Origin of the sequence: Paraburkholderia aromaticivorans (genome assembly GCF_002278075.1) — a bacterium.
In the GTDB taxonomy this organism is placed as follows: domain Bacteria; phylum Pseudomonadota; class Gammaproteobacteria; order Burkholderiales; family Burkholderiaceae; genus Paraburkholderia; species Paraburkholderia aromaticivorans.
The window spans coordinates 687100-799510 of record NZ_CP022989.1 but is presented as its reverse complement, the minus strand read 5'-3'; the positions used below and the strand labels follow the sequence as shown (position 1 = coordinate 799510).

Annotated in this window: 107 protein-coding genes, 1 tRNA gene and 1 pseudogene (2 of these 109 running past the window's edge); 51 read left to right on the top strand and 58 right to left on the bottom strand. The window is 63.7% G+C overall.

Annotation, left to right across the window (positions count from 1 at the left end; genetic code table 11):
• From CJU94_RS03535 to CJU94_RS03495, 8 genes are all read right to left on the bottom strand, one after another.
• On the bottom strand, positions 1-412 hold the 5' portion of the coding sequence (locus CJU94_RS03535) for a S26 family signal peptidase (protein ID WP_011517538.1). 176 nt of this gene lie to the left of the window's left edge; 412 of the gene's 588 nt are visible here — the first part of the coding sequence; its start codon is at positions 410-412; its stop codon lies beyond the left edge, outside the window.
• Complete coding sequence (locus tag CJU94_RS03530) at positions 409-933, bottom strand: DUF2840 domain-containing protein (RefSeq protein WP_024100078.1); 525 nt, start codon at positions 931-933, stop codon at positions 409-411. The genes CJU94_RS03535 and CJU94_RS03530 overlap by 4 nt, the downstream gene beginning before the upstream one ends.
• On the bottom strand, positions 930-1193 hold the full coding sequence (locus tag CJU94_RS03525) for a hypothetical protein (protein WP_003056186.1): 264 nt from the start codon (positions 1191-1193) through the stop codon (positions 930-932). Before CJU94_RS03525 ends, CJU94_RS03530 begins: the two co-directional genes overlap by 4 nt.
• On the bottom strand, positions 1190-1828 hold the full coding sequence (parA, locus tag CJU94_RS03520; RefSeq protein ID WP_003056189.1) for a ParA family partition ATPase: 639 nt from the start codon (positions 1826-1828) through the stop codon (positions 1190-1192). Before parA ends, CJU94_RS03525 begins: the two co-directional genes overlap by 4 nt.
• Positions 1829-2081: 253 nt before the next feature.
• Complete coding sequence (locus tag CJU94_RS03510) at positions 2082-2939, bottom strand: replication initiator protein A (protein ID WP_011517539.1); 858 nt, start codon at positions 2937-2939, stop codon at positions 2082-2084.
• Positions 2940-2965: 26 nt separating this feature from the next.
• A complete protein-coding gene (locus tag CJU94_RS03505) occupies positions 2966-3247 on the bottom strand; it encodes a helix-turn-helix transcriptional regulator (protein WP_023123353.1) in 282 nt (93 codons plus the stop codon).
• Positions 3248-3330: 83 nt separating this feature from the next.
• Positions 3331-4089: a DUF2285 domain-containing protein gene (locus CJU94_RS03500; protein ID WP_011517541.1), complete on the bottom strand. Its 759-nt coding sequence runs from the start codon at positions 4087-4089 to the stop codon at positions 3331-3333.
• Positions 4090-4430: 341 nt separating this feature from the next.
• Positions 4431-4778, bottom strand: coding sequence for a DUF2958 domain-containing protein (locus CJU94_RS03495; protein ID WP_003056199.1), 348 nt, complete (start codon positions 4776-4778; stop codon positions 4431-4433).
• 223 nt (positions 4779-5001) lie between these two features.
• Here CJU94_RS03495 and CJU94_RS03490 point away from each other — a divergent pair, with 223 nt between their 5' ends.
• Entirely contained in the window at positions 5002-5295 is a 294-nt protein-coding gene (locus tag CJU94_RS03490) for a helix-turn-helix domain-containing protein (protein ID WP_003056202.1), read from the top strand.
• A 353-nt stretch (positions 5296-5648) separates the two neighbouring features.
• On the opposite strand, the gene CJU94_RS03485 is transcribed toward CJU94_RS03490, so the two are convergent.
• On the bottom strand, positions 5649-5963 hold the full coding sequence (locus CJU94_RS03485; RefSeq protein WP_003056203.1) for a DUF736 domain-containing protein: 315 nt from the start codon (positions 5961-5963) through the stop codon (positions 5649-5651).
• Between the two features lie 821 nt (positions 5964-6784).
• On the opposite strand from CJU94_RS03485, the gene CJU94_RS03475 reads away from it, so the two are divergent.
• Positions 6785-7303 (top strand): GNAT family N-acetyltransferase, encoded by a 519-nt coding sequence (locus tag CJU94_RS03475; RefSeq protein ID WP_011517543.1) that lies wholly within the window; start codon positions 6785-6787, stop codon positions 7301-7303.
• 130 nt (positions 7304-7433) lie between these two features.
• Here the strand turns inward: CJU94_RS03475 and CJU94_RS03470 are convergent, their stop codons facing one another.
• The 3 genes from CJU94_RS03470 to CJU94_RS03460 form a co-directional block, all read right to left on the bottom strand.
• Positions 7434-7643 (bottom strand): hypothetical protein, encoded by a 210-nt coding sequence (locus CJU94_RS03470; protein WP_003056207.1) that lies wholly within the window; start codon positions 7641-7643, stop codon positions 7434-7436.
• A 62-nt stretch (positions 7644-7705) separates the two neighbouring features.
• Positions 7706-9772, bottom strand: a complete 2067-nt coding sequence (locus tag CJU94_RS03465; RefSeq protein ID WP_003056209.1) for a ParB/RepB/Spo0J family partition protein — start codon at positions 9770-9772, stop codon at positions 7706-7708.
• A 75-nt stretch (positions 9773-9847) separates the two neighbouring features.
• Positions 9848-10675, bottom strand: a complete 828-nt coding sequence (locus CJU94_RS03460; protein WP_003056211.1) for a DUF932 domain-containing protein — start codon at positions 10673-10675, stop codon at positions 9848-9850.
• 524 nt (positions 10676-11199) lie between these two features.
• Here CJU94_RS03460 and CJU94_RS03450 point away from each other — a divergent pair.
• Positions 11200-11463, top strand: coding sequence for a hypothetical protein (locus CJU94_RS03450; RefSeq protein ID WP_012204589.1), 264 nt, complete (start codon positions 11200-11202; stop codon positions 11461-11463).
• A gap of 147 nt (positions 11464-11610) precedes the next feature.
• Complete coding sequence (locus CJU94_RS03445; protein ID WP_003056213.1) at positions 11611-11910, top strand: hypothetical protein; 300 nt, start codon at positions 11611-11613, stop codon at positions 11908-11910.
• A 142-nt stretch (positions 11911-12052) separates the two neighbouring features.
• On the opposite strand, the gene CJU94_RS03440 is transcribed toward CJU94_RS03445, so the two are convergent.
• The 5 genes from CJU94_RS03440 to CJU94_RS03420 all read right to left on the bottom strand — a co-directional run bounded on the left by CJU94_RS03440 (position 12053) and on the right by CJU94_RS03420 (position 17683).
• Positions 12053-12331, bottom strand: coding sequence for a hypothetical protein (locus CJU94_RS03440; RefSeq protein WP_021027902.1), 279 nt, complete (start codon positions 12329-12331; stop codon positions 12053-12055).
• A 63-nt stretch (positions 12332-12394) separates the two neighbouring features.
• Complete coding sequence (locus tag CJU94_RS03435) at positions 12395-12745, bottom strand: DUF2958 domain-containing protein (RefSeq protein ID WP_003056217.1); 351 nt, start codon at positions 12743-12745, stop codon at positions 12395-12397.
• A 376-nt stretch (positions 12746-13121) separates the two neighbouring features.
• Entirely contained in the window at positions 13122-14192 is a 1071-nt protein-coding gene (locus CJU94_RS03430; protein ID WP_003056219.1) for a ComEC/Rec2 family competence protein, read from the bottom strand.
• A 45-nt stretch (positions 14193-14237) separates the two neighbouring features.
• Positions 14238-16493, bottom strand: coding sequence for a Mov34/MPN/PAD-1 family protein (locus CJU94_RS03425; RefSeq protein WP_011517546.1), 2256 nt, complete (start codon positions 16491-16493; stop codon positions 14238-14240).
• Entirely contained in the window at positions 16490-17683 is a 1194-nt protein-coding gene (locus CJU94_RS03420; protein WP_003056221.1) for a ComEC/Rec2 family competence protein, read from the bottom strand. Before CJU94_RS03420 ends, CJU94_RS03425 begins: the two co-directional genes overlap by 4 nt.
• 89 nt (positions 17684-17772) lie before the next feature.
• On the opposite strand from CJU94_RS03420, the gene CJU94_RS03415 reads away from it, so the two are divergent.
• The gene (locus CJU94_RS03415; protein ID WP_003056222.1) at positions 17773-18675 is read left to right on the top strand and encodes a WYL domain-containing transcriptional regulator; all 903 of its coding nucleotides are present in this window, start codon (positions 17773-17775) and stop codon (positions 18673-18675) included.
• Positions 18676-18681: 6 nt separating this feature from the next.
• The gene (locus CJU94_RS03410) at positions 18682-19470 is read left to right on the top strand and encodes a hypothetical protein (RefSeq protein WP_003056223.1); all 789 of its coding nucleotides are present in this window, start codon (positions 18682-18684) and stop codon (positions 19468-19470) included.
• 45 nt (positions 19471-19515) lie between these two features.
• Here the strand turns inward: CJU94_RS03410 and CJU94_RS03405 are convergent, their stop codons facing one another.
• The 3 genes from CJU94_RS03405 to ftsY form a co-directional block, all read right to left on the bottom strand.
• The gene (locus CJU94_RS03405; RefSeq protein ID WP_003056224.1) at positions 19516-20652 is read right to left on the bottom strand and encodes a PDDEXK nuclease domain-containing protein; all 1137 of its coding nucleotides are present in this window, start codon (positions 20650-20652) and stop codon (positions 19516-19518) included.
• Positions 20649-21848, bottom strand: coding sequence for a tyrosine-type recombinase/integrase (locus tag CJU94_RS03400; RefSeq protein WP_003056225.1), 1200 nt, complete (start codon positions 21846-21848; stop codon positions 20649-20651). Before CJU94_RS03400 ends, CJU94_RS03405 begins: the two co-directional genes overlap by 4 nt.
• 243 nt (positions 21849-22091) lie before the next feature.
• Entirely contained in the window at positions 22092-23258 is a 1167-nt protein-coding gene (gene ftsY / locus CJU94_RS03395) for a signal recognition particle-docking protein FtsY (RefSeq protein WP_095417555.1), read from the bottom strand.
• Positions 23259-23498: 240 nt separating this feature from the next.
• On the opposite strand from ftsY, the gene rsmD reads away from it, so the two are divergent.
• From rsmD to CJU94_RS03380, 3 genes are all read left to right on the top strand, one after another.
• Positions 23499-24113 (top strand): 16S rRNA (guanine(966)-N(2))-methyltransferase RsmD, encoded by a 615-nt coding sequence (gene rsmD, locus CJU94_RS03390; RefSeq protein WP_095420205.1) that lies wholly within the window; start codon positions 23499-23501, stop codon positions 24111-24113.
• A gap of 111 nt (positions 24114-24224) precedes the next feature.
• Positions 24225-24740: a pantetheine-phosphate adenylyltransferase gene (gene coaD / locus CJU94_RS03385; RefSeq protein ID WP_007179424.1), complete on the top strand. Its 516-nt coding sequence runs from the start codon at positions 24225-24227 to the stop codon at positions 24738-24740.
• A gap of 63 nt (positions 24741-24803) precedes the next feature.
• Positions 24804-25061 (top strand): YfhL family 4Fe-4S dicluster ferredoxin, encoded by a 258-nt coding sequence (locus CJU94_RS03380; RefSeq protein ID WP_095417554.1) that lies wholly within the window; start codon positions 24804-24806, stop codon positions 25059-25061.
• A 79-nt stretch (positions 25062-25140) separates the two neighbouring features.
• Here the strand turns inward: CJU94_RS03380 and hisC are convergent, their stop codons facing one another.
• From hisC to CJU94_RS03340, 8 genes are all read right to left on the bottom strand, one after another.
• Entirely contained in the window at positions 25141-26220 is a 1080-nt protein-coding gene (gene hisC, locus CJU94_RS03375; RefSeq protein ID WP_095417553.1) for a histidinol-phosphate transaminase, read from the bottom strand.
• Positions 26221-26308: 88 nt separating this feature from the next.
• Positions 26309-26911 carry an aminoacyl-tRNA hydrolase gene (pth, locus tag CJU94_RS03370; RefSeq protein WP_091796808.1) on the bottom strand — a complete coding sequence of 201 codons (603 nt, stop codon included), beginning with the start codon at positions 26909-26911 and terminating at the stop codon, positions 26309-26311.
• A gap of 150 nt (positions 26912-27061) precedes the next feature.
• The gene (locus tag CJU94_RS03365; RefSeq protein WP_095417552.1) at positions 27062-27679 is read right to left on the bottom strand and encodes a 50S ribosomal protein L25/general stress protein Ctc; all 618 of its coding nucleotides are present in this window, start codon (positions 27677-27679) and stop codon (positions 27062-27064) included.
• A 163-nt stretch (positions 27680-27842) separates the two neighbouring features.
• The gene (locus tag CJU94_RS03360) at positions 27843-28799 is read right to left on the bottom strand and encodes a ribose-phosphate pyrophosphokinase (protein ID WP_006048037.1); all 957 of its coding nucleotides are present in this window, start codon (positions 28797-28799) and stop codon (positions 27843-27845) included.
• Positions 28800-28846: 47 nt separating this feature from the next.
• A tRNA-Gln gene (locus CJU94_RS03355) sits at positions 28847-28923 on the bottom strand.
• Positions 28924-28975: 52 nt separating this feature from the next.
• On the bottom strand, positions 28976-29857 hold the full coding sequence (ispE, locus tag CJU94_RS03350; protein ID WP_095417551.1) for a 4-(cytidine 5'-diphospho)-2-C-methyl-D-erythritol kinase: 882 nt from the start codon (positions 29855-29857) through the stop codon (positions 28976-28978).
• A gap of 80 nt (positions 29858-29937) precedes the next feature.
• Positions 29938-30570, bottom strand: a complete 633-nt coding sequence (gene lolB / locus CJU94_RS03345) for a lipoprotein insertase outer membrane protein LolB (protein WP_095417550.1) — start codon at positions 30568-30570, stop codon at positions 29938-29940.
• Positions 30570-32411: a tetratricopeptide repeat protein gene (locus CJU94_RS03340; RefSeq protein WP_095417549.1), complete on the bottom strand. Its 1842-nt coding sequence runs from the start codon at positions 32409-32411 to the stop codon at positions 30570-30572. The genes lolB and CJU94_RS03340 overlap by 1 nt, the downstream gene beginning before the upstream one ends.
• An 87-nt stretch (positions 32412-32498) precedes the next feature.
• Here CJU94_RS03340 and mutM point away from each other — a divergent pair, with 87 nt between their 5' ends.
• Together mutM and mutY are read left to right on the top strand one after the other, a co-directional pair.
• A complete protein-coding gene (gene mutM, locus CJU94_RS03335; RefSeq protein ID WP_095417548.1) occupies positions 32499-33329 on the top strand; it encodes a bifunctional DNA-formamidopyrimidine glycosylase/DNA-(apurinic or apyrimidinic site) lyase in 831 nt (276 codons plus the stop codon).
• A gap of 7 nt (positions 33330-33336) precedes the next feature.
• Positions 33337-34464, top strand: a complete 1128-nt coding sequence (gene mutY, locus CJU94_RS03330) for an A/G-specific adenine glycosylase (RefSeq protein WP_208645343.1) — start codon at positions 33337-33339, stop codon at positions 34462-34464.
• Positions 34465-34490: 26 nt separating this feature from the next.
• On the opposite strand, the gene CJU94_RS03325 is transcribed toward mutY, so the two are convergent.
• The 11 genes from CJU94_RS03325 to kdsD all read right to left on the bottom strand — a co-directional run bounded on the left by CJU94_RS03325 (position 34491) and on the right by kdsD (position 43933).
• Positions 34491-35126: an LON peptidase substrate-binding domain-containing protein gene (locus CJU94_RS03325; protein WP_095417546.1), complete on the bottom strand. Its 636-nt coding sequence runs from the start codon at positions 35124-35126 to the stop codon at positions 34491-34493.
• 39 nt (positions 35127-35165) lie between these two features.
• On the bottom strand, positions 35166-36059 hold the full coding sequence (rapZ, locus tag CJU94_RS03320; RefSeq protein ID WP_095417545.1) for an RNase adapter RapZ: 894 nt from the start codon (positions 36057-36059) through the stop codon (positions 35166-35168).
• A 96-nt stretch (positions 36060-36155) separates the two neighbouring features.
• On the bottom strand, positions 36156-37124 hold the full coding sequence (hprK, locus tag CJU94_RS03315) for an HPr(Ser) kinase/phosphatase (protein WP_007179412.1): 969 nt from the start codon (positions 37122-37124) through the stop codon (positions 36156-36158).
• A 139-nt stretch (positions 37125-37263) separates the two neighbouring features.
• Positions 37264-37779, bottom strand: a complete 516-nt coding sequence (locus tag CJU94_RS03310; RefSeq protein ID WP_095417544.1) for a PTS sugar transporter subunit IIA — start codon at positions 37777-37779, stop codon at positions 37264-37266.
• Between the two features lie 287 nt (positions 37780-38066).
• Positions 38067-38426 carry a ribosome hibernation-promoting factor, HPF/YfiA family gene (hpf, locus tag CJU94_RS03305; protein WP_007179410.1) on the bottom strand — a complete coding sequence of 120 codons (360 nt, stop codon included), beginning with the start codon at positions 38424-38426 and terminating at the stop codon, positions 38067-38069.
• A gap of 170 nt (positions 38427-38596) precedes the next feature.
• On the bottom strand, positions 38597-40114 hold the full coding sequence (locus CJU94_RS03300) for an RNA polymerase factor sigma-54 (protein WP_095417543.1): 1518 nt from the start codon (positions 40112-40114) through the stop codon (positions 38597-38599).
• A gap of 196 nt (positions 40115-40310) precedes the next feature.
• On the bottom strand, positions 40311-41096 hold the full coding sequence (gene lptB / locus CJU94_RS03295; RefSeq protein WP_095417542.1) for an LPS export ABC transporter ATP-binding protein: 786 nt from the start codon (positions 41094-41096) through the stop codon (positions 40311-40313).
• Positions 41093-41764: a lipopolysaccharide transport periplasmic protein LptA gene (gene lptA, locus CJU94_RS03290; RefSeq protein WP_095417541.1), complete on the bottom strand. Its 672-nt coding sequence runs from the start codon at positions 41762-41764 to the stop codon at positions 41093-41095. Before lptA ends, lptB begins: the two co-directional genes overlap by 4 nt.
• Before the next feature lie 20 nt (positions 41765-41784).
• Positions 41785-42393, bottom strand: a complete 609-nt coding sequence (lptC, locus tag CJU94_RS03285) for an LPS export ABC transporter periplasmic protein LptC (protein ID WP_095417540.1) — start codon at positions 42391-42393, stop codon at positions 41785-41787.
• Entirely contained in the window at positions 42390-42950 is a 561-nt protein-coding gene (locus CJU94_RS03280) for a KdsC family phosphatase (protein WP_095417539.1), read from the bottom strand. The genes lptC and CJU94_RS03280 overlap by 4 nt, the downstream gene beginning before the upstream one ends.
• Complete coding sequence (gene kdsD, locus CJU94_RS03275) at positions 42950-43933, bottom strand: arabinose 5-phosphate isomerase KdsD (protein ID WP_095417538.1); 984 nt, start codon at positions 43931-43933, stop codon at positions 42950-42952. Before kdsD ends, CJU94_RS03280 begins: the two co-directional genes overlap by 1 nt.
• 161 nt (positions 43934-44094) lie before the next feature.
• Between kdsD and CJU94_RS03270 the strand changes: the two genes are divergently transcribed.
• The 5 genes from CJU94_RS03270 (at position 44095) to purU (ending at position 49305) form a co-directional block, all read left to right on the top strand.
• Positions 44095-46098, top strand: coding sequence for a monovalent cation:proton antiporter family protein (locus tag CJU94_RS03270; RefSeq protein WP_095417537.1), 2004 nt, complete (start codon positions 44095-44097; stop codon positions 46096-46098).
• Between the two features lie 85 nt (positions 46099-46183).
• Positions 46184-46750 (top strand): adenine phosphoribosyltransferase, encoded by a 567-nt coding sequence (locus CJU94_RS03265; RefSeq protein ID WP_095417536.1) that lies wholly within the window; start codon positions 46184-46186, stop codon positions 46748-46750.
• 59 nt (positions 46751-46809) lie between these two features.
• Positions 46810-47424, top strand: a complete 615-nt coding sequence (locus tag CJU94_RS03260; RefSeq protein WP_095420204.1) for a LysE family translocator — start codon at positions 46810-46812, stop codon at positions 47422-47424.
• Positions 47425-47484: 60 nt separating this feature from the next.
• A complete protein-coding gene (locus CJU94_RS03255) occupies positions 47485-48333 on the top strand; it encodes an NUDIX hydrolase (RefSeq protein ID WP_095417535.1) in 849 nt (282 codons plus the stop codon).
• 102 nt (positions 48334-48435) lie between these two features.
• Positions 48436-49305, top strand: coding sequence for a formyltetrahydrofolate deformylase (gene purU, locus CJU94_RS03250; protein ID WP_095417534.1), 870 nt, complete (start codon positions 48436-48438; stop codon positions 49303-49305).
• 75 nt (positions 49306-49380) lie between these two features.
• Here purU and CJU94_RS03245 read toward each other — a convergent pair whose 3' ends face one another.
• From CJU94_RS03245 to uvrA, 3 genes are all read right to left on the bottom strand, one after another.
• Positions 49381-50616 carry a PepSY-associated TM helix domain-containing protein gene (locus CJU94_RS03245; protein ID WP_095417533.1) on the bottom strand — a complete coding sequence of 412 codons (1236 nt, stop codon included), beginning with the start codon at positions 50614-50616 and terminating at the stop codon, positions 49381-49383.
• A 398-nt stretch (positions 50617-51014) separates the two neighbouring features.
• Positions 51015-52100, bottom strand: coding sequence for an AI-2E family transporter (locus CJU94_RS03240; RefSeq protein ID WP_095417532.1), 1086 nt, complete (start codon positions 52098-52100; stop codon positions 51015-51017).
• A 33-nt stretch (positions 52101-52133) separates the two neighbouring features.
• Complete coding sequence (gene uvrA / locus CJU94_RS03235; RefSeq protein WP_095417531.1) at positions 52134-55007, bottom strand: excinuclease ABC subunit UvrA; 2874 nt, start codon at positions 55005-55007, stop codon at positions 52134-52136.
• 334 nt (positions 55008-55341) lie between these two features.
• Here uvrA and CJU94_RS03230 point away from each other — a divergent pair, with 334 nt between their 5' ends.
• The 3 genes from CJU94_RS03230 (at position 55342) to CJU94_RS41680 (ending at position 57669) form a co-directional block, all read left to right on the top strand.
• Positions 55342-56529, top strand: a complete 1188-nt coding sequence (locus CJU94_RS03230) for an MFS transporter (RefSeq protein ID WP_095417530.1) — start codon at positions 55342-55344, stop codon at positions 56527-56529.
• A gap of 135 nt (positions 56530-56664) precedes the next feature.
• Complete coding sequence (locus CJU94_RS03225) at positions 56665-57201, top strand: single-stranded DNA-binding protein (RefSeq protein WP_095417529.1); 537 nt, start codon at positions 56665-56667, stop codon at positions 57199-57201.
• A gap of 249 nt (positions 57202-57450) precedes the next feature.
• Positions 57451-57669, top strand: a complete 219-nt coding sequence (locus tag CJU94_RS41680; protein ID WP_244220913.1) for a hypothetical protein — start codon at positions 57451-57453, stop codon at positions 57667-57669.
• 30 nt (positions 57670-57699) lie between these two features.
• Here CJU94_RS41680 and CJU94_RS03215 read toward each other — a convergent pair whose 3' ends face one another.
• Together CJU94_RS03215 and CJU94_RS03210 are read right to left on the bottom strand one after the other, a co-directional pair.
• Positions 57700-58239: a GlcG/HbpS family heme-binding protein gene (locus tag CJU94_RS03215; RefSeq protein WP_095417528.1), complete on the bottom strand. Its 540-nt coding sequence runs from the start codon at positions 58237-58239 to the stop codon at positions 57700-57702.
• A 114-nt stretch (positions 58240-58353) separates the two neighbouring features.
• The gene (locus tag CJU94_RS03210; protein ID WP_244220912.1) at positions 58354-58698 is read right to left on the bottom strand and encodes an MmgE/PrpD family protein; all 345 of its coding nucleotides are present in this window, start codon (positions 58696-58698) and stop codon (positions 58354-58356) included.
• A gap of 338 nt (positions 58699-59036) precedes the next feature.
• On the opposite strand from CJU94_RS03210, the gene CJU94_RS03205 reads away from it, so the two are divergent.
• The 7 genes from CJU94_RS03205 (at position 59037) to CJU94_RS03175 (ending at position 66536) form a co-directional block, all read left to right on the top strand.
• Entirely contained in the window at positions 59037-59537 is a 501-nt protein-coding gene (locus tag CJU94_RS03205) for a MaoC family dehydratase (RefSeq protein ID WP_091796783.1), read from the top strand.
• A gap of 168 nt (positions 59538-59705) precedes the next feature.
• The gene (locus CJU94_RS03200; protein WP_095420203.1) at positions 59706-61112 is read left to right on the top strand and encodes an MFS transporter; all 1407 of its coding nucleotides are present in this window, start codon (positions 59706-59708) and stop codon (positions 61110-61112) included.
• Positions 61113-61118: 6 nt separating this feature from the next.
• Positions 61119-62531: an MmgE/PrpD family protein gene (locus CJU94_RS03195; protein ID WP_095417527.1), complete on the top strand. Its 1413-nt coding sequence runs from the start codon at positions 61119-61121 to the stop codon at positions 62529-62531.
• Positions 62532-62541: 10 nt separating this feature from the next.
• Positions 62542-63705, top strand: a complete 1164-nt coding sequence (locus tag CJU94_RS03190) for an acyl-CoA dehydrogenase family protein (protein WP_095417526.1) — start codon at positions 62542-62544, stop codon at positions 63703-63705.
• Positions 63702-64892: a CaiB/BaiF CoA transferase family protein gene (locus tag CJU94_RS03185; protein WP_095417525.1), complete on the top strand. Its 1191-nt coding sequence runs from the start codon at positions 63702-63704 to the stop codon at positions 64890-64892. Before CJU94_RS03190 ends, CJU94_RS03185 begins: the two co-directional genes overlap by 4 nt.
• Positions 64893-64938: 46 nt before the next feature.
• Positions 64939-65691, top strand: a complete 753-nt coding sequence (locus CJU94_RS03180; protein WP_095417524.1) for a GntR family transcriptional regulator — start codon at positions 64939-64941, stop codon at positions 65689-65691.
• 32 nt (positions 65692-65723) lie between these two features.
• Complete coding sequence (locus CJU94_RS03175; RefSeq protein WP_095417523.1) at positions 65724-66536, top strand: HpcH/HpaI aldolase/citrate lyase family protein; 813 nt, start codon at positions 65724-65726, stop codon at positions 66534-66536.
• A 39-nt stretch (positions 66537-66575) separates the two neighbouring features.
• Here CJU94_RS03175 and CJU94_RS03170 read toward each other — a convergent pair whose 3' ends face one another.
• The gene (locus tag CJU94_RS03170; protein WP_095417522.1) at positions 66576-67376 is read right to left on the bottom strand and encodes a bestrophin-like domain; all 801 of its coding nucleotides are present in this window, start codon (positions 67374-67376) and stop codon (positions 66576-66578) included.
• A gap of 299 nt (positions 67377-67675) precedes the next feature.
• Between CJU94_RS03170 and CJU94_RS03165 the strand changes: the two genes are divergently transcribed.
• On the top strand, positions 67676-69322 hold the full coding sequence (locus CJU94_RS03165) for a methyl-accepting chemotaxis protein (RefSeq protein WP_095417521.1): 1647 nt from the start codon (positions 67676-67678) through the stop codon (positions 69320-69322).
• 72 nt (positions 69323-69394) lie between these two features.
• On the opposite strand, the gene CJU94_RS03160 is transcribed toward CJU94_RS03165, so the two are convergent.
• The 7 genes from CJU94_RS03160 to CJU94_RS03135 form a co-directional block, all read right to left on the bottom strand.
• On the bottom strand, positions 69395-70204 hold the full coding sequence (locus tag CJU94_RS03160; RefSeq protein WP_095417520.1) for a c-type cytochrome: 810 nt from the start codon (positions 70202-70204) through the stop codon (positions 69395-69397).
• Entirely contained in the window at positions 70201-71826 is a 1626-nt protein-coding gene (locus CJU94_RS03155) for a b(o/a)3-type cytochrome-c oxidase subunit 1 (RefSeq protein ID WP_095417519.1), read from the bottom strand. Before CJU94_RS03155 ends, CJU94_RS03160 begins: the two co-directional genes overlap by 4 nt.
• Positions 71813-72385: a cupredoxin domain-containing protein gene (locus CJU94_RS03150; RefSeq protein ID WP_095417518.1), complete on the bottom strand. Its 573-nt coding sequence runs from the start codon at positions 72383-72385 to the stop codon at positions 71813-71815. Before CJU94_RS03150 ends, CJU94_RS03155 begins: the two co-directional genes overlap by 14 nt.
• Positions 72386-72387: 2 nt before the next feature.
• Positions 72388-72564, bottom strand: coding sequence for a hypothetical protein (locus tag CJU94_RS41345; RefSeq protein ID WP_167397512.1), 177 nt, complete (start codon positions 72562-72564; stop codon positions 72388-72390).
• A gap of 24 nt (positions 72565-72588) precedes the next feature.
• Positions 72589-73986, bottom strand: a complete 1398-nt coding sequence (locus tag CJU94_RS03145; protein ID WP_208645342.1) for a c-type cytochrome — start codon at positions 73984-73986, stop codon at positions 72589-72591.
• Positions 73983-74699: a c-type cytochrome gene (locus tag CJU94_RS03140; RefSeq protein ID WP_095417517.1), complete on the bottom strand. Its 717-nt coding sequence runs from the start codon at positions 74697-74699 to the stop codon at positions 73983-73985. Before CJU94_RS03140 ends, CJU94_RS03145 begins: the two co-directional genes overlap by 4 nt.
• Positions 74700-75178: 479 nt before the next feature.
• On the bottom strand, positions 75179-76066 hold the full coding sequence (locus CJU94_RS03135; protein WP_095417516.1) for a LysR family transcriptional regulator: 888 nt from the start codon (positions 76064-76066) through the stop codon (positions 75179-75181).
• 95 nt (positions 76067-76161) lie between these two features.
• On the opposite strand from CJU94_RS03135, the gene CJU94_RS03130 reads away from it, so the two are divergent.
• Positions 76162-77475, top strand: a complete 1314-nt coding sequence (locus CJU94_RS03130) for an MFS transporter (protein WP_095417515.1) — start codon at positions 76162-76164, stop codon at positions 77473-77475.
• A 157-nt stretch (positions 77476-77632) separates the two neighbouring features.
• On the opposite strand, the gene CJU94_RS03125 is transcribed toward CJU94_RS03130, so the two are convergent.
• A complete protein-coding gene (locus CJU94_RS03125; protein ID WP_095417514.1) occupies positions 77633-79033 on the bottom strand; it encodes a transposase in 1401 nt (466 codons plus the stop codon).
• Positions 79034-79762: 729 nt separating this feature from the next.
• Here CJU94_RS03125 and CJU94_RS03120 point away from each other — a divergent pair.
• The 7 genes and pseudogenes from CJU94_RS03120 to CJU94_RS03090 all read left to right on the top strand — a co-directional run bounded on the left by CJU94_RS03120 (position 79763) and on the right by CJU94_RS03090 (position 89583).
• Positions 79763-80428 carry a response regulator gene (locus tag CJU94_RS03120; protein ID WP_095417513.1) on the top strand — a complete coding sequence of 222 codons (666 nt, stop codon included), beginning with the start codon at positions 79763-79765 and terminating at the stop codon, positions 80426-80428.
• Positions 80429-80568: 140 nt separating this feature from the next.
• On the top strand, positions 80569-81258 hold the full coding sequence (locus tag CJU94_RS03115) for a response regulator (protein ID WP_095417512.1): 690 nt from the start codon (positions 80569-80571) through the stop codon (positions 81256-81258).
• Positions 81259-81366: 108 nt separating this feature from the next.
• Positions 81367-82012 (top strand): annotated as a pseudogene (locus tag CJU94_RS03110) (response regulator).
• Between the two features lie 250 nt (positions 82013-82262).
• Positions 82263-83000 carry an aquaporin Z gene (aqpZ, locus tag CJU94_RS03105; protein ID WP_095417511.1) on the top strand — a complete coding sequence of 246 codons (738 nt, stop codon included), beginning with the start codon at positions 82263-82265 and terminating at the stop codon, positions 82998-83000.
• Positions 83001-83063: 63 nt separating this feature from the next.
• Positions 83064-87506 (top strand): ATP-binding protein, encoded by a 4443-nt coding sequence (locus CJU94_RS03100; protein ID WP_244220911.1) that lies wholly within the window; start codon positions 83064-83066, stop codon positions 87504-87506.
• A 568-nt stretch (positions 87507-88074) separates the two neighbouring features.
• On the top strand, positions 88075-88509 hold the full coding sequence (locus CJU94_RS03095; RefSeq protein WP_095417510.1) for a CHRD domain-containing protein: 435 nt from the start codon (positions 88075-88077) through the stop codon (positions 88507-88509).
• Positions 88510-88626: 117 nt separating this feature from the next.
• Positions 88627-89583 carry an alpha/beta hydrolase gene (locus CJU94_RS03090; protein WP_095417509.1) on the top strand — a complete coding sequence of 319 codons (957 nt, stop codon included), beginning with the start codon at positions 88627-88629 and terminating at the stop codon, positions 89581-89583.
• Here CJU94_RS03090 and CJU94_RS03085 read toward each other — a convergent pair.
• The gene (locus CJU94_RS03085; RefSeq protein WP_095417508.1) at positions 89553-90395 is read right to left on the bottom strand and encodes an EcsC family protein; all 843 of its coding nucleotides are present in this window, start codon (positions 90393-90395) and stop codon (positions 89553-89555) included. The two genes, CJU94_RS03090 and CJU94_RS03085, sit on opposite strands and share 31 nt — an antisense overlap.
• A gap of 150 nt (positions 90396-90545) precedes the next feature.
• Here CJU94_RS03085 and CJU94_RS03080 point away from each other — a divergent pair, with 150 nt between their 5' ends.
• Positions 90546-92141 carry an MDR family MFS transporter gene (locus CJU94_RS03080; RefSeq protein WP_095417507.1) on the top strand — a complete coding sequence of 532 codons (1596 nt, stop codon included), beginning with the start codon at positions 90546-90548 and terminating at the stop codon, positions 92139-92141.
• Between the two features lie 35 nt (positions 92142-92176).
• The gene (locus CJU94_RS03075) at positions 92177-92689 is read left to right on the top strand and encodes a MarR family winged helix-turn-helix transcriptional regulator (protein WP_095417506.1); all 513 of its coding nucleotides are present in this window, start codon (positions 92177-92179) and stop codon (positions 92687-92689) included.
• Between the two features lie 134 nt (positions 92690-92823).
• On the opposite strand, the gene CJU94_RS03070 is transcribed toward CJU94_RS03075, so the two are convergent.
• Positions 92824-94101 carry an amino acid deaminase gene (locus CJU94_RS03070; RefSeq protein ID WP_095417505.1) on the bottom strand — a complete coding sequence of 426 codons (1278 nt, stop codon included), beginning with the start codon at positions 94099-94101 and terminating at the stop codon, positions 92824-92826.
• Between the two features lie 157 nt (positions 94102-94258).
• Here CJU94_RS03070 and CJU94_RS03065 point away from each other — a divergent pair, with 157 nt between their 5' ends.
• The 3 genes from CJU94_RS03065 (at position 94259) to CJU94_RS03055 (ending at position 97100) form a co-directional block, all read left to right on the top strand.
• Positions 94259-95149 carry a MurR/RpiR family transcriptional regulator gene (locus CJU94_RS03065; protein ID WP_095417504.1) on the top strand — a complete coding sequence of 297 codons (891 nt, stop codon included), beginning with the start codon at positions 94259-94261 and terminating at the stop codon, positions 95147-95149.
• A 3-nt stretch (positions 95150-95152) separates the two neighbouring features.
• Positions 95153-96634: an N-acyl-D-amino-acid deacylase family protein gene (locus CJU94_RS03060; protein ID WP_095417503.1), complete on the top strand. Its 1482-nt coding sequence runs from the start codon at positions 95153-95155 to the stop codon at positions 96632-96634.
• Positions 96635-96713: 79 nt separating this feature from the next.
• The gene (locus CJU94_RS03055; RefSeq protein WP_064265547.1) at positions 96714-97100 is read left to right on the top strand and encodes a RidA family protein; all 387 of its coding nucleotides are present in this window, start codon (positions 96714-96716) and stop codon (positions 97098-97100) included.
• Positions 97101-97168: 68 nt separating this feature from the next.
• On the opposite strand, the gene queF is transcribed toward CJU94_RS03055, so the two are convergent.
• Genes queF through ilvA form a run of 3 tightly spaced genes read right to left on the bottom strand, consistent with a single transcriptional unit; the run spans position 97169 to position 100439 of the window.
• Positions 97169-97993, bottom strand: a complete 825-nt coding sequence (queF, locus tag CJU94_RS03050; RefSeq protein ID WP_095417502.1) for an NADPH-dependent 7-cyano-7-deazaguanine reductase QueF — start codon at positions 97991-97993, stop codon at positions 97169-97171.
• On the bottom strand, positions 97990-98892 hold the full coding sequence (locus CJU94_RS03045; protein WP_095417501.1) for a 5'-nucleotidase: 903 nt from the start codon (positions 98890-98892) through the stop codon (positions 97990-97992). Before CJU94_RS03045 ends, queF begins: the two co-directional genes overlap by 4 nt.
• A 23-nt stretch (positions 98893-98915) precedes the next feature.
• A complete protein-coding gene (gene ilvA / locus CJU94_RS03040; protein ID WP_095417500.1) occupies positions 98916-100439 on the bottom strand; it encodes a threonine ammonia-lyase, biosynthetic in 1524 nt (507 codons plus the stop codon).
• 524 nt (positions 100440-100963) lie between these two features.
• Between ilvA and CJU94_RS03030 the strand changes: the two genes are divergently transcribed.
• The 11 genes from CJU94_RS03030 to aspS form a co-directional block, all read left to right on the top strand.
• On the top strand, positions 100964-105058 hold the full coding sequence (locus CJU94_RS03030; RefSeq protein WP_095417499.1) for a DUF3683 domain-containing protein: 4095 nt from the start codon (positions 100964-100966) through the stop codon (positions 105056-105058).
• 34 nt (positions 105059-105092) lie between these two features.
• On the top strand, positions 105093-105521 hold the full coding sequence (locus tag CJU94_RS03025; RefSeq protein ID WP_095417498.1) for an HIT family protein: 429 nt from the start codon (positions 105093-105095) through the stop codon (positions 105519-105521).
• A gap of 80 nt (positions 105522-105601) precedes the next feature.
• Positions 105602-106015, top strand: a complete 414-nt coding sequence (locus CJU94_RS03020; RefSeq protein WP_095417497.1) for a gamma-butyrobetaine hydroxylase family protein — start codon at positions 105602-105604, stop codon at positions 106013-106015.
• A 66-nt stretch (positions 106016-106081) separates the two neighbouring features.
• Complete coding sequence (ubiE, locus tag CJU94_RS03015; protein ID WP_091796750.1) at positions 106082-106813, top strand: bifunctional demethylmenaquinone methyltransferase/2-methoxy-6-polyprenyl-1,4-benzoquinol methylase UbiE; 732 nt, start codon at positions 106082-106084, stop codon at positions 106811-106813.
• Positions 106814-106851: 38 nt separating this feature from the next.
• Complete coding sequence (locus CJU94_RS03010) at positions 106852-107850, top strand: Tim44 domain-containing protein (protein WP_095417496.1); 999 nt, start codon at positions 106852-106854, stop codon at positions 107848-107850.
• Positions 107851-108002: 152 nt separating this feature from the next.
• Positions 108003-108647: a ubiquinone biosynthesis accessory factor UbiJ gene (locus tag CJU94_RS03005; RefSeq protein WP_095417495.1), complete on the top strand. Its 645-nt coding sequence runs from the start codon at positions 108003-108005 to the stop codon at positions 108645-108647.
• A 15-nt stretch (positions 108648-108662) separates the two neighbouring features.
• Positions 108663-110240, top strand: a complete 1578-nt coding sequence (gene ubiB, locus CJU94_RS03000) for a ubiquinone biosynthesis regulatory protein kinase UbiB (protein WP_095417494.1) — start codon at positions 108663-108665, stop codon at positions 110238-110240.
• Positions 110241-110263: 23 nt separating this feature from the next.
• Entirely contained in the window at positions 110264-110887 is a 624-nt protein-coding gene (locus tag CJU94_RS02995) for a class I SAM-dependent methyltransferase (protein WP_095420200.1), read from the top strand.
• Between the two features lie 182 nt (positions 110888-111069).
• Complete coding sequence (locus CJU94_RS02990) at positions 111070-111474, top strand: FmdB family zinc ribbon protein (RefSeq protein WP_095417493.1); 405 nt, start codon at positions 111070-111072, stop codon at positions 111472-111474.
• A 75-nt stretch (positions 111475-111549) separates the two neighbouring features.
• Positions 111550-112203, top strand: a complete 654-nt coding sequence (locus CJU94_RS02985; protein WP_095417492.1) for a DUF502 domain-containing protein — start codon at positions 111550-111552, stop codon at positions 112201-112203.
• Positions 112204-112279: 76 nt separating this feature from the next.
• Positions 112280-112411, top strand: partial view of an aspartate--tRNA ligase gene (gene aspS / locus CJU94_RS02980; protein ID WP_095417491.1) — the 5' portion only. The gene runs 1668 nt beyond the window's last position; 132 of the gene's 1800 nt are visible here — the first part of the coding sequence; the start codon lies at positions 112280-112282; its stop codon lies off the right edge, out of view.

The following is a 112411-nucleotide window of genomic DNA, read 5'->3' as shown; positions in this document are numbered from 1 at the left end:
CGGCAGACAGCACGGCGGCTGAAGGCACGCCGTCGATGCGGACTTTGCCGTCAGCGATGCACACCTCTTGCGGCGCCACCGCGCCCACGCGCTTGAGCAGAGGAATGCGCGTCGGCAGGTAGCCGCGCTGCGCAGCGAGCGCGGCAGCCTCGGCAGGCAGCGGCACCAGCACGATGCTGCCTACCGACAACGGACGTGGTGGCGAGCTGGTGCGATGGTCGAGCGGATCGATGCGATACCAGCCGACCTCCACGCTGTCGGACGGGTTGTAGGTCAGGCGTGGCAGCGGATGCACGAAGGACGCCCAGGCCAGCGCAGCGAGGCCGCAGGCGGACAGGCCCGCCAGCACGAGGCGAGCGCGCACGCGCAAGCGAGGGTGCGGCGCGGTGCCGGAAGTGGAAACTGCGGTCATGGCAGCGCCCTCCCGGCCAGCCAGGCGGCGTGCCGCTCGGCGGTGTATTCGTGCAGCGGCAAGTGCGCTGCGAGCCGGTTGGCGAGCGTGCGCCAGTACGCGGGCGAGACGCCGACAGGCGTGATGCCCAGCGCCTCGATGGCGTCGATGCGCGCCAGCACGGCACGCACCGATTGCTCACCCTCGGCGTGCAGCAAGAGGCGCGCGCCGGGTTGCACGCCGGAGATGCGCTGCGCGCCATCCATCGGCATGCACGCCTGCATCACCATGAGCTGCCAGCGGATCGTGCCGTAGTCGTTGGCCTGCCAGCGGATGCGGCAGAGAACCGCATTCGGCGTGAACACCGCGCAGCGGCGCCAGCGGTCGAACCGGATGATGCGGGCAGGATCACCGAAGCGCAGGTAGAGGTCGAAGCGTTGGTCGATGTATGCGAGCGCAACGCGCGTCAGCGGTACGCCGTCGGCCACGCCGACAGGCGGGATGGACGGCGGTGCCGAAGCCGTCGAGGCGGGTGTGTTCATGAGGACTTCTCCGGGAATTCCCGCTCCAGCAGCGCGCGCAACAGATCGGCCACCGTCACGCCTTGCGTGAAGGCCGATACCTTGATGCGCGCCCGCATGGCGGGCGTGATGTCGAGGGTCAGGCGGGCCGTGTAGAGGTCGCCTTTCTGGAGGTCATCGGCACTGCCCTGGCGAATCCACGCCTCGGCGTGCGGATTCGCGGGCGGGCGAGCGCCGATGCCGATGCGCTTGCCCGTGCGCTTGCTGGCAGGAGTGCTCATGACGGCCACCGCAGCAGTTCATCGACCAGCGCGGTGATTTCGCGCGCGGCGGCGCTGTCTGGCGCCGTCTCGCGTGCAAGCCGGCCGGCGGCCACGCTGTCGGCAAACACGATGCGCTGATGCACTTCCGCGCGCAGCGCAGGAAGCGGCTGCTCGGCCAGCGCGCCGCGGGCCTCGCGTCCGATCACGGTGGTGCTCACGCGCCGGTTGATGACGAAGGCCGCGCGCAGCGCAGGCCGGAACACCTGCGCCTCACGGATCAGCGCCACCATCTCGGCGCTGGCCCACAGGTCGTAGGGGCTGGGCTGCACCGGGATCAGCACCCGCTCGGCCGCCAGCAGCGCGGAGCGCGCCAAGGCAGCGATCCTGGGTGGCCCGTCGATGACGACGTGATCGGCCCGCCTGGCGAGTTCTGGCGCTTCCTGGTGCAGCGTTTCGCGTGCGAGGCCCACGGCGCTAAATAGCCTTGGCAAACCTTGCTGGCTGCGGCGCTGTGTCCAGTCCAGCGCGGAGCCCTGTGGATCGGCATCCAGCAGGATGACCGACTGCCCGCGCATCGCCAGCTCGCCGGCGATGTGGGTGGCGAGCGTGGTCTTGCCCACGCCGCCTTTCTGGTTGAGCAGCGCGACGATCATGACCGGACCCTCCGTGTCGGAAAGCCCGCCTGTTGCCGCTGCGCTTCGCGTCCTGTGGCGGTTGTCCACCGAGGCGCGGCGCTGCTACTACCAGTTAGAGTATTTAAGTTAGGGAAGTTAGGAGAGGCCGAAACCCGCGCCAGTATTAGCTTTGCGGCCGGTTTTGTTGCCTGATAGCACGAGGATTCGTTGCCTGATAGCACGATACCTCTGTTGCCTGATAGCACGAGTCCGTCCACAGGCTGCGCAGCAGTTATCCCCGTGCCGTGGACGGCACGGGCCGGAACGTCAGCAGCGGCGAGGCAATGCCCGAGACGTACTCGATGCCCAACTGGTAGCCAGGCAAGGCTTGCCGCACCACCAGTGCGCGCAGGTCGGCGGCGAAGTCGTAGTACCGCGCCACGCTGCCCGACTTGCGGTACAGGTGCTGGAAGTCGAACTGCCAGCCGCCAGGCTGTCGCCCGCCGTGCTTGCGCACCAGGCGGTACAGCCATCGCTCGATCCCGCCCGTCAGCCGGAAATACGCCGGGTCGATGGTCAACACGAGGGCAGCATCGAGCACGCCCGCATAGAACCAGTCCGGCAGGATCAGTTCCAGCCCCAAGGGGGTGCCCTTGGCATCGGCCAGTTCCTTCCACTCGTTGATCCATGAGAAGCGATGCAGGCGCCGCCCGGTCGTCTCGCGGATCGACGTGGCCACGGTCGTGGACTGCAGCCGATCCAAGGCCGCCTTGAGGCGCTGGTAGTCGCGCAGCGACGTACCGCGCCCGATGAAGCGCAGGATCTCGTAGGGCGTGGCCTGCATCAGCCGCGACGGGCGCAAGCCCGCATCGCGGGCTTCCACAATCTGGCTTGCAGCCCAGATCAGGATGTCCGCATCCCAAATCGTGGCGATGCCATGCTCCTGCGTGCCCTCCACGCGGATCGTGATGCCGCTGGCGCGGAAGTCGATCGGCGCCGTGCGCCGCGACTTCGCCAGCGAGAAGAACGGAAAGGCCATCAAGTCCTGGCTGTCGCGCGGCGCCATGTCGCCCGGCAAGGCGCGGAACAGATCGAGCTGTTCGCGCTCTTGCATCGGTCGCTGCCGCATGGGCAGCGCGGGGCTGGACATGGCGAAGGCCACCCGCGCGCCAGCGATCAGCGCGCACGGCTGTCCGCCGAATGCTGCTCGGCGTACTCGGGCTCGGACGTGCTCTCGAAGCTGCGCTCGGCGGCCCAGGCATCGAGGTCGACCACGGCGTACATCACGCGGCGGCCGAACTTGCGGAACTTGGGACCGCCTCCCAGCACGCGCTGCTTTTCCAGCGTGCGCGGCGACAGGCGCAGGTACTCGGCGGCTTCGTCGTTGGTGAGATAGCGTTGGGGCTGCGCGGCAGCGGTCGAGACAGTAGCGGCAGGCCGCAAGGGAGCAGGACGCATGGTGAGAACCTCCATCGGTTGCAGGGCTCCGGCCACACAGCGCAACCGGATGAAGGCAGTCTCAGAAAACGAAGCCCTCCTGCTCAGGGTCGTTTTGCGCTCTCTTCAAAACGACCCTTCTCAAGCGGCGGCAGTTGTGCTAGGCGGCGATAGCCGCCGCGCATCAACGCATCGCCGCGCCGCACCAGGCGGCGCACCTTGGAGCGCAGGCCGCCGTCGCTGTACCAGCCGGCTGCGGCGTCCGCACCGAACAAGCCCTCGGCGACGTCGCGCAAGGACGCGCCCGCCAGGGTGGCGTCGAGCGCCTGCAGGGTGTGTAGCTCCAGCAGCGCCGCAGGCGGTGGCCTGGGCCGAGCCATTGACGCAGGCGTACCAGGCATAGGGGCCGCAGGGGCGGCGTGACGGCCACGATAGGCATGGGCCACGGCCATGCCGTCCTCCAGGCCAGGCGCCAGCGCATAGCGCTGGCAAAGGCTGGGGCTGCGCGCGATCAGCGCCAGACCCTTGCCGTCGTGCAGCAACTGCTTGTGGCCGGGGATGCGCCAGAACGCGAAGGCGGTGGCATCCGGAGGCGGATCGGCATCGGGGTGAAGCTGCACCACGGCCCCATGGCCGGGAAGCCAGGCCGGATGCGCGTCACGCGCATCCACGTCCGGGTCTTCCAGCAGACGCAAGCCCCAGCGATGCGCGGCATCGGGGCAGCGCGCACGGCGCAGCCAGTCGATCCGGTAGTCGGGATGGCGGCGCAGGTACTCCCAGGCCAGTGCGAGCGTGTCCAGACACAGGACGTAGAGGTAGGCGGCGGTCGGATACCAGTGCGCGAGGTGGTGCGGTTCGGCCATGACGCAAGCTCCCGTAGAGCAGGACGGCCGTCACTGGTTTCACACGCCAACGTCACCGCATCGAACTAGCATCCAATCGTGAATAAGCTGGTAGATTAGTAACTTGCGTGTCAAGACGAAAAGCATCCGATGGATTGCGCGGATCGTCTGAATGCGACGGTGGCGCGCGAGGAAATGCGGCCTCCTGCGCTATCCACCGTGCCCGATGGCACGGCTGGCGTCATGACCGTTTGCGTCAGGGTGGCACTGGTTTGGTGCAACAGTGCGGATTAAGACCTGACGGGTCTGGAGCAAGACCGAAATAGCCTCAATGCGCCCGGCTTGGCCGTGGCGCGAACGGCTCAATCGAGGACGGAACCGTTCTCCTGGGCCAGCCGCAGGTACTCCGACAACGGGCGCACCGCCCGGAAATACCGATCTCGCATCACGGGCTGTTTGCTCGGCCCGACGATGGATGCGAGGTCGGACAGCTTGATCTCGCCCAGCTCAGGCATGCTGATCCCCAAGTCGATCAGGCCATGGGCCGTATCGCCGTCAGCGGGGTCAAGCGACACCAGCAGCCAAGTGGCGTGTGCGTCCGGCGTGAACAACCGCACCACGGGCAGCGGGTCGATGGCCCGGCCAGCGGCCCGGACCCGGCCGTGTTCCAGCAGTTGCTTGCGCTCGTCCTCGGTCATGAGTTGGTTCATGGGCGTCACCTCATTCGCACAAAACCGCCGAAGCGTGAAAGCGCAAAACCGCATCGGCGGGTTTGTGGAAAGGCACGGATGCGGTTTTGTGCTTCTGTGAGAAGCTGCAGATACGGATTTCCGTAAAAGCACGAAAGCGGCAGGCGGGCATAGTTGAACACTATAGATTGTAGCCCTATAGGGCTCAATCGGATGTCATCTTGGATTTTGCGGAGATCCAGGGTTGGCAGCGAAACATACATTGTCGGAGGCACTAAAGACCATCAGGAAAGCACGTGGTTTGAGCCAGGAAGCGTTCTCGGACGTGTCCAGCCGCACCTACATGAGCACGCTGGAACGCGACCTCAAAAGCCCCACCTTGAACAAGCTGGCCGAGCTGTGCGAGGTCATGGAGGTGCACCCGCTCACGCTGCTGACGCTGGCCTATGCCGGCGACGACCTGCAGCAGGTCGATCAGCTGCTGGCGCAGGTGCGCCAGGAGTTGGAGACTGTGGCGAAGAAGAGTGACACGCCATAGCGTGCGACCGCGCTGGCGTGGCCGATCCGGTGCAGCCGGTTCGGGGACTTCAGGGGCGCCAAGCATCGCGCGGCGGGGAGAGGCCGCAGGGTTTTCCCCCGGAGGCAAGCGAAGCGCGCAGCTGCGATAGGGATTGAAGCCGAATGGCCATGACGGCGAAGTCGGCATGGGGCGCAGCCCGCAAAGCCCGGTCGGCGCAGTGCGCCGAATCGCCCTGCATTCGCCCTGGCAACACGAAGTCATGGTGATGCTGCCCGACCACCACCATCACGAAGCTGGGAGAGCCAAGCCTTCCAGTCTGCTGATCCAAGCAGTACAGCGCCCCGCCGCAGTGGGCGGGGCGCTGGCGGCCGTCAGGCCGCCTGGGGCTTGCTGCGCGACCAGATCAGGTCGTGCGTGCCGTTCTCTCCTTCGATCAGGCGGGCATAGACCGTGGCCGGGAACGAAGGATCGTCGAGGGTCACGGAGATGTACTCCCGCCCGGCCTCGCTGGTCTTCTTCCACGCCGCGCCGATGTCGTGGCTGGCGGCCTGCAGGCGGAAGTCCGGGGCCTTCTCGTTGTCCCCCTTGTCGTTGGGCACCAGCTTGACCTTGACGTTGAGCGTCAGGGTGCGAAGCGTGCCGGTGAAGCCGTCTTTGTCTGCGGTGAAGGTGCCGATGTTGGCCATGATGAAACTCCTTTTGGTGGAACAAGGTTCGCGCCCATCGCGTCCTTGTTGTGATCCGGCCGGCGGGGGACGGGCGGGCTGCACCGCTTGCGGTCGCAACGCAGTGGAGAGCCGGGAGGCGAAAAGAATTTGTCCCGCGAGGAATGCGCCGAACGCAGTGACAAAGCAGGGGAAATTGTTTTCGCCGGACGGTTGCAGCCATGAAGCCCGAGGCGCAGCCGCGCCACCGCTAGGATTCACAACAACACAAGGACGCCTTGGGCCGAACCGCATCGAAAGGAGGCAGGGCCGGCTCGGCATCCCCGCACGAAGGCAGCACCGGCTCGCCCACTGACGCGGGCCAGGTCAACCATCCGACGACAAGCGAGAACGCCCCGGCCGCACCTTGCGGCGCCGGTCTTGAGGCGTGGCGTGGAAGCTCCATAGCGATGCCGGGCGGGATGTCCGTGAACCGTCCTTCGTGACGTGATGGGCGAGAACCGCCAGCGTTGAGGACGGCACGCATTCGCACAACCTGCCGCAGCAAGCACCAGCGTGTTCGCCAGCTCCGTCCATTGCGGCGGGGCGCTGGCCGGGCCGATCCGGCATCGACGGTTCGGCGGCATCGAGGGGCGCCAAGCTCGCGCGGCGGGGATGGGCCTTGCGCCGATCCCCCGGAGGCAAGCGCAGCGCGCAGCGCCGCAGGCGCGAAGGCGTGAGTGGATTGAAGCCGAATGGCCGTGACAGCGAAGTCGGCACGGGGCGCAGCCCGAAAGCCCGGCGGCGCTACGCGCCGACACGCCCAGGCCGTTCTATATTTTGAGCAGGGAACGCAGAAAACCATGACCATCCAGCTACGACACGAAACCACGAACGACATTGCCGCTATCGAGGCCGTGACCATTGCCGCCTTCGCCGATGCGCCGCACACCAGCCACACGGAGCAATTCATCGTGCGTGCATTGCGCGACGCTAGCGAACTGACGCTTTCCATCGTGGCCGAAGAACACGGCCAGGTCGTCGGCCATGTGGCTCTGTCGCCGGTGACTATCACCAACGACCACGGCCACAAGGCCAAAGGCTGGTGCGGCCTGGGGCCGATCTCCGTCCTGCCGCAGAGGCAGGGGCACGGCATCGGCTCGCGCCTGATGGAACAGGCGCTGTCTGAACTGCGGGCCATGCAGGCCGAAGGCTGTGTGCTGCTCGGAGAGCCCGCGTACTACGGGCGCTTTGGCTTCCAGGCCCATGCGGGCCTGCAACTGCCGGGCGTGCCGCCCGGCTATTTTCTCGCACTGGCCTTCCATGGGCCAGTGCCCGAAGGCATCGCGCAGTACAGCGATGCCTTCAACGCCGCCGCCTGAGTGCCAGTGAAGGCGGCGGCGTAATGCCCCGGCTATTCGGCTTCAACACCGGGCGCGGCCACCGCCGCGCCCGGATTATGCGTTTCACCGCGCCCAGGGCGGAACGGCCTGGGCGCGGTGCTGACGATGATCATTCCTTCGTTTCGATGATCCACCACACGGCACGCGGCAAGGCGCGGCCCGTGATGGGATGTATGTCGGTGAGGTCAGCGCGGGCCGACCAGCCCGAGGGCGGTCGGTAGCCGCGCACGTCGCCATCGCCGTGCCAGCGGCGGGCGCGCACCGTGCCGGGTGCATAGACCGCCGCCATGCGCGGGCGGTTGGTGGTGGTGCGGGTCATGGGGGCTTCTCCTTGCAGCGAAGCGCCCCGGTCGAAGCCGGGGCGCTTGCCTTCGGCGTGGGTCAAGCGGCCAGCGCCTCGGCGGGTTCATCCGCCATTGCCTCGGCATCCTCCGGGGCGTCCTGCTCCGGGCCTGCCTCCTGCGCGCTTTCCTTCACTGCCTGCTGCGGGCCTTCGACCTTAAAGATGGCAGGCATCCAACCCGCGCCATCGGCCAGCCGCTCGGCTTCGCTGGCAATGTCGGCCTTCTTCAGCTTCGCCAGCCGGGAAACCTGATCGGGCGCGTACTCGCCCACGGCTTGCAGAACTGCCGCCTTCGGAACGTGCTTGAAATACCCCTCGGCGGTCGGCTGCCACCATGCGGCCATGTCGAGGCCCACGGCCTGCGCCAGTTCCTCGCCGGGCTGGTGCGGTGTGGCGCGAGGCGTCACCACGTCCACCGTGGAAGCCACGCACACGGCCAGCAGCTTGACCAGTTCGCCTTGCTCCATCGCCAGCAGCGCGGCAAACAGTTCGGCGCTGTCCTCGGGCAGCTTGCCGCTCCACGCCTGCTGCAATTCACGCAGCGCCACAGCGGCGGGTGACTCGGGCCAGTCCGGGGCCATGCCGTCCAGCCGGTCTTGGACTTTCAGGCTCACGCCCAGCGGCAGGTCGCGCCCGTAGTAGCGGCCCTGCAAGACGGTCTGCACCATGCCATGCACCAGCGCGGCCACCGCCACCTGCGGATGCCGGGCCACCTCGATTTGCAGCGCGGCGGTGCGATGGGCGCTCAGGCGCTGGGCCAGTCGGTCGGAAATCGCTGCTGCCTTGGGCGGCTCGTCGTCCTCGCCTTCGTCATCGTTCGCGGCATCTGGGTCGCTGAACCCTTGGCGCAGCTTCTCCAGTGTGCGCAGTGCCTTGGCCTCGGCCTCGCGCAGCAGTCCGCGATGAATCACCACCTCGCCGTTGCGGCCGATGGTGACGATGGCCCCGGCTGCGGCCTTCACGTTCGCGCCGTACCCCTGCAAGCCGTCTTCCAGCGCCTGCAACTGCTCGCCCAGCCGCTCGCCTTCCTCTTGCAGCGCATCGGCCTTGTCCTCGTCGTCGGCGTCCGTCGCGGCATCAATGGCTTCGGCCACCTCCTGCATCTTGGCTTGCAGCCTCTCGATGCGCTGTGCTTCGCGCTTGTTCGGCTCGCGGCGCTCCCTCGGCGCACGCTGGAAGGCGTGCAGATCGGCATGGGTCACGCCCGGCGTGGCATCAGCCCAAGCCCAGCCCTCGGCCTTCACCTCTGCGGCGATGCCCGCCAGCTTGTCTTGCGCCAGTCGTTCCAGCAGCGCGGCGTCGGTCAGGTACACGCCTGCATCGCCCTCCGCGAACAGGTCGCGGCGGATGCCGCCGCCCGCCTGCTCGTAGGTGTCCAGCCCGACGAAGCGCACCAGCGGATGCCGGTAGGCGTCAATCTCGCGCTCCGTCAGACGTTCGCGCAAGTGCGAGGGTTGGCGCTGCCATTGCGGCGCATCGTAGAACGCGCATTCCTGCGCGGCGTGGTCGTCGGTGATGGAGAGCGCCATCAGCTGATCGAGGCTCACGGCATCGGCCCGGTAGTCCTCCATCAAACGCGGCGAGACATTGGCGAGCTTCAAGCGGCGCTGCACCACCAGCGGCGTAACGGAGAAATCCGCCGCAATGTCCTCAATCGGTCGGCCTTCGGCCACCAGCGCGGCGAAGGCTTCAAACTGGTCTGCTGGGTGCATGGCTTCGCGCTGCACGTTCTCGGTCAGGCTGGCGGTGCGGGCCGTGCCATCGGCCACCTGCAGGCAAGGCACGTCCCAATCCTTGGCGATACGGTGCTTCTTTGCCAGCAGCTTGAGGGCCGCAAAGCGTCGGCCACCTGCCACCACCTCGTAATGCAGGTCATCGGCGGCGGGAATCACGATCAGGTTTTGCAGCAGGCCCACGCGCTGAATGCTCGCGGCCAGCTCGGGGATGGACATGCGCGGGACGGTCTTGCGCACGTTGCGGCCCGTGGGGCGCAGCACCAGCCGCGACAGCGGAACCAGAATCATGTGCTTGCTCGGGTCGGCGGCTTGCAGCACGTTTGCGCGGCTGTCGAGGGCTTGAGCTTCGGTGTAAGTAACGGCGTTCATGGTGAATCTCCAATCAAGTGAAACAAGGGAATGGAGGGGAAACCGCCCCTCCGGCGGGGAACACGTCAGAGGGGGTCAGGCCTTGAGGGCGCGCATGCCATCGGCCAGCAGCCACAGGGCGCGGTTCAGGCGAATGTCCGAATCAATGCCCTGCACGGGGCGGGTCTGCTGTCTGCGGCCATTGGCGGCGCGGCCATGCAATCCGCCCTTGGTCAGGTTCTCCTGCGTGCGGTTGAACACGCTCCACAGGTCGGGGCGGCGGTCGTCGAAGCGGCGCGGCATCAGGATTTGCGATTCCGTGACGGGCGCGGGCTTGGTTGGGTCGTCGTACTTGAGGGCCAGCGCGGCGCGGGCGAACACTTCCGATTCCCCGGCATCCAGCGTGATGGCCTGCATGGATTCGCGCGATTCCTGCGCATGCTCGAAGCCGCTCAGCACCTGATAGGCGCCCTCGATGACATGGCCCGCCACGTCGCCCTTGTGGGGCACGCGCACATCGCCCACGGTGTCGCCGCAGACAAGGCCATTGCTGCAAACGAAGCGGAACATGCCACCCAGTAATTGATAGCTGCTCGTGCCGTCGTGCGAGTTCAGCAGGATGATTTCATTGGCTTCGCGGGCGTTGATCTGGTTGGCGTGGCGCAGGCGCAGCATGTGTTTCGTGTGCTCGCGCCGGCCCTCGTTGCGAACGCGGGTCTGGCACACCATGAAGGGCTGAAACCCCTCTTTGCGAAGCTCGGTCAGCACGGCGGCGGTGGGGATGTAGCTGTACCGCTCGGAACGGCTTTCATGGGGGGCATCCGCGAAGATGGACGGGGCCACGCGGCGGATCTGGTCATCGGACAGCGGGGAGTCGCTGCGCAATGCGGGGGAATGGGAAGCGAAGCGGGATGCGAGTTGCATGGTCTTTCTCCTGAACAAAAAGGCTGTTGAAGAAAACCGCACACCGGATTCCAAGATTCGAAGCCCAGCCTTTCGGCTGTTCGGTGCGGTCGGCGCGAGGAACCCGGTTGGCCCTGTTGCCACCGTCTTTCCTGAGTTCATCGCCCGCGACGAAAGGGAGCGCGCGGACGGGGGCCGTCAAGGAAACAAGCGCAGGGTGGGGCGGCCCGCAGGCGCAGCCGAGGACACGGCCCTGCGCGCCTTGACGGCACACGGCCGCGGGCTACAGTCGCGGACAAGGTGATGAAGTCAGGGAAGAGGACTGGACATGGCAACGGCCATCCCACAAGCCGACCGCACGGCAAGCGAAGCGCGCAGGCTCGAAGCTGGAAGCCGGGCCGGAGGCGTCAGCCGAACGGAGTGAGGGAACGATCGAAGCCCGAAGGGGGCGAGACGCCGCAGGCGGCTCGATGCGCTAGCACGAGAGCGCGACCGGCCATCTCCCAGGTGGCCGGGGACGCCCACATGACTTCAATGAAATCCCCGTGGACAGCTACCCACCCAGCCATCGGCAAAATGGCAATGGCATGGACATACGAGCCCTACAAGACGATGAACTGATGGCCCAGGCCCGAGACTGGCGGCAACGGGCACTGCGCGGCGAGAAGGACGCACGCGGCCTCGCGCACGAACTGGAATGCGAAGTGCGCCGGCGCTTCCCCAGGAACAATGCGCCCCATGCACTGCCGCCGATCCAATTGCTCGGCGCCGTGCCGCAAACACCCCAGCGGCGCTGGAAGCCCTGGTAAGCACCGGCTCAAAGGCAGCCCGCCCGCATGACTGCGCCACGGCCGATCGGCGCTGATCCCGAAATCCCCCCGAAATAGCGCGAATTTCGAGTGGCCCGGTCACGGGCCAATGCCTACCGTGGAATCTCCACCTTCTGGAGAACCACCATGAGCGATCCCATGCAACCCGGAACGCCTGCGCCTGGAGCAGAAGGGCCTGGCATCTTTCTGCCGACCCTCATCTGGACCACCGACCGCAAGACGGTAGGCAACGAGATGCAGCGCCTGCTGGGACGGCGCGCACAGCTCAACGTCCTGCTGTCCGCCTCCGAAGAAACGGACGACGGCACCACCTGGTACGCAATGGCCCAGGCCACGCTGAACCAGCTGGACTGCGATATCGAACGTCTCTTCGAGTGGCTGGGCGACTACGAACCCGACACACCCACGCCCGAAGTGCCATCGTAATGTCCGGCATGAAGGGAGCGATCCGGCACCAGCCGGTTCGCTGCGCGAGAGGGGCGCCAAGCCTGCGCGGCGGGGATAGCCCGCAGGGCTTTCCCCTGGAGGCAAGCGCAGCGCGTAGCGCCCCGCCAGGGGCGCGAAGGCATCAGGCCGGGTCGTCGGGGCGCAGGCTGGCTTCCGACACCGGCATCCACGGCGATGACGAGTCCAGCAGGTAGCGCGCACCGCGCGCGTACAGGCCCGAAAGTCCGCTGGGACGATAAAACCCGGTGACGCGGCACCGGAACTGTGCGCCAAACCCGTTGGTATAGATCACCGCGTCGCCGAGCGCAAAGCGCAAGGGCTGGCCGTTCTCCGGTGGGAACGGCTTGAACGCATCATGCTCTGCCGTGATTTCGAGGATGTAGTCGTGGTGGCTGCTCATGGCCTTGACCTCCTGAAATGATTGAGAACGCTCAGGAGCGCCTTGCGGCGCCCCAGAACCAGGTCAGACAACGACACGCCCCGCCAGCCGCGCATCGCGCGCATAGGCGCTCAGCCGCTTCTCGGCACGAAAGTGCAGATCCCGCTCTACCGGCAAGCCCAGCCGCCCGCGCACGGTCGCCAGTTCGGAAAGACTGACCCAGCCGATTTCCGGCATCCCTAGGCCCAGGTCGCAAAGACCGAAGGCGTGATCGTGGTCATCGGGATCAATCTCGGTCAGCAGCCAGGTCGCGCCGGCATCCGGCGTGAACAGCTTGACCACTGGGGCCGGATCGAAGTCCGGGTTCTCCAAGGATTCGCGGCCGTTGGCCAGCAGCACGATGCGCTGCTCGTCCGTGATGAATGCGTGGTTCATGGTGAACTCCTGTAAGGTTACCGGGCGGAATTGCCCAGCCCTTGCAGGGCACGGCGCAGCGCAAGCAGTCAAAGATCGAAGACGGCCGCCAGGCCGCAAGCGCCGAAGGTGCGCAGTCATTGACGGCGAGCACGCCGTGGCACGATGAAGGGAACAGCAAGCCGCCACACCTCACCACGCAGCCACCCCGGTATTGACAAGCGTAGCGCGCAGGTCCGAAGCGTCAGTCCAGATCAGAGCGTCCGGGCTTGAAGCCGGATGACTGCGATTCGGCACGAAGCTCGGGGCGCAGCCCATGAGCCCGACGAAGGAACGTCGGGATGCAGGCCAAGTTGTCAGCAGGCAGTTGAAAAGTGGTGCTGGCCTTCAGGCGCTGTCAATTTTCTTGATCTTCCGGATACGCCGCCTGGGGAATCGGCACCCAGCCATCGCGGGTGATGCCTGCCCCGATGCGTATGTTCTGGCTTTCAGTTGCCGCCCAGTGCCCACCCCGGTGCAATACGGCGCGAATCACCGACTTCCGCGGATGATCCTCATCCGCCTTGGCAGAACTGCATATGGCATTCCAATGGTGCTTGTCCGGCATACTGTTCAACCGTGGGCCGAGCAGTTGATCCAAGACTTCGGTCGAAACGTTGTGTCGCCCGCCGTGATGGGGCACTTGGAAATACCGAATACCTGGCAGCGCGAGTCCCACGAAAGGTGCGTAGTCGATCACCTCCTGCAGTGCTTCACGCCCGGCATCGCCAGTAAGCATGACGCGATGACCGTTCAAGACAGCCGACTGCACCACACTCATTTCATTCTCACGACTGGTCGGCTCAGGCGGGAAATATTCCTCGCCCCACAGGGACTTGATGTAGGCGGTCGCGGCCTTCACTGCCCGGAATATGCTGCTCAGCGCGCTATCAAAAGCACTTTCTTCGACAGCTTCCGGTGTCTTCGCGGAGTCCACGATCAGGTCCAAGTAGCGCCCCAGGGTAGGTGCCATGACCGCGAACGGACCGATGCTCTGCCCCTGAAGGGGGGCATGGATTGGAATTCCCTTCTCCACCGCAATATCCTCAAGAATTGCCGTGGCATCGTAGATTGAGCGCAACTTCCGTCGCAGGGCTTCAACCGATTCATAGGTCTCAAAGCGATCGATCAACTGGTCCGCGTATATCCACGGCCGGTTGATCCAAAGATTCCTGACCGTGCATTGCTCCAGGACTTTTCGTAGTCCGTTGGCGTGATCGCGATCTGGGTGCGTGAGGATCACATGGTCGATGACTGTTGTTCCATAGTACGTCTTCAGATGCTCGACTATCTGATCACCCGTATCCAGATACCCACCGTCAACAACGTGCACGCCCTCGGTGCCATTCACCGAGTAGCGCAGCGTGATCGCGTCCCCGCTTTTCGCTGTTTCGACGCCAAGAAAGTCGATCTCGAAGTAGTCAGCCATACATCCCTCTTGTTTTATGCCAACAAAGTGCCGGTGGCTTTGCACCTACCAGCGATCCACCGCACACGTGAGTCCTGTCGGAGTCCATACCAACGACACGGCCGGAAGGCCGCCAGCATCCTCGGCGATGCCGCGCAATGTATTTCGGTCGATACCCGAATGTGCGCCGCCTTTCGGGTGGCTGTGCCACGTTCCTATAAAGGCGAGATACCCCAAAGAGGCCGCGTTTGCGGCGCGCAAATTTTGAACAAGCCCGTTGGTTCCGAGGACGAAGCGGGCGGCCTCTCGAACACTGTCAGGCGGTGCCTCAACAAGGCCTGCAATGGTGATGGTTCGATTTTCAAACGAGATGCGGCCGATCAAGGCGCCGCCTGTTTCCAGAGCACCCCAGCGCAGCGCATCAGCATGGATTGCTTGCGCAACTGGGGACAGGACCCGAATGTTCCAGCCACCATCGTCTGCGACTTCAAGCGCAGTGGTCGGGCCAAGGCTGGCGCGGGTCCATGCCATTCCAAGGCCTTCGGCATCTGAGATTCCGGCGCAAAGCGTCGCTTCCTTCGGAAGCCCATCAACGAGCCATCGTTCCAGTTGCAGGCCGGCCAGTGACGTCGACCGCGAAACAACGGCGTCAGACATAGGCATCGTCAGCGAATGACAGTTGTCACCCACGAAAATCCGAGTCGGCTCAGACGTCTCGCCGGCAATCGACGCACGCAGTTCCGGTGCAAACCGGCAGCACTCGAACAAGAACGCCGTGAGGTCGTCAACTCGGCCGGCACGGCCAGCTCCTTCGAGCAATACCGCCACACAGCGCCCCTGACCATACATCGCGATCCGTGCCAATCGGGCTGGGGATTGATCCAACGCTGCCGATTGTGTTTCTGCAGCCAGCACCTGAAGTGACGCCGTCGCATCCACGATGAGGGCCGCATCCTGCGGAACGGTTGCCGCAAACTGTTCCGGATCGACCAAAAGAGTCACTGCGTCGGTGTCGAACGCTCGCGATTGAAGATGCGACAGCGATTCAAAGGCTGTCTTCATCAGCGCCGACTTCCGAGGCGGAACCAGAACTGATGCCCGCTCAATGAGTGCATGCCGCGCGGCGTTGTGAGGCGACATGGGTTCGTTGTCGACGAAAGTCATCGAACCAAAGCCCGCTCGCCCCAGTTGCATCGCGACTTTCGATCCCACGCTTCCGCAGCCGAGCACGACCAGCGGCTGTGATGTGGCTGCGTATGGAATGCCGGACGTCCTTGCCAGCAGTTCAGGAGACAACGCATGCGCGTGAAAGGCCGGGTGAACCGTGGCGTTACGCTCCAGGAGCGATTGAGCGTTGAGTTCATAGCGCACCACATAGGGCAATACCTCGACACTCCTCCCTGGCGAGCCCACAAGCGACGCTGGCCTTTGCACAGCCAGAATCACAATCGCGTACAAACCATGCACCCAGCCATGCGAGTCCTGTCGCATATCCAGGATTGAGCGTCCGAAATAACCGTCCACTTCCTGGGCCAAAGCGTCGCGATCAATACCAAGCTCCGCTGCTCGATCGAGCAGCGTCGCGAGATCGACAACTGTCTCTGGTTGATAGCGTCCGATCACATGCGGGAGGCCGTCGGTCATCGGAGCGCGCGCGATGAAGGCCGCGGCATGGCCGTTCCCCCATTTGCCCAGCTTGTCGTTGTGAACATCCTGATAAAACACAGGATCGACTTGTGCGGTCAGTTCGGCGTTGATGATGGCGTACAGACCGCCATCGATCGTCACGTAGCCTGCGGGAACCACCAGAATCGTGCCGTCAGCGGGAGCGGCGGCCGCGACCTTCTCGGCACTGAATACAACGGTCGAAGGACAGCTGTCTCGGCGCGTTGGTTCCCACCCCTGCTCCAGGTCCAGGAGTGTTCCGGCCGCGGCCTTGTGCAGCCAGTCGATCAACTGATCGACAACGGCGTCCAGGCCAAACCGATGCAGCAGCTCGTTCAACGACCCTTCGAATAGGCACGGCGAGACTAACTCGCCTTGGCGATGGGGGTTGATGTGCGGCAAGTTGAGCGGGAAGTCCGCACGTAAGAAGGGCTCGGGTGCAGACAGGGGCCAGTCACTACCGAATACCAGCACGCACGTCTCGACGGTGCGCACTCCGGTCTCAGAGATACCATTGCGCCGAGACCTGTTCGGCAGTTGGACCGCAACATCGACTTCAATCTCCGTCGATGCACCAGTTGTCCTTGGCTCGCCAACGCGGATAAGGCCTCGATGCCGCTGAAGTTGATGCAGTGCGTCTGCGATGGTGCCCGTCATGATGCTCCGTGCGGCATGGGGGTGCGCGCAGAGGTCACCACGGCAGCGGCCTTCGATCCGGACTCCTTCTTCGAGGGAGGTTGCACACCCTGAGCGGTTACGGTGAAAACGAGCGGTTCCACGGACTTTTCGCTGGGGTACTCGCCTGTGCAGTAGAACTCGCCTTTTGCTTCGTCCACGATCGTCACGTACTCACGCTTCGCACGGATGCAGGGCGGATCGCTGTCATCATCTGCAATCGGCTTGCAGCTGGCGACGATGACGGCGCCGTCACGGGTCTGCGAAAGCGCCTTGCGAGCATCAGCATCGAGCTTGGCTTTTTCACGGTAGTCGGACCAGCTGTCATAGGACAGCGAATGCCAGGAACAATGATGAGGCGCCTGCATGATGTCGTACTCAAGCACATCTGCTTCAGCCTTGTGGCGTTGCCACTGGCGGTTCCAGATGAACACCTCAGCATCGCCACCAGTAAGGAATTTCGCACCATCCGGCGTCTGCGCGTCAGCCGCCAACGTGATGTTCAGAATAACGCTGGACTGGTTCTTGACCAGGCACTCTTCCTCTTCCTCGTCATCCTGGGCGTCCAGTGGAGCCAAAAGAAACGCAGAAAAGAATGCGGAACTCTTGCCATTGATCGTTGAAAAGCGCGTGTCCACCTTCCGCACAATCGAAGTGAGATCATCGGTTTTTCCGTCGATGTCCTCGCCCATGATCTGAATGCGGTCACCGTTCCCGACGGCGAAATTCTTGTCACGGTTCAGTTGCACGCGCCGACGCGCCTCCGTGTTGAATGCCTTGGCGTCGTCGCTCAAGGTGTGCGTCTTGCTGGCGCGTCGAAACACGATCGGGGACGACCACATCTCGCGGATCACGATTTTCTTGTCCTTGTCGTCCTTCTTGTCGTCCGGGTACTTGTCGAGTGGCCCTAGGTAGAAGTGTCGCTTCAACCCTCGGCAATGGTCTTGATCCGGGTGGCTCAGCAGGAACGCATCGACATACGGCCTGCCGTTCTCATCCTTCTTCAGTCGTTCGCGCAAATCCTTGGCGACATCGCGCGCCTCCCCGTCAGGGTCGTCGGCGTCTTGCCTGATGTTTACGTCGATCAGCAGAGTCGTCGCGTCGAGATCGCCGAACTTGATGAGGGTCATGTCCCCGTTGTCGACGGGAAAAAACGTGATGGTTGTAGGCACTGGGGTCTCCGGGTAGACGACCGAAGGATGATCGCGTATAGTTAATGTACGACGATTTTTTATATCCGTCTACTTTTTAGGCGTGACTGATGCAAAAACCTTCCGTTCCTGCCGCCGAACCTGCTGAGCCTAAGGGGCTAAGTTGGGGGCTGGAGAGCAGACTTCAATTCATCGATTTCCGTCTGCGCTGGGAGCGGCGCATCAACCGGATGGATCTCACCGAGCACTTTGGTATTTCGGTCCCGCAGGCATCGCTGGACATTTCCAAGTACATGGAGTTGGCGCCGAGCAACCTGACTTACGACCGCAGCTCCAAGACCTACACGGCAGCGCAGAGTTTTCACCCGCTTTACCAACGAAGCTCGGCGCAACGCTATCTAGCAGAACTGCTAGCGACAAAGATGGGAATTGTCGAGCCGACGGCCAGCTTCATCGGCTCCGCGCCGGAGACAGATTGGGCCCCGTCCCCTTGGCGCACGATCAATGAGCAGACCGTCGAAGCAGTGGTGCGCGCAATCCGCCAGCAGGAATCCATTCTGGTGAGCTACCAGTCCATGACGTCGTTGGATGAATCGGTTCGCTTGCTGTCTCCCCACGCCCTTGGCAATGACGGTTTTCGCTGGCACATGCGCGCGTTTTGCCACAAGCGCCAGCGCTTCAGCGATTTCGTCCTTGCTCGAATCCTGCGCATCGATGGCTTCGAGGCGACCCAAGTGGACTCCAACCAAGATTCGCATTGGCAAACTGTATTGACGCTGGTACTTGCACCGCATCCCGATTTGCCTGCAGCCAAGAAACGAGTCTTAGAGTTGGACTACGGCATGGAAGATGGAGAGGTCAAACTTCCATGCCGCCAAGCGTTTCTGTACTACACGCTGAGACGTTTGGGTTTGCATACCAAGGAAGCACCAGACCCCCTCGCACAGCAGATCACGCTAAAAAACCGCGATGAAATCCAACCCTATATCGACGCCTTGGCGGCACAGGCCTGACTTCACATGACAACAATTTTTGAACTGGTCAAAGACCCCTACGAGCGCAAGGCACGTGTTATCCCTGGCCTTCTTGTGGCCTTACCCGTGCTGGTGCCGCTGTTGTGCGTCTACGGGGCTCGGCACCCTGTGCTTACAGGTGTGATCGGCCTGCTGGGCGGCTGCGGCGCTATCTATGCACTCGCGAGCGTAGCGCGCGGACGTGGTAAAAAACTTGAAGAGATGCTGGTCTCAAAATGGGGTGGCATGCCCACGACCATCGCACTACGCCACCGCGACAAGTTCCTTGATGGTGTCAGCAAGCAGCGTTATCACACGGCGATCACTGCCAAGTTGGGTATCGCCATGCCAACGGCAGAAGAAGAATCAGCAAACCCAGACAAGGCAGACGACATCTACATCGGTGCCACTAAGCGGCTTCGCGAACTCACGCGTTCCAACAAGCAGCTCTTGCTGAAAGAGAACATCGCCTATGGATTTCATCGCAACATGCTGGCGATGAAGCCTGTCGGTATCCTGTCGTGCCTCATGGGCGTCGTCTACGGATTGTTGATTGCAAAGATTTTGCAGGTAGCACCTCTCCAATTTGACTTGGTGCACCTTGCCGATCCAGGGCTTGCCGCAGGCTTGACATTGCTCATTTCGCTGGCGCTACTTGCCGCATGGCTACTGTATTTCGATCAGGACGCAGTAAGGCGGATGGGATTCGTCTATGCGGAACGTTTGTTTGAATGTTTGCCGTCGTTGCCTTCTTCCTCCTCACGGAAGAAAGCCGTAAAACCGACTACAGACTGAGGTTCTGCCCAATCTCCAAACAGGCGTATAGCTCCGCAGGTGTGTCTACCGCTTCCACGTCTTGGGACGAATCGTTCCGCGAGACTCCAGCAAGAGCCGCGTGCTTTCCAGTTCCTTTTGCAGCACATCGGTATCCGGCAGAACCATCCGGTAGTTCGCCGCCATGACCTTGGTGGGTAAGCCCTCCAGCGCATACCGCGCCAGGGCGAGCCCCTTGTCGGCACAAAGAATCAGCCCCACCGGCGGGTTCTCCTCGGGATAGGCCCAGTGTTCCTTGGCATAGTTGCAGTACATGTGCATCTGGCCCACGTCCGCATGCGTCAGACTCCCCAGCTTCAGGTCGATGATGACCAGGCAGCGTAACTTGCGATGGAACAGCAGCAAGTCCACCCGATACCAGGTCTGGTCGATGCGCAAGCGCCGCTGCCGTCCAATGAAGGTGAACCCTTCACCCAATTCGAGCAGGAAGTCTTCCAGCCGCCGGATCAAGGCGGCCTCCAGATCGGACTCCGAATACTCGTCCTTGAGGTCGAGGAACTCCAGCACATAGGGGTCTTTGATGGCATCGCCGGGCGCGACGGCATCTTCGGGCTTGGCCACCGCGCCCTTGGCCAGCATCGCCGCCTTGTTTTTCGACAGCGCCGTGCGCTCGTAGAACTGGCTGCCGATCTGCCGATCCAACTGGCGCACGCTCCAGCCGCCGCGCAAGGCCTCGGCTTCATAGAACTGGCGCGCATGCTCGTCCTTGACCGACAACAGCCGCACATAGGCCGACCACGGCAGCGTGAAGACCTGCGCCAGCTCGTCCAGCCGCCAAGGCCGCACTGGCTCCGGGGAAGATTCGCCAGACACTGTCTGGCGAATTGGCCGGGTCAGAAAAAACGACCGCATCTGCTGCAGGTTCTGACGGCTGAAGCCACGGCCGAACTGCTGGGTGAGGTCGCTTGCCAGCCGCTCGATCAACTGCTCGCCATAACCCGCGCGCCGCTTGCCCTGTTGCTCGGCCTCCACGATGCGGCGGCCAATCTCCCAGTAGCTGGCCGTCATCAGCGCATTGACGCTGCGCGCTGCCGTCTGGCGCGCGGCATCGAGCAGATCCACGATGCCGCCGTGGATGCCGGCGTAGCCGGCAGGCACGGCGGCGGGTGCGACTCCCGCCATCGCAGGCGCCTTCTTGGTCATGCAGCCACCTCCGCAGGCCGCTGCGCCTCGGTGATCGTCTTGCGCCGGTTCGCCACCAGCTCGGCCGCCTTGCGCACCGGATCGTCCTCGGTGTGGACGTAGCGCATGAACATCGCCACGGTCTTGTGCGCCGTCAGCGCCATGCCGACCTTGACCGGGATGCCCGAGTTGGCAATGTCGGTCGCGGAGCGGTGGCGGATGCCATGCGTGCCGACGTGCGTGGCGCCCGCCGCCTTGAGGGCGCGGCTCCAGCCGCCGTAATACTCGCCCGTGGTCAGGTGCTTGCCGGGATGGCTTGGAGACGGCAGCACATAGGGAGTGCCTTCCTGCCGTGGCGCCGTCGAGAGCAGTCGATAGGCTTCCTCGCTCATGGGCTTGGACATGCCGCCCGTCTTGCTGTCCGGCCAGACCACGCGGCGGTTGTCCAGGTCCACCCAATCCCATCGGAGCGTCACGATTTCGGAGCGGCGGCCGGCGAACTCGAATTGAAGGCGGATCGCCAGCGGGATGACGTAGTTCTCCAGACCCTCGGCTTCGATGTGCTCCAGTCGCCGAAACAGCTTGCCCATGTCCTCGTCGCTGATGAGGTGGGTGGCCTTGCCGTTGGGGTACATCGGGACGTGGCGGCAGGGGTTGGTGCCGTCAGGCCGGTGGCCCCACACCTCGGCCAGGTTGAACATCTTGCGCATCACGCTGAAAGCACGGTTGGCCTCGGCCGGCTTGTGCGCCATCTTCTTCATCGCCGTGGCCACGTCCGGGCGCTTCACGTCCTGGACCTTCAAACGGCCCAGCATCGGAACGATGCAGCGGTCGATGACGGCCTGATACCCGCGCTGGGTGCTGGGCTTGTTGCGCTGCTTGGAGTAATCCTCCATGAACTTGGTACACAGCTCCTTGACCGTGGGGGCTGAACGGGCGGCGGCCTTGGCCGCGCTGGGGTCGCCGCCCCGGCGCACCTCGGCCAGCCATTCCTGGGCCAGCGAGCGGGCCTGCTCGACGGTCAGTTCCCCGTACAGGCCCAGGGCGGGCTTGCGCCGCTCGCCAGCGTTCGTGCGGTACTGGAGCATGAACACCTTGCGGCCCGCTGGTGTAACCTTGCACAGGAAGCCGGGCACCAGCGTGTCCCGGAGTTCGACGGCCTGCGCCTGGGGTTGTGCCGCATCGACTGCGGACTTGGTGAGCTTGAGTTTTGCCACGATGACTCCTCGGAAAGACCCGATTCCCAAGAGCCATGTAGGGGCCATCAGAGGGGAAGCCGGGTCAGGTTTCGGAAAGCACCGGCATATGTTGGACTCGCCTAAGTTATTGATAAACCTGCTGTATCGGGCTTCGGCGTAGTCCAGCAAAGTTCGGTGCTGGAGTCATGGTGAAATGAAAAAAGGGCACTCCATTTCGTGGGAGTGCCCTTTTTGCTGTTTCGGACGCGGCCGCCGTAACCGTTAACCGCCGAGCAACGCGTCGGAAAACTCTTCCGCGCTGAACGGCTGCAAGTCCTCGACCTTTTCGCCGACGCCGATGAAGTACACCGGAATCGGACGCTGCCGGGCGATGGCGGCCAGAATGCCGCCCTTCGCCGTGCCGTCGAGCTTGGTGACGATCAGACCGGTGAGGCCGAGCGCGTCGTCGAAAGCCTTTACTTGTGCGAGCGCGTTCTGGCCGGTGTTGGCGTCGATCACCAGCAGCACCTCGTGCGGCGCGCCGTTTTGCGCCTTGCCGATCACGCGCTTCACCTTGCGCAGTTCTTCCATGAGATGCAACTGGGTCGGCAGACGGCCGGCCGTGTCCGCCATCATCACGTCGATCTTGCGCGCACGCGCGGCGCCGACCGCGTCGAAGATCACGGCTGCCGGGTCGCCGCTTTCCTGCGACACCACGGTCACGTTGTTGCGCTGGCCCCAGATGGCCAACTGCTCGCGCGCGGCGGCGCGGAAGGTGTCGCCCGCGGCCAGCAGCACCGACTGATCGAAACTTTGCAAATGCTTGGCGAGCTTGCCGATGCTGGTGGTTTTGCCCGCGCCGTTGACGCCCGCGATCATCATCACGAGCGGCTGCGCGCGTCCGAGCATTAGCGATTTCTCCAGCGGCTTGAGCAGGTCGATGAGCAGTGTGCGCAGCGCTGCCTTGACCTGCTGCGGCTCGGTGAGGCGCTCGGCGCGCACTTTTTCGCGCAGCGCTTCGAGCAGGAATTCCGTGGCGTCGACCCCCGCGTCGGACATCAGCAGCGCGGTTTCGAGTTCCTCGTACAGATCTTCGTCGATCTTCGTGCCGACAAAGATGCCCGTCAGGCTCGAACTCGTCTTCGACAAGCCGGTCTTCAGGCGCGTCAGCCACGAGCGCTTTGCACCGGCGTCCGGCAGCGGCGGCGGAACGATTTCGACGGTTTCGGGCGCGGATTCTTCCGGCTCGGGCAAGATTGCCGACGGAGCGGCCGCAGCCGGTGTCTCGACGCGAGCCGGCGCAGCCGCCGGGCGCAAGGTAGCCGGCGCGACTGGCGCGGGCGCCTGCACGGCGGCTTCGGGTGTCGAGCCTTCGGGCGCTGTTTGCGACTCTTCAGGCGCGTTATCGGACTCTTTCGAACCCTTGAATCGTTTGAAAAAGCTGAACATGATCTGGCGTGGTGAGAGCGCGCGCCGATGCGCGCGGCCGGCACGAAACCGGCGGGAGCGGCAGGCAGCGTTGCGATGCGGGATGCAAGGCGCTGGAAGCCGCACATTTTATCAGGCGCGCCGCTGCCCGTCGTATCGGCCGAACGGCCAGGCTGGACGCGCGGCGTCGCTGTGGTAACGTTGGCGCTCCGGCCCTCACGTATCGACGTCGCGGGCGCCTTCAAACGTCATCGAAACCGCATGCCCCGTTCCGCACCTTCGCGCGCCCATGGCGCTTCGTCCAAAGGCGGCAAGCCGCACGCCATCCGTATCATCGGCGGCGACTGGAAGCGCACGCCTTTGCCCGTGCTCGATCTCGACGGTTTGCGCCCCACGCCCGATCGCGTGCGCGAGACGCTGTTCAACTGGCTCGGCCAGGATCTGCAGGGCCAGCGCTGCCTCGATCTGTTCGCCGGCAGCGGCGCGCTGGGTTTCGAGGCGGCATCGCGCGGCGCCGCCCGGGTATTGATGGTGGAGCGAAATGCGCGGGCCGCGGGCCAATTGCGCGCCAACCAGGAACGCCTGTCGGCGCGCACAATCGAAATCGCTGAGGCCGACGGTTTGCGCCTTGCCGCGAGTCTCGCGCCCGGATCGTTCGACGTGGTGTTTCTCGACCCGCCGTTCGGCGCTGATCTGCTCGGCAAAGCGCTCGCGCTGGCGGTGCCGCTGGTGAGCGCCGACGGCTTTCTGTACGTGGAAGCGGGGGAGGCGCTCGAACTCGAGGGCAACGAGACGCTCGCCGGCTGGGAAATCGTGCGGCAAGGCAAAGCAGGCGCTGTCCGCTTTCATTTGCTGCAGCGCGAAAATAAGGAATAATGCGCGTTCCAAAACAAGCGCCGGGCGGTTTGCCGTCACGTGCGCGGTCGGTGCCAAATGCGTCGCGTGGACGCTTTGACGTGCCCTTTGTCTGAAGAGAGGAGAAGTCTCATGGTAGTCGCCGTGTACCCGGGCACGTTCGATCCGCTGACGCGCGGTCACGAAGACCTCGTTCGGCGCGCGTCGAGCATTTTCGACACGCTGGTGGTCGGCGTTGCCGACAGCCGCAACAAGAAACCATTTTTCACGCTCGAAGAGCGCCTCGACATCGCTCACGAAGTGCTCGGGCACTACCCGAACGTTCAGGTCATGAGCTTCAAGGGGCTGCTGAAAGATTTCGTGCGCAGCAATAACGCGCGGGTGATCGTGCGTGGCCTGCGGGCTGTGTCGGACTTCGAATATGAGTTCCAGATGGCCGGCATGAATCGCTATTTGCTGCCCGATGTCGAAACCATGTTCATGACGCCGTCCGACCAATACCAGTTCATTTCGGGCACGATCGTGCGTGAAATTGCTCAACTGGGCGGCGATGTCAGCAAGTTCGTGTTCCCATCGGTCGAGCAATGGCTGAAAGAGAAGGTCGCCGCCCTGGACCCGGCCAACGGCGCTTCGGCGGCGCAGCCGTAACCGGCGTAAACTGTCGGTTTGACGGATCAAAGCCGGCTGCGGCCGGCGTGAAGTGAGAGAAGTATGGCCTTGATGATTACCGACGAGTGCATCAACTGCGACGTATGCGAGCCCGAGTGCCCGAACGACGCAATTTCGATGGGCCCGGAAATCTATGTGATCGACCCGAAGAAATGTACCGAGTGCGTTGGGCATTTCGACGAACCGCAGTGTATCCAGGTCTGCCCGGTGGAGTGTATTCCGCGCGATCCGGAGCACATGGAGACGCCCGGCGAATTGATGGCGAAGTATCACGCGCTGCAGGCCGCGAAGGGCGAGTGAGAAACAAAGTTAAAAAAACGGCGAGACCTTTTGGTCTCGCCGTTTTTTTTGCCGCGTCGCTTTTGCGCTGTGCGCCGCTTTATCCGACGTACGCGTCGAAAATGTCGCGCAACGCGCCCAGCAGAATGTCACATTCGGCGTCGGTGCCGACCGAAATCCGCAGATGTTGATCGATTCGCGGAGCCTTGAAATGGCGCACGAAAATCTCCTTTTCCCTTAGCCGTAAAGCGAGCGTTGCGGCGTCGTAGCCTTCGTGGCGTGCGAACAGCAGATTCGCAGCCGACGGCACCACCTCGAAACCCAATGCCCTCAACCCCGCGGCCAGTCGCTCACGGCTTGCGACGACCTTGGCGCAGGTGCCGCGAAACCACGCGTCGTCCTCGTACGCTGCGGCGGCCGCGGCCTGCGCGAGGCGGTCTAACGGGTAGGAGTTGAAACTGTCCTTCACGCGGTTCAGCGCGGCGATCAACTCCGGATCGCCGAACGCAAAGCCGACGCGCATCCCGGCCAGCGAACGCGACTTCGATACGGTCTGTACGACCAGCAGATTCGGATAACGGTCGATCAGACCGATCGCCGATTGAGCGCCGAAATCCACGTAAGCCTCGTCGATCACCACCACGGAATCCGGATTGCTCGCCACGAGGCGCTCGATATCGGCGAGCGGCAGCGGCCGGCCGGTTGGCGCGTTCGGGTTTGGAAACAGAATGCCGCCATTCGGCGTCATATAGTCGTCGACGTTGATTGCGAAGCTCTCGTCGAGCGGAATGGTGCGGTAGTCGACTTCGAAAAGCCGCGCATACGTCGGATAGAAGCTGTAGGTGACGTCCGGAAACAGCAAAGGTTTGTCGTGCTTGAGCAGCGCCTGGAACGTGAGTGCGAGCACTTCGTCCGAGCCGTTGCCCGCAAAGACCTGGTCGGCGCGGATGCCGTGGTACGTGGCAACCGTTTCGCGGAGCTTGTGCGCCGTTGGATCGGGATAGCGGCGCAGCGATTCCGCCGCCTCGCCGAGTTCCTGCCGGATTGCCGCGAGCACGCGGGGCGACGGCGGATAGGGATTCTCGTTGGTGTTCAGCTTCACCGGATGCGCAACCACGGGCTGCTCGCCCGGCACATACGGCGTTAAACGGTGAACGATGTCACTCCAATAGCGGCTCAAGCGATTCTCCATGCAAAGCACCCACTCTAATCCCACGCAAGGCAGTTGCGCTCAAGGGTTGTGCGGCGACCTGTGCCACCGGGCCAGTCTAGGGATTGCGATGCAACTGCATCATCGCGCGTTCAAGTTCGCCCTTGATGATTTGCGGCATCACGGCGAGCGCACGCTCGATCGATGCATCGATCACATCCTGCTCTTCGCGCCGTGGCGGTTTCAGCACGTAGTTGGCGACATCCGGCTTGGCGCCGGCGCGCGCGCTTTCCGGAATCAGGTCCCGCGGATGGCCAATGCCGATCCGCAGCCGCCAGTACTGTTGCGACGACAGATGCGCGGTGATGTCCTTGAGCCCGTTGTGGCCGCCGCTGCCACCGCCGAGCTTCAGCTTGACGCTGCCGGGCGGCATGTCGAGTTCGTCGTGCGCGACCAGAATTTCGTCGGGGAGAATCTTGAAGAACTGTGCGACCGCCACGACAGATTGGCCCGAGCGGTTCATATACGTTTGCGGTTCCAGCAGGTGCACTTCCTCGCCGTGAAGCCGTGCCTTGGCGTAGAAGCCGTGGAAACGCCGCTCGTCGCGCAACGTCGTGCCTGCTTCGCGCGCCAGTTGATCGACCAGCCAGAAGCCGGCGTTGTGACGCGTCGCGGTGTATTCGGCGCCCGGATTGCCGAGGCCGACGATCAGCTTGATCATGATTGCGTAGGTCCATCTGGCTCAGCAGCCGAATGCCGCCGAGCCGAAAAAAACCGAAAAAAAACCCGCCGGGGCGAACCTCGGCGGGTCACATCGACCGTTTCATTGAAACGGATCGAGAGGATTACTTGCTCGGTGCCTGAATGGCGCTCAAGCAGCCGGCGTTTCGCCTTCAGCAGCAGCGGCTTCGCCTTCAGCGATTGCGCCAGCCGGGATCGTTGCAGCTGCGACCACCGGGTTTTCTGCTTCGACGTGAGCAACCAGCGACACACCTGCCGGCAGCTTGATGTCCTTGGCGTGAACCGATTGACCCGCTTCGATGGTCGCCAGATCAACTTCGAGGAATTCCGGCAGTGCCGACGGCAGGCACTCGATTTCGATTTCGTTGATGACGTGCGAGATCACCGCGCTCGACAGCTTCACTGCCGGGTTGGATTCCTGGTTCATGAAGTGCAGCGGCACCTTGGTGTGCAGCTTCTTCTTCGCGTCGACACGTTGGAAGTCCACGTGCAGCACGAGCTGACGGAACGGGTGGTATTGCACGTCGCGCAGCAGAACCTGTTGCGACTTGCCGCCCACTTCCAGATCGAGGATCGACGAGTGGAAAACTTCTTTCTTCAGCGCGTGCCACAGCGCGTTGTGGTCCAGTTCGACCAATTGCGTTTCAGCACCAGCGCCATATACGATGCCCGGGGTCTTGCCCGAGTTACGCAGGCGGCGGCTCGCACCCGTACCTTGCAAAGAACGCTCGAAAGCGACTACTTTCATTTTGAATCTCCATTGCACTGCCCGCGACCAGGCAGTAAAAACGGGGCCTCCAAGCCAAATGGCTGAGGCCCCAGAGCTGCGGCACGAACCTTCGTTCGTTCATGCCGATTGTGCAAAAGCGCTGCCTGCCGCACGGAGCGGCGCGCAGCGCCTTCGCAAATACTTAACTTTCGGCGAACAGCGACATCACCGAATCGCCGCGGCGAATCCGCGAGAACGTTTCGGCAAGCAGGCCGGCGCTGGTCAACGAGCGGATCTTGGCGCACGAGCGGGCTTCTTCTCCGAGCGGGATCGTGTCCGTGACAACGAGTTCGTCGAGCGCGGAAGCCGCGATACGCTCGCCTGCGCCGCCCGATAGGACCGGGTGCGTAGCGTAAGCGAACACCTGCTTCGCGCCACGTTCCTTCAAAACTTGTGCTGCCTTGCAGAGCGTGCCGGCGGTGTCGACCATGTCGTCCATGATCACGCAGGTACGGCCTTCGACTTCACCGATAATGTTCATTACTTCGGCAACGTTCGCCTTCGGGCGGCGTTTGTCGATGATCGCAAGATCGCAATTCAACTGCTTGGCCAATGCGCGGGCACGCACCACGCCGCCGACGTCCGGCGAAACGACCAGCAGGTTCTCGTAGTTCTGCTTGCGCAGATCGCCGAGCAGCACGGGCGTCGCGTAGATATTGTCGACTGGAATGTCGAAGAAGCCTTGAATCTGGTCGGCGTGCAGATCCATGGTAATGATCCGCTCGACGCCGGCGATTTCCAGCATGTTCGCCACGATCTTCGCCGAGATGGCCACACGCGCGGAACGCGGGCGGCGATCTTGACGGGCATAACCGAAGTAGGGGATGGCTGCGGTGATCCGGCCAGCGGATGCGCGCTTGAGCGCATCGACCATGATCATCAATTCCATCAGATTGTCGTTTGCCGGCGCGCACGTGGACTGCAGGACGAAGACATCCTTGCCACGCACGTTTTCCTGAATCTCGACCTGGATTTCACCGTCCGAGAAACGGCTAACCATTGCTTTGCCGAGGGGAATACCGAGGATTTTGACGACTTCCTGTGCAAGCGCGGGATTTGCGTTGCCAGTAAAAACCATCAGGCCGTCATGGCTGCTCATCGTGCACCTACTTCAGGCTGGGGGGCGAGGGGAAATGCGAGAATTTTTGGCAGGGGAGAAAGGATTCGAACCTTTGCATGCCGGAATCAAAATCCGGTGCCTTAACCAGCTTGGCGACTCCCCTACACTAACTCTGAGCTCCGCCGAACGTGGAGTTTCGTTCGACGATGCAAAACTTATGACGCGAAAGTAAAGAGTGGATGCTGATCGAGGCTGGCGGCCACTGCACTGTTCCATTCGCCAGGCAGTTTGGCTTGCACCGCTTCTGCCTCAGCTTTACTACGGAACGCTGCAAAGACACTTGCACCTGATCCAGACATCCGCGCTGGCGCGACGTTTTCAAACCATCGCAGCACTTGCGCTACTTCCGCGTACTTCCCTACGACTACCTGCTGCATGTCATTCCGGCCGAAACTTTCTGGCCATTCAGTGTTGCAGCTAAGTTCTGCAGGAAAGTCCATAATTGTGAGGGGTTTTGAATCTCTTGTCAACGCTTTTTCAGAAAAAATCGCTGCAGTCGGAACATGAACCCTCGGCGTCACTACTAGGAAATGGCGCGGCGGCAATTGTACAACGTCTAAAGCTTCTCCGACACCCTGGGCGAACGCATTTTTTCCAAAAACAAAAAATGGCACGTCCGCGCCGAGTTTCAACGCCAGTGCCTGCAATTCAAGACGAGGCAGGTTGAGCTTCCACAGACGGTTCAGCGCGAGCAACGTCGTCGCCGCGTCGGAGCTGCCGCCGCCGAGGCCTGCGCCCATCGGCAGGCGCTTGTCGATTTCGATATCGACGCCTTCAGGCGAACCCGTATGCGCCTTGAGCAGCGTCGCGGCGCGTACGGTCAGGTCGTGTTCCGGCGGCACATCGGCGATCTCCGTGCGGCGCGTGATGAGGCCGTCGTCGCGTCGCGTGAAGTGCAGCGTGTCGCCCCAGTCGAGCAACTGGAAGACCGTTTGCAGCGTGTGATAGCCATCCGGCCGGCGGCCGGTGATGTGCAGGAAGAGGTTGAGTTTCGCTGGCGCGAGGCAGTCGCGCAGCGAATCGGTCGTTTCAATCATGAGTCGAAGCTACATGCGCCAGATGGCGCCGAAAAAGCGGCAAGGGCGCGCGTGAAAAGATGTGCAAAAGCCGGCGTGCGTTACTGATCCAGCACGAGCTTGATGTCGAGCGGCGGATCCGAACGGCTCAGGTTGACGCGCTTCACGCCGGTGGCCGGTGCGTCGGCATACGCCAGGTAGTCGATCGTCCAGCCGTCCTGCGTGATCTCCTTCAGCCGCGACGGTTGCTCAGGATCCTTCTCGGTTTTGGCGCGCGAAGTGGGCGCCGGCGACGGCTGCAGCCAATAGCGCAGCCCTTCGACCGGCAGCACGAAGCCAAGCGCATTCTGCATCAGCGTGGAGACGTTATCCGCGGTAAGCGGCTGGCGATTGGGCAACTCCAGCGTGGCCGACGCCGACGAGGATGTCACCACCGCGAGCGTCTGGCCGAGCGGATTGCGCAACTCCAGTGTCACGGTGTCGCCGGTTTCCTGCCAGCTGAAGTTGCCGTACGCGTTGCGTTGCTGGCCGTTCTGATCGTTGTACTGGACCGCGAAACGGCCCTGATACGCGCGGCTCGTCTGCGCGGTGACGGAGGTCGCGGCATTCGACGTGGACGGACCCTGCGGTTTCACCGATGCACAACCGGCCAATGCGACAGCCGCTGCCGCTGCGAATCCGAGCGCCGCGCCACGCGACGCTCGGGAAAAGGAAGTCAGACGGGAAAGACGCATCAAAGATCGTTCACCTGAAGACGTTGGAGCGTTTTGACCAGCGTGTCGTTGTCCGGTTCGAGCTTGCGGGCGTCGCGGAAAGCAGCGCGTGCCTGATCCTGATTGCCGGTCTTCCACAACACTTCGCCGAGGTGCGCGCCGATTTCGGCGTTCGGCTGCATGTCGTAGGCTTTGCGCAGCAGCTTGATCGCGTCCGACGTGTCGCCCATGCGGTACTTCACCCAGCCCACGCTATCCATGATGAACGCGTCGTTTGGCGCCAACGAGGATGCCTTCTCGACCAGCTTGTCCGCTTCGGCGAGACGCTGATTGCGATCGGCCAGCGAGTAGCCGAGCGCGTTATACGCTTGCGGATTGTCGGGCTGCGTCTGGATCAGCTTGCGCAACTGCGCTTCCATGATGTCGTAATGGCCGGTCTTTTCGGCGGACATCGCGTAGTCGTAGGTCAGATCGGGGTCGTCGGGGAACTGCGCCGTGGCTTGCTGCAGGCGGGCTTCAGCCTCCGGGTAGCGTTTCGCGTCGAACAGGATCGCCGCGTCCGTGCGCGAGATCAGCGCCTGGTCACGCGGGTCGGGCGCCTGCAGATTAGCCAGCAGCTTGCGCGCGTCGTCAGCCCTGCCTTGCTTGGCGAGCAATTGCGCGCGCGTGATCTGCGCCGGCACGAATTGCTGGCTCGACGGCGAGACCTTGTTCAGCCAGTCGCTCGCTGCCGCATCGTTTTTCTGTTCGAGCGACAGTTGAGCAAGGTAGATATACGCTTGGCCAGGATCGGCGCCCGGCGTTTTTTCGGCTTGCTGTGCGTACTTGGTCAGATACGTCTGCGCGTCGTTGAAATTCTTCTGCTGGATCTTGATCAGCGCGAGCGCCATGAGCGGCGTGAGGTCGTTCGCGTTGTTCTTATGCATGATCTCGAACTGCTTCTGCGCGTCGTCCAGACGGTCGCTCGCGAGATACATCTGGGCGAGCGCGAGACGCGCGTCATGCGATTTCGGATTTTGCTGCACGTACTTTTCGAGCGAGGCAATCCCTTCCTTGCGCTCTTCCGGGCCCATTTGCGACAGCATCAGCGCCGCCGGCAAATAGTCGGGCTTGAGCGTGAGCGCCTGTTCGAGCGACTTGCGCGCGCCCGGCGCGTCGTCCGACACGATCTGCTGGCGGGCGATGGCCAACTGCGCTTCCGGCCGGTTCATGTCGTTCTTGAGCAGGTCCTGCAGCACGTGCAGGCCGCCGATCCGGTTCGGGCCGCGCGAGAGCAGCAGCTGCAGCGCCAGAATCGCGCTGCCGCGGTTGGCGGCGGGCACCCTCGCGAGTTCGCGTGCGAGGATCTGCGCCGCGTCGTCGGGCCGGCCGGACAGCACGAGCAGCGACGCGTCGAGTTGCGCGGCGCGTTCCGAGTTCGGCGCATACTGCTGCCACAATTGCGCGGCGGCCAACGCGTCCGACGGGCTCTGCGCGGCCAGCGCGATCTCGGTGGCGCGTTGCGCCATGCGCGGATCGTGCGTGTCGCGCGCAAGGGCGAGGTAGGTCTGATAGGCGGGCGCCGGCTGGTCGCGCTGCAGCGCAACTTCGGCCGCGAGCACCTGGAATACGATCTGGCTCGTCAGCGGCACACCGGGCAGGGACTTCTGGTCCTCCGCGGAGGCCGGGCCGAGCGGGTCCGGCAGGGTGACCGAGGTGTCATCCGGGTCCGGTGAGGGGACCTGCGCGTGCGCGGGCACGGCGGCCAGCGCCCAGACGGCGAGCACCGCCGCGCCGAGCATCCGGCGAGCGGACACGGCGTGCGGTACGCGCAATGCGCTAGCCGGGCGCTTCAAAAACAGCTTCACGAAGGACAAGTTCATGGAAATCCGTTCAATGTTTCGGACGATTGTAACGCGCTCGCTACAATACGCGCACAACCACTCACGCAAGCTCCACACCAGTTAGACATGCCAGAGTTGCCAGAAGTTGAGGTTACCCGACGGGGAATCGAACCGTATGTGTCCGGGCGCAAGGTTGAACGCGTCGATGTACGTACGCCCGCGCTGCGCTGGCCGATTCCAGCGGATCTCGCGAAGACCTTGCGCGGCAGCGTGGTGCGCAAGGTCGAGCGGCGCGGCAAATACCTGTTGTTCGAGATCGACGCGGGCTGGTTCATTGTGCATCTTGGCATGACCGGGACGCTGCGGGTGTTGCGCCATGTACCGCATCCGCCGGCCGCGGCGAAACACGACCACGTCGACTGGATTTTCGACGAGTTCATTTTGCGCTACCGCGATCCGCGGCGCTTCGGCGCGGTGCTGTGGCACCCGCGCGAAGCCGGCGACGTGCTCGAGCATCCGTTGCTCGCGGGGCTCGGCGTCGAGCCGTTTTCGCCCGCGTTCTCCGGCGCGCTGATGCACCGGCTCACGCGCGGGCGCAAGGTGTCGGTGAAGCAGGCGTTGCTGGCGGGGGACATCGTCGTGGGCGTGGGCAATATCTATGCGTCGGAGAGCCTGTTTCGCGCCGGCATCCGGCCGACCACCGCAGCGGGGCGCGTCTCGCTCGTGCGTTACGATCTGCTCGCGGACGCCGTGCGGGTGACGCTCGCCGCGGCGATCGAGAAGGGCGGCAGCACGCTGCGCGATTTTGTCGGCAGCAATGGCGAAAGCGGTTACTTCCAGCTCGACTATTTCGTCTATGATCGCGCGGGGCTGCCATGCCGCGTGTGTGGAACGCCGATCAAACAGATCGTGCAGGGGCAGCGTTCAACGTATTTCTGTCCCACCTGCCAGCGCTAGATCTTCCATGCCTTCTCGCTTAACTCCGCGTTCAACCTCGTCCGAAGCGCCTGCTGCGCCCGTTTTTCCGGTTATGTCCGATTTTTCCACGCGTTTGATCGCGTGGCAGCGTCAGCATGGCCGGCATGACTTGCCGTGGCAGAACACACGGGATCCGTATCGCATCTGGCTGTCGGAAATCATGTTGCAGCAAACGCAGGTGTCGACGGTGATTCCGTACTACGCGAAGTTCCTCGCCCGGTTCCCGAGCGTCGCCGCGCTCGCCGCCGCGCCGTCGGACGACGTCATGGCGCTGTGGGCCGGTCTCGGCTACTACACGCGTGCCCGCAATCTGCATCGCTGCGCGCAGGTCGTGGTCGAGCAGCATGGCGGCGCGTTTCCGGCATCGGTCGAGGAGCTCGCGGAGTTGCCGGGTATTGGCCGTTCGACGGCGGCGGCGATCGCGTCGTTCGCGTTCGGCGCGCGCGCGACGATTCTCGACGGCAACGTGAAGCGCGTGCTCGCACGCGTGTTCGGCGTAGAAGGCTTCCCTGGCGAAAAGAAGGTCGAAAACGCAATGTGGACGTTGGCGGAGTCGCTGTTGCCGTCGAACGCGTCGGACGCCGAAGTCAGCGCGTACACGCAAGGCTTGATGGACCTCGGCGCGACCTTGTGCGTGCGCGGCAAGCCCGACTGCCTGCGCTGCCCGTTCGCCGCCGACTGCGTAGCGAACGTGACGGGACGTCAGCGCCTGTTGCCCACCGCGCGACCGAAAAAGACCGTGCCGACGCGCAGCACATGGATGCTGGTGCTGCGTGACGGCAATGCGGTGATGCTGGAGAAGCGGCCGCCGTCGGGTATCTGGGGCGGCTTGTGGAGCCTGCCCGAAGCCGCCGACGAAAGCGCGCTCGCCGAGCGCGCACGCGCCTTCGGCGGCGACGGCGCGGTCGCGCCGCTTGCGCCGCTCACGCACGTGTTCACGCATTTCAAACTGGATATCGAACCGCGGCTCGCGCAACTGGATCGTGGCGTGGGCGCGCTGGCCGCGCTCGCCGACGGCGATACCGCGTGGGTCGCGCTGAGCGACCTCGATTCGTTCGGCGTGCCGGCGCCGGTGCGCAAACTGCTGGACAGTCTGCAGGGTTCGCTGATCTGATCAAGCCGGCCGGAGCGCGGCCGCCGTCAAAGCAATTGATGCTGCTGCATGTAGTGGTGAACCACATCGATGCGCGCGCCGGCGTCCTGCAATTCCATGAGTTTCTGGCGCGCACGCAGCGCGATCGGCAGCACTTCGGCGAGCCGGTTCGACACCCATGACGGATCGTCGAGCCTGAACGGCTGCGCAAACGGCAGACTTTCCGGATCCCGTTCGCGGATCGTCGCGATGATCCGTTCGAGCACCTCCGCGCATGCGCCGAACTTGGCCAACTGCTCGTTGCCTTCGAGCGGCCTGTCTTCGCCGAGCGGTTCCGCCATGCCGACCAGCAGGCCACTCGTCTCCACGCGATGCGACAGCAGGCGAAAGCGCCGCGTGCCGCGTGCGCGAATCAGCAACATGCCGAAGGCTTCGACATCGCACTCTTCGATTTCGGCGAGACAGCCGATTGCTTCGGGTACCGAAGGCTCTTCTTCGCGTGCGACTTCGGCGCCGCTTTTCAGCAGACACACGCCGAACGGCGTTTTTTCGCGCAGACAGTCGCGCGCCATGTCGAGGTAGCGCGCTTCAAAAATCTTCAGCGGCAGCAGTCCGTCGGGAAACAGCACCGTATGCAGCGGAAACAGCGGCACATCGGCAAGCACAGTAGAAGTAGAGGACATGGCGCAACGCTTCGAGTTGAGGCCGCGCGATGCGGCCGGTTAAGCCACTAACTTCGACGATTCGCCGGCTTCGACCGGCGCATCGCGGTGCCGCACAATGACATTCGCTGACGACGCGAGACGCGCGGCAAGCGTCTCCGCAATGAACACCGAGCGGTGCTGGCCGCCCGTGCAACCAATGGCGACCGTGAGATAACTGCGGTTGTCGTCGCGGAAATGCGGCAGCCACTTGGCGAGAAATTTCTCGATATCGTCGATCATTTCATGCACGACCGGCAGCGCATCGAGAAAATCGATCACCGGTTGGTCGAGGCCCGTGAGCGGCCGCAATTCGTGATCGTAGTACGGGTTCGGCAAGGTGCGCACGTCGAAGACGAAATCGGCGTCGAGCGGCACACCGCGCTTGAAGCCGAACGACTCGAACATCAGCACGAGGCCCGAATCCTTCTGCTCGATAAAGCGTTTGACCCACGCGCGCAACACGTTCGCGCGCAGATTGCTGGTGTCGATCTGATGGCCGAACTCTGCCAGCCCCGCCACGAGTTCGCGCTCGCGTTCGATCGCCTCGGCGAGCGAGGTGAGCAGGCCGACGTCCGCGTCGCGCGCGGTGGAACCGGACAGCGGATGGCGGCGGCGCGTTTCGGAGAAGCGTTGAATCAGCGACTGGGTGCTCGCGTTCAGGAATAGCACCCGCACGTCGTGGGCACGCGAGAGGTCGCGAATCATGGCGGGCATTTCGTCGAGCGAGGCGCTCGAGCGCGCGTCGATCGCGACGGCAAGGTGGTCTTGCCCGTCTTCGGCGAGATAGGAAGCCAGTTGCGGCAGGAAACGCGGCGGCAGGTTGTCGACGCAGTAGTAGCCTGCGTCTTCAAGCGCGTTCAGGGCAACTGACTTGCCGGAGCCGGATATACCGGTGATCAGGATTATGCGCATGGAGTCGTCGGAACCGTACGTTTCATCATAGCATCTGGTCCCCATGCGCGTACCCGTACCCGGGACTGGCCGCGGTCACCGCATGGCCTTGCGGACTCAGATCAGTTTGCCGGGAAACTGGCTGTCGGGGTCCTGCATCGCGAGGCGCTGGCGATCCATGAAGTCGCGCAGCGTGTCGATGCCGCGCAGCTGCAGGATCGTGTTGCGCACCGCGGCTTCGACCAGCACGGCAAGGTTTCGGCCGGCAGCCACCTGGATCGTGACTTTGCTGATCGGCAGGCCGAGCACGTCCACGGTCTGACTCTCCAGCGGCAGCCGCTGGAATTCGCCATCGGGACGGCGGACCAGTTGCACGATCAGCTTGAGCTTCATTTTCCGGCGCACCGCGGTTTCACCGAAAATCGTCTTGATGTCGAGCAGCCCGAGGCCGCGCACTTCCAGCAGGTTTTGCAGCAGCGGCGGGCAACGCCCTTCGACGAAGTCAGGACCGAGACGCACGAAGTCGACCGCGTCGTCGGCAACGAGGCCGTGGCCGCGACTGATCAGTTCCAGGCCGAGTTCGCTCTTGCCGAGGCCCGAGTCGCCGGTGAGCAGCACGCCCATGCCGAGGATGTCGAGAAACACGCCGTGCAACGTGGCGCGTGGCGCGAGAATGCGCGACATGTAAAGGCGCAGGCTGTCGATCACCGCGGCGGCGGACATCGGCGTGGTGAATAGCGGCGTGGATGAGCGCGTGCAGCGCAGGACCAGTTCCGGCGGCGCGGCGACGCCGCCCGCTACCACCAGAAAAGGTGGTTCCAACGCAATCAGCTCGGCCATGTGGCGCGAGCGGTCTTCGTCGGTTTGGCGCTTGTAGTAGTCGATTTCGGCGTCGCCGAGCACCTGGATCCGGTTCGGGTGGATCAGGTTCAAGTGGCCGACGAGATCGGCGCTCGACGTGGCATTGGCGACCGATTCCGAAGAAAAGCCGCGCTCCCAGCCTTCATGCCCCGTCAACCAGCTGAGCTTCAGCGTGGCGGCGTTATCGTCGAAAATGCTCTGGGCGTTGATGCTGGACGTATCCATGAGTCAGTGACTCCAGTGTGGGCCGCTTGCCGGGCAAAGCGACGGCCACGCTAGCGCGCGCCGCTTGCCTTGCCGGACTGTATCCGCATACGGGCAGATAACCGGGCGGATAACCGGCGTGCGGAAAACCGCCGATGCATCAAGGTTGCCACTGAGTGAGCAGGCGATGCAATGTTTCGCGGTCTTCTTCCGTGTGCAGGCGCTCGCGGGTTTCGCGATCGGACAGCAACTGGGCGATTTCCGAAAGGATTTCGAGGTGTTGCTGGGTGGCCTGTTCGGGCACGAGCAGGAAGATGAGCAGCGAGACTGGCTGACCGTCGGGCGATTCGAAGGGGATGGGTTCGGCAAGGCGAACGAAGGCGGCGAGCGGCTGCTTCAAGCCTTTGATCCGGCCATGCGGAATCGCCACGCCTTCACCGAGGCCCGTCGATCCGAGGCGCTCACGCGCGAACAGATTGTCAGTGACCGTGCTACGGGCGATGCCGTTCTGGTTCTCGAAGATCAGGCCCGCTTGCTCGAACACACGCTTCTTGCTGGTGACCGATAGACCGACGACGACGTTCTCGAGGGGAAGAAATTTGGCTAAACGATTCATGTTGACAGGCGAAAACGTGGCCTGGGTTCTCCTCGCTGGGGCGTTTGAGTGGCGTTCCATTCGTTTGATGCTCGCGGCGACGTGCGCGGGAGTCCGAAAGCGCAGGACTCCGGTCGACCGTTTCCGCTTGAGCTAACTTTGACCCCGATGGTAACCGGAACATTATAGAACAGGGTAGCCACGGATGGTGCGACGCGCCATCAATGCGCAATGAGTTCGTTCGAGCGTCGCCGCGCGCCCCGCAGCCGGCCAGGAAATGACGTCCGGAAACAAAAAACCGCCCGGATTCGGGCGGTTTGCTAGCTAAGGAAAACGAAGGGCTCATGAACAGAACCCTCTAATTTCCCTCATTGCGGCGGCACATCTAGTTGCGGCGCCGGTTGATACTTGATCGCCTCATGCGCATGGCCTTGCAGGCGATCTTTATGGCGAATGACTTGCCGGTCGAGCTTGTCGATCATCAGATCGATTGCAGCGTACAGGTCGCTGTCACAACTCTCGACAAAGAGATCCTTGCCCTTCAGATGCAGGTTGATTTCAACCTTTTGACGCTTTTCCTTTTCCTTGTGGTTGTTGTCGACCGAGAGGACCACACTGCCGTCGATGACCTGATCGAAATGTCTTAGCACCCTATCCAGTTTGGTGATCACGTATTCGCGCAACGCAGGCGTTACTTCGAGGTGGTGTCCACTGATCTGCAGATTCATAGTGCTTCTCCAAGCTAGTGGCCGCTTGATCCGCACGATGACGAAGGTCCGGTCGATCTGTCGCCCTGCCTGAGTCGCCCCCCGGTGACTGACTTCTGGCAGGTCGCATCGGCCGGCCTGTCCGCCAACTGCGGAGCGGCCGGTAAATGCCCGCCACGGAAGGCGACGGGCTACAGAGACTTGCGCAGGTTGACTGCCGGAATCTTGAGCGCTTCACGGTACTTCGCAACGGTACGCCGTGCGACCACGAAGCCTTGTTCCGCCAGCAGTTCGGCTATGCGACTGTCTGAAAGAGGAGATTTCGGGTTTTCCGCTCCTATCAGTTGCTTGATGAGCGCGCGGATCGCCGTTGAAGACGCCGCGCCGCCCGTGTCAGTCGAAACGTGTGATCCGAAGAAGTACTTAAATTCAAGCGTCCCGAATGGGGTCAGCATGTATTTACCGGTTGTCACACGCGAGACAGTTGACTCGTGTAGGCCCAGCGTATCAGCAATTTCCCGCAAAACCAAGGGGCGCATGGCAATTTCGCCGTGCACAAAAAAGCTCTTTTGACGCTCCACAATGGCCTGCGCCACCCTGAGGATGGTCTCGAAACGCTGCTGGATATTTTTGATCAGCCAACGCGCTTCCTGCAGTTGCTGGCGCAACGAACCGCTGCCCGGATCGCCCCGGTTATTGCGCAGAATATTCGCGTAAAGGTGGTTGATTCGCAGCTTCGGCACGACTTCCGGGTTCAACTCGGCCTGCCAGCCCTGTGCTGTTTTGCGCACCATGATGTCCGGCACGACATAGTCCGCTTCGGCCTTGCCGTAGGCGGCGCCGGGAAACGGTTCGAGCGAGCGGATCAGCACGTGCGCATCGCGCAGATCGTCGTCGCTGGCTTTCAGATGCTTTCGCAGACGCGTGAAATCGCGCGCCGCGAGCAGTTCCAGATGGTGCGCGACGATGTCGAGCGCGAGCGTGCGGGTAGGCGAGGCATCGAGTCGCAGTAATTGCAGCTTGAGACATTCCGACGCAGACCGCGCGCCGACCCCGGCCGGGTCGAAGCTATGCAGCAGCGCAAGCGCGGCGTTCAGTTCGTCGAGGTCGACTTCGAGCTCTTCGGGCAGATCGGCCTGCACTTCCTCGAGCGTGGCGGCCAGATAGCCGTCGTCGTCGAGCGATTCGATCAGGAACGTGACCAGCGCCCGGTCGCGCGGACCCGCCTGGGTGACGCGCAATTGCGCCATCAGGTGATCGCGCAGCGAGGTGCTCGATTCGTGGATTTGCAGCGGCGGCAGGTCGTCGTCGTCCGAGGCGTTGCCCGAGCGGCCGTAGTCGTCGAGATTCCACTGGGACGCGTCGCCGTTGCTGTCGCCGCCGAGCCCGTTGTATTCGTCCACGCCCTGCGGCTCGCCGTTCTCGGCGCGCTCGCTGCTGCTGGTGGACGATGACGACGCGCTGCCGCCCATCTGGTCGGGCGGAGCGGAGGAATTGGGCGCCTGGGCAATCAGGGAGCCGTCGGCCGCCACGCGCAGCGGGCTCGCGATCCAGTCGTCCTCGTTCTCGAGGAGCGGATTCTGCGAGATGGCCATTGCGACTTCCTGCTGCAATTCGAGCGTAGACAACTGAAGCAGCCGGATGGACTGCTGCAGTTGCGGCGTCAGCGCAAGATGCTGCGATAGGCGGAGTTGGAGGCTGGCTTTCATGGCAAGTTGAGATTCATTGTAGAGAGTTTGCCACGACCGCGATACCTTGCGACATTCGCAATTACGCGCGCGTCTCTCGCGTGCGCTATTCAGGCGGCGCCGGGCGCGAACCGGCCCGGGTCAAAATACGGCTGTGCGGTTGCCGCACGGGGAGCCGGCGGGCGTGCGCGCGCACGACCGGTAATCCTTGGTGCGCTTACATGCGGAAGTGTTCGCCCAGATAGACGCGCCGCACGCTTTCGTTTTCGATGATATCGCTCGGCGCGCCGGCGGCCAGCACGCTACCGTCGCTGATGATGTAGGCGTGATCGCAGATGCCGAGCGTTTCGCGCACGTTGTGGTCGGTGATGAGCACGCCGATATTGCGCTGCTTCAGAAATTTGACGATCTTCTGAATTTCCAGCACGGCGATCGGATCGACGCCGGCGAACGGTTCGTCGAGCAGAATAAAGCTCGGATTGGTGGCCAGTGCGCGGGCGATTTCGACCCGGCGGCGTTCGCCGCCCGACAGCGACAACGCCGGATTTTCGCGCAAGTGCGAAATCTGCAGTTCGTCGAGCAACGCTTCCGTGCGGTTGGTGATGGTGTCCTTGCTGAGCCGCTTGCCGTTGTCTTCGTGCTGCAATTCCAGCACCGCACGAATGTTTTCTTCGACGCTGAGCTTGCGGAACACCGACGCTTCCTGCGGCAGATACGATAGTCCAAGCGAAGCGCGCTTGTGGATCGGCAGCAGGCTGATCGACTTGCCGTCGAGGTCGATTTCACCCGCGTCGAGCGGCACGAGGCCGACGATCATATAGAACGAGGTGGTCTTGCCCGCGCCGTTGGGGCCGAGCAGGCCGACCACTTCGCCGCTTTTGACGTCGAGCGACACGTCTTTGACGACGGTGCGCGACCCATAACGCTTTTTCAGGTTACGCACCGCCAGCGAACTACTGGTGCCGGCCGGCTTGCGATTGGGGAGGGACGCGGAGGTGCTCACTGGTTCGGCGCTCCCTGGATGGTGGTGGACGGCGCGAGCGTGGCCGGCGCGCCGTTCAGCGGCGCGGCGCCGCCGTTGCGCGGCGCCAGCATGGCGCGCACACGGCCGGTCGGATTGCCCGGGCCGGCCACGTCCTTGCCTGCCTTCGCGGTATAGAAGTCGCTCTGACCGTCGTAAGTAATGACGCTGCCGTGCACCTGGTCCATCACCGAGGAGAGGCCCTGCAGGCGTTTCACGGTGGCGTTGGTGGTGAGCGTGGTCAGATCCTGCTTGCCGTCGTAGTCGATTCGAATCGCCGTGCCTTCGATATATTCGTCGAGGCCTTCGCGCTTCTGGCGGAAATACGACAAATTGCCGCCGCTCGAGGTGCCGGTGGCGTACTGATAGCCCTGCGGGTCTTGTGTCACTTCGACGCGGTCCGCCTTGATCACGATCGTGCCTTTGGTCGCGACCACATGGCCGGTGAAGATATTGACCTGCTTGAGGTCGTCGTAAGTCATGTTGTCCGCTTCGACGTTCAGCGGCTTGTCCTTGTCGGCGCGGTCCGCGTGCGCGAGCGGCGCGAAGCCGGCGAGCGGCAACGCGACGATCAGCGCAGCGAGTCCGGCGCGGCACGCGGACAGGGAGCGCGTGCGGCCGGTATGAAAACGGGGGAACGATTCGTTCATGCAGTCACGCCTGGAATGGATTACCCGGGTTGCTTGGGCGAGCTGCCGCCTGCTTCGGACGGGGCGATCGAGCCTTTCACGTTGCCGAACAGCTGCATCACCCGGGTGACGTTGTTGTAATTCATGCCGCTGGCAGTCATCACCGACATGCCGCGCTGAAGTTTAACCGGCTTTTCAGTCTCGATCACATCGTCGTTGACCAGCACCCTAAAATGCTGCGAATCCGCTTGCATCTGCGGATCTCCGTAGCCGGGCGCCCGCACGATGCGCGCGTTGTCGTACAGATCGACGATAGACGCGTCGCCGTTCACCTTGCCGGTATCGCCGGTTGCGGTGACGATCGGTTTGCCGGGCTGAAACGCGCGCATGGCCGGCTTGACCATGTCGCTCAGCTCGTCGTCTTCGTAGTGGATCAGCGACTGGGCCGTCAGCCGGTATTGCGTCGAACCCGACTGGTCGAGTTCGGAAATCGAGAAGTTGTCGGCGAAATAGTCCGGCGTGTGTTCCTTGGGACGCACCACGCCTTCGTTCTGCCGGGGCAGCGTGGCTTGCAGGAGCCACCACGTGATACCGGCGAGCGCGGCCATTGCGACAAGCGGAATCAGCGAAGTCAGCCGGAACTGGTTCATCCGACGAGGCCTCGCTGTTCGCCGCTACAGGCGGCCGCGAGCAACGCCTCGTACTTGTGCTGCGCGCGCAGCAGCGTGTCGCAGACTTCGCGCGCCGCGCCGTGCCCGCCGCGCGCTTCGCTGACCCAGTGGGCCCGCGCGATCACCTCGGGATGCGAGTTGGCCGGCGCCGCCGCGAAGCCGACTTTCAGCATCACGCCGAGATCGACCCAGTCGTCGCCCATATAGCCGCATTCTTCCGCGGTCATGCCGGTTTGCCGCAACAGGTCCGCGAACGCCTGCGGTTTGTCCTGCACGCCCTGATAGACGTGCGTGATGTTCATTTCCTTCGCCCGCGCCGCCACGATGCCGGACTTGCGCCCGGTGATGAGCGCCGTTTCGATGCCGGCCTGGCGCAGCAGTTTCATGCCGTGGCCGTCCATCGAATTGAAGCCCTTCATCGTGTCGCCTTCCGCCGTGAACAGCAGGCCGCCGTCCGTCAGCACGCCGTCGACGTCGAAAATCATCAGCTTGACGCGGCTGGCGCGTTCGGTCGCGGTGGCAGGAGCGAGGGCCATCAGATCACCTTTTTCGAGAACAGGTCGTGCATGTTGAGTGCGCCGATCAGCTTGCCCGCTTCGTCGACGACCAGCATCTGATTGATGCGGTGGCGCTCCATCAGTTCCACGGCTTCCACTGCGAGTTGATCCGGGCCGATGGTGCGCGGGCCGGCGGTCATGACCGAGGCGATCGACAACCCGCGGAAATCGCCGTCGCGTTCGAGCACGCGGCGCAGGTCGCCGTCGGTGAAGATGCCGGCCACGTGGCCGTCGTGATCGACGATCGCGGTCATGCCCATGCGCTTGGCGGTCAACTGGAACAGCGCGTCGCGCACGGTGGCCTCGGGTGTGACCTTCGGCACTTCGTCGCCGGTGCGCATGACGTCGCGTACATAAGTGAGCAGGCGCCGGCCGAGCGCGCCGCCCGGATGCGAGCGGGCGAAGTCGTCGCGGCCGAAGCCGCGCGCGTCGAGCACCGCGACCGCGAGCGCGTCGCCGAGCGCGAGCGCGGCGGTGGTGCTGGCGGTGGGCGCGAGGTTCATCGGACAGGCCTCTTTCGCTACCCCGGAATTGAGGTGCACGTCGGCCAGTTGTGCGAGACTCGATGACGGGCGGCCCGTCATCGCAATCAGCTTCGCGCCGAGCCGCTTGATGAGCGGCAGGATCGCGACGAGTTCTTCGGTTTCACCGGAATTGGACAGCGCCACGAACACGTCGTCGGCGGTGACCATGCCGAGGTCGCCATGACTCGCTTCCGCGGGATGCACGAAGAACGCCGGCGTGCCGGTGCTGGCGAGCGTGGCCGCGAGCTTGCGGGCCACGTGGCCGGATTTACCGATGCCGGAAACGACTACGCGCCCGCGGCAACCCAGGATGAAGTCGACCGCCCCGACGAAACCATCGTCGAGTTGATCGCGAAGCGCGCGCACGGCGTCCGCTTCGATGTCGAGCACGTCACGAGCGAGCGCGAGTGCCCGGTCGCCATTGATTTTCGCTATCATTCGCGAAGTATAGCAAAGGCGCCTGTTCGCCGCGCCGGGCCTGCTGTGCCGAGCCGCTGTCTTTATTGCTGCCTTTAACGGCCCCTCAACCTTGTCGCACGGCGTTTCGCGTGCGCGGTTCCGCTGACGAACGAGGACGCTTTACCCATGCGTTTCAGCCGATGATTTCGCCGCTCGAAATGACGCTATTCCTGCTGCTGGCATCGGTAGCGGGCGTGGTGACCTTTCGCTTTCTGAATCTTCCGCCGATGCTCGGCTATCTGACGGTCGGCATCGTCGTCGGGCCGCATGCATTCGGTCTGATTCCGGACTCGGTCGGGGCGCAGAACCTCGCGGAATTCGGCGTGGTGTTCCTGATGTTTTCGATCGGGCTGGAGTTCTCGCTCGCCAAGCTGCGCTCCATGCGCCGTCTCGTGTTCGGCCTCGGCCTGTTGCAGGTGATCGGCACGATCGCGGTGGCGGTCACGCTCGGCTTCGTGCTGGAGCGCTGGGTGCATATCACGTGGCAGGCGAGCGTGGCGCTGGGCGGCGCGCTCGCCATGTCGTCGACGGCGATCGTCAGCAAGATGCTGGCGGAGCGGCTCGAGATCGAGACCGAGCATGGCCGCAATATCTTCGGCGTGCTGCTGTTCCAGGATCTGGCGGTGGTGCCGCTGCTCATCGTCATCGCGGCGCTGGGCGGCAATTCCGAAGACCTCGTCAGCGCGCTCGGCGTGGCGGCCATCAAGATCGTGGTGGCCCTGGCGCTGCTGCTGATCGTGGGCCAGCGCTTCATGACGCGCTGGTTCAACGTGGTCGCGCGGCGCCGTTCGCAGGAACTGTTCATTCTCAATCTGTTGCTGGTGACGCTAGGTTGCGCGTTCATCACGGACAAGTTCGGGTTGTCGCTCGCGCTCGGCGCGTTCATCGCCGGCATGCTGATCGCCGAGACGCCGTACCGGCATCAGGTGGAAGAGGACATCAAGCCGTTTCGCGACGTGCTGCTCGGGCTCTTCTTCATCACTACCGGCATGCTGCTCAATCCGCGGGTGATCTGGGAGCATCCGTTGATCGTGCTCGGCTTTCTGGTCGGCCCGATTCTGCTGAAGGCGATCATGGTCACGGGCCTCTCGCGCCTGTTCGGCGCGTCGCCCGGCGTCGCGATGCGCACGGGTATCGGTCTCGCGCAAGCGGGCGAGTTCGGGTTCGTGCTGCTGAATCTGATTCTCGACAAACATCTCGTCGACGCCACCCTGCTGCAGGCGATTCTCGCGGCCATGCTGCTGTCGATGCTGGCCGCGCCGTTCATGATCCAGAACGCGGACCGCATCGTGCTGCGGCTCTCCTCGACTGAATGGATGATGCAGTCGTTGCAGATGACGCGCATCGCCACGCAGAGCCTGAAGCAAAGCGGCCACGTGATCATCTGCGGATATGGCCGGGCCGGACAGAATCTGGCGCGCATGCTGGAGCACGAAGGGTTGTCGTATGTCGCGCTGGACCTCGATCCCGACCGCGTCGCGGCGGCCGCCGCGGCGGGCGAGTCGGTGGTATTCGGCGACGCCGGGCGGCGCGAGTCGCTGCTCGCCGCCGGTATCCACCGCGCGGCGGCGATTGCGATCACCTACGCGAACACGCCGTCGGCACTGCGCGTGCTGCATAACATTCACGAGCTGGAACCCACGTTGCCGGTGATCGTCCGTACCGTCGACGACGCCGATCTGGAAAAGCTGCTGGCCGCGGGCGCAACTGAAGTGATTCCGGAAATCGTCGAAGGCAGTCTGATGCTCGCCTCGCACACGCTCGTCGTGATGGGCGTGCCGATGCGACGAGTGGTGCGCCGGGTCGAGGAAATGCGCGATGAGCGCTACGCGTTGTTGCGCGGCTATTTTCACGGCGCCGACGACGTGGACGACGACGACGGCCACGAACAGGTGCGGCTACAATCGGTGCCGGTCGACGAAAACTCGGACGCCGTGGGCCGCACGCTCGCGGAACTGGGCCTTTTCGATGTGGGTGTCGAAGTCACGGCGATTCGCCGGCACGGCATTCGCGGCGTCGAGCCGGATCCGTCCACCAAGCTGCGCTCGAGCGATATCGTGGTGCTGCGCGGCCTGCCCGAACAGTTGGCGGAGGCCGAGGAACGGCTCTCGAAGCACCGTCGCGCGGGCGCCGCCGCAGCCTAGCGGCAGCCCCGGCGAGGCGCGTTCCCGCCGGGGCACCCTGGTTTAGCTTTTTCATCGGACCTGTCGAGGTCCATCCGGAGACATCATGTCCAACGCGCTCTCGAGCGCGCCGCTCGATGCGGCCGATTACATCAAAAGCCACATTCGCACGGTGCCCGACTGGCCGGAGCCGGGCGTGCAGTTCCGCGATATCACGCCGCTCCTGCAGGAGCCGAAGTCGCTGCGCGTGCTGATCGATCTGTTCGTGCAGCGTTATATCGATGCGAAGCTCGACTACATTGCCGGGCTGGACGCGCGCGGTTTCATCATCGGGCCGATTCTCGCGTATGAACTGAACCTCGGCTTCATTCCGATCCGCAAGGCGGGCAAGCTGCCCTACAAGCGGGTCGCGCAATCGTATGAGCTCGAATACGGCTGCGCCACCGTCGAGATTCACGAAGACGCCTGCAAGCCGGGCGACCGCGTTGTCGTCATCGACGACCTGATCGCCACGGGCGGCACGATGATGGCCGGCAAGATCCTGCTCGAGCGGCTCGGCGCGGTCGTGGTGGAAGGCGCGGCGATTATCGATCTGCCCGAGCTCGGCGGCTCGAAACTGCTGCGCGAGAGCGGCCTCGCGCTCTATACGGTAACCGGATTCGACGGTCATTGATCATTGGCGGCCAACGCGCTGCGCAACGCTTTCTCCTGCTCACCGAGAAGGACACAACAATGCCTGACTTCCTGCTGTTTCTCGCCACCTCGATTGCGATCACCATGGCGCCCGGCCCGGACAATCTGCAAGTGCTCGCGCGCGGGATCTCGCAGGGCCGCGCGGCCGGTTTCGTCGCGGCGCTCGGCTTTGCCGCCGGCATTACGTTTCACACCACGCTGGCCGCGCTCGGCGTGGCCGCGTTGCTGCGCTCGGCACCGCTGGCCTTTACGGCCATCAAGCTGGCCGGCGCCGCCTATCTGCTCTGGATCGGCATCAAGGCACTGCGCAGCCAGGGTCTTGCGACCGCCCACGAGCGCGCGCCGCAGCCGTTGATGGCGGTGTTTCGCCAAAGCCTGCTCGGCAATCTGCTGAATCCGAAGGTGACGTTGTTTTTCGTCGTGTTTCTGCCGCAGTTCGTGCAGCCCAACGGCACGCAAAGCGTGACCTTGCAGATGCTCGAACTCGGCGCGCTGTTCATGTTGCAGACGGTAGTGGTGTTTTCGCTGTTCGGCGTGTGCGCGGGGATGGTCGGCGGTTACCTGAAGCGCCGGCCGCGCGTGGGCGTGTGGCTCGATCGCCTCGCCGGGGCAACGTTCATCGCCATCGGGATTCGCGTCGCGTTGCGCGATTGAGGCGATCCACGCGGCGCTCACCGCTCACCGGCAAAGACCGGGAACAGTCTGGAGCTTTACATGACTTTGCCTTGCATCACCGCCGCGCGCCGCTTCGACGCGCAAGCGCACGTGCCGTTCTGGATCGGCGCCGAGCAGGTCGGCTGGATCCGCACGGACGATGTGCCGTTGCTCGCGCGCTGGCCCGATGTGTTCGACCTCGACCATGCCCGTGTGACGCTGATGCCCGCGTTCAATACGGTGGATTTGCGCAGCGCCGCGCTCGGTTCCGTGATCGGCGCGCTCGCCGCCGAGGGCCGCATTCCGGGCTGGCGCAACGAGACTTACGCGATCCGCAATGGGTTCGACGCGCCGCCGCTCGCGTACATTGAACGCGCGGCGTCGCGCTTCTTCGGCACGATGACCTACGCGGTGCATCTGAACGGCGTCGTAGAATACGCGGACGGCGCGCCGCGATTGTGGATCGCGCGCCGCAGCGACACCAAGGCGACCGACCCGGGCATGCTCGACAATGTCGTGGCCGGCGGGATCGGCTGGGGCTTCGGCGTCGAGGCGACGATCGTCAAGGAGTGCTGGGAAGAAGCCGGCATTCCGGAGGAGATTGCCGCCCGTGCCGTGGCGGGCCGCACCGCGCATGTACTGCAATCGTTGCCGGAGGGCACACAGGCCGAGCAGATTTTCATCTACGACCTCGCGCTGCCGGCCGATTTCGCGCCGCGCAATCAGGACGGCGAAGTGGGCGAGCACCGGCTCGCGCGCATCGACGAAGTGGCGCGCTGGATCGAGGAGGGCGCGATGACGGTCGACGCGAGCCTCGCCACGCTGGATTGCCTGCTGCGCCGCCGCTGGATCGATGAAGACGCGTGCGCCGGCATCGAGGCCACGTTCGTGCCGCCGGTGTTCGCCTGACTGCCGCATCGGTGCGCGCGCAACGAACCTGCCGAAACACGCTGTACCGAAAGCCGTCCACACCGAACAAACCATGCATTGAAGAAGGGAGTCACCCAGGTCATGTCGACCGATCACAGCTTTATCCTCAAACTGTCGTGCGCCGACCGGCCCGGCATCGTTCACGCAGTGTCGGGCTTTCTGTTCGAGCGCGGCAGCAATATTCTCGACTCCGCGCAGTTCGGCGACAGCCGCACCGGCGAGTTCTTCATGCGCGTGCATTTTCAGCAGGTGGGCGGCGATCCGGGTCTGGAGGCGTTGCGCACGTCGTTCGCTGCGCTGGCTGAACAGTTCGGCATGCGTTGGGAGTTGCACGACGCGTCGGTCAAGCCGCGCGTGGTGATCATGGTGTCGAAGATCGGCCATTGCCTGAACGATCTGCTGTTCCGCTACCGCACCGGCCAGTTGGGTATCGAGATTCCGGCCATCATCTCGAACCACAAGGAGTTCTATCAACTCGCCGCCAGCTACGACATTCCGTTCCATCACTTCCCGTTGATGGGCGCCACGCCCGACGCGAAGGCCGCGCAGGAAGCGCGCGTGCTCGAAGTGATCGACGAGCATCAAGCCGACCTGGTGGTGCTCGCGCGCTACATGCAGATTCTGTCGCCGAAGCTGTGCGAAGCGCTGGCCGGCCGCGCGATCAACATTCACCACTCGTTCCTGCCGAGCTTCAAGGGCGCGAAGCCGTATTACCAGGCGTTCGACCGCGGCGTGAAGCTGATCGGCGCGACCGCCCATTACGTGACGACGGATCTCGACGAAGGTCCGATCATCGAACAGGAAGTGGAGCGTGTCGACCACAGCATGACGCCGGAGCAATTGACGGCGATCGGCCGCGACGTCGAATGCGTGACGCTCGCGCGGGCGGTGAAGTGGCACGTGGAGCATCGCGTCGTGTTGAACGGCAGCAAGACGGTGGTGTTTCGTTAAAGGCCGTTGATAGTCGCCTTGCCATCGAGGGCGGCGTCCGGGTGATTCCGGCGCCGCTTTTTCTTTTGGCCGGGACTAGGATCGCGCCGCCGACCGGCCCGCGTCGCGCGCTGCATTCGCAGCATTCGCGTTTTGCGCCGAGCGGCGGCGCGCGTTCAGCTTCTTCAGCCAGATCAACAGTCCTGTCGCGCTCAGCACGGCGACGGCGATGCCGACCGCGCTAATCAGAATGCGTCCGCCGAGACCGAGAATGCGCCCCGAGTGCAGCGGGTATTGCATCTGCAGGAAGATGTCGCCCGCCGTGCCCTTGCCGGGAATCTGCGCGCTAAGCTGCTTGCCGGTGGCGGCGTCCCAGTACATCCACGGATTGCCGAGGCCGATATCGCCGTGATCGTTGCCGGTCGCGAAGAAGCCGACGCCGTAAGCGTGCATGAATTCCGCGTAGTAGATGCCGCCCGGCGCGACGCCGAGATTCTGCGCTTTGCCGGCCTGCTCGGCCAATTGCACGATGCGCTCGCGGCTCAACACGGTGTCGCCGGCTTGCGGGGCGCGGCGGATTTCCGGATTGTTGAGCGGGTCCGGCGTGAGCCTCGAGAACAGCGACACGATTGGGCGTACCACCGGCGCCGAAAGATTCATCGATACCGATGTCAGCGCAACGATCATCAGCAGGCCCCAGATCCACACGCCGCCGGAGCGGTGCAAATCGAAAGTGAGCGCATAGCCGCCGCGCCCGAGACGGAACGCGAACGACTTGCGCCACGCCTTGAAGCTCGGAAACGACAGCCATAGCGCGATCAGGCTGTCGAATAGCCAGATGATGCCGACACTGCCCATCAGCCACGTGCCGATATCGATGCCGCCAGTAAAAGGCAGTTGCAGCGTGTAGTGGAGCTTGTAGATGAACGGGATCAGATTGAGCCGCGCGAGCGAGACGGCGCCCCATTCGCGGCGACCCTGGATTTCGCCGGTGGCCGGGTCGACGGCGATCTGGTTGAAGTCGAGCGGGTACGGCTGCCGGGTGGCCGGGTTGGTCCGCGGCAACACCATCATTTGCAGCGTGTGGCCGGTTTCGGCGGTGAGCGGCAGAAACGTCACCTGCAGGCGCGGATCGGCCGCTTCCACGCGGCGCGCCAGTTCGAGGCCCGACAGCGCCGGGCCGGCGGTGCGCGCCTTGAAGAACGACGGGTTCAACGCCGCATCGAGTTCATGGTCCCACGCGATGACCGCGCCGGTGAGGCCGGCGACGAACAGAAACAGCGCCGTGGCCACCCCGAACCAGCGATGCAGGCGGACGAGCTGCCGCCTCATGGGCGAGCCGACGGGACGGAATTCGAATGGCGTGTCACGAGAGAGACTTCGTGTAAATGGGAATTGTTCGCATCTTAAGGAATCATGCCATGCGCTGCAAGTTGGTCGTCAGGGCGGCGTATCGACGCAACGCCCGAGAGTTCTTGTGTTTCGCGGAGGTGTCCAGCCAGCAAGGCGTCGCGCGGAGGCGGATTCGTTACGTGCGACAAAATGCCGCATATCCGAGTTTGCGATTTGCCTGGCGTTCGTCTCCGTCAACGGCAACACCTATAACGCCGGGCGATCCGCGCAGGTTGCCGCTGAATGCGCGCATCGATATCTGAGCATGAAAAAAAAGCGGCACCGCAGTGCCGCTTTTTGATTGCCGCGTATCCGCTTTCGGGGCGTCTTTCGCCGCCTCAAACCAGCCGCAGGTAGATCAATTCGCGCTTGATATACGCATAGAAGATCGGCGCCGCGATCACGCCGGGAAGGCCGAACGCCGCTTCCATGATGAGCATGGCGATCAGCAATTCCCAGGCGCGCGCCTCGATCTGTCCGCCGACAATGCGCGCGTTCAGGAAGTACTCGAGCTTGTGGATCAGGATCAGGAACACGAGCGACATCACCGCCGCCGGAAAGCTCACCGAGAGTGCGACCGCGACGATGATGGTGTTCGAGATCAGATTGCCGATCACCGGCAGCAGGCCGACGATGAACGTGACCAGCACCAGCGTCTTCGACAGCGGCAACGTATCGTGGAAGATCGGCAAGACCACCAGCAGGAAGATGCCGGTGAAGACCGCGTTGATCGCGGAAATCTTCACCTGAGCGAACACGATGCGGCGGAACGCGTCGGCAAAACGCGTCACGCGCGTGATGAAGGCCGTGGACAGCGGCAGCCGCTGGATATGCTTTTGCGCGCCGACCGCGATGATCGCCCCGATGATCATGCCGATCAGGATATGCGTGAACGCGCGCGCCGCGGTCTTGCCGCTTTGCTGCAGCATGTTGGCGTGCGTTTGCATCAGCTCCGCCGCCTTGGTCTTCATCTGCTCGGTGTCGACCGGCAGATAGTTGGCGATGAATTGCGGAATCCGGCCGCGCGCCTGGTCGATCAGCTGCATGGCCTGATCGAGCAGCTTCTGCACGCTCGGCACGTCGTTCTCGAAATGCTCGATGATGCCGAGCGTGAGCCCCGTCAGCGCGCCCACGATCACCGTGGCGAGAATCACCACGGCGAGCCAGCGTGCCCGCCTGCTCGACATGTGACGCTCGATACGCGGCGCGATGGTGTGGACCAGCTGGAACACCAGCAGCCCGGCGAGCAACGCGCCGAGCAGCTTGAGTTCGATGACCGCCCACATGCCGAACAGCATCACCACGTAACTGCCGATTTCGACTGCCGACAACCTCGGCAGGCTCATGTCGCTAGTCAGCCTGACCGGGCGTGGGCGTAGGTCCTGCACTTGCCCGTCGTCGCGCGCCTGATTCCGCTTGGCCATGGCTTTTTCGTCCCCAACCCGAGTTGTGCAGCGTTACTTTTTACTGGCCGCGCGTTTCAGCAAAGGCGCCAGATATTTACCGGTAAAACTTGCCTTCGATTTCGCGACCTGCTCCGGCGTGCCTTGGGCGATGATCTGCCCACCGCCCGCGCCGCCTTCCGGGCCGAGATCGATGACCCAGTCCGCAGTTTTTATTACATCGAGATTATGCTCGATGATCACGACGGTATTACCCTGGTCCCGTAAACGATGAATCACTTCGAGCAGCAGCGCGATGTCATGAAAGTGCAGACCGGTGGTCGGTTCGTCGAGTATGTATAGCGTGCGACCGGTATCACGCTTGCTCAGTTCCAACGATAGTTTGACGCGCTGCGCCTCGCCGCCCGACAGGGTAGTGGCCGACTGGCCCAGCCGGATATAGCCCAGGCCCACGTCCAGCAAGGTTTTCAGCTTGCGCGCGACGACCGGCACCGGCTTGAAGAACTCATAGGCATTCTCCACCGTCATGTCGAGCACTTCGCTGATGTTTTTGCCTTTGTACTGAACGTCCAGCGTTTCGCGGTTATAGCGCTTGCCGTGGCAGACGTCGCACGGCACGTACACGTCCGGCAGAAAATGCATCTCGACCTTCAGCACGCCGTCGCCCTGGCAGGATTCGCAGCGGCCGCCCTTCACGTTGAACGAGAAGCGGCCGGCTTCGTAGCCGCGCTCCTTCGCTGCCGGCACGCCGGCGAACAGTTCGCGGATCGGCGTGAAGAGTCCGGTATACGTGGCCGGGTTCGAGCGCGGCGTGCGGCCGATCGGCGACTGGTCGACGTTGATCACCTTGTCGAAGTGCTCCAGACCTTCGATCGATTCGTACGGCGCAGGCTCCGTGGCCGAGCCGTACAGGTGATGCGCGACCGCGTGGTACAGCGTGTCGTTGATGAGCGTGGACTTGCCCGAACCGGACACGCCGGTCACGCAGGTCAGCAAGCCGACCGGCAGGTCCAGCGACACATGCTTGAGATTGTTGCCGTAGGCCTCGACGATCCGCAGGCGCCGCTCGTCCGGCTCCTTGCGTTCGTCCGGGAACTCGATGTTGCGCGCGCCGGACATGTACTGCCCGGTCATCGACGCCGCGTTGGCCTGCACCTGTTTCGGCGTGCCTTCGGCGATCACCATGCCGCCGTGTTCGCCCGCGCCCGGTCCCATGTCGACCACGTAGTCGGCCATGCGGATCATGTCCTCGTCGTGCTCGACCACGATCACCGAATTACCCAGGTCGCGCAGATGCTTGAGCGTGGCGATCAGCCGGTCGTTATCACGCTGATGCAGGCCGATGGACGGTTCATCGAGCACGTACATCACGCCGGTCAGCCCCGAGCCGATCTGCGAGGCGAGGCGAATGCGCTGCGCCTCGCCGCCCGACAGCGTTTCCGCGCTGCGCTCGAGCGACAGATAGTCCAGCCCGACGTTATTCAGGAACATGAGCCGCGCGACGATTTCCTTGACCACCTTGTCGGCGATCTCGCGCTTCGAGCCTTCCAGCCGCAGCGTCTGGAAATAACCGAGCGCGTCGCGCAGCGGCCAGCCGCTGATTTCGAAGATGCCGCGCGCATCGCCGTCCGCGCCGATCCGCACGAAGCGCGCTTCGCGGCGCAGCCGCGTGCCGGCGCAGGCCGGGCAGGGCTGGTTGTTCTGATACTTGGCGAGCTCTTCGCGCACCGCGACCGAATCGGTCTCGCGGTAACGCCGCTCCAGATTCGGGATGATCCCTTCGAACACATGCTCGCGCACCGAGGTGCGGCCACGTTCGTTGATATACGAGAACGGGATCTCCTGCTTGCCCGAACCGAACAGCAGGATCTTGCGGACCTTCTCCGGCAGGTCTTCGACGGCGGTGTCGATGTCGAATTCGTAGAACGCCGCGAGGCTCTGCAGCATCTGGAAGTAAAACTGGTTGCGCCGGTCCCAGCCCTTCACCGCGCCGGCCGCGAGCGACAGCGACGGATGCGCGACCACCCGTTTCGGATCGAAGAAGGTGATCTGGCCGAGGCCGTCGCATTCCGGGCACGCGCCCATTGGATTGTTGAACGAGAAGAGGCGCGGCTCCAGCTCCTGCAGCGAGTACGAGCAGATCGGGCAGGCGAACTTCGAGCTGAACAGATGCTCCTTGTCCGTATCCATTTCGAGCGCGATCGCGCGGCCGTCGGCGAGACGCAGTGCCGTTTCGAACGATTCGGCGAGCCGCTGCTTCATGTCGGGGCGCACCTTCAGGCGGTCCACGACCACGTCGATGGTGTGCTTGTCGTTCTTCTTCAGCTTTGGCAGCGAGTCGACTTCGTAGATCTTCGCGACGCCTTCATTGGCGGTGCCGCCGCCCGAGCGCACGCGGAAACGGATGAAGCCTTGCGCCTGCATTTCCTCGAACAGTTCGACGTGCTCGCCTTTGCGGTTCGCCACCACGGGCGCGAGGATCATCAGCCTGGTTTCTTCCGGCAGCGCGAGTGCCGCATCGACCATCTGCGAGACGCTTTGCGCTTCCAGCGGAATTTCGTGGTCCGGACAGTAAGGCGTGCCGACCCGTGCGAACAGCAGACGCAGATAGTCGTGAATCTCCGTGACGGTGCCGACCGTGGAGCGCGGATTGTGCGAGGTCGCCTTCTGTTCGATCGAGATCGCCGGCGACAGGCCTTCGATCAGATCGACGTCGGGTTTCTCCATCAATTGCAGGAACTGGCGTGCGTAGGCGGAGAGACTTTCGACGTAGCGCCGTTGTCCTTCCGCATAGAGCGTGTCGAACGCCAGCGACGATTTTCCCGAGCCTGAAAGGCCCGTGATGACGACGAGCTTGTGACGGGGTAGGTCGAGGTTGACGTTCTTCAGGTTGTGGGTGCGAGCCCCACGAATACGGATTTGTTCCACGGATTTATTCCATGAACTGGCGGAAAGAGGAAGAGGCTAAACCTGCTACTATAACGACTTTTCAAGACCGCCGTTACGGCTTCCTGACAGCCTGAAGAGGTGTCGAAGCGAGCTGTAAGGCAGCGGTTCAGCGCCGCGGACAAGAGGTCTAACTGGGGCCGTTTTCCGCGAGTACAAGGCACCGCGAGGCGCCTGCGGAAGGTGCAACGGCCGCCGGCGCGAACCTCGTGCCGCATGCTGGCCCGCCGTCCTGCGGCAAGCCGCGCGGTCGTGGCCGCCTTGCCGCTGTGTCCGCCCGCGGTGTGCCGCCCAGCTCATTCAAAGAACGCTCCCGATGTCCAATCCGTCCGCCACCTCCTCACGCATGAGCGCGCCTGAACTGCGCGCGACCGTGTCGCTTGCCGCGATCTTCGCGCTGCGCATGCTGGGTCTCTTCATGATCATGCCGGTGTTCTCGATCTACGCGAAGACCATCCCCGGCGGCGACAACGTGCTGCTGGTGGGTATCGCGCTAGGCGCCTACGGAGTGACGCAGTCCATGCTGTACATCTTCTACGGCTGGGTTTCCGACAAGATCGGCCGCAAGCCGGTCATTGCGACCGGCCTTCTGATCTTCGCGCTCGGCAGCTTCGTGGCGGCTGGCGCGCACGACATGACGTGGATCATCGTGGGCCGGGTGATTCAGGGCATGGGCGCGGTGTCCTCCGCGGTGATCGCGTTTATTGCCGATCTGACCGCCGAGGAAAATCGCACCAAGGCCATGGCCATGGTGGGCGGCAGTATCGGCGTGTCGTTCGCGGTGGCGATTGTCGGTGCGCCGATCGTGTTCCATTGGGTCGGCATGAGCGGCCTCTTCACGCTGGTCGGCATCTTCTCGATTCTGGCGATCGGCGTGGTGTTGTGGATCGTGCCCGATGCGCCGAAGCCGGTGCACATCCGTGCGCCATTCGCCGAAGTGCTGCACAACGTCGAGTTGCTGCGTCTGAATTTCGGCGTGCTCGTGCTGCACGCGACGCAAACCGCACTGTTCCTCGTCGTGCCGCGCATTCTCGAAGCCGGCGGCCTGCCGGTCGCCTCCCACTGGAAAGTGTATTTGCCGGTCATGGGCCTGTCGTTCGTGATGATGGTGCCGGCGATCATCGCCGCCGAAAAGCGCGGCAAAATGAAGATCGTGCTGCTGTCGGCGATCGGTCTTATCCTGATCGGACAGTTGTTATTGGGCGTTGCTCCGCATACGATTCTGAGCGTGGCGGCGATCCTTTTTGTGTACTTTCTCGGCTTCAATATTCTTGAGGCCTCGCAGCCTTCACTGGTGTCGAAACTGGCGCCCGGAAGCCGCAAGGGCGCGGCTGCGGGCGTGTACAACACCACCCAGTCGATCGGTCTTGCGCTGGGCGGCGTGGTCGGCGGCTGGTTGCTGAAGGCGGATGGCCAGAGCGCCGTATTCTTCAGTTGTTCGGGGCTCGTCTTTTGCTGGCTTATAATCGCCGCAAAGATGAAACAGCCGCCGCGCAAAGCGTAATACGGCGCATCCCGAACTCACCCAGAACTCACCCGGCGGCGGGCAGAGGCGCAGTTCCGGTCTCGGGCCTGCCGGCCCTGAAACGCGAACCGTGTATTGCCGCGCCGCCCGTAACGGAATCAACAGGAGAAACTCATGGCATCCGTGAACAAGGTCATTCTCGTCGGCAATCTCGGAGCCGATCCGGAAGTCCGTTATCTTCCGAGCGGCGACGCAGTGGCGAATATCCGCCTTGCAACGACGGATCGGTACAAGGACAAGGCGTCCGGCGAAATGAAGGAAGCGACTGAATGGCATCGTGTGTCGTTCTTCGGCCGCCTCGCGGAAATCGTGTCCGAATATCTGAAGAAGGGCTCGTCGGTGTACCTGGAAGGGCGCATCCGTACCCGTAAGTGGCAGGCGCAAGACGGCACCGACCGTTATTCCACCGAAATCGTCGCCGAACAGATGCAAATGCTCGGTGGCCGCGGCGGCTCGATGGGCGGCGGTGGCGACGAAGGCGGTTACAGCCGCGGTGAGCCGTCGGAGCGTAGCGGCGGCGGTGGTGGTCGCGCGGCGTCGGGCGGTGGGTCGCGTGGCGGCAGCGGTGGCGGTGCCGGCGGCGGCGCAAGCCGTCCGAGCGCGCCGGCTGGCGGCGGGTTTGATGAGATGGACGACGATATTCCGTTCTAAATCTGACCGGAGCAGTTTCTTGCTGATAGAACCCCGCCTGCGCGCGGGGTTTTTTCTATTCGCCAAAGGCTTGTGCGGCTCGTGGGGCTCATCGGGCTCGCGGCAAGCGCGCTCGACCAGCTCGACCACCCAATCCAGCCATCGAACGCCCCGTCCCAACCGGCGTGCCCGCAATAAGCGTCCATCGGCGCCGCAAAACCACCCGTTTTTCCGTCTCCGCTTCCGGCTCGCCAGGATACCGGCGAATTAATGACGGTGACCGCGCGCCTGCTGCGCTTCGGCAAAGAGTGGGCGAGCCCGGCGCTCGCGTCGACGCTCAAGCTCGAGTGCGGCGCACGGCTTGCCACTGCGGATAATCTTCGGCTGCATGACGACGTTCCGGTCATGCATCGAGCCGTTGTTCCGATCGCAACGTACGCGGCTTGCAGGACTGATCGCATCCACGGCTCGGCCGCGTCGCGCGGATAAACGATCCGCCGCGCCCGGCAATCCGCGCGTCTACTTCAGCGCGTCCGCGCCCGCCTTGCAGATATCCGCATCCTGGTCGCCGCTGCCGCCGCTGCATCCGATCGCGCCGACGATCTTGCCGCCAATCACGAGCGGATAGCCGCCGGGTGAGGCGGCCATCGAAGGATCGAGCGTCGCCGCATAGGTGTGGCCGGATTCGAAGGCGTTGTAGAACGTGCGCGTATCGCGGCGAAAGCGTGCGGCGGTTGCGGCCTTGCGCAGCGCGATGTTCGGCGCCGCGTTCTGCGTGTCGTCCATCTTCGCGAACGCGACGAGTTCTCCACTGGGATCGGTCACCGCGATGGCTTCGGGCCAACCGTGCCGGGCGGCTTCGGCTTCCGCGGCTTCGAGCGCCTGTCTCGCGTTTTGCAGGCTGATCGGCATGCCGTATGGAATGTCGAACGGCGAGCGCGCCGGCAGGCCGCCGGCCGAAGGTTGAGACGCGGGCGTCTGCGCGTTGGTGCCGCTGATCGCCGCGCATAGCGAGCACAGCGCGAGCAACGAGGCTTTGATCATTCGCTTGCTGGTCATAGCGGATTTCCGTGTTGTGACCTGTCAGGCGTCGCGCAGGTCGAGCGCGTCGAGCAAAAACGGTGGCTGACTGTTTCACCCGCCGGGTCCGGCACCGCGGGCGAAGCGGGCCGCTCAATCGAGCGAAGTCCAGTGTGTGCCCAGCGCGTCGGTAATGGCGGCGGCGTCAAAATGATACGCCATCAGCGCGGCAAAGCCACGCCGTCCGTCGATCGACGCGGCCGCGCTCGCGAACCCGTGCTTCGCGATCATCGCGGCTTCGAGCGCGTCCGCCGCGGCCTTGCCGATCTCGATCGCTTCCATGGCGTGGTCGGCATTGTGCGAGAGTCCCGCCGCCCGGGTTGCCGCGAGGCCGGGCGCACGAGGTGTATGTGCTGCGTCGAGCTGCAGCAGGCGCGATACCGCCAGCACGGCACCCGCCAAGCCCACCGACGATGCCACGTTCCAGCGTGCGCGCAACGCGTCGCTATCGGCCGAGGCCAGAATGCGCGTGGCGGCTTCAGTACCGATCGCGACGGCGAAGCCGGCGAGCCCAGGCGTGGGAATCGGAATCCGGCAAGGGTTAATGCCCGTCTGGCATCGGCGCCGCCATTGCTACGTCCCCATCCGCACCAGTTGCCAGGGATAAACCTGGTCGCCAGTCCTGGCGTGCCTTGGCGGCACGTTTGACCGCAATGACCGGCCGCTTCGACGAATGTCGCCTTGACATTCCCCCGTCGGCCGACAATACTCGATTCATAGTTTGTACGGACAAAGTAACAAACGCAGATAAAAGTCATTCGAAACAGGAGACAGGCATGGAGTCAGACCTCGCAGTCAAACACCGTATTCGCGCCAGCTACGGCCGCTACCTCGAAGATTTCCAGGTCGGCGACATCTACGAACACCGCCCCGGGCGCACTATTACGGAAGCCGACAACATCCACTTCTCGCTGCTGACGATGAATTTCCATCCGATGCATTGCGATGCCGCCTACGCGGCCAAAAGCGAATTCGGCCGCCTGCTCGTCAATAGCGGGCTGACGGTTGCCGTGGTGCTGGGACTCTCGGTGAACGACGTCAGCGGCAAGGCGATCGCCAACCTCGGCTGGAAAGAAATCCGTCTGACCGGGCCGGTGTTTTGCGGCGACACGATTTATGCGGAATCCGAAGTGCTCGAAAAGCGCGAATCGAAGTCGCGTCCGGGACAGGGCATCGTCACCGTGCAGACCCGCGCGTTCAAGCAGGACGGCACGCCGATCATGGATTTCGTGCGCAGCGCTCTCGTGCCGGCACGCGGCCACGGCGTCGGCGATTGAGCGACGCGTCACCCTCGTGCCGCCGGCCGCATGATCGGGCTCGGCGCTCGGGCAGTCTGGGAACGACACGCAGCACATAGCGCGCATCTGCCGGCAAGAGCAGCCCGCGCGCGGATTCCGGCGACGCCCGAACAGGCGTCGCGATGCGGCGAGCGTCAACTCGGCCGCATGCACACCAAGGAGACAAAGGTGGCTATCGGTATCGTCAACTCGGGCGCGCGACTCGATCGCCTGCCCATCGCGTCCTTTCACTGGAAGGTTCTCGGCCTCATCAGCGCGGGCGCCTTTCTCGACGCCTTCGACATTTATCTCGCCGCCGGCGCGCTCGGCGCGATGGTGAAAGCGGGCTTCTCGGACCTGAAGCTGAACGCGCTGTTCATTTCGGTGACATTCTTCGGCATGCTGATCGGCGCAGGCTTTGCCGGTTATCTCGGCGACCGCTTCGGCCGCCGCTCGTCGTATCAGACCAATCTGTTGATCTTCGGCATCGCGTCGATCGCCGCGTGCTTCGTGCCGAACATGACGTGGCTGATCGTGTTGCGGCTGATCATGGGCATCGGTCTCGGCGCCGAGCTGGTGGTCGCCGCGGGCACCTTGTGCGAATTCATCCCGCCCGCCTCTCGCGGACGCTGGACTGCGTTGCTCGCGCTCATCATCAATTCCGGTTTGCTGGTGTCGACGGCGGTGGGCTACGTCGTGATTCCGCTTCTGGGCTGGCGCTACATGTTCGGGATTGCCGGCGTCGGTGCGCTTATCGTCTGGGTGCTGCGGCACCGGATGCCGGAGTCGCCGCGCTGGCTCGAATCAGTGGGACGCAGCGACGAAGCCGAAGCGACCGTTTCGGCCATCGAGAACGAGGTGCAGCGGAAAAAAGGTCCGTTGCCGCCGGTGGAGCGCACCGAAAGTCTGGAAGTGCCGAAAGCGCCGTTCTCCGCACTGTTTTCGCATGCCATGCTCGGCCGGACGCTGGTCGCCATTCTCACGGCGGTCGCCGTGAATATTTCGGTGTACGGCTTTGTTGCGTGGCTGCCTACCTTCTTCGTCAAGGAAGGCCTCACCATCGTGCAATCGCTCGGCTTCACGACGCTGATGGCGTTCGGCGCGCCGGGCGGCGCATTGATCGGCTTTCTCTGCGCGGATCGTGTCGGCCGTGCTCGTGGTCTCGTGATCTTCGCGATCGCCACGATCGTGGTCGGCTTCATCTATCCGACCATGCATGCGGGCTGGGCAATCAGCAGTGTCGGCTTCGTGCTGGTCACCTGCATCTATACGGTCACCACGCTCGGCTTGTTCGCCTACATCCCCGAACTCTTTCCGACCGAGCTGCGCCTGCGGGGCACCGGCACGGCGGGTGTTTGCGGCCGGGCCGCCTCGATGACCACGCCGTATCTCGCGGTGGTGCTCTACAACGCGTTCGGTGTGTCCGGTGTGCTGGCCATGGTGAGCAGCGTCCTCGCGCTGCTGGTGTTCGGCATTTTGCTGCTGCGTGTGGAAACCAATCAGCACGCGCTCGAACGGATCTCGCCGAGCCTCGACACCGATTCCGATCCGCTACCCGCTACCCAGCAACGTTAACTCTCCATGACTTCACTCGATACCTCCGTCACGCTGTCCGACCAGTACGCGCGCTTCGGTTTGGGTCTGCAATTGCGTGACGTGCCGCGTGCGGTCCAGACGCGCGCCAAGCATCTGATTCTCGACGCCGTCGGCATTGCGTTCGCCTCGCGTGGTTATCCGTATGCGGATGTGTCGTTCGCGGCCTGTTCCGAACTCGGCAGCGGCACTTCGCCGGTCATCGGCTACGGGCGGCGTCTCGGCCTGCGCGATGCCGCGATGATGAACGGCGTGCTGATCCACGGTCTCGACTTCGACGACACGCATTCACGCGGCGTCATTCACTCGACCACCAGCGCGTTGCCCTGCGTGCTCGCGCTCGCCGATCGCGACGGCGTAAGCGGCGCGGATCTGCTGAGCGCCTATATCGTCGCAATGGAAGTGTCGACGCGCGTGGCGTCGGCGGCCAAGGGCGGATTCCACGACGCCGGCTTTCATCCAACGGGGTTGGTCGGCGCATTCGGCTGCGCGGTGGCCGCAGCGCGTTTGCTGCAACTGGACGAGGCTCGCGTGGCGCATGCGCAAGGCATCGTGCTGTCGATGGCGGCCGGCAGCCTCGAATTTCTCGAAGACGGCGCGTGGACCAAGCGCGCTCATCCGGGTTTCGCGGCGGCCTCGGCGATCACCGCCGCGACGCTCGCGAGGCACGGCTTCACCGGTCCGCGTCTGGCCTACGAAGGACGCTTCGGGCTCTACGCGAGCCACCTCGGCAAGCCGCTCGACGCGGCCGGCCGTGAACTCGCCACGGAAGGCCTCGGCAGCACCTGGCAGATCGACGAAGTGGCGATCAAACCGCTGCCGGCCTGTCATTTCACCCATGCAGTCGCCGACGCGGCGATCGCGTTGCATCGCGAGCATCGTTTCTCGGCAGAAAAGCTCGACTCGATCAAACGCGTGGTCGCCAGGGTGCCGCGCGGCACGGTCGAGATCGTGTGCGAACCGGTCGAGGCGAAGCGCAAACCGGTGACCGCTTACGACGCGCAGTTCAGCGTGCCGTACATCGTCGCGACGGCGTTGCTCAAAGGCCGCTTCACGCTCGACGAACTCGAACCGGCCGCGCTCGCCGATCCCGCGGTGCTGGCGCTGGCGGCTCGGGTCGATTACGAAATCGATCCCGACACGACCTTCCCGCGCCACTACACCGGCGAAGTCGCGGTGGAGCGCAGCGACGGTTCGCGCGTCGCGCATCGCGAGGCGATCAATCGCGGCTGCGCGGACCGGCCAGTCAGCAACGACGACATCGTCGCCAAGTTCCACGCGAACGCGCAGCGCAGCATTTGCCGCAGCGCGGCCGAACAGGTCGCCCACGCCGTTTTGCAGCTCGACGAACAGCCGGCCCGCGCGCTCGCCGACACGCTTGCCGGACACTCCGCATCTTAAGGAAGTCACCATGACCGCAACTGAACTCGATACGCTGGAAAACGATCAACTGATTCTCGACTCGCTGGAGCGCTTTCTCGACACCGAGGTGCGTCCTTACGTCCACAAGTTCGATCACGACGATATCTACCCGGCGGAGATCGTCGAGAAGATGAAGGAGATGGGCCTGTTCGGCTGCATCATCGATCCCGAGTACGGCGGGCTGGGACTGTCGACGCGGACCTACGCGCAGATCATCGCGCGCATCTCGCGGGTATGGATGTCGGTGAGCGGCATCATCAACTCGCATCTGATTCTCGCGATGCTGGTGCAGCGCAACGGCACGCCTGAACAGAAAAGCAAATATCTGCCGAAGTTCGCCACCGGCGAATGGCGCGGCGGCATCGGCCTCACCGAGCCCGATTGCGGCACCGATCTGCAGGCGATTCGCACTACCGCCAAACGCGTCGGCGACGAATACGTGGTGAACGGCAACAAGACGTGGATCACCAACAGCAAGCACGGCAATACGCTGGCGCTGCTGGTGAAGACGGATACGACGGCGCAGCCGCGGCATCGCGGCATGAGCTTGCTGCTGGTGCAGAAAGGGCCCGGATTCGAAGTCAGCCGCCAGCTCGAAAAGCTCGGCTACAAAGGCATCGATACCTGCGAGTTGTCGTTCAACGACTATCACGTGTCCGTGGATGCGTTGATCGGCGGCGTGGAAGGCAAGGGTTTGCAGCAGATACTCGGCGGCCTGGAACTCGGCCGTATCAATGTCGCGGCGCGCGGCGTGGGCGTCGCGCAAGCCGCGCTCGATGAATCCGTCAGCTATTCGCAGCAGCGCAAAACCTTCGGCAAACCGATCTGCGAACACCAGGCGATCCAGTTGAAGCTCGGCGAAATGGCGACGCGCGTCGAAGCGGGGCGTCTGCTGGTCGATGCCGCCGCGCAGAAGTACGACCGCGGCGAGCGCTGCGATATGGAAGCCGGCATGGCGAAATATTTCGCCACCGAAGCCGCGCTGGAAAACAGCATCGAGGCCATGCGCATTCACGGCGCGTACGGCTATTCGAAGGAGTACAACGTCGAGCGCCTGTATCGCGATGCGCCGCTCCTCACCATTGGCGAAGGCACGAACGAGATGCAACGCATCATCATCGCCAAGCAGCTGATCGAAAGGAGTCCGGTATGAGTTTGCCTCTTTCAGGCGTGCGCGTGCTCGCCATCGAACAATACGGCGCAGGGCCGTTCGCGACCCAGCATCTCGCGGACCTCGGCGCGGAGATCATCAAGATCGAGCATCCCACCAATGGCGGCGACGTCGGCCGCGCGGTCGGCCCATATTTTTTCGGCGAGGGCGATAGCCATTTTTTCGAAGCGTTCAATCGCAACAAGTGCAGTCTCACGCTCGATCTGAAAAAGCCCGAAGCGCGCGCGGTGCTGCTGGACCTCGTCGCGAAAAGCGACGCGGTGTTCAACAACCTGCGCGGCGATCTGCCGGCCAAACTCGGGCTCACGTATGAGCAACTGCGCGAGGCGAATCCGAAGATCGTCTGCGGGCATCTGTCCGCGTATGGCCGCAGCGGCAGCCGCGCGGCATGGCCCGGCTACGACTATCTGATGCAGGCCGAGGCCGGCTACCTGTCGGTCACGGGCGAACCTGACAGTCCGCCCGCGCGCTTCGGCCTGTCGATCATCGATCTGATGACCGGCACGACCGCGGCGATGGCGCTGCTCGCCGGTCTCGTCGATGCGAAGACCTCGGGCAAGGGACGCGACATCGACGTGAGTCTGTTCGACGTGGCGCTGCATAACCTCGCGTATGTCGCAACGTGGTATCTGAACGGCGGCGTGGTGACGGGGCGCGAGAACCGCTCGTCGCATCCGTCGCTCACGCCGAGCCAGTTGTACAAGACCCGGGACGGCTGGATTTTCCTGATGTGCAACAAGGAAAAGTTCTGGGGCGTACTCGCGGAAGTGCTCGACAAACCGTCGTGGGTAACCGATCCGCGCTTTTGCAACTTTCAGGCGCGCCTTGCGAATCGCGAGCTGGTGCAGACCGAACTGGACGCGGTGCTCTCGAGCTCCACCACCGCGCAATGGCTCGAACGCTTCGGCGGTCGCGTGCCGGCGGCGCCGGTGTTCGACGTCAAGGAGGCGCTGGAGAATCCCTTCGTTGCCGAGCGCGAATGCGTGGTGAACGCCGAGCACCCGCGCTTCGGCACGGTACGCGGCGTGGCTGCGCCGGTGCGGATCGACGAGCCGCTGCCGACGCGCGCGGCGCCGGACCTCGGGCAGGACACCCAACGGTTGCTCGACGAGCTGGGCTATGGTCCGGAAAGGATAGCTTTGCTGAGAGAGGCGGGTGTGGTGCAATAAGGCCGGGCGGGCAACCGTCCGCTCTTCCACTTTTTTGCACATCGAGATGGCCACGACAGTCCTCGGGCAACAGCCGCGCTACATGCAACTGGCACAGACGCTCCTCAACGAGATTCAGGGCGGGCAGTTTCCCATCGGCACGTTGCTGCCGACCGAGTTCGAGCTCTGCGAGCAGTTCGGCGCGAGCCGCTTCACGGTGCGTCAGGCCATCAAGCAACTCGAACAGCGCGGTCTGGTGGACCGGCGGCCCGGCATCGGCACCCGCGTGAAAGCCACGCAGACCGAGACCGCGTACCGTCAGGTCATGGAGCGCCTGAGCGATCTGCACCGCTATACGGCCGACACGGAGCTGGAGATCGCATCCACGCAGACCGTCGAGATCGACGACGCCGAACTGCTCGAACGGCTCAATGCAAAACCGGGCGAAACCTGGTTGCTGGCCGAGGGCATTCGCCGCTCGCCGGATAGCGTCGAGCCGATCTGCCACACGCAGGTGTATATCCACCCGGCGTTCCGCTCGTTGACGGGGCTGAGCGGCCGCACGCATGTGCCGATCTACACGCTGATCGAAAAACAGTTCGGCGAGCAGATCGCCGAGGTGCAGCAGGAAATCCGCGCGGTCGCGCTGCCGGCGGCGCTCGCGCAACGGCTGAACGCGAAGCCGCGCTCGCCGGCGCTGTGGTTGTGCCGCCGTTATCTGAACCGGCGCGCGCAGGTGGTCGAGTTGACCATCAGCGTGCATCCGGCGGATCGCTACAGTTATTCCGAAACATTTCAACGCGACTGGCACGCCAACTAGCAGCATCGCGGCGTGCCGTTCAGGAGAGCAGGATGGACGCACGCAGTTATCTGTTCGTGCCGGGCGACCGGCCAGAGCGCTTCGCCAAGGCGCTCGACACCGGCGCCGACGCGGTGGTGATCGATCTCGAAGACGCGGTCGTGCCGGCGGCGAAGCTTGCCGCGCGCGACGGCCTGCAACGCTGGCTGGCCACGGCCGATCCCGCGCGGCTCATGGTCCGCGTGAACGCGGTGGGCACGCCGTGGCATCTCGACGACGTGGCCATGGTGAGCGCCTGCGGCATTGCCGCGCTGATGCTGCCGAAATCGGACAGCGCGCAGCAACTCGCCGATGTCGCCGCACGGCTGCCGGCGGCGACGCGCATCGTGGCGCTCATCGAAAGCGTCGCGGGTGTGGTGGCGATGCGCGACATCGCCGCCGCGCCGTCGGTCACGAGGCTTGCGTTCGGCACCGTGGATTTTTGCGGCGACGCCGGCGTGGAAGGGCTCGGCGCCGAGCTGGACCACGTGCGTTCGCAGATGGTGATCGAATCGCGCTACGCGGGTCTCGCCGCGCCGATCGACGGTGTGACGCTGGAACTCGACGATTTCGCGCGGTTGACCGAGCATGTGGCCAAGGCGCGGCGCTTCGGCTTCGGCGGCAAGCTGTGCATTCATCCGCGCCAGGTGGAGCCGGTCAACCGCGGCTTCGCGCCCAGCGAGGACGAGCGCCGGTGGGCGGCGCGCGTCCTCGCGGCCTGTCGCGAGCATCCGGAAGGGGCGTTCGCGGTCGACGGCAAGCTGGTCGACCGGCCGGTCATCGAGCGGGCGAAGCGGATTGCGGCGTTCGACACGCTCACGCAGTGAAGGTCCGCCGGTTCTGGCCGGCGGCCGGGCAAGCCACGCTCACCGGCGCAAATGGTCCAACGCGTCTCGCAGCGGCGAACTGGAGATGACGATCGGCCCGGTGAACGGGGTATCCAGATCGACGATCACATAGATCGCGGACGCAATCGACACCGCGCCCAGCAAGATCGTGACCAATGCCAGCGCGTTGCGCGGCGCGATCAAACCGAAACTCAGAAAGATCACGCCCAGCCAGAAGGTCAATGTTTTGAGGAACGGCTGGGAAATCGAGCTGTGCGCTTCCTCGATGATTTTCCACCGCGCGTCCACCACGCGCCGGTACTGGTTCAACCCGTCGTCGAGCGCGCGCTGCTGCAGCGGGTCGTGCGCCCGCAGTTTGCGCAACTCCCTGCCCACGGCGGTCAGCATATCGCCGAGCCGCACGTTCTCCAGTTTCTGCGAATTGCCTTGCGAGCCGATGTCCTTGGGGTAGTCGCCAGTGGGCGGTGTTTCGGTGGGCCACGTCGAGGCAATCGCCGCAGCGGTGTACTGGCGCAACAGCTGCCGGGCCGGGCCGGTATCCGCACCGTATTCGCGCAAGGTCGTGTCGAACTCGATCAGATCGGCCGCATAGGCGCGTAAATCGTTCGACGCCGTGTCGAAGCTGGACTTCGCCGATGCCGTCATCAAGCCGAGTACCAGCGCGGCAAACGTCACCAGCATGCCGATTACCAGCTGGATCAACTGCACGGTTTCATGCGCCTTATGCTCTTCCGGCAACAGCGGACGCACCCACACGCCGACGCCGGTCGCGAGTAGCAAGAGAAGGAAAACCACCACGGTCGTGCTCGCTTCCGACATACCCATGCTCCGTAGACGCATTCCCGTCACTTTCCATCAAGCGCCGCCCGCCGGAAACCCGGGCAGTCCCGCAATCGCGGGCGCGCGTCACCGTTCACATTCGCTTGTAAGTTGCTGTAGCACAAAGCATGCGCCAGCGACCATCAAGTTTTCCGCTGTCGCGCCGTAGTCCTTACATGTGGCATTCGCTTAAATTCAGATAATAGTTGCGGACCTGGTCGAATGGGCTTGGGGCGCAGCGCGCGTGGCCGGGGCATTTAACGAACATTCGGTCAGGCAGACCCACGGAGACAAGCCCGATGTTGAAAAATCTGTCGATTCGCACCTGCCTGACCATGATGATCGTGTTTTTCGGCATCGTGTTGCTGGTCGGCGCCGCGGCGGGCCTGCTGTCGCTGCGCTCGAGCAACGCCTCGCTGCAGCAGATGTACACGGTCGACACGCCGGCTGTTGCCGACCTCGAAGGCAGCGCCGGACAGTTGTTGCGCCTGCGGCTCGCGCTGGCGACGTACGCATCGCTCGTCGACCTGAACGATCAGGACGGCGCGAACGCCGTGCTCAAACGTTTCGATCAGTACCAGAAAGGATCGAACGACCGCCTTGCCCACTATGTGAGCCGCGCGAGCGCGGACGCCGACGAGCAGCGCCTCATCAAGGACATGCAGGACAAGCGTGACACCTTCCTGCGCGAAGGCGTGGAACCGGCGCTCGCCGCGCTCAAGTCCGGTGACCGGACGGCCTTCCAGCAATTGCAGGCGCACAAGCTGCCGTCGCTCTATACCGCGTACGAAAAGGCTATGCTCACGCTCGAACAGTTGCAGATCGATCACGGGGCGCAGCGCTATCAGGATGCGCAAGACCTGTTCTATGCGATCTGTATTGCAGTGGCGGTCGGCATGGCCGCGTCGCTGCTCGGTTCGTGGATCGGCCGCGCGGTGCTGGTGCGCGCGATCGTCAATCCGGTCGACGCCACCATCGCGCAGTTTCAGCGCATCGCCAATGGCGACCTGACCGGGCAGATCGTCGTGGCGAGCGGTAATGAAATGGGCCGTCTCGCGGCGGCATTGCGCAAGATGCAGGAAGCGCTGATCGCGACGGTGAACTCGGTGCGTGAAGGCACCGAATCCATCGACACCGGCGTGAGCGAGATCGCCGCGGGCAATACCAATCTGTCGCAACGCACCGAGGAACAGGCCGCGTCTCTCGAAGAAACAGCGGCGAGCATCGAACAGCTCACCTCGACGGTCAAGCAGACCGCGGATAACGCGAAGCAGGCCAGCTCGCTCGCCCAGGGCGCATCCAGTCTGGCCGCGCAAGGCGGCGATCTGACAGAGCAGGTGGTGGGCACGATGCATGGCATCGTCGACGATTCGCGGCGCATTGCCGACATTGTCGGCGTGATCGAAGGGATCGCGTTTCAGACCAATATTCTCGCGCTGAACGCCGCGGTCGAAGCCGCGCGAGCCGGCGAGCAGGGACGCGGCTTCGCGGTGGTGGCAAGCGAAGTGCGCTCGCTCGCGCAGCGCAGTGCGGCAGCGGCGAAGGAGATCAAGGGTTTGATCGACGAATCGACGGCGCGGGTGCAGGCCGGCTCGCAACTGGTTCACCGCTCGGGCTCGACGATGACCGAGATCGTCGACGCGATCGCACGCGTGAGTGCGATCATGGGGGAAATTGCAGCAGCCGCGACCGAACAGAGCACCGGCATCGATCAAGTCAATCTGGCGGTGGCGCAGATGGACGAGGTGACTCAGCAAAACGCCGCGCTCGTCGAGCAGGCCGCGGCGGCGGCGGGTTCGCTGGAAGAGCAGGCGCGGCGGCTGACTTCCGCTGTGTCGGTGTTCCAGACCGGCAGCGGTGCGTCGTCGTCGCAGTTTGCCGCGCGGCGCGGCGGTTCGGCCGCCACGCCGAGGACAACGGATGCAAGCGAGTTCGCAACGGCTTGATATCGGCGCCCGCCTTGCGCGGCGGCGTGCCGGGTCTTTCGCTCCCGTCGCGCCTCCCGGGCAAAACGCTTGCTACTGCATGGCCGCGTAATATTTGGCCAGACTGTCGATCTCGGCGGACGTCATCTGCCGCGACACGTTGCGCATCTGCTCATTGATATCGTTGTGTCTGGCGCCGGAAGCAAAGGCGCGCATCTGCGCCGCGAGATAGATCGACGATTGGCCGCCCAGCCACGGCGCCGCGCCCTTGCGGTCGAGCTGACCGTGACATGCGGCGCAAGGGGCGATATTGCGCTGCGGATCGCCCTGCATGGCGAGCTTCACCGCATTCGCGTCCGGTTCCACACCGGTGGGTTGCGACTCCGCCGCGGGGGCTCGCGGCAGCGATGCGTAGTAGGCCGCGAGATCGTGCAGATCCTGATCGCTGCGTGCCGCAATGATCGGTTGCATGATCGCGTTCTGGCGCACGCCGCTCTGGTAGTCGCGCAACTCTTTGTAGACCACGTCGGCATATTGGCCGGCCAATGCGGGCGCCGTCACCTGCACCGTGCCCAGCACCCCGTGGCACATCGAGCAATTCTGTGTCGCTATCGTCGCGCCGCGGCCGATCGAATTCGCGTCGGCCCGCACGCGCCGTGGCGGCGGCAAGACCACCACTTCGCTCGGCGCCGGGCCGGTGAGATTGGCGCCGCCGTACCAGCTCGACGGCGCGCCCGCGGCACTGCAGATCGTCGCCCATAAGCCGCGGTCGCCGAACGTGTTGTTCGCCGAAGGCAGCCAGATGAAGCCGATCAGTATCGACACGACGGCAATCGCCAGCGTGCCGCCCACGCTCAACGTGAACCACGGGTTGCGCAAGCTGAAGACGCGTTCATGATTCATCGCTGCGCTCCGACGACGACTGCCGGCACGGAGGTCTGCGGCAGTCTGAGCAACTGCACGATCGGCACACTGTAGTTGACGACCGTGAGGCCGATCATCAACGCCACCCACAAGCCGAAGCTGTTGAGCGCGGCCGGCACGCGCTCCACCGGCTGCGCCGCGCTCGCAAAGCGGAAGCCTTGCTGCTGGACCGCCGGGCCGAATTGCGATTTGACGAGGATGTAGACGAACAGCACGCCGGACGCCACCAGAATCAATCCGCCCACCGCCGACATGCCGACCCAGAACGCCTGCGACTGCATGCCCGGCGTGTTGTAGTCGTAATAGGCCATGCGGCGCGGCGCGCCGAGCAGGCCGACGTAGTGCCACGGCAGCGTCACGACCATCATGCCGATGAACCACAGCCACAACTGCGTGCGCACCAGCCTGACCGACACGAGCGCGCGGCCGGTCAGCTGCGGCCACAGTTCGTAGGCGATCGCGAAGTACATGATGACGATCGCGCCGCCGAAGATCAGATGGAAGTGCCCGGTGACCCACTGCGTGTTGTGCACGGTCGAGTTCAACTGATAGCTCATGTTGATCAGGCCGCCCGCGCCGCCGAGTCCGAGCATCACGAACGAAAACGCGACCACCAGCATCATCGGGTTGTGCCAGGGCAGCGCGGTGATCCAGCCGAATGCGCCCTTGCCGCCGCGCAGTCTGCCGGCGATTTCGACCGACGCGCAAATCGTGAACACCGTCAGCAGCGTCGGCACCGACACCATGCCGGTGAAGACGGCATGCAGGAACTTGAAGCCGGAGCCGACCTGCGGATCGGCGAACAGGTGGTGGATGCCGATCGGCATCGCGAAGACGAGGAACAGGATGAACGATACGCGCGCCATCGAATCGCTATAGAGCCGGCCGCCGATCGCGCGCGGCACCAGCGTGTAGTAGGCGATATATGCCGGAATCAGCCAGAAGTAGACGATCGCGTGCAGCGTCCAGGAGAACAGGATGCGTGAGAGGCCGGCGTCGATCGTGTTGGTCAGGCCGAACGCGACCGGCAGGATCTGGAACAGGATTTCCAGCGCCGCGCCGACGGCCGTCCATGCCCACAGATAGGCGCCCGCCACGTTGGCGAACATCGCGAGCGGCACCGGCTTGCCCGGATTGGCGCGCTTCCAGACGCGCAGGTTGACGTGCATCAGCGCGACCCAGATCCACGAGCCCACCACCACCAGCACCACGCCGAGGTAATAGAAGGGACTGCCGATCATCGGTGGATAGAAGGTGTAGAGCACCGAGGCCTGGCCGAGCGCCACCGGCACCATCGCCATCACCGCGCCGACCGCCAGCATGATGAAGGCGGCCCATGCCCATTTGAGACCGACGAGGCGCTGCGCGAGCGCGAGTTCGACAATCGCGTAGCCGAAACCCATGGAAACCAGCGTGGGCAGCACGTAGGCCATCACCGAGCCGTGCGCGGTCACCGAACGGTAGTACAGCTCGGGATCGCCGACCCACGGCACGAGTGGGCTGCGCACCAGCATCTGCCAGGCGCCGAGCAGCAGCGCGACCAGAAACGCGATGAAGGCGAGCCAGAAATGCGCGAGAACGAGTCGCTTAGCGTGAAACACAGCTCAGCCTCCGTGATTGTCGGGCCTGCTCGAAGAAGGTGGCTTTGTCGACGACTTTCACGTGCGCCCACATGGCTTGATGGCCGAAGCCGCAGAACTCGTGGCACGGCATGGTGTGATCCGCGGGCGTGTCGAAGCGCGTGTTCAGCGTGGCGACGTAGCCGGGCACGACCATCGTGTTGATGTTGGTGTCGGTGACGAGCAGGCCGTGCACGACATCCGCGCTGGTGGTGCGGATCGTGATCGGCGTGTCGGCGGGCACCAGCAGGCATTGCGGCGTGAACGAGTATTGCTGCGCGATGAAGCGCACGACCACCGAGCCGTCCGGCTCGACCGCGCTGCCCAGATTGTCTTCGACGAATTCGCCGGACAGTTGCAGGCGCGACGGATCGATCGTTTCGACGCGCGAGGGCGGCATCATCGCCCAATGGAGTCCTGAATACACGATGACGGCCAGCATCAGCACGATCAGCGCGACGGCGAAAATGGCCCAGCGGCGCTCGGCGCGTAAGGCGACCGCGTGGCCGCCGCCCGGTTGGTGATTGGAATCGGTCGACATGATCAGTGAACCACGCCGCGCGGCAGAAACACGAGGAAGTAGAAGCCGAACCAGATCGCCATGACGATCAGCGTGGCGACACCGGCGAGAGCAATCGCGCCATGCGGGCCGGCCGCGACCACGCGCTCTACTTCGTCGTCCGTCGGCGGGGTCACGCTACCGGTTTCGTGTGCTTCCATCTGAAGGCTCTCCAGTGCGGCGGTTCAATGCAGCGGCGCGTCGCGCAACGCGTTGACGTCGCGGGACGTCACGGGTTGGCCGTGATTGCCCCACGCCGTGCGGATATAGGTGACCACGGCAGCAGCCTCGGTGTCGCTCAGTTCGTGACCGAAAGGCGGCATGCCGTACGGTTCCGGATTGCGCATCGTGCCCGGCGGGAATCCGCCGTTGAGCACGATGCGAATCGGGTTGACCGAGGAGTCCATTTCGATCGACTGATTGCCGGCGAGCGGCGGGTAGTGCTGCAACTTTCCTTCGCCCTTCGCGCCGTGGCAGAGCGCGCATTTGTCGGCGTAGATTTTTTCGCCGAGCGCGAACACGTTGGTGTTGGTCGGCGCCGACGGCCCGGACTTGCGGCCGCTCTTGTCGGGCAAGGTCTTGAGATAAACCGCCATTGCCTTGATGTCGTCGGTGCTCATGTACTGCAGGCTGTGGTACGTGACTTCGGCCATCGGCCCATACACGGCGCCGCGGTCGGAAATGCCCGCTTGCAGCAGATCGACGATGTCCTTGGTGCTCCAGTCGCCGAGGCCGCCGTCCTTGTCCGAGGTCAGCGAGGGAGCGTACCAGTTCTGCACCGGGATCAGGCCGCCCGCGAACTGTTCGCTTTGCGACGAGCCGCCGAGCATGTTGATCTTGGTGTGGCACATCGTGCAGTGCCCGAGCCCTTCGACCAGATACGCCCCGCGGTTCCATTCGACCGATTTGGTCGGATCGGGCTGGAACTCGCCCTCGCGGAAATACAGCGTGCGCCAGCCGTAGAGCAGGTTGCGCTGATTGAACGGGAAGCGCAGCGTGTGTTTGTGATTCGGCTGACGAACCGGCGTGACGGTTTGCAGATAGGCGAAGATCGCGTCCGAGTCCTCGCGCGTGACCTTGGTGTATTGAGCGATCGGCATTGCCGGATAGATCAGCGTGCCGTCCGGCGTGCGGCCGGTGCGCATCATCTTGAAGAATGCGTCCTGGCTCCACGTGCCGATGCCGTACTGCGCGTCCGGTGTGATGTTCGGCGAATACAGCGTGCCGAACGGCGTTTCCATGGCAAGGCCGCCCGCGAACAGTTTGCCGCGCGGCGCGGTATGGCAGGCGACGCAGTCGCCGGCGCGCGCCAGATACTCGCCGCGTTTGACGATGTCGGGGCGCGTGTCGGCGTTGCCGCCCGCGGATGCCGCCGTGGTTTCGGCGGCGCGTGCGTCGGCGATTAGCGGCGTATGCGAAGCGCGCATGAGCGCGGCGCTGCCGGCCACGATCAGGCCGGCGGCCAGCAGGCCGGACACGAGCGGCGCTTGCGCGCGCCGGCTCTTCGTCAAGGCGAGCAAAGCGGTGAGCAAGGCAGTACGCAGCGCGCGCAAAGAGCCTGGAGAGCGGAGTGTCGGCTTCATTGCGGTTGGCTCCCGCATGCAAGAGGCAGCCGCTGGCCGGACGCCGGAGCGGGCCGCGGATCAGCCGGACGCGGCTGGCGCGCCAGCCAGCTCGATACCGCGGTGATGTCCTTGTCGGTGAGCTTGACCGCGATGGAATGCATGCAGTCCGGCGCGAGCGCGTGCCGCGTGCCCGAACGCCACGTGCCCATCTGCCCGGCGATGTAGCTCGCGTGCAGACCGAGCAGGCCGGGAATACCCGGCTGCGTGCCGGTCATGCGCGCGCCGTGGCACGCGATGCACGCCGGTATCTTGCGGGCCGGATCGCCCTGCGTGACGAGGCGCTGGCCGGCGGCGAGCACCGCAGGCGCGACCTCGCTCTGATCGGCGTTGGGATACGGCGGTTGCAGATCGGCGAAGTACTGGCTGATCTTGCGCAGATAGTCGTCGGGCAGGAAGGCAAGCAGATAGCCCATTGGCGGATAGGTGCGGCCGCCGTCGCGGAATGCGGTCAACTGATTGAACAGATACTCGGCCGGTTTGCCGGCAATGCGCGGAAAGTAGTCGTTGTTCAGGCCTTGGCCCTGCACGCCATGACATGAGGTGCAGGCGCGCACGCGTTCGTCCATGGCCGAGGGCATGGCGCTGGACGCGTCGGTGGCGGCGAGCGCCACGCCGCTCCACATGACGTAAAACACTAACAGAACCGACGATCCGATAGTTCTACGATGCACGCCATACCTCTATTGGGAACGTTCTTTCTTCTCGATTATTTCTCGCGCATGCGCTCGAGTTCTGGCTTCTCGATCCGCGAACAGCGCGTGACGACTCCGCAAGTTTTTTTCTAAAACGAGCGCAAAAACAGCAAATCGAAAACAGACTTATTCTGAATAACGACAGTTGATTTGCTACGGCGATGCGATTGCTTTTTAGAACAATGATCGGCCTGAATGCGCCAGTGGGCGGCGGCTTTCGGGCTGCGGTAATAGACGCTTGAAACGTTAAGCAGCGCCTGCGAGGTTGCAGGAATTCATTCTGCCCGTCAACAGCGAATCGTCCCTTACTTGATCTGACTCATGATCATGATAGATGTCGGCCAGGAGGCTTTCAATGTTCATTGAGAATCTTCCTGTGCGCCCACGTTATCGCACCATTGTGATTGATGATGGATCACGTGCTTCAGCGAGACGGCGCGAATCTGCTTTGCAGGCGGTCAGCTGAAGAGGCGCGTCAACGCCGTGCGCGCATTGCTCACACGTTCGCTTTCGCCGATTCGTCCAGGTAGCAGATGGAACTCCACGGCGGGCAACGCGGGCAAGCCGACGCTCGCCGGACAGGCCACGACGCCGCCGCCGATCGACGACTCGTTCAGGCAGGACATGCCGAGCCCCGCTTTCAGCGCGAGTTGCAAGCCGGCCACGCCGGAAGCCGAGTGCGACACCACATACGGCACCTTGTGCTCATCGAGCAGTTTCACCACGAACCGCTGCAACTGGCAGCTCGACGGCAGCAACACGAGCGAATAAGGCGTCACCGGCCGCGGAGGTGAATCCGCCGCGCTGACCCACAGCAGTCTTTCGCGACGCACAACCGTGCTCGGCGCGCGGGGGCGTCGGCCGGCGGCGCGCGTGTTGTTCGTGACGAGCCGCAGAGAGAGGCCGATGTCGAAAGACGCATCGTCGCCCGCATTGCTGTCGATCACCGCGCTCGGCAGCACGGTGACGTGCAGCTTCAGGCGCGGGTGCTGTTCCGAGAACGTTTTGAGAATGCGCGCGATGTCGTGCGGCCGGTAGTAGTCCGTGATCGCGATGCGCAACTCGCCGTCGAGCGAGCGGCCTTGCAGATCTTCGAAGGCGGCTTCGCTCATCGCGATGATGCGCCGCGCATGGTCGAGCAGGCGGCTGCCGGCGGGCGTGGCGCTGACGCCCTGCTTGCTGCGTATGAAGAGCGGCTGGCCGGCGCGCTCCTCCAGCTTCTTCAACTGCTCGCTGACGGAAGACTGCGACAGGAACACGCGTTCCGCGCCCGCCGAGACGCTGCCCGATTCCGCGACGGCGACGAAGGTCCGCAACTGCGTCAGGTCGAATCCACGCTGGCTCATGATTCGGTATATCCGATGGAAGTCATCTAAAAATCCGGCTTTTCCGATGGAAAGCCCAGCCGTAGGATACCTCCAGATTCTTTGTGGAGGGTGGGATGGGAAACGAAACGATTGCAGGCGTAGGGTTATCCGGCGGGCGAACGGCAAGCCATCGGTGGAAGGTGCTCGGCGTCGGATTTGCCGCGAACGCGAGTTTCTCGGCGGCATTTTCGGGAATTCCGACGACGGCGGTTTTCTTGCGCTCGGGCTATCACCTTGGCAATGACGGGCTGGGCCTCGTGCTCGGCATGCTCGGTCTGGGCATCGCGGTCAGCGAGTTGCCATGGGGGCTGCTAACCGACCGCTGGGGCGACCGGCGCGTGTTGCTCCTCGGACTGCTTTCAACCGCTGCCGCGCTCGCCGGCCTCGCGCTGTTCGTCGTGCCGGCCGGTGCGCACGTGCCGAGCGTGACCGCGCTCGCGCTCGGCCTGTTGCTGGTCGGCCTGCTCGGTGGCAGTGTCAACGGTTCGAGCGGCCGCGCGGTGATGGCCTGGTTTCGCGAAGGCGAGCGCGGCCTCGCCATGAGTATTCGCCAGACTGCGGTGCCGGCGGGCGGCGGCCTCGGCGCCTTGCTGCTGCCGGTGCTCGCGTCCCGTTTCGGTTTCGCGAGCGCCTATGCCGGGCTGGCGCTGGCCTGCGCGATCACGGCCGCGTTCGCATGGCGCTGGCTGCACGAACCTTCTCATACCGGTGCGGACGGCGCGCGCGAAGCCCACGACGCGCCGGCAGGCGGCATGCGCGCCCGGGTCTCGCCGTTGCGCGACATCGGCGTCTGGCGCGTGGCGCTCGGTGCCGGCGTGTTGTGCGTGCCGCAACTCGCCGTCTTGACCTTCGGGACAGTGTTTCTGCACGATTTCAGCCGCGCCGGGGTGCGGGCGATCAGCGTGACGATGGCGGCGGTGCAGACGGGCGCCGCGATCGCGCGGGTCTGGAGCGGCGGTTGGACCGACCGGCGCGGCAATCGCCGGAGCTACATGCGAATCTGCAGTCTGCTGACGGCGGTGCTGTTCGCCTCGCTCGCGCTGCTGACAGGCCTCGCCGGCATGCATCACGCGACGCTGACAGTGATATTCGCGCTCATGGTCGTGTTGGCCGGCGTGAGCGCGTCGGCATGGCACGGCGTGGCCTTTACTGAACTCGCCACGCTGGCAGGGACGAACCGCGCCGGCACGGCGCTGGCAATCGGCAACACCTGCGTGTTTCTCACGCTGTTCGTGACACCGCTGGCGATTCCCCCGCTGCTGACGGTGGGTTCGTGGCCGATGGTGTGGGCCGTGGCCAGTGTGTGCGCATTGATCGCGCTGCCGGTGTTTCCGCGCGCGGCACGTGAAAGCAAGGTGAGGGCGGCACGCGCTTGCGACGCAACCTGACGGTTGCCGGCGCCGGTCGCCGAAGCGGCGGGCGCCGCGCTTTTTCTCATGCCGTTGGCCCGCGCGCTGGAACTCGCGCGGCGAGCGCCCGAGTCCTCGACTTTTTCCGGACATACTCCTTTTCTCGAGAGTGCCGAATTCAGGCGTGGTTTTTCGGCTATGTGCCCAGGCGGAACATCTCGAATGTGTCGGGGTCCTGCCTTTCTGCGATGAATTTTGCGAAGAAATGGGTTTTGGCGCTATTCACGAGAAATTCGGGCAGGCATTGACGTAGTGCGTTGGCGACGACCAACTCCGATGGAGGGATGCCGGGGCGGATAGTGCGCAGCCAGGATCCAAAGGAACTCCAGACCTGTGAAGGGAACACCGCTGCCAGATAGTGAAGCAGTCCCTGACAGACGATGCCAGCGTGCATAAAGACGTGGTACGCGTGGATCTTGCGCTTGACGGCGTTGCGGTACTCGAGTGACTCGCGATGAAGGTATTGATCGCCGTTTCGGCGGGCGAGCGGCTTCATGTCCTGCATCCAGAAGTGGTACGCGAATGTGCCGATCCGATGCACCGCCTGTTTGAAGCTGTACTCGATCTTGAAGCGCAATCCATACAGGCGGATGATCTCGACGGCATCCAGACTGAGGTCGGTGCACATCAGCAGACACGAACCCCTGCTTGGGTGAGTCACTGCCACGAAGCGAACCAGCTGACCGTACGCCGGCCACAGCAGATCGCAGACCCGATAGTGAATGGTGACATTGTGCTCGCCATAGACCGGACTGGGGGCGGATTGCAAGGCCTGGGGATCAGCCAGTAGCGATTTGAGTTTGATCTTCTCACCGTAGCGCCTGGGACGCCCCCGTTTGCGCGGTCCCTGCTGCACGTACGGGGCACAGGCGACTGCATTGGACTTCACGCGTGTGACCAGGTGGTTGTCCCGATCGCGCAGGCCTTTGACGATCTTGCCAGCAGCGTAGTAGGCATCGGCCACGAAGTAGAACGGCTGCTGCACCGAGACGATGCCAAGCAGCGAGATCATCTTGTCGAGCAAGGTACGCCGATCGCGGTTGGACCACACCAGACCTTCGTGAATACGCACGGCCAGCGGTACGGCGAAGACGCTCTGGGCGGCCCGCACAAGCATACTGACCGCCTGCATCGAGTGCCCCATGATGTATTCGGGCTTGGTGTTGGAGTCGGACTGTTGATGCAGCAGCTTGACGCCGGGCATCTTCCTGCCGCTCTTGGCCACCTTGATGCCATCGCCGACCAAAACCAGTCGGCCATTGACGCGTAGCGGGTCAGGGAACAGGCGCAGCACCGTCTGGGTCCACAGCGCTGAAAGCTGATCGAGCTGCACGGCGTCGCTATGCAGGCTGTCACGCAGCTTGTTGTACAGGGCTGGCCGCAGTTTGAGAGCCCGCACGATGCTGGTCACGCCCAGCAACTCGGTGCGCACAGTCAAGCCAGCGACGACAGTTGCGAACCACATGAAGCTGCGCAGGCGAGAAAACGCTGGGCGTAGCAGCCAGATCGCGTCCCACCAAGCCGTCCAGAGTTTCATTGTTGTTCTCTACATTATTTTGCACTACGAAGTATCGCATAGAATATGCAATATAGGCAGCACAAACGGCTCCTTCAAATCGAAAGACTCATTGAGACGATCAAGGCGATGCTCGCCGCGATAGATGAAAGACGCGCGGGGTCACTCACCCCCCCCCCATTGCAAGGCCCTCCCGAACCAGTTCGGGGCATACTGACAGACGAGCGATACGCGGGACAGGAAGATCCGCACTGAGTCCTTCGTGGGCGATGCGCTGAGCGATGTGAGCCCCTGCAAGTCAACTACGAGAGCATCAACAAGGCATTGATTGAGGAATAGAGCAACGTGAGTTTGATCACTGCCGCCTGACGATGAATCTGGTGCACGAAGGCAACCGGCCACGCCGGATCACATCACCAGGAAATGGATCGGTGTTCAGATGAAAAGCGCCGAGGCCGGAGCGAGTCCGAGAAAAAACAAGCGAGAAGTCGGCACTCTCGAGTCCTTTTAAGAAAGTGCGAAATATTCATATTGCGTATTTATTGCTTTCTTCTTTGATAAATCCGCAATAGGTAATTGGTTTCTCTACAGGATTCGGAGCGCTCCGATTTTCGTGCCGTCGTGGTGGTGATTTTATGACCGCGTTGACACGCCATGCGTCGACAAACGGCCGTCAAAGAATAGGTAGAGTGCGTCAGATTTTGACTGCGCATTTGAAAATAATCCTACAACAAACGAGAGAAAACCCCGGTGAGCCTTCGAATTATCCTGGCGGACGATCATCATTTCGTTCTGCTTGGCATCCGCGCGACGTTAACCATGCATGCCGGTGTCACGATCGTCGACGAGGCGACGAATCCCCTATCGCTGCTCGAACGTTTGCACACCACGCCTTGCGACGTGCTCGTCACCGATCTCGCGATGCCGCAACGCTCAGGTGCCGCCGACGACGGCCTCGATCTCGTCCGGCGAATCCGCTGCGACTGGCCGCACTTGCACATCGTGGTGATGACCACGCTGACGAACGCGGCGATCCTCCGCGCCATTGTGTCGGACGGCGCCGTGAGCATGCTCGGCAAGGCGGAGTCGACCGACGAGCTTTGGCCGGCGATCGCCACCACCCGGCAAGGCGAAGCCTACCTTGGACGGTCCATCGTCGAAGCGCTGGCGCGCCCGCCGGACCTGACGTGCGAGCGACCGCCGGCGCCGCGTTTATCGGGTATCCAGGCGGAAGTCGTCAGGCTGCTGGTGGACGGCCAGTCGATCTCTGAAATCGCGGCGACGCTAGGCTGTCACCGTCGAACGGTCAGCAGGAAAAAGCGCGAGGCAATGGTCAAACTCGGTGTCGCCAACGATCCCGGTCTTTTCTCGTACGTTCGCGCAAATGGAATTCCTGGTTTTCAATCGCATATCTAAGCAATTTACTTTTTTAATTGAATGGGGGTGTTTCGGAGCGATCTTATGTTTGTTTTCTGAAAAATGTTTAATGATCGGGACAGGAGCTGGTTTCACTGAAGAGGGCGGCAGTCAATCAAGGTAGGGAGGAAAATTAGAAGATGCGCGATACCGCTGAGGTAAGCACGCCCATTCGAGCCATCATCGCGGACGATCATCCACTGGTGCTGCTGGCGATTGAAAATCTGATGGGCGGTTATCCGAATATGGAGATTGTCGGTCGCGCGGCGGACGCGACAGAACTCTTCACGGAAGTCGACCGCGGTTCATGCGATCTGGTCCTCATGGACCTCTATATGCCGGGCGGTTCGGACGGCAGCGGTCTGGAAGTGGTCAGGCAGTTCAAGATGCGCTACCCCGAGATCGCGCTCGTCGTGCTCACCATGGAAACCGAGGCGGCCGAACTTCAAAAAGTGATTTCTCTCGGCGCCGACGCATTGGTGAGCAAGCGCGACCGGATCGACCTGATCCACGTGGCCGTCGTCACCGCGCTGGCGCGCGAGTGCTATGTCGGGCCGGCGGTGCGCGCATTGATCGCCGACGCAACGGTGACCCAGCGGCTCGATTTTGTCCGGCAGATGTTGTCGCGCCGTGAACTCGAGGTGTTCACGCAGTATGCGTCAGGGTTCGGCGTGACCGAGATCGCCGCCCGTTTGGGGCGCAGCGTCAAAACGATCAGCGCGCAGAAGTGCACGGCAATGCGCAAGCTCGCGCTGCATAGCGATGCGGAACTGTTCCGCTTCGCCGTCGAATACGGTGTGATTCCCGAGGAGCGCGTGCAGAACCGGTGACGAGCCGGCCGCGTGTCGCGCCGTGGCGCGACGAATACAGGAAGCATTGGCATCGCCTGGGGAAGCACGGCTCGTGCGGGGCATGCCAGTCCAAAAAAGACAACAAGAATGAGACAAAAGATCCGCGTCATCGTGGCGGACGATCACGACTGCGTTCGTGTCGGCGTCAAGCAAATGCTGCAATCCGTGCCGTACATCGAATTGGTCGGCGAAGCGGCCGACACTCATGGCCTCGCTGAATTACTCGACGCTTATGCGTGCGACGTCGTCGTGTCGGATATCAACATGCCGGGGCATTCACGACGGCAGCAACGCGGTGTCGTTTTTGCGCCGCCTGTTGCGAGGCCGGCCTCATCCCTGCGTCGTCGTGCTCACCATGATCTGTCATGCGCATATGCTCACAGGGCTCCTGCACATCGGCGTGGGAGGCATCGTCGACAAGCGCGAGACGGTCACTGCGTTGCTCGATGCCATCGAGGCGGCTATTGCCGGCCGCGTCTATTTATCGGAGCACGCGCGTGCGGCCATTGAAACGGCGGACACGCCGCCGCAGCTTCGGGCCGGCGTGCTGAGCGCGCGCGAGTGGGAAATCTTCCAGCTTTATGTGCAAGGTCTCGCCGTTCACGAAATCGCAGTGCGTTTGCAGCGCAGCGGTAAAACCATCAGTACGCAGAAACGTAGCGCGATGCGCAAGCTCGGGCTGGAAACAGAAGCCGATCTGATCGACTACGCGCGTCAGCTCGGTCTCGCCTGAACGCAGGTCGCGTCGTGCATTGCGCCGCCGGAAAAGCCTTTTGCAGGGAGACGAATTTAAGAGTGTTCCGATTGGTTGCGGGGCATTGCCGCCCCATAGTTCCGAGTTCACTGCGGCTTTATTCGATGCTCCCGTGACGAAAGCAGTCGTTTCGTCACGCCGAGCGATGCCCGAGCCGAGCGAATTCAGGCAGACGTCTTATGGCAATCGTGCAGGGCCGTCTGCCTCGTAGACAGAAACGGGAGGCGGCATGGTTGCGTTAGGGAAGCGGTTGTTGGTGGAGAGTGCGGGAACGGCATGGCTGGTTTTCGTCGGCTGCGGCGGCATCGTGCTGAACGTCGGCGCGATCCAGCAGGCGGGCGGGGTGCAGGAGGCGGCGTTGGCGTTCGGTCTCGCGCTCGCCACGGCCAGTTACTGCATCGGCCGCCTGTCCGGCGGACATTTCAATCCCGCTGTCACCGTGGGCTTTACTGTCGCACACCGTTTCCCGGTCAGGGATCTGCTCCCCTACATCGCCTCGCAGATTGTCGGCGCGATCGTGGCCGCAGCACTGCTTCTTTACGTGGCGGGCGGCCGTCCCGGCTTCGATCTGCGCGCAAGCGAGTTCGCGGCAAATGGCTTCGGCGACCATTCGCCCGCTGACTACCAAATGCATTCGGCGTTGGCCATCGAGTTCGTGCTGTCCTTCTGCTTTGTCATGGCAAACCTCATGGTCGCGCGCCGGCGCGACCTGCAGCCAATCGCGCCGTTGGTGGTCGGCGCCTGTCTCGCGCTTGTCTATCTGGTGTCGATCCCGGTTACCAACGGCTCCGTCAATCCCGCTCGCTCCACGGCACAGGCGCTGTTCGTCGGAGATTGGGCGCTGGATCAGCTCTGGCTGTTCTGGGCTGCGCCGCTGTCGGGCGGTGTCGCCGCCGGCGCTCTGTTTTCGCTTCTGCACGGCAAGCCTGCGCGCGGTACCGCTGGACTCGCCGACGGGCGAGGCTAAGTTGTCTGAGTGTTGTTGGGTGCCATCATCGTGTCTGCCGTCAATTTCCCGCCAAACGTTGCAATGAGGCGCGCACTAGAACGCGTGTGGCTTGGTGTGCTCGCATGGCTCTTATTTGCCGTGGCCCAAACGGCCGGTGCGGCCCAGCTGTTCGACAATCGTTCGAACAGCCAGGGAGCGGCCGCTTTTCCCGCGAAACTGACCGTCGGCGTTCTCGCCAGCGGCTGGCTTCCGCTCGACTATTTGCAAGACGGTCATCTCACGGGCATGAGCGTCGATTATCTGCGCGCGCTCATCGGGCCGAACGTCGTCATCGAAGCCAAGGCGTTTCCAGACGTGCCGCAATTGCTTGCCGCCGCATGCGCCGGAGAGGTCGATCTGTTGACGAGCATAGCCCGCACGCCGGAACGCGAACGCTGCTTGAGTTTTACCGCACCGTATTTTCGTTCTTCTTCCTCGGCGGTAGTTCGCCGGGACGGTGACAGTTACGCGAGTCCTGCCCAGATTGCTGGCGCACGTATCGCGGTGGAAAAAGGTTTTGCGCTCGAGCGCGTGGCACGGGAGCGCTTTCCGCACGCGGCGATCGGCGCATTCGCCACGACGCATGCCGCACTCTCCGCGGTGGCCCGGGGCGACGCCGATGTTTATCTCGGCTTCACGCCGGCTGTTCGATATGCATTGGCGACGGAGGAGTTCCGTAGCTTGTACGTGGCGTTCGAGGAAAGCAGCCGGACCGCCAATTTGCGCTTCGCGGTGCCACGCAGCCGCGCTGCGCTGCGCGACCAGCTCGACGAGGCGCTCGCCTCGATGAACCCGGCCGACGAGGCGGCGATCCGCGTGCGCTGGCTGTCCGGCAACTTCGACGCGAAGCCCGTGCCGGTTGCGCCGCGTCTCGTGCTGACGCCGCAGGAGCAGGCCTGGCTTCGTTCCTTGCCACCGTTGCAGATCGGCTTCGACAACGGCTGGTCCCCGTTCAGCTACGTCGACAATTCCGGTCAGCCTGCGGGCATTGCCGCGGAATATCTGGCGTACCTGAGCCGCACACTCGGCGTCGTGTTCAACCGCGCCCGCACGGCCGACTGGCCCGCCGCGATCGAAGCCTTTCAGCACGGCGAACTGGCGATGCTCGCCACGGCCTCGATTCATGATCCGCGACTCAAGCTGGCGCGGCATACCCTTGCATACGAGAGCTACCCGCTGGTGATCGTCGGGCGCGAGGACGAGCCGGCAGCCAGATCGCTGAACGACTTCGCGTCTCGCCGCATCGTCGTTTCGTCTCATATTGCCGGCTCGATTCCGCTCGCGTTCGAGCGCATTTCGGCGGACCACGTGGCTATCGCCCCCAGTCTCGACGACGCGCTCAGGATGGTCGAGGCCGGCGAGGCGGACGTTCTGGTCGGCAATGTGGCCGCCATCGACGTTCTGCTCAAGGATCGCTACGACGGTGTCCTGAAAATCCTCGGCACGGTCAGCGAATCCGACGCGCTCGACTTCGCCGTGCGCTCCGACCTGAGTCCGCTGGCGGGACTGATCGACCGCGCGTTGCTCGCCATGCCGCCCGCGGAAAGGCAGCGCATCCGGCAGAAGTGGGTCACCGGCAGCGCGCCGGACTCCGGCATATGGAGCGTGACCGCGGTGCGCCTGCTGCCGTTGCTGATCGGAATCGGCGTCGCGCTGCTGGTCACGCTGCGTGCGTATCTGTTGCTGCAGCGGGAAGTCAGGCTGCGCAAGAAGACCGAGCTCGAGCTTGAACTGCAACTGAATTTCCAGGAAACGATGATGAAGATGGTGCCGTATCCGCTCGTCGCCATCGACCTCGAAGGCCGTTATATCGCGGTCAACGAGGCCTATGAGCAAGCGTGCGGACTGAGCCGCGAGGCGGTCATCGGAAGAAACACCATGGACGTTCAGACGTGGGGCGAGCCGAACAGCCGCATACTCGGCGACATGACCCGCGAGATGCTGAGCGGCCGCGAGACGGCGCAACTGGAGTTGCAGTTCGAGCGCGGTGCGGGCAATGTGCGGCACGGCCTTTTTTGGGCCAGGGTCTGCCGTGACAGCGCCGGTCAGCCGGTGTGCGTGCTGGGAACGGTGGTCGATATCACGGACATCCGGCGCGCCGAAATGCGCGCGCGCGAAACCGAACGGCGTCTCTTCGACGTGACGCGCTCCCTGCCGGCGGTGGTGTTTCAACTGCGACGCACATCGGATGGCGTGTATTCGTTTCCGTATATCGGCGGCGACACGCGGCATCTGCTGGGCGTGAAAGACGGCTCGGTGAGCAGTAGCGATCACGTCGATTTCCAGCGCGTGTGCGAGGAGGACAGGGCGTTCGTGCTCGCGGAACTCGAGCGCTCGGCTCACTGCGAGACGCCGGTGAACATGGAATTCCGTTTCGACGGCGATCAGGCAATCAAGTGGGCGCGCGCCGAATTGGTGCCGCGTCGCGAGTCGGATGGCAGCGTCGTTTGGAGCGGTTACTGGGTGGACGCCAGCGTCGAGCACGCGCGCTCCGACGAACTGGCCCGAGCGAGAGACCTGGCCGAAGCGGCTTCGCGCGCCAAAGACGATTTCTTCGCAATGATGAGCCACGAAATCCGCACGCCGATGAACGGCGTGCTCGGTCTCGTGGAGGTGCTGGAGCGCACGCCGCTCAATGCGGACCAGGGCGAGATGCTGGGCATGATCCACGAGTCGGCGGGCGCCCTGCTGCAGATCCTCGACGACTTGCTCGACTATTCGAAAATCGAAGCCGGGCGGCTGACGATCGAGGCTGAATCCATCGACATACGTGAACTGGTGGACAACGCAGTCGGCCTGTTGGCGGGCCGGGCCCACGAAAAGGGCTTGAAAGTGCGCGTGGATATCGCACCGGACGTTGCCGCCACCCTGCGGGGCGACAGCGTCCGATTGCGGCAGATTCTCTTCAACCTGCTTGGCAACGCCATCAAGTTCACGCCGCAAGGCGAGGTCGAAGTGTGCGTGTCGGTCATCGCGCAAACCGGCGAGGTCCAGACGCTCGAAATGACGGTCGAGGACACGGGCATCGGTATCGCGCCGGAGGTGCAGGACAAGCTGTTCGAGCCGTTCGTGCAGGCGGAATCGTCCACCACGCGCCGTTTTGGCGGCACGGGCCTCGGCTTGACGATCTGCCGCAAGCTGATCGCCCTCATGGGCGGCTCGCTCGCATTGCATAGCGAGCCGGGCAGCGGCACACGCATGACCGTGCAACTCGCCATGGCTGTCGAGACCCAACGCTATTCCGTGAACGGCTTGCGCGGCAAGCGCGGGCTGGTGCTGACCGGCGACGCACGCGTTGCTCAAGCACTGATGCACTTCGGCGAAGCGCTTGGACTCGCATTGCGCCGCGCGTCGCCCGGTGCGCCGGAACTGCGCGATCGCGCCGCGCTGGAAGACCTGGATTTGCTGTTCGTCAACGAGGACGTGGATTTACCCGCCGGCATTCGCGCGCGTGCGCGCGTCATCTGCCTGACCGAGAAGCCGAAGCCGACCGGTTACCGCATTCTGGACGACAACGTGCGCGTCAGCATCAACCCCATTTCGTGGCGCGGCCTCGGTGCCGCGTGCGCCGCGGCGATGACCGGACTGCCTTCGGTGGCGTCGCGATCGGCAGCCGTGTCACGAGCGCCCGAGAGCGGCGCCGCGCCGCCTGATCGCGAGAGGGCAATCGCCAGTGGCCGGTTGATCCTCGTCGCGGAAGATCACCCGGTCAATCAGGAGTTGATCCGCCATCAACTCGCGTTGCTCGGTTTCGCCTGCGACGTGACGAACGATGGCGCGGAAGCGCTGGCCGCGCTGCAGCGTACGAACTACGGGTGCCTGATCACGGATTGCCACATGCCGAACGTGTCGGGCTACGAACTCACCCGCCGCATCCGCGAAGGCGAGCAGGGCGGCATGCATCGGCTGCCTATTTTGGGTATCACGGCGAACACCGCGCCGGAAGACCTGAATCTGTGTCGCGACGCCGGCATGGACGACAGCCTGGTGAAGCCGACCCGGCTGGCCACGCTGCGCGAGTATCTGAGCCGTTGGTTCGGCTCCGACAGCGCGGGGCATGCCGCGGCTCCGGAGACCGTCAGAGCGCCGGCTGTCGCCACACCGGCTGTTCACGGCGGCGTCGACGCGTTCGTCCCGGTCGACCTGGGGCACATGACGCAACTGTGGGGTAGCGAATCGACCGTCAAGGCCTTGCTCGACTCGTTCGTATCGTCGGTGCGCGAAGACGTGCAGTCGCTGTCGCCGTTGCTCGAGCGCGTCGGCTCCGAGCGCAACGAGCTGGAGCGCGTGCGCGAGTGGCTTCATCGCGTGGCAGGGGCGGCGAGCGTGCTGCAATATCCGCCGATGCTCATCGCGCTCGAAGACTACCGTCGCGAAATCAATGTCAAACCGCCGGAACATGTGCGCCATGACGGGATCGTGTTAATCAACAAATGCAATGCCATGCTGGATGGAATCGAACAACAGGCCGCCTTGCTCGTATAGCCCTCTGCCGTTGAGAAGACCGGACGCGCGTCATCCCGCACAACGGTGATTGCCGCGTAGCGAAGCGGACCCATGTTGGGGCGTGCGTGACGGCAGGGCAAAAAAAACGCGGCCGAAGCCGCGTTAAAGATTTGGAGACATCCCTCGATGAAGGAGTCACTTCTCGCAAACGGAAGCATAACCGGGATATCGCCGCGCATTCACTACAAAATCCACAATTAACTGTTTGAGAATTTCGCTTAAAACGATACCGGTACATCGCGTCATCGCCATGTTTGGGTGGTGAGCCGCCAGTCGCGCGGCCGCGCGGCCAAGCCATCGGGACGAGGTGGCGAACTTTTCCGCTCGTGGGCGAGACGGGGATCGCTACGGACAACTATGAAGTTGCCGCGTTTCATCCGCTGAAAGTAGCGTCGCGCGCGTGGTGCACGACCACACAGCGTGTGGCGGCCGCACTATTCACGCACGGTAGGGCGGTACAAACAGGCTCGGCGGATTTGAACTAGTATGTGGTGGCTCCGCGCGGCCGAAGTGTCGGTGCGGCGGTGCATCAAGTCCGGAGAAGACCATGATTGCGCTTCGAAAACTGAATCTCGCTGTGGTGTTGTGGGCGTTGGCGTCGGGCGTCGCCTTCGCGGATACGGTGGCCATGAAGGCGGATCTCGAACCGTCGAGCGAAGTACCGCCTCGCGTGAGCCACGGACACGGCATGTTGAACGCCACATTCGACACGTCGACCAAATCCCTGCAATGGACGATTACCTATGAAGGTTTGAGCGGCCCGGCAACTGCCGCGCATTTCCACGGGCCCGCCCCGGTAGGCCAGAACGCCAAGGTCCAGGTGCCGATCGACAAGGGGGCGCTCGCCAGCCCGATCAAAGGATCGGCGGCGCTCACCGAGCAGCAGGTGACGGACCTGATGGCCGGGCAGTGGTACTTCAACGTCCATACCGCGCAGAACCCGATGGGTGAAATTCGCGGGCAGGTCTTACCGGCGAACTAGCGAGCGGAAAGCCTTTCCGGGCGGCGGCGACCGCTTTGAGATTTAGAAGCGGTCGTCCACCGGCGCTGCGGTGAACGCCCGTAACATGACGGGACATAATCGAAGGAGCGTGTCCCGATGAGCTGGCAAAGCGCACTCGCGTGCTGGTATCTGCGCAGGCAGTTCCGACCCGAAACCCTCAAGCCGCGCATCAATGTCGAGAGAGCTCGCGCGTTGACCGCGAGGCGCGTCTGGGTGCCGCGGGTGCCTCGCGGCTGGCGTCTGCGTGAGCTGTACGGCGCGGGCGATATGCCGTTGCGCGGCGAGTGGATCGAGCGCGCCGAGGGTGCGCCAGCCGCGAGCCCCGGTCCAACCATACTGTATTGCCACGGCGGCGGCTATTACTTCTGCTCGCCGCGTACGCATCGCTCGCTCGTGTTCGGTCTGGCGACGCGTGCCAACGCTGCCGTTTTTTCGCTCGACTATCGTCTCGCGCCGGAGCATCGCTTTCCGGCGGCATTGAACGACGCAACCGCGGCCTATCGCCGGTTGATCGCCGATGGCATCGCGCCCGCGTCCATCGTAATAGCGGGCGATTCGGCAGGCGGCGGGCTTGCGCTCGCCACGTTGGCGGCGTTGCGCGACGCCGGCGATCCCCTGCCAGCCGGCGGCCTGCTGTTTTCGCCGTGGACCGATCTGGCTGCGACCGGCCCCAGCATCCGCAGCAACGACGGTCTCGATCCCATGTTCAGCGGCCCGGCGATCGCGCTGGCGGCCAGGGTTTATCTCGGCGACACGCCTGCCACACATCCCTACGCCTCTCCCGTGTATGCCGACCTGCACGGTTTGCCGCCGCTTTTCATCATGGCGGGCAGCACCGAGGTGTTGCTCGACGACTCGCGGCGCGTGGCCGACAATGCGCGCGCGGTGGGCGTCGACTGCGAACTCGAAGTGTGGAAGGAGATGCCGCATGTCTGGCCGATCTTCGCGCCGTTCATCCCGGAAGGCAATCGCGCACTCGAGCGCGCCGCCACCTTCGTGCGGCGCGTGACGAGCCCCGCGTCTCAGCCGTCGAGCGCGATGTCGATGGTCTGATACGCGGCCTCGACCGTCCGCTGACCGTATTGCCGTTCCAGCCGCCGCACGGTGAAGTGCGCATGCGCGACCTGCTGGAAGTGGTCGATGAAAACCGTATTGACCATCGCGCCGAGCACCGCGCCGATCGCCGGAATCGATTTGGCGGCGATCTGTTCGCTCACCTGCACCGAAAAGCGCGCAGCGATCGTGTTGACGAGGCGCAGCAAAGCCGCGGAGCCGTGCGTGGTGAAACCTTTGGTGGCGATCTCGGATGACGCCTTCGACACCGCCTGCGCCAGCGCGCCGCGCATGATGAAGTAGCCGAAGTCGGCGTCGTCGTCGGCACTGGACGTGCTGCCCATGCCAAGCACCGTCAGACATTGCAGTTGCGTGTCGATCGCGGTCAGATCCTCGCCCTCGCTGCGCGCGATGTCGCAGATCGAGCGAAACATCAGCGTGGTCGTGACCGGCAATTCGACGGGCAGCGCGAACAGTCCGAACGCGCCGCCGGCCGCGCCGGTGGTCGCCACCGCGAACTTGTGCAGCAGATTGCTCGGCTTCTCCGGGGCTGTCAGCGGAAGTGCGCTGTCCTTGCGCCCCAGCGTGCGCAACGCGATCGCGAGGCACTTGCGCAACGCCAGCTCGGTCGCGTCCGCGACTTTTTCGTTGGCGAACGCCGGCATGCGCGAGAGCAGCTTTTCCAGCGGTGCGCCGACGATGCTGGCCAGTTTCATTGCCAGAGCCGGGCTTTCCAGTTCGTGTTTCGCGCGCCGCAGCGCTTTCAGGTCGTCGTCCGATAACGAGTGTGCTGCGAGCGAACTCGGCTGCATGTGCCTCCCTGGCGTGATGGGTGTGCGTTCTGATCGACATTCTTCAGTCGGTTGCCGCCGCGGCGCACCGCGGCGGCGTGTCCCGATTAGAGCGTCTCACCGTGGTATGATTCCCCATCGCTTGACAAGTCAACTGTTGCGCTATCAAAAATGGCTGTCCATACCGCGGCCCACCACTCGAGTGGGCAAGTTTTACCGTTCCGCGAATCGCTTCTGGCGATGCTCGGCATCTCCTTCGTCACGATGCTGGTCGCGCTCGATCAGACCGTGGTCGGCACCGCTTTGCCCACCATCGTCGCCGAACTCAAGGGTTTCGAGTTGTACGCGTGGGTCGCCACATCATATTTGCTGACCTCGGTGATTACCGTGCCGATTTTCGGCCGGCTCGGCGATTACTATGGGCGCAAGCCGTTCGTGATCGCGTCGATCGTCGTGTTCACGGGCGCCTCGGTGCTGTGCGGCGCGGCCAACAACATGCTGTTCCTCGTGCTCGCGCGCGGCCTGCAGGGCATCGGCGGCGGCATGCTGGTCGGCACCGCGTTCGCCTGTATTCCCGATCTGTTCCCCGACTCGGTCGTGCGTTTGCGCTGGCAAGTGTTGATGAGTTCGGCCTTCGGTATTGCGAACGCGGTCGGCCCGTCGCTCGGCGGGTTCCTCACGCAGTACTACGGCTGGCGCTCGGTCTTCTATGTGAATCTGCCGGTGGGCCTTTTGTCGCTGTTCTTTGTATGGCGCTTCCTGCCGCATCTGCGTCACGTCGAACACGAAGGCAAGATGCGGCTCGACTGGCCCGGCGCCGTGCTGATCGCCGTGGCGCTCGGCGCGCTGCAATTGTTCGTCGAGTTGCTGCCCAAGCATGGCGTGAGCCTGGGTGCGGCCGCGCTGCTCCTGTTGAGCGTCGCATCGGCTTACGCGCTGTGGCAGTGGGAAAAGCGCTGCCCGACGGCGATCCTGCCAGTCGACATGTTCCGCAACCGCAGTCTCGCCGCGCTCTTCACGCTGGCGGTGCTGGGCGGCTTCACGATGTTCTCGCTGCTGTTCTATGCGCCGCTGCTGTTCCAGGGCGGCTTCGGCATGTCGCCGAAAGAGGCGGGGCTCGTCATCACGCCGCTGGTCGTATTCATCACGATCGGCAGCATTGCCAACGGCCGCATCGTTTCACGCGTGCGCAATCCGAACCTGATGCTGTACGTCGGCTTCACGCTGCTCGCGCTGGCGTGCCTGGGCGTGGTCGTCGCGACGCGCGCCATGCCGCAATGGCTGTTGATGTCGTTCATGGTGGTCGGCGGATTGGGGCTCGGTTTCGTCATGCCGAACTTGACGATCTTCGCGCAGCAAACGGCCGGCCGCGAACATCTCGGTATCGCGACGGCGCTGCTGCAGTCGCTGCGGATGATCGGCGGCATGATCGGCACGGCGCTGACCGGCACGCTGGTCAGCCACATGTACGCGAGCGGCGTGCGCAGCGCGCTCGAAAACGATCACGCGTCGCAATGGTTCGCGGACCTCGGCGACCCGCAAATCCTCATCAATCGCGACGCGCAAACCACCTTGCTCGGCCAGTTGACGCACGCGGGCCATAACGGCGCGATGCTGCTCGAGAGCGCGCGCGAAGCGCTCGTCGCGGCCATTCATCTGGGGCTGGCCATGGCGGCGATCATCGCCGTGGTGTCGGTCTGGCAAAGCCGCCGCGTGCCGCCGATCAAGCTCCAGCGCAAGCTCGAGCCCGTGATTCACGCGGACTGATTTTTTTTTAGACTTATCGTTTTACTGAGCAGATCATGGAAGAACAGGACCGCGTCGCCGTCATGCAGCAATTCGGGCGCACTTATCGGGCGTTCATGTCGGCCTTCGAGGCGCAGGTCGGCCACCCGCTGCCGCGCTGGCGCATTCTGCTCGCGCTGCACGAGCAGGCGGGCGAGTCGTCGCAGAAGCGGCTGGTGGAGCGCCTGCGTGTCGATCCGGGTGCGCTGACGCGGCAGCTCAAAACGCTGGAAGGTTTGGGCTGGATCGCCCGCAGCATGGACACGCGCGATAACCGCGTGACCAATGTGCGTCTGACCGAAGCCGGGCAGTCGGCGACCGAAGCGAGCCTGCCGCGTCGCAATGCGTTTCTGCACGACACGATGGCGGCGCTGCCGGACGAGGCGCTGGGCGCACTCTCGGACGCACTGAAGATGCTCGAGGTGAGGATTGGGGAAGTGGCGGCGACGGCCGGCGCCACGGGAGCAGGCTCCGCCGATGGACCGCGGGCATCCGAAGTGACGGACGGCGAAGCCGCGCGTCAGCCTTAACGCGTCGTAAGCGGCTTGAGCGCCGCACGCAGCAGTTGGGTGATCACAGAGGCCGTCGCTCTCGCCCCGCATGTTCCGAAACACCACGAAAAGGCGCGCCCGGTTGTCTCAAGGCGCGCCTTTCGCAAGAAGAATCAGAAGAACGTTTCGATCACTTCCGTGACGCGATACGCCGGATCGACCACCAGCACCTGACGCCACTTGTCGAACGTCAGACACGGGTGCGAAATGTCGAACGCGATCATGTCGCCCACTTTCAGATCGGCGCCGGCGGGAATCCGCAGATACGCATGCTGATCCATCAAGCCGAAAATCTCCCAGCCTTCGGTCGCCGCGACATCGCGCGGCGCTTCGTTGCCCGGACGATAGTGGCGCGCCGGTTCCGGCATGCCCGCGTCGAACGCGGAATCGCGCTTGCCCAGACCGATGATGGCGCGATCCGGCTCGGGAATCGACTGCACATACGCCCACAACTGCAACGCGGGAAGCAGCCCTTCGCCCATTTTCTTCGCGACCGGATTACGCGCGAAGATGTCCGTCTGCGCCTTGCGATAGATACCGACGTCGTGCGTCAGATAGCAGCCGGGACGCAGCACGACCTCGACCTTGCCGGTTTCCGACGCCTTCACGAATTCCTCCGCGACCACGTCGTACCACGCCGACCCCGCGCCTGACAGCACCGCCGGCGTACGCGCAAAGCGCCCTTGCTCGACGAGTTCGCGGGTCACCGCGACGGCGCTTTGCAGGAACTCGCGCACTTCGTGCTCTTCCTTGAGCACGCCCTCATACAACTCGACGCCGGCGAGCCGCAGCGTGTCCGGATAGCGTGCAATCGCTGCCAGCACCGCGTTACGCTGCGCGGCGTCGCGCACGCCCGTGCGGCCGCCCGGCACGCCGAGTTCGAGCAGCACCTGCAACTGCTTGTTCACCGATTTGAAAAACTCGCCCAGTTGCTCGACGCCTTCGACCGAATCGACGAGGCAGAAGAATTCGAAATCCGGATCGCTCAACAACTCGGCGACCATCATCATGTTGCGGCGGCCGATCAGCTGATTGGCCATCAGCACGCGCGAAACGCCGCCGTGATAAGCCGCGCGAACCTGGTGCGCGGTGGCGAGCGTGATGCCCCACGCGCCGGTTTCGAGTTGACGGCGAAACAGCTGCGGCGCCATGGTGGTTTTGCCGTGCGGCGCGAGTTTGACGCCGTATTCCGCGACGAATGCCTGCATCCATTTCAGGTTGTGTTCCACCCGGTCCGCGTACAGCACGGCGGCCGGCAGGCTCACGTCTTCGTTCAGCAGGTTCCACTCGAGGCGCGCGGCATCCGTGAGTTGGATGCTGGTGCCCGGAACCATGCCCAAGCCCTTGCTATAAGGATCAATCGTCGCGCCCTGATAGTTTGTAACTTTCATGTCTCCTTGCTCCATCGTCCAGTTAAATTGAATCAAAGTTGACTTTAGCATGTTACCGAAAGTACGATGGATGAAGAAATGTTATTTAGTACCACGGCTTGCCGAAGGCGCGTGGTGAGCGTTTGTTCAGCCTTCGCGCCGCATCCCAAAGTCTGCAATGAACTCAACCGCCGAACCGCTCACTTTCGACATCGTCGCGCGCATCGCCGAATGCGCGCCGGAACTACGCTCGGCCGAACGCAAGGTTGCCGCGCTGATTCTCGACGATCTCACGGGCGCTTCGCGCGCCAGCATCGGCGCGCTCGCACAGCAGGCCGAGGTGAGCGTGGCGACCGTGACGCGCTTTGCCAAGGCTGTGGGTTGCCGCGACGTGCGCGAACTCAAGCTGCGGCTCGCACAGGCGGCCGCGGTCGGTCAGCGCTTCCTGCAGCCGGGCAGCGCGGGCGATGCGCCCGAGCCGATCGCGACCCGTGTGTTCGACGAATTGCAAACCGCGCTGGCGCACAACCATCAATTGCTGCGTCAGGCGCCGCTCGGCGAAGCGGCGGTCGCTTTGCGCGCGGCGCGCATGATCTACGTGTTCGGCATGGGCGGCGGTTCCACCGCGCTCGCCGACGAAATGCGCTTCAGGCTTGTGCGCCTCGGCCGGCCGGTCGCGACCTATCAGGACGGCTTGCTGCAACGCATGGTGGCGAGCACCGTGTCGCGTGAATGCGTGGTGATCGCGCTCTCCACCACCGGGCGCGTGCCCGAGATGGTCGAGAACTGCAAGATCGCGCGCAGCTACGGTGCGACCGTGATCGCGCTGACCGCGCCGGCTTCGCCGCTTGCCAGACTGGCCGATTGGGTGATCCCGATCGTCGCCTTTGAAACCGACTTCATTTACAAGCCGTCGTCGTCGCGCTACGCGATGATGATGGCGCTCGATGTGCTCGTCACCGAACTTGCCGTCAGTCAGGGTGACGAGAGCCGCGAATTGCTGCGCCGCATGAAGCACGCACTCGACACGCACCGCGGCGGCGGCGATCGACAACCGTTAGGAGACTGATCCATGCATTCGCATCCCGAAGCCGCCGATACGCTGATCGTCGGCGCGCAACTGTACGACGGCACGGGCGCGCCGCCGGTCGAGCGCGATGTCGCGGTTCGTGACGGCCGCATCGTCGCGATCGGCAATCTGTCGAACTGGCTCGCCGAAGAAGTGATCGAGGCCGAAGGCCGCGCGCTGGCGCCGGGCTTCATCGACGTTCACACGCACGACGACACGCATGTGATCCGTTCGCCGCAAATGCTGCCGAAGATCACGCAAGGCGTGACGACGGTGATCGTCGGCAATTGCGGTATCAGCGCGTCGCCGGTCGCGCTGAAGGGCGATCCGCCCGATCCGATGAACCTGCTCGGCGAGCGCGACGCGTTCCAGTATCCGACCTTCTCCGCGTATGTCGCAGCGGTGAATGCGGCGCGGCCGGCGGTGAACGTCGGCGCGCTGATCGGGCATACGGCGCTGCGCAGCAACCAGATGGACCGGCTCGATCGCGCGGCGACCGGACAGGAAATCGACGGCATGCGCGCGCAACTGGAAGAAGCGTTGGCCAACGGTGCGCTGGGTCTGAGTTCAGGGCTCGCGTACGGCTCGGCATTCGCCGCGCCGACTGAAGAAGTGATGGCGTTGGCCGAACCACTCGCCGCAGCCGGTGCGTTGTACACCACGCACATGCGCACCGAGTTCGACGCGATTCTCGAAGCGATGGACGAAGCGTACCGCGTGGGCCGTCACGCGCACGTGCCGGTGGTGATTTCGCATCTGAAGTGCGCCGGTCCGTCCAACTGGGGCCGCAGTGAAGAAGTGCTGAAGTCGCTGGAAGGCGCACGGCGCCTTCAGCCGATTGGTTGCGACTGCTATCCGTACAACCGCAGTTCGTCGACGCTCGATCTGAAGCAGGTGACGGGCGATATCGACATCACGATTACGTGGTCGGAGCCGCATCCGGAGATGGCGGGCAAGCTGATCAAGGAGGTTGCGGCGGAGTGGGGCGTTACGCAGCAGGAAGCGGGCAAACGTCTACAGCCGGCGGGCGCGGTGTACCACAACATGTCCGAAGAGGACGTGCGGCGCATCCTCTCGCATCCCGCGACCATGGTCGGCTCGGATGGGCTGCCGAACGATCCGCTGCCGCATCCGCGCTTGTGGGGCGCGTTTCCGCGCGTGCTCGGCCACTATGCGCGCGACGCGGGCTTGCTGCCGCTCGAAGAGGCGGTGCGCAAGATGACCAGCTTGTCGGCGCGGCGCTTTGGTCTGGCGCAGCGCGGCGAGGTGCATATCGGCTATCACGCCGACCTGGTGCTGTTCGACCCGGCCAAGGTGCGCGACGCGGCGACTTTCGAAAACCCGCAGCAGGCCGCCGACGGCATCGACGCGGTATGGGTGAACGGCGTGTTGTCGTACCGGGATGGCAAAGTGACGGGCGAGCGAGCCGGTCACTTCGTCGCGCGCGGCGCGGCGTCGAAGGGTGACGCGCACGGCGCGTTCTGAATTCTTTGTTGAATGGTTGATGGCGGCGCGCGCGGCGATTCTGCCGGGCGCGCCGCCGGACTTTTTAAGGAGTGTGATGATGAAGCGATATGGCGTTGAAGGCGGGAAGGGAACGGGCGGTCAGCATATGCCGTTTGCACGTGCGGTCGAAGCGGATGGCTGGCTGTTCGTGTCCGGCCAGACGCCGATGGAAAACGGCGAAGTGATAAACGGCGGTATCGTCGAGCAATCGCACAAGGCGATTCAGAACGTGTTCGCGATTCTGAAGGAGGCTGGCTATGGCGCGGAGCATGTGGTCCGCTGCGGCGTGTGGCTGGATGATCCGCGTGACTTCGCGTCGTTCAACAAGGTGTTCCGCGAGTACTTCGGCGAGAACCCGCCGGCGCGCGCCTGCGTGGTTTCTTCGATGGTGATCGATTGCCGGGTCGAAGTGGACTGCGTGGCTTATAAGAAGCCCGCGGCCTGAGCCTGAACATTCAGCCGGATTGGTTCGCCGCGGATTCGCATCGGCATCCGCGGCGAAGAACCTGCCGGTTACTGCCGGGCGAGACGCATATTGTCCGGCATCGGCAAGTTGTAATTCGTGCGGAACGGATTGATGTCCAGTCCGCCGCGCCGCGTGTAACGGGCGTACACCGCGAGCTTAACGGGCTTGCAGGCCTTCAGCACGTCGATGAAAATCCGCTCGACACACTGCTCGTGAAAGCCGGTGTGATTCCGGTACGAGATGATGTAGCGCAGCAAGCCCGCGTGATCGATCTGCGGGCCCACGTAATGAATCTGCACGCTGCCCCAATCGGGCTGCCCCGTCACCGGGCAGTTCGACTTCAGCAAGTTGGAGAACAGCGTTTCTTCGACCGGCGCTTCATGCAGCGCCGCTTTCAGCAACGATGCGTCCGGCTGATAGATATCGGTATCCAGATCCAGCCGGTCGAGCGACAAGCCTTCGAATTCTTCCATCTGCAATTTGCCGAACTCGTAGGGCGCCGTCAGATGAACGGAGACGGTCGCGCCGCACGACGCGGACACATCGCGCCTGATCGTGTCGCGCACCGCGTCCATCGACTCGAATGCGGTCTGCGCGAACGAACCGAGATAGAGCTTGAACGACTTCGACTCGACGATGTTCGGCGAGTCCGCCGGCACGAAGAAAGTCGCCACCGCGATCTGCGGCTTGCCGCGCGCATTCAGCCAGGACAGCTCGTAGGCATTCCAGATGTCCGTGCCGAAGAACGGCAACTGCGCGCCGATGCCGATCGCCTCGCGCGCATTCTTGCGCGCGATCGGAAACAGCAGCGAAACGTCGTATTGTTCGGTGTAAGTGGAGGCCTTACCCAGCGGGGATTGTTCGGGTGTCATGATGCGTTCACGATGCCACTCAGCACGTGCCCCGTCGCCGTCACGACGCGGGCCGATTCGCAGTGGCCAATTTGGTCGTCGAAGAAAAAGTCCGGCTCGAACTCGCGCAGAAATGCGCTCTTGTCGAGGCCGCCGAGGAACATCGCTTCGTCGATTTCGATGTTCCACGCCATCAGGGTGCGGATCGCGCGCTCATGCGCGGGCGCCGAGCGCGCCGTCACCAATGCCGTACGAATATGCATGGGCGCGGCGTCGTCCGCGAGTTTTTGCAGCCGATGCAGTGCTTCGAGCAATGGCTTCAGGGGGCCGTCCGCGAGCGGCAGATCCTTGTTGTGAATCTCGTGGCCGACAAAGGCGCGCAAACCGTCCTTCTGGAACACGCGCTCGGCTTCGTCGGAAAACAGCACGGCGTCGCCGTCGAAGGCAATGCGGATTTCGTCCGGATACTTGCTCGCCATTTTCGCCGATTCCGGCAAGACGCGCGCGGCGGGAAATCCAGCGGCGAGCGCGTCGCGCACGTCCTCCTGATTCGCCGACAGAAACAGCGACGCGTTCAACGGCTTCAGATAGCCGAACGGCGCGCGTCCGCGAGTAAACACGCCGCGCTCGATGGCGAGCCCGTATTCGCGGCACGAATGGAACGCCCGCAGTCCGCTGATCGGATCGCTGCGCGAGAGGATCACCACTTCGACGCGATGGCCGCCCGCGTTCAAGGCCAGCAGCTTGCGGATCAGCGGAAATGCCACGCCCGGTTTGGCGGGCACGGCAAGGCGGTCGCGCTGCAGCGCTTCATAGGCTTGCAGATCGCCTTCCTCGTACACGCGGTTTTCTTCCTCGAAGTCGAACAGCGCGCGCGACGAGATTGCCACCACCAGTTTGTCGACAAGCGAAAGAGCCATCTGCGCGTTTCAGTCCTAAAAGATCAGGCGAGGAATAAGCGATACACCGGGTTCTGCGTCTCTTCCCAGTTCGGATAGCCGAGGGTGGCGAGAAAACGCTCGAACACCTCGTTCTCGCTTTCGGGCACCTGGATGCCGACCAGGATCGAGCTGTAGTCCGCGCCCTGATTGCGGTAGTGGAACAGGCTGATATTCCAGTTCGGCGCCATCGACGAGAGGAACTTCATCAGTGCGCCCGGACGTTCCGGAAACTCGAAACGGAACAGCCGTTCGTCGTGCGCCAATGGCGAGCGGCCGCCCACCATGTAGCGGATGTGCTGCTTCGAGAGTTCGTCGAAAGTCAGATCGACGGTGGCAAAGCCGTGTGCCTCGAACGCGCCCGCGATCTGCGCGGATTCGCTGCGATTCCTGATCTGCACGCCCACGAAGATATGGGCGGAATGCGCGTCCGCAATGCGGTAGTTGAACTCGGTGACGCTGCGCGTGCCCACCAGTTCGCAGAAGCGCCGGAAACTGCCGCGCTCTTCGGGGATCGTCACGGCGAACACCGCTTCGCGCGCTTCGCCGACTTCGGCGCGCTCGGCCACGAAGCGCATGCGGTCGAAGTTCATGTTCGCACCGGACGTGATCGCGATCAGCGTCTGGTTCTCGATGCCTTCACGCTCCGCGTACTGTTTCGCGCCCGCCACCGCGAGCGAGCCGGCGGGCTCCAGCACGCTGCGGGTATCCTGGAACACGTCCTTGATCGCCGCGCAGAGTGCGTCGGTATTCACGAGCAGCACGTCGTCGAGATATTCGCTGCACAGGCGGAAGGTCTCTTCACCCACCAGCTTCACCGCCGTGCCGTCCGAGAACAGACCCACTTCGTTTAACGTGACCCGCTCGCCGGCTTTCAGCGAGGCGGCCATCGCGCACGAATCATCGGTCTGCACGCCGATCACCTTGATCTCGGGGCGCACCGATTTCACATAGGCGGCCACGCCCGCCGCGAGTCCGCCGCCGCCGATCGGCACGAAGATCGCGTGAATCGGGCCTTGATGCTGGCTGAGAATTTCCATGGCGACGGTGCCCTGGCCGGCGATCACGTAGGGATCGTCGAACGGATGCACGAAGGTCAGGCCGCGCTCTTCCTGCAGCTTCACCGCGTGCCCATACGCGTCGCTATACGATTCGCCGAACTGCACGACTTCCACGGTCGGGCCGCCATGCGCGCGCACCGCATCGACCTTGACCTGCGGCGTGGTCACCGGCACCACGATGATCGCCTTCACGCCCATGCGCGCCGCCGACAGCGCGACGCCCTGCGCGTGATTGCCCGCCGACGCGGTAATCACCCCGCGCTCCAGCGCCTCGGCCGGAATGTGCGCCATCTTGTTGTACGCGCCGCGCACCTTGAACGAGAACACCGGCTGGTTGTCCTCGCGCTTCAGGTAGACCGGATTGCGCAGACGTGCCGACAGGTTCGGCGCGCGTTCGAGTTCGGTCTCGCGGGCCACGTCGTAGACGCGCGCGGTCAGGGTTTTCTTCAGGTAGTCGTGGGAGGCCATGCGGGTGGCGCGGTGCGCTTTGCGAGACGGGAAAGGGTCAATGATAGCGCCAACGGTGTACGCTCAGGCTCCCGGCTTCTGCACCGAGGCCACGCCGCGCAGTTTCACCCGACCGTTCGGTCGGTCAATCCGGCGCAGGGGTTCCGTCACGGGATTCGCCGAGTTTCGTCGCGCGATTCGCCATGAAAGTGCCCAAAGCCCCACTGCCACTTCGATTTCACCCGTCAACGCGTGGCGGGATCATGCGGTAGAATTCCATTTTGGAATAAGGATCGGAAGATGCACTGGCAGCCTCGGATCGCCCACTTGATGCCCGCCCCGCGTGAGTCTTGCCCCGCGGCGGAGCGTCACGTCCGCCACGCACGATCGTGTAGCTGTATCTGAGCGCCGCGAAGCGACCGATGTGGGTTGGCCGTCGGTCGTGCTTCGCTCCTCTAGAAGATTTCCAGCATTGCGCGCCACGCGCACCGTCAGCCGGCGCCTCACCGATGAGCGCGCCGGGTTGACCCACCGAGTCGTCCAACATGAACGCACCTCAAGTTTTCGATCCGCACGGGGCCGCCGCTGCGGTGGCCGCCGATCCCGAAGCGCGTCTGCGCGAAATTCCCTATAACTACACGTCGTTCTCCGACCGTGAAATCGTTATCCGCCTGCTAGGCGACGCCGCCTGGGCCGCGCTTGCCGAACTGCGCGCGGAACGCCGCACCGGCCGTTCGGCGCGCATGCTGTACGAGGTGCTCGGCGACATCTGGGTGGTGCGCCGCAATCCGTATCTGCAGGACGATCTGCTCGACAACCCGAAGCGCCGGGCAATGCTGATCGAAGCATTGCACCACCGTTTGAGCGAGATCGAGAAGCGCCGCCGCGCCGATCTGACCGAACACGGCGATGAAGCGGGCGTGGACCGTGCCGCGCGCGTCGAAACGCTGGTCCAGGCGGCGCGGCGCGCCGTCGACGAATTCGCGAGCGAATTCCAGAAGACCTACGATCTGCGCAAGCGTGCGACCAAGGTGTTGGGCAAGGTCACGGAAAAGGACAATATCAAGTTCGACGGCCTGTCCCGTGTCTCGCACGTCACCGACGCGACCGACTGGCGGGTCGAATACCCGTTCGTCGTGCTGACGCCGGATACGGAAGCCGAGATCGCCGGCATGATCAAGGCGTGTTTCGAGCTCGGCCTGACCGTGATTCCGCGCGGAGGCGGCACGGGCTATACCGGCGGCGCGGTGCCGCTCACGCCGTTCTCCGCCGTCATCAATACCGAAAAGCTCGAACAGCTGGGCGCGGTCGAAATGACCGAATTGCCGGGCGTCGATCGTAAAGTCGCGACGATTTTCTCCGGCGCGGGCGTGGTGACGCGCCGTGTGACCGAGGCGGCCGAGCAGGCCGGCTTCGTGTTCGCCGTCGATCCGACCTCGCTGGATGCATCCTGCGTGGGCGGCAACGTCGCGATGAACGCGGGCGGCAAAAAGGCGGTGCTGTGGGGCACGGCGCTCGACAACCTCGCCTGGTGGCGCATGGTCGACCCGGAAGGGAACTGGCTCGAAGTCACGCGCCTCGACCATAACATGGGCAAGATTCACGACATCGAAGTCGCGCGTTTCGAGCTCAGGTGGTTCGACGGCAACTACGCGCCGGGCGAAAAGCTGCTGCGCACGGAAGCACTCGACATCAAGGGCCGCGTGTTCCGCAAGGAAGGTCTCGGTAAGGACGTCACGGATAAATTCCTCGCCGGTCTGCCGGGCGTGCAGAAAGAAGGCTGCGACGGGCTGATCACGTCCGCGCGCTGGGTGCTGCACAAGATGCCCGCGCATACGCGCACCGTCTGCCTCGAATTCTTCGGTCAGGCGCGCGATGCGATTCCGAGCATCGTCGAAATCAAGGATTATCTGTTCGAGACGTCGAAGCAGGGCGGCGCGATTCTCGCGGGCCTCGAGCATCTGGACGAACGCTATCTGCGCGCGGTCGGCTACGCGACCAAGAGCAAGCGCAACGCGTTTCCGAAGATGGTGCTGATCGGCGACATCGTCGGCGACGATGCGGACGCGGTCGCGCAAGCCACCTCGGAAGTCGTGCGCATGGCCAACGGCAAGAGCGGCGAAGGCTTCGTCGCGGTCAATGCCGAGGCGCGCAAGCGTTTCTGGCTCGACCGCAGCCGCACGGCGGCAATCGCCAAGCACACCAACGCGTTCAAGATCAACGAAGACGTGGTGATTCCGCTCGACCGCATGGGCGAGTACACGGACGGCATCGAACGCATCAACATCGAGCTGTCGATCAAGAACAAGCTGCAACTGGTCGACGCGCTCGAAGCGTTCTTCCAGGCCGGCAAGCTGCCGCTCGGCAAGAGCGACGACGCCAACGAAATCCCGAGCGCCGAACTGCTCGAAGACCGCGTGCAGCAGGCGCTCGATCTGCTCAAGCGCGTGCGCACGCGTTGGGAGTTCCTGCGCGACAAGCTCGATCTGTCGCTTCGTGAAGCGCAGCACTATCTGGTCGGTCTCGGTTACGAAGCGCTGGCGGAGAAGTTCGCCGACCGCGCGGACGCGCAGCCCGATGCCACCGTGTTCCATGTCACGCAGGACCGCACGATCCGCGTGTCGTGGAAGCAGGAAATTCGCGCCGAGTTGCGGCAGATCTTCAACGGCGGCGAGTTCAAGCCGATCCTCGAGGAAGCTCAGGCGATCCACAAGCAGGTGCTGCGCGGCCGCGTGTTCGTCGCGTTGCACATGCACGCGGGCGACGGCAACGTTCACACGAACCTGCCGGTCAACTCCGACAACTACGAGATGCTGCAGGACGCCCACACGGCAGTCGCGCGCATCATGAAGCTGGCGCGTTCGCTCGACGGCGTGATTTCCGGCGAGCACGGCATCGGCATCACCAAGCTCGAATTCCTGACGGAAGACGAGATCAGCGAGTTCCGCCAGTACAAGCAGCGCGTAGATCCGCATGGCCGCTTCAATGCGGGCAAGCTGCTCGAAGGCGCTGACCTGCGTAACGCCTACACGCCGTCGTTCGGCCTGATGGGCTATGAATCGCTGATCATGCAGCAGTCTGACATCGGCGCGATTTCCGAGTCGATCAAGGACTGTTTGCGTTGCGGCAAGTGCAAGCCGGTGTGCGCGACCCACGTGCCGCGCGCAAACCTGCTGTACAGCCCGCGCAACAAGATTCTCGCCACCTCGCTGCTGGTGGAGGCGTTCCTGTACGAGGAGCAGACCCGCCGCGGCGTGTCGATCAAGCACTGGGACGAGTTCAACGACGTCGCGGATCACTGCACCGTCTGTCACAAATGCGTGACGCCGTGCCCGGTGAAGATCGACTTCGGCGACGTCACCATGAACATGCGCAACCTGTTGCGCAAGATGGGCAAGAAGAAGTTCAACGCGGGTAACGCGGCCGGCATGTTCTTCCTCAACGCGACCAACCCGCAGACCATCAACCTCGCGCGCACCGCGATGATGGGCGTCGGCTACAAGGCGCAGCGCCTCGGCAACGAAGTGCTGAAGCGGTTCACGAAGAAGCAGACGGCACACCCGCCGGCAACGGTCGGCAAGCCTCCGGTCACGCAGCAGGTGATCCACTTCATGAACAAGAAGATGCCGGGCAACCTGCCGAAGAAGACCGCGCGCGCGTTGCTCGATATCGAGGACAACAAGATCGTCCCGATCATCCGCAATCCGAAGACGACCACCGCCGACACGGAAGCGGTGTTCTACTTCCCGGGCTGCGGCTCCGAGCGGCTGTTTTCGCAAGTCGGTCTCGCCACTCAGGCCATGTTGTGGGAAGCGGGCGTTCAAACCGTGTTGCCGCCGGGTTATCTGTGCTGCGGTTATCCGCAACGCGGGTCGGGCCAGTTCGACAAGGCCGAGCAGATCGTCACCGATAACCGCGTGCTGTTCCACCGCGTCGCCAATACGCTGAACTACCTCGACATCAAGACGGTGGTGGTGTCGTGCGGCACGTGCTACGACCAGCTCGCCGGCTACGAATTCGAGAAGATCTTCCCGGGTTGCCGGATCATCGACATCCACGAGTTTCTGCTGGAGAAAGGCATGAAGCTCGACGGCGTGAACGGCGTGCGCTACATGTACCACGACCCCTGCCATACGCCGATCAAGACGATGGACCCGGTCAAGCTGGTCAATCAGTTGATGGGCTCGGAGAAGGACGGCTACCAGATCGAGAAGAACGACCGCTGCTGCGGCGAATCCGGCACGCTCGCGGTCACGCGTCCGGATATTTCCACCCAGGTGCGCTTCCGCAAGGAAGAGGAGATCCGCAAGGGCGCGGCGAAGCTGCGCGGCATTCCTTTGGTGGCCGAAGCCGGCGCGAACGGGATCAATCCGGCCAATGCGTCGGCCGGCTCGGCGGGTGCGCCGGACGGCTCCGTGCTCAAGGCCGGCGACGGCCCCCAGCCGAAAGGCGCGACGGACGTGAAGATCCTCACGAGCTGCCCATCCTGCCTGCAAGGCCTGTCGCGGTACAACGAAGATGCGGGCATCGAGGCGGATTACATCGTCGTCGAGATGGCACGCCACGTGCTCGGTGAAGACTGGATGGTCGATTACGTGCAACGGGCGAACAATGGCGGAATCGAGCGCGTGCTGGTTTAATGGCACGACTGACGATTTTTGCCTGAGGACGACGATGGATTGCGTTTTTTGCCGTGAAGATGGCGGCGATGTGCTGTGGCACGACGACACCTTGCGTGTCGTCCTCGCCGACGAACACGATTACCCGGGCTTTTGCCGGGTGATCTGGAACGAGCACGTGGCCGAGTTCTCCGACCTCGACGGAAATGACCGTGATCGCGTGATGAGGGCCGTTTATGCGGTCGAGCGCGCGATCCGGCGCATCCTTCAGCCCGCGAAGGTGAACCTGGCGAGCCTCGGCAACCAGGTGCCGCACGTGCACTGGCACGTGATCCCGCGTTTTTCGAACGACGCTCATTTTCCGCTGCCCATCTGGGCGCCGCGCCAGCGCACGGTGTCCGAAGCCATGCTGTCGTCGCGCCGTGCGCAAGCCACCTTGCTGCGCGAAGCCGTGCGGCAGGAAATCGAACAGGCTCTCGGTTGAGCGCCCCCTGAACCTGCCGCGTCGCGCGAGGCTCCCGAGGGGGCAGGACAACTCGACGCGGCGTTCTTTATGAGGTCAACATGAGCGGATTGACTCCCGACACCCCGGTTCCGACCGGCGTGGTCGTGCATTCCAAGTCGCGCGTACTCGAATTGCAGTACGCAAATGGCGAATCGTATCGCCTGCCGTTCGAACTGCTGCGCGTGTATTCGCCGTCGGCGGAAGTGCAGGGCCACGGGCCCGGCCAGGAAACGCTGCAGACCGGCAAGCGCGAAGTGACGATCACGATGATCGAAGGTGTCGGCAACTATGCGTTGCAGCCCACTTTCTCCGACGGACACGCCACCGGCATCTATTCCTGGGACCTGCTGTACGACATGGCGGTGCGCCAGGATGAACTCTGGGGCGCGTATCTCGCCAAACTTCAGGCGGCCGGCGTCGATCGCGATACGCCGATGATCCAGGCCGGCGCTGCGCATGGGCACTGTCACTGATACGATTCGCCCCAACGCCGCACTGATGCGGCGCAACATTTCAGAATACGCGAAAGGACGAGCGCGATGAGCAAAACCCACTTCGGCTTTCAATCGGTCGACGAACAGGACAAGGCGCAGAAGGTGGCGGGCGTGTTCCACTCGGTTGCCGCCAACTACGACTTGATGAACGACCTGATGTCGGGCGGGTTGCACCGGGCGTGGAAGATGTTCACGATCGCCCAGGCCAACGTGCGGCCGGGCTACAAAGTGCTCGACATCGCGGGCGGCACCGGCGACCTGTCGAAGGCGTTCGCGAAGCAGGCGGGCGAGACCGGCGAAGTCTGGCATACCGACATCAATGAATCGATGCTGCGCGTGGGCCGCGACCGCCTGCTGGACAAGGGCGTGATCACCCCGGCGCTGCTCTGCGACGCCGAGAAAATTCCCTTTCCGGACAACTACTTCGACGTGGTAACGGTGGCCTTCGGCCTGCGCAACATGACGCACAAGGACGTCGCGCTGGCGGAAATGCGGCGCGTGCTCAAGCCGGCCGGGCGTCTGCTGGTGCTGGAATTCTCGAAGGTGTGGGATCCGCTCAAGAAGGTCTACGACGTCTATTCTTTTAAGGTGTTGCCGTGGTTGGGGCAACGCTTTGCGAAAGATGCCGAGAGCTATCAATACCTCGCGGAATCGATCCGGATGCATCCGGACCAGGAAACTTTAAAAACAATGATGGAACAAGCGGGCCTGGACGGCGTCAAATATTACAATTTGTCAGCTGGCGTGGTAGCTTTACATGTGGGGACCAAATACTAGGGTCCCTAACCCATCGATTTTTAAAGGAAAGTACGAAAATGTCCGATTCAGGTGTGTTATCTCCCCGTAAGGTTAAGCGGTCGCTGGTGAGAAGAATCGGACTGATCGCGATGGTCGGCCTGATCATGGCCGGCTCCCTCGCTTCGCTCGATGCGGAAGCTCGCCGCATGGGCGGTGGCCGCAGTATGGGCCGTCAGTCGAATAGCGTGACGCAGCAATCCGCTCCGTCGCAACCTTCCCAAAGCAATCAGGCCATGCAGCAGCAGCGCGCGCAGCCCGCACCGGCGCCCGCGCCGACGCCGGCCGCGCAGCCTAACCGTTCGCGCTGGCTGGGGCCCATCGCCGGGCTGGCGGCCGGTCTCGGCATCGCCGCCTTGTTGTCGCACTTCGGTCTGGGCGGCGCATTCGCCGGCGCCATGGCCAATATCATCGTGATTGCGATCATCGCGATGATCGGCATCTGGCTGATCCGCCGCTTCATGGGCCGCAAGCGCGACACGGCGCAGCCGGCGTACGCGGGCGGCTCGCCGTCGTTCAATTCGAGCGGCACGGGCTATTCACCGCAGGAACCGCGTTATGACGCGCCGCCTACCGGCTCGTACCTCGAACCGCAAGGCAATCCGCTCAGCACGCCGGCCATCAACGCCGCGCCCGCGGTGCCGGCGGGCTTCGATTCGGAAGCGTTCCTGCGCAACGCCAAGGTCTATTTCGTGCGACTGCAAGCCGCATGGGACGTCGGCAACACGGAAGACATCCGCGAATTCACCACGCCGGAAATGTTCGCCGAGGTGAAGGTCGATCTGTCTTCGCGTGGTGCGCAGACGAATCAGACCGACGTGGTGCAACTGAACGCCGAGTTGCTGGGCGTGGAGGAGCGCGCGAACGAATACTTCGCCAGCGTGCGCTTCTCGGGCCTGATCCGCGAAGCACCGGGCGCGGCCGCGGAGCCGTTCGTCGAAGTCTGGAACCTGTCCAAGGCGAACCGTGCTGGTGAAGGCTGGCTGCTGGCCGGCATCCAGCAGGTGACGCAGCACTGACACACCACGCGGTGGGGCCGCGACTGGACCGTACGTCCTGACTGGGCTCCTCGCGTTGGCCGTTCGGCATAGCGAGCAGCAAAGCGAACGGACGTTACAATAGGAACCCGCGCGGGCACCTTGCCCGCGCGGGTTTTTTCTTGCCACTTTCAATGACCCTCGCCGCCAAGCCATTCGCTGCTGCTGTCAATCATCTGCTCGCCCGCGAAACGTGGGCTCGTGAGCGCCTCGCCCCCTACGCGGGCAAGACCGCGAAGCTGTCCTGTCCGCCGGTCGTGCTGATGTTGCTGGTGCAACCGGACGGCTATCTGAGCGCGGTCGCCGCAACCGAGGCTCAACAGTTCGACGTGACCATCTCGGTGCCGTCCGACGCGTTGCCCGCCTTCGTGCAAGGCGGCCAGGCGGCGGTGATGAAGCATGTGAAGATCGAAGGCGACGCCGAATTCGCCACCGTCATCGCGAGGCTCGCCGAACATCTGCGTTGGGAGCCCGAAGAGGATCTGGCGAAATTCATCGGCGACGGCCCGGCGTGGCGGGTGGCGTCGGTCGTGCGGACGGTCGGCGAACATGTGCAGCGCACCGGGCGCAACCTGCTCGACACCGCCGCCGAATATCTGCTTGACGAGAATCCACAACTGGTGCGCCGCGCCGCGCTCGCGGACTTCAACGTCGAGCTGGCCCGCGCGCGCGACGCACTCGCGCGCGTGGAAAAACGCATCGAGCGTCTTGAACAGAAGGTCGAAGCCCGCGGCGCCCATGCGCCGGGCGGCGCCGCCACGTCGCGCGGCACGCGCTAGTCACTGGGCACAACTATGCGTTTTCTGCGTTTCCTCAAGATTTTTTTCACGGTCATCCGCTTCGGTCTCGATGAGATGATGCTCAGCCGGGTCAACGACCGGCGCGTGCGTCTGCTGCTGCGCATCACCACCATCGGCCGCAAGTTCGACGCCCCGCCGGGCGTGCGTCTGCGGCTCGCGCTGGAAAGCCTCGGGCCGATCTTCGTGAAGTTCGGGCAGGTGTTGTCCACCCGGCGCGACCTTTTGCCGGTGGATATCGCCAATGAACTGGCCAAGCTGCAGGATCAGGTGCCGCCGTTCGATTCGGCGGTGGCGATCGGGCTGGTGGAGAAGTCGCTCGGCGCGCCGGTCGACGTGCTGTTCGACGATTTCGAGCGGGTGCCGGTGGCGAGCGCCTCGATCGCGCAGGTGCACTTCGCCACGGTGAAGGCGGGGCAACATGCCGGCAAGGCCGTCGCCGTGAAGGTGCTGCGCCCGAACATGCTGCCGGTGATCGATTCCGACCTCGCCTTGCTGCGCGACATCGCCGTCTGGGCCGAGCGCTTGTGGGCGGACGGCAAGCGGCTGAAGCCGCGCGAGGTGGTGGCCGAATTCGACAAATACCTGCATGACGAACTGGACCTGATGCGCGAGGCGGCCAACGGCAGCCAGTTGCGGCGCAACTTCGCCGGGCTCGATCTGCTGCTGGTGCCGGAGATGTATTGGGAGTTCTGCACGCCCACGGTGCTGGTCATGGAGCGCATGGTCGGTGTGCCGATCAGCCAGGTGGAAACGCTGCGCGCGGCGGGCGTGGATATTCCGAAGCTGGCGCGCGAAGGCGTCGAAATTTTCTTCACTCAGGTGTTCCGCGACGGCTTTTTCCATGCCGACATGCACCCGGGCAACATTCAGGTGAGTCTCGATCCGAAGCACTTTGGCCGTTATATCGCGCTCGACTTCGGCATCATCGGCGCGCTGTCGGACTTCGACAAGAACTACCTCGCGCAGAACTTCCTCGCGTTCTTCAAGCGTGACTACCATCGTGTCGCCACGCTGCATCTGGAGTCGGGCTGGGTGCCGCCCACTACCCGCGTCGAGGAACTCGAGAGCGCGATCCGCGCGGTGTGCGAACCGTACTTCGACCGCGCGCTGAAAGATATTTCGCTGGGCCAGGTCCTGATGCGCCTGTTCTCCACCTCGCGCCGCTTCAACGTGGAGATCCAGCCGCAACTGGTGCTGCTGCAAAAAACCATGTTGAATGTGGAAGGTCTCGGCCGCTCGCTCGATCCGGAACTGGATCTGTGGAAGACCGCCAAGCCGTACCTCGAGCGCTGGATGAACGAACAGATCGGCCTGCGCGGCTGGTACGAGCGCCTGAAGATCGAGGCGCCGCAGTGGAGCAAGACGCTGCCGCAGCTGCCGCGTCTGATTCATCACGTGCTGGCCGAGCGTCACGATCACGCGCGCGGCACGAACGACGAAATGATTCGCCAGATTCTGCTCGAGCAGAAACGCACCAACCGGTTGTTGCAAGGCTTGCTGCTGTTCGGCGTGGCGGTCGGTGTCGGCGCGGCGCTGGCGCGAGTGTTTCTGGCGCTCGCTTACGGCGGTTAATGACGATTCCTGCGAGGCATGCGATGAGCGACCCGACCCAACCTTCCGCACCTGACTTCGAAACGCGCGATCCGAACTCGCCCGCGTTCTGGGACGAGCGATTCGAGCGCCGTTTCATGCCGTGGGATCAGGCGGGCGTGCCGTCCGCGTTTCAGTCGTTCGCCGCTCGCCACAGCGGCGCCGCCGTGCTGATTCCAGGTTGCGGCAGCGCGTACGAAGCGCTCTGGCTAGCCGGGCAGGGCAACCCGGTCCGCGCCATCGACTTTTCGCCGGCCGCCGTCGCGGCGGCGCATGAGCAGTTGGGCGCACAGCACGCGCAACTGGTGGAACAGGCGGACTTCTTCACGTACGAGCCGCCTTTCACACCCGCGTGGATTTACGAGCGCGCGTTTCTCTGCGCGCTGCCGCTGGCACGCCGCACGGAGTACGCACGGCGCATGGCGGATCTGTTGCCCGGCGGCGCGTTGCTCGCCGGCTTCTTTTTCCTCGGGGCGACGCCGAAAGGGCCGCCGTTCGGCATCGAGCGCGCGGAACTCGATGCGCTGCTCGCACCGTACTTCGAGTTGATCGAAGACGAAGCCGTGCACGATTCGATCACCGTCTTCGCGGGACGTGAGCGCTGGCTAACCTGGCGTCGCCGCGCCTGACGGTGCGGCTGCGGCACCCTTGAGCGGCGCGGCGCGGACTTGATTCGACCGCGGCTGCCCCCATTTAGTCGAGCGGTGGTTGCGTCGGGCGCTCGTCCCCGAAATCCGGGGAGGGGACATTGTTTGCGGCTATAATTCAAGGCTTTGCAAGCGTTTACAAGATTTCAGTAGGGAAAAGGATCATGCCGATCTACGCTTATCGTTGCGAATCATGCGGCTTCGGGAAGGATGTGCTTCAGAAGATGAGCGACCCCCAGTTGACGCAGTGTCCCGAGTGCGGGAAAGACACTTTTCGCAAGCAGGTCACCGCTGCCGGCTTTCAGTTGAAGGGCTCCGGCTGGTACGTGACAGATTTTCGCGGCGGCAATGGCGGCACGAGCGCGCCTGCCAAGCCCGACGCCAACGGCGCCTCGAATGGCGCCTCGGGCGAGAATGCGGGCGCCAATAATGGCGCAGCAACGCAATCCGACACGGCTGGGGCCAGCAGCACGGCTGCAGCCGGTTCATCGAGCGCGGCCGCAACGCCGTCCGCGCCTGCTGCCGCACCGGCCGCTTCGGCGAGTTCGAGCGGTTCCGGCGGCGCCTAGTGGGACTGCCGCCCTGTGGGGCGGCGCACACGCCGCGCGTTGGGCCTCGGCCCGCGCGGCTTTCTGGCGGTACACATGACGACGAAAAAAACGACGCTCAAATCGGTGTTCCTGACTGGCCTGCTGGTGCTGGTGCCTCTGGCCATCACACTGTGGGTGCTCGGCCTGATCATCGGCACGATGGACCAAACCCTGCTGCTGCTGCCGCGCGCGTGGCAGCCGGAGCGCCTGTTCGGCTTTCGCCTGCCCGGCCTCGGTGCAGTGCTTACGCTGGCGTTCATCTTTGTCGTTGGGCTGTTGACGCAGAACTTCATCGGGCAGAAGCTCGTGAAATGGTGGGAAGTCGTGGTCGCCCACATTCCGGTGGTCGGCCCGATCTACACCAGCGTCAAGCAGGTGTCCGACACCCTGCTGTCGAGCAGCGGCAACGCGTTTCGCAAGGCGCTGCTGATCGAATACCCGCGCCGCGGTTCCTATACGATCGCGTTTCTGACCGGTATTCCGGGCGGCGACGTGCTCAACCACCTGAAAGAAGATCACGTCAGCGTGTATGTGCCGACTACGCCGAATCCAACCTCCGGCTTCTTCCTGATGGTGCCCAAGAGCGAAGTGATCGAGCTCGACATGACGGTCGACGCTGCGCTCAAGTACATCGTCTCGATGGGCGTCGTGGCGCCGTCCGCGCCGCCGGCGCCGATGCGCCGCACGACAGTCGAGCCTCCGCTGTAATGCCGGCGCGCCACGTATCACGCGGTGTTTCACTGCAGCGCGCCGTTCAACCAATGCAAAACGAAAGACAAACATCATGTCGATGAGATCTGAATACTGCGGTCTGGTGACCGAAGAACTGCTGGGCCAACCCGTCTCGCTGTGCGGCTGGGTGAGCCGCCGCCGCGACCATGGCGGCGTCATCTTCATCGACCTGCGCGACCGCGAA

Excerpts from the sequence above, each read along its gene's own strand:
- CJU94_RS03530 (WP_024100078.1), bottom strand. The coding sequence starts at position 933 with ATGAACACACCCGCCTCGACGGCTTCGGCACCGCCGTCCATCCCGCCT.
- CJU94_RS03525 (WP_003056186.1), bottom strand. The coding sequence starts at position 1,193 with ATGAGCACTCCTGCCAGCAAGCGCACGGGCAAGCGCATCGGCATCGGC.
- parA (WP_003056189.1), bottom strand. The coding sequence starts at position 1,828 with ATGATCGTCGCGCTGCTCAACCAGAAAGGCGGCGTGGGCAAGACCACG.
- CJU94_RS03510 (WP_011517539.1), bottom strand. The coding sequence starts at position 2,939 with ATGTCCAGCCCCGCGCTGCCCATGCGGCAGCGACCGATGCAAGAGCGC.
- CJU94_RS03505 (WP_023123353.1), bottom strand. The coding sequence starts at position 3,247 with ATGCGTCCTGCTCCCTTGCGGCCTGCCGCTACTGTCTCGACCGCTGCC.
- CJU94_RS03500 (WP_011517541.1), bottom strand. The coding sequence starts at position 4,089 with ATGGCCGAACCGCACCACCTCGCGCACTGGTATCCGACCGCCGCCTAC.
- CJU94_RS03495 (WP_003056199.1), bottom strand. The coding sequence starts at position 4,778 with ATGAACCAACTCATGACCGAGGACGAGCGCAAGCAACTGCTGGAACAC.
- CJU94_RS03485 (WP_003056203.1), bottom strand. The coding sequence starts at position 5,963 with ATGGCCAACATCGGCACCTTCACCGCAGACAAAGACGGCTTCACCGGC.
- CJU94_RS03475 (WP_011517543.1), top strand. The coding sequence starts at position 6,785 with ATGACCATCCAGCTACGACACGAAACCACGAACGACATTGCCGCTATC.
- CJU94_RS03470 (WP_003056207.1), bottom strand. The coding sequence starts at position 7,643 with ATGACCCGCACCACCACCAACCGCCCGCGCATGGCGGCGGTCTATGCA.
- CJU94_RS03465 (WP_003056209.1), bottom strand. The coding sequence starts at position 9,772 with ATGAACGCCGTTACTTACACCGAAGCTCAAGCCCTCGACAGCCGCGCA.
- CJU94_RS03460 (WP_003056211.1), bottom strand. The coding sequence starts at position 10,675 with ATGCAACTCGCATCCCGCTTCGCTTCCCATTCCCCCGCATTGCGCAGC.
- CJU94_RS03445 (WP_003056213.1), top strand. The coding sequence starts at position 11,611 with ATGAGCGATCCCATGCAACCCGGAACGCCTGCGCCTGGAGCAGAAGGG.
- CJU94_RS03440 (WP_021027902.1), bottom strand. The coding sequence starts at position 12,331 with ATGAGCAGCCACCACGACTACATCCTCGAAATCACGGCAGAGCATGAT.
- CJU94_RS03435 (WP_003056217.1), bottom strand. The coding sequence starts at position 12,745 with ATGAACCACGCATTCATCACGGACGAGCAGCGCATCGTGCTGCTGGCC.
- CJU94_RS03430 (WP_003056219.1), bottom strand. The coding sequence starts at position 14,192 with ATGGCTGACTACTTCGAGATCGACTTTCTTGGCGTCGAAACAGCGAAA.
- CJU94_RS03425 (WP_011517546.1), bottom strand. The coding sequence starts at position 16,493 with ATGACGGGCACCATCGCAGACGCACTGCATCAACTTCAGCGGCATCGA.
- CJU94_RS03415 (WP_003056222.1), top strand. The coding sequence starts at position 17,773 with ATGCAAAAACCTTCCGTTCCTGCCGCCGAACCTGCTGAGCCTAAGGGG.
- CJU94_RS03410 (WP_003056223.1), top strand. The coding sequence starts at position 18,682 with ATGACAACAATTTTTGAACTGGTCAAAGACCCCTACGAGCGCAAGGCA.
- CJU94_RS03405 (WP_003056224.1), bottom strand. The coding sequence starts at position 20,652 with ATGACCAAGAAGGCGCCTGCGATGGCGGGAGTCGCACCCGCCGCCGTG.
- ftsY (WP_095417555.1), bottom strand. The coding sequence starts at position 23,258 with ATGTTCAGCTTTTTCAAACGATTCAAGGGTTCGAAAGAGTCCGATAAC.
- rsmD (WP_095420205.1), top strand. The coding sequence starts at position 23,499 with ATGCCCCGTTCCGCACCTTCGCGCGCCCATGGCGCTTCGTCCAAAGGC.
- coaD (WP_007179424.1), top strand. The coding sequence starts at position 24,225 with ATGGTAGTCGCCGTGTACCCGGGCACGTTCGATCCGCTGACGCGCGGT.
- CJU94_RS03380 (WP_095417554.1), top strand. The coding sequence starts at position 24,804 with ATGGCCTTGATGATTACCGACGAGTGCATCAACTGCGACGTATGCGAG.
- pth (WP_091796808.1), bottom strand. The coding sequence starts at position 26,911 with ATGATCAAGCTGATCGTCGGCCTCGGCAATCCGGGCGCCGAATACACC.
- CJU94_RS03365 (WP_095417552.1), bottom strand. The coding sequence starts at position 27,679 with ATGAAAGTAGTCGCTTTCGAGCGTTCTTTGCAAGGTACGGGTGCGAGC.
- CJU94_RS03360 (WP_006048037.1), bottom strand. The coding sequence starts at position 28,799 with ATGAGCAGCCATGACGGCCTGATGGTTTTTACTGGCAACGCAAATCCC.
- ispE (WP_095417551.1), bottom strand. The coding sequence starts at position 29,857 with ATGATTGAAACGACCGATTCGCTGCGCGACTGCCTCGCGCCAGCGAAA.
- lolB (WP_095417550.1), bottom strand. The coding sequence starts at position 30,570 with ATGCGTCTTTCCCGTCTGACTTCCTTTTCCCGAGCGTCGCGTGGCGCG.
- CJU94_RS03340 (WP_095417549.1), bottom strand. The coding sequence starts at position 32,411 with ATGAACTTGTCCTTCGTGAAGCTGTTTTTGAAGCGCCCGGCTAGCGCA.
- mutM (WP_095417548.1), top strand. The coding sequence starts at position 32,499 with ATGCCAGAGTTGCCAGAAGTTGAGGTTACCCGACGGGGAATCGAACCG.
- mutY (WP_208645343.1), top strand. The coding sequence starts at position 33,337 with ATGCCTTCTCGCTTAACTCCGCGTTCAACCTCGTCCGAAGCGCCTGCT.
- CJU94_RS03325 (WP_095417546.1), bottom strand. The coding sequence starts at position 35,126 with ATGTCCTCTACTTCTACTGTGCTTGCCGATGTGCCGCTGTTTCCGCTG.
- rapZ (WP_095417545.1), bottom strand. The coding sequence starts at position 36,059 with ATGCGCATAATCCTGATCACCGGTATATCCGGCTCCGGCAAGTCAGTT.
- hprK (WP_007179412.1), bottom strand. The coding sequence starts at position 37,124 with ATGGATACGTCCAGCATCAACGCCCAGAGCATTTTCGACGATAACGCC.
- CJU94_RS03310 (WP_095417544.1), bottom strand. The coding sequence starts at position 37,779 with ATGGAACGCCACTCAAACGCCCCAGCGAGGAGAACCCAGGCCACGTTT.
- hpf (WP_007179410.1), bottom strand. The coding sequence starts at position 38,426 with ATGAATCTGCAGATCAGTGGACACCACCTCGAAGTAACGCCTGCGTTG.
- CJU94_RS03300 (WP_095417543.1), bottom strand. The coding sequence starts at position 40,114 with ATGAAAGCCAGCCTCCAACTCCGCCTATCGCAGCATCTTGCGCTGACG.
- lptA (WP_095417541.1), bottom strand. The coding sequence starts at position 41,764 with ATGAACGAATCGTTCCCCCGTTTTCATACCGGCCGCACGCGCTCCCTG.
- lptC (WP_095417540.1), bottom strand. The coding sequence starts at position 42,393 with ATGAACCAGTTCCGGCTGACTTCGCTGATTCCGCTTGTCGCAATGGCC.
- CJU94_RS03280 (WP_095417539.1), bottom strand. The coding sequence starts at position 42,950 with ATGGCCCTCGCTCCTGCCACCGCGACCGAACGCGCCAGCCGCGTCAAG.
- kdsD (WP_095417538.1), bottom strand. The coding sequence starts at position 43,933 with ATGATAGCGAAAATCAATGGCGACCGGGCACTCGCGCTCGCTCGTGAC.
- CJU94_RS03270 (WP_095417537.1), top strand. The coding sequence starts at position 44,095 with ATGATTTCGCCGCTCGAAATGACGCTATTCCTGCTGCTGGCATCGGTA.
- CJU94_RS03265 (WP_095417536.1), top strand. The coding sequence starts at position 46,184 with ATGTCCAACGCGCTCTCGAGCGCGCCGCTCGATGCGGCCGATTACATC.
- CJU94_RS03260 (WP_095420204.1), top strand. The coding sequence starts at position 46,810 with ATGCCTGACTTCCTGCTGTTTCTCGCCACCTCGATTGCGATCACCATG.
- CJU94_RS03255 (WP_095417535.1), top strand. The coding sequence starts at position 47,485 with ATGACTTTGCCTTGCATCACCGCCGCGCGCCGCTTCGACGCGCAAGCG.
- purU (WP_095417534.1), top strand. The coding sequence starts at position 48,436 with ATGTCGACCGATCACAGCTTTATCCTCAAACTGTCGTGCGCCGACCGG.
- CJU94_RS03245 (WP_095417533.1), bottom strand. The coding sequence starts at position 50,616 with ATGAGGCGGCAGCTCGTCCGCCTGCATCGCTGGTTCGGGGTGGCCACG.
- CJU94_RS03240 (WP_095417532.1), bottom strand. The coding sequence starts at position 52,100 with ATGGCCAAGCGGAATCAGGCGCGCGACGACGGGCAAGTGCAGGACCTA.
- CJU94_RS03230 (WP_095417530.1), top strand. The coding sequence starts at position 55,342 with ATGTCCAATCCGTCCGCCACCTCCTCACGCATGAGCGCGCCTGAACTG.
- CJU94_RS03225 (WP_095417529.1), top strand. The coding sequence starts at position 56,665 with ATGGCATCCGTGAACAAGGTCATTCTCGTCGGCAATCTCGGAGCCGAT.
- CJU94_RS41680 (WP_244220913.1), top strand. The coding sequence starts at position 57,451 with ATGACGGTGACCGCGCGCCTGCTGCGCTTCGGCAAAGAGTGGGCGAGC.
- CJU94_RS03215 (WP_095417528.1), bottom strand. The coding sequence starts at position 58,239 with ATGACCAGCAAGCGAATGATCAAAGCCTCGTTGCTCGCGCTGTGCTCG.
- CJU94_RS03205 (WP_091796783.1), top strand. The coding sequence starts at position 59,037 with ATGGAGTCAGACCTCGCAGTCAAACACCGTATTCGCGCCAGCTACGGC.
- CJU94_RS03200 (WP_095420203.1), top strand. The coding sequence starts at position 59,706 with ATGCACACCAAGGAGACAAAGGTGGCTATCGGTATCGTCAACTCGGGC.
- CJU94_RS03195 (WP_095417527.1), top strand. The coding sequence starts at position 61,119 with ATGACTTCACTCGATACCTCCGTCACGCTGTCCGACCAGTACGCGCGC.
- CJU94_RS03190 (WP_095417526.1), top strand. The coding sequence starts at position 62,542 with ATGACCGCAACTGAACTCGATACGCTGGAAAACGATCAACTGATTCTC.
- CJU94_RS03185 (WP_095417525.1), top strand. The coding sequence starts at position 63,702 with ATGAGTTTGCCTCTTTCAGGCGTGCGCGTGCTCGCCATCGAACAATAC.
- CJU94_RS03180 (WP_095417524.1), top strand. The coding sequence starts at position 64,939 with ATGGCCACGACAGTCCTCGGGCAACAGCCGCGCTACATGCAACTGGCA.
- CJU94_RS03175 (WP_095417523.1), top strand. The coding sequence starts at position 65,724 with ATGGACGCACGCAGTTATCTGTTCGTGCCGGGCGACCGGCCAGAGCGC.
- CJU94_RS03170 (WP_095417522.1), bottom strand. The coding sequence starts at position 67,376 with ATGTCGGAAGCGAGCACGACCGTGGTGGTTTTCCTTCTCTTGCTACTC.
- CJU94_RS03165 (WP_095417521.1), top strand. The coding sequence starts at position 67,676 with ATGTTGAAAAATCTGTCGATTCGCACCTGCCTGACCATGATGATCGTG.
- CJU94_RS03160 (WP_095417520.1), bottom strand. The coding sequence starts at position 70,204 with ATGAATCATGAACGCGTCTTCAGCTTGCGCAACCCGTGGTTCACGTTG.
- CJU94_RS03150 (WP_095417518.1), bottom strand. The coding sequence starts at position 72,385 with ATGTCGACCGATTCCAATCACCAACCGGGCGGCGGCCACGCGGTCGCC.
- CJU94_RS41345 (WP_167397512.1), bottom strand. The coding sequence starts at position 72,564 with ATGGAAGCACACGAAACCGGTAGCGTGACCCCGCCGACGGACGACGAA.
- CJU94_RS03145 (WP_208645342.1), bottom strand. The coding sequence starts at position 73,986 with ATGAAGCCGACACTCCGCTCTCCAGGCTCTTTGCGCGCGCTGCGTACT.
- CJU94_RS03135 (WP_095417516.1), bottom strand. The coding sequence starts at position 76,066 with ATGAGCCAGCGTGGATTCGACCTGACGCAGTTGCGGACCTTCGTCGCC.
- CJU94_RS03130 (WP_095417515.1), top strand. The coding sequence starts at position 76,162 with ATGGGAAACGAAACGATTGCAGGCGTAGGGTTATCCGGCGGGCGAACG.
- CJU94_RS03125 (WP_095417514.1), bottom strand. The coding sequence starts at position 79,033 with ATGAAACTCTGGACGGCTTGGTGGGACGCGATCTGGCTGCTACGCCCA.
- CJU94_RS03115 (WP_095417512.1), top strand. The coding sequence starts at position 80,569 with ATGCGCGATACCGCTGAGGTAAGCACGCCCATTCGAGCCATCATCGCG.
- aqpZ (WP_095417511.1), top strand. The coding sequence starts at position 82,263 with ATGGTTGCGTTAGGGAAGCGGTTGTTGGTGGAGAGTGCGGGAACGGCA.
- CJU94_RS03100 (WP_244220911.1), top strand. The coding sequence starts at position 83,064 with ATGAGGCGCGCACTAGAACGCGTGTGGCTTGGTGTGCTCGCATGGCTC.
- CJU94_RS03095 (WP_095417510.1), top strand. The coding sequence starts at position 88,075 with ATGATTGCGCTTCGAAAACTGAATCTCGCTGTGGTGTTGTGGGCGTTG.
- CJU94_RS03090 (WP_095417509.1), top strand. The coding sequence starts at position 88,627 with ATGAGCTGGCAAAGCGCACTCGCGTGCTGGTATCTGCGCAGGCAGTTC.
- CJU94_RS03085 (WP_095417508.1), bottom strand. The coding sequence starts at position 90,395 with ATGCAGCCGAGTTCGCTCGCAGCACACTCGTTATCGGACGACGACCTG.
- CJU94_RS03080 (WP_095417507.1), top strand. The coding sequence starts at position 90,546 with ATGGCTGTCCATACCGCGGCCCACCACTCGAGTGGGCAAGTTTTACCG.
- CJU94_RS03075 (WP_095417506.1), top strand. The coding sequence starts at position 92,177 with ATGGAAGAACAGGACCGCGTCGCCGTCATGCAGCAATTCGGGCGCACT.
- CJU94_RS03070 (WP_095417505.1), bottom strand. The coding sequence starts at position 94,101 with ATGAAAGTTACAAACTATCAGGGCGCGACGATTGATCCTTATAGCAAG.
- CJU94_RS03065 (WP_095417504.1), top strand. The coding sequence starts at position 94,259 with ATGAACTCAACCGCCGAACCGCTCACTTTCGACATCGTCGCGCGCATC.
- CJU94_RS03060 (WP_095417503.1), top strand. The coding sequence starts at position 95,153 with ATGCATTCGCATCCCGAAGCCGCCGATACGCTGATCGTCGGCGCGCAA.
- CJU94_RS03055 (WP_064265547.1), top strand. The coding sequence starts at position 96,714 with ATGAAGCGATATGGCGTTGAAGGCGGGAAGGGAACGGGCGGTCAGCAT.
- queF (WP_095417502.1), bottom strand. The coding sequence starts at position 97,993 with ATGACACCCGAACAATCCCCGCTGGGTAAGGCCTCCACTTACACCGAA.
- CJU94_RS03045 (WP_095417501.1), bottom strand. The coding sequence starts at position 98,892 with ATGGCTCTTTCGCTTGTCGACAAACTGGTGGTGGCAATCTCGTCGCGC.
- ilvA (WP_095417500.1), bottom strand. The coding sequence starts at position 100,439 with ATGGCCTCCCACGACTACCTGAAGAAAACCCTGACCGCGCGCGTCTAC.
- CJU94_RS03030 (WP_095417499.1), top strand. The coding sequence starts at position 100,964 with ATGAACGCACCTCAAGTTTTCGATCCGCACGGGGCCGCCGCTGCGGTG.
- CJU94_RS03025 (WP_095417498.1), top strand. The coding sequence starts at position 105,093 with ATGGATTGCGTTTTTTGCCGTGAAGATGGCGGCGATGTGCTGTGGCAC.
- CJU94_RS03020 (WP_095417497.1), top strand. The coding sequence starts at position 105,602 with ATGAGCGGATTGACTCCCGACACCCCGGTTCCGACCGGCGTGGTCGTG.
- ubiE (WP_091796750.1), top strand. The coding sequence starts at position 106,082 with ATGAGCAAAACCCACTTCGGCTTTCAATCGGTCGACGAACAGGACAAG.
- CJU94_RS03010 (WP_095417496.1), top strand. The coding sequence starts at position 106,852 with ATGTCCGATTCAGGTGTGTTATCTCCCCGTAAGGTTAAGCGGTCGCTG.
- CJU94_RS03005 (WP_095417495.1), top strand. The coding sequence starts at position 108,003 with ATGACCCTCGCCGCCAAGCCATTCGCTGCTGCTGTCAATCATCTGCTC.
- ubiB (WP_095417494.1), top strand. The coding sequence starts at position 108,663 with ATGCGTTTTCTGCGTTTCCTCAAGATTTTTTTCACGGTCATCCGCTTC.
- CJU94_RS02995 (WP_095420200.1), top strand. The coding sequence starts at position 110,264 with ATGAGCGACCCGACCCAACCTTCCGCACCTGACTTCGAAACGCGCGAT.
- CJU94_RS02990 (WP_095417493.1), top strand. The coding sequence starts at position 111,070 with ATGCCGATCTACGCTTATCGTTGCGAATCATGCGGCTTCGGGAAGGAT.
- CJU94_RS02985 (WP_095417492.1), top strand. The coding sequence starts at position 111,550 with ATGACGACGAAAAAAACGACGCTCAAATCGGTGTTCCTGACTGGCCTG.